A 115,343-nucleotide genomic window follows, 5' to 3' on the forward strand; every position below is an offset into this window, starting at 1 on the left:
GTTGTTGCTAGATTGATACTGGGTTAACTAAGAAGAGGGGGAGGCAAAAAAGCCTTCCCTTCTTTTTTATCGAAGAAGCCAATGATCAAAATCTCCGTTTTTTTATCAAAATGTCCACATAGTGCAAAATTAAGTCTCGTTTGTTCAAAGACTAATTTAGTTTGGGAGTTTATCATATCAGACAACACTATCATTTGTTGATTCGCGGGCGGGTAGAAGCTGATCTTAAATCAAATGATGAGCCAATTCATGATAGCGTTTGCTAACAAAAAAGTTAATCACTCAACTAAGGAAAAGAGGATTTAAATATGATCACAAACAAAACACCGCAATTAGGAAATACCGCACGCAGCTATGATCTTGTTCAAGGCTGGGCACAGCTTCCTGCTCACTTGGAGTTTGGCTATACACATGGAATCGTCGTAGATCAACAGGATAATGTCTATGTCTTTCATACAGGAAAACCCTCCATTTTCAAATTTGATCAGAACGGGGAGTTTCAAGCGGCTTGGGGCGAAGAGTTCGAGGGTGGCGCACACGGATTTTATCTTCATAAGGAGCAAAATAGCGAATACCTTTATATCACAGACACAGCTCGCGGTAATGTTGTGAAAATGGATTTGAGCGGAAAGCACTTATTGACATTGGGAACACCTGATCGTCCTGATATTTATAACGAGGAGCTTAAATATGTCCCTACAGATGTAGCCGTTTCGGCAAATGGTGATATTTATGTATCCGATGGTTATGGACAAAGCTGGATTCATCAATATACAGCAGCAGGAGAATATATCCGTTCGTGGGGTGGGAAAGGTACGGAACTAGGACAATTGAATTGCCCGCATGGTATTTCGATTGATATTCGCAGTGGGATAGAAGAAGTTTATGTAGCTGATCGTGGCAATCATCGGATTCAAGTCTTCACTCTACAGGGCGATTTCAAAAGAGTCATCGTCGATGACATGGATCAGCCCTGCAGCTTCTATTATCACGGGGACGATCTCTTCTTCCCAGACTTAAACAGTCGGATTACGATCTTCGACAAAAATGATCGGTTGATCTGTCATTTAGGTGAAGATCAGCAGGCTTACAAACAAGCAGGCTGGCCGAATTTGCCTAAGTCTTACTACAGGGATAATAAATTTAGTTCACCACATGGTATTTGCGTTGATTCCAAAGGTTCTGTCTATGTTGCGGAATGGATTTTCGATGGACGTATAACTAAGCTTACACTTGCATAATTTCGTGGTAAAGAATCTTCATTATTTAGGCATACAGGCTGAAAAAGCATCTAAACTGTAATTAAATAATCTAGTAAATGGAGATGAGAACATGTCTGGAAATAAAGCAGTTGTTTATAGTAAACCAGGAAGTGTTGAGGTACGAGACACCGCTTATCCAGACTTGGTATTGAAGGATGGACCGGGTGTCAATCCATTGAATGTAGGACGTAAATGTGAGCATGGGGTTATTCTGAAAGTGATTACAACGAATATTTGCGGAAGCGACCAGCACATGGTTAGAGGAAGGACAACGGCTCCATCTGGTCTTATCTTAGGCCATGAGATAACAGGTGAAGTTATTGAAGTGGGCCGTGATGTCGAGTTTATCAAAAAGGGTGACTTGGTCTCCGTTCCTTTTAATATTGCTTGTGGACGTTGTCGCAGTTGTAAAGAACGTAATACAAATATATGTTTAAATGTCAATCCAGACCGTCCTGGTTCTGCTTATGGTTATGTGGATATGGGCGGATGGGTGGGCGGGCAATCCGAATATGTCATGGTTCCCTATGCAGACTTTCAGTTATTGAAGTTCCCAGATAAAGAGAAAGCAATGGAAAAAATTCTGGATTTAACGATGCTCTCCGATATTTTCCCAACAGGTTACCATGGTGCGGTTAGTGCTGGGGTTCGCCCGGGTTCAACGGTATATGTTGCCGGTGCAGGTCCGGTAGGTCTTGCTGCAGCGCATTCTGCTCAATTGCTAGGGGCAGCGGTTGTTATCGTCGGCGATTTGAATGCAGAGCGTCTTGCCCAAGCGAAAAGCTTTGGTTGTGAGACGATTAATCTTCGTGAGAATGGTGATTTGGCTGGACAAATTGATCAAATTTTGGGATCTCCTGAAGTAGATTCGGCGATAGATTGTGTTGGTTTTGAAGCGCATGGGCATGGGGAGGGGCATGGCGAAGCGCCAGCAACGGTATTGAACTCCATTATGGAAGTTACTCGTGCAGGCGGCAGCTTAGGAATTCCGGGACTTTATGTAACAGGGGATCCAGGTGCTGTGGATGAGGATTCGAAAATTGGAACATTGAAAATTCGTTTTGGTCTCGGTTGGGCGAAGTCCCACACGTTTGTGACAGGCCAAACGCCAGTTATGAAATACAACAGAGAATTAATGATGGCGATCATGAGCGGACGTGCACAAATTGCTAAAGCCGTGAATGCCACGCTTATATCATTAAATGACGCTCCAAAAGCTTATCAAGATTTTGATCGCGGCGTTTCCCGGAAATTTGTTATAGATCCCCATGGCGTCGTTAAATAATATAGTTTTTATCCAGATTGGGAGTATGTCGAAGAAGCTTAGGTTGAACAAGTAGATGCTGTAACTCCAATATTTCGATAGGAACTTCTTGCACGCTCCGCTTGGGGACGGGTGCAAGGAGTTCTTTTCCTTTTTCTCCCCCCTTATTCCCTTTGTGTCCACTGCGAACGTGATCGGATAAATGCGAGGCATCTAGTTCTCCTCCTGATTGTAGTGTTCCTCTTGTCAGTACAGTACTGAATCGCTTAGCACTGAAGAACAATATTTTTCTTCCAGTTATTGACGCATTTCCGATTGAGTGATAATATCTAGCTAAAGTTAAAAGCTTTAAACTTTCGAGGTGCTTGCAGTGGATTGAATAACAACTTGAAAAAACAAACCATTATTAGGACTTAATCATAAAATAGTTAGTCGCTCGATATGTGATCTCACGTTTTTAACATTTTTTTTAGTCTGAAAGTTAAATGCTTTAAACTTTTAACGAAAAAGGTGGAGATGTTAGGATGATTAAAACAAAAGGTTTGAAATTGCTGGTGTTTATGTTATTTGTCAGTGTTCTATTTCCTACTCATTCATTAGGAGTTCAGGCAAGCCAACAAGCACCGTTCGGAACTGAGATCATTGTGCGGACCGTTAACCAATTTAGAAATGTCGCTGACGTAACCGCATTCATTCAAAAAGCTGTTCAGTACAATGTCGATATTATTAGCATGAACGTAAAGCAGGATGAAGACGATGAGGTGCCTTCTGGTCATGTATTCTATGACAGTGCGATTGCCCCKATTGCCGCCGGTTATGAGAATTTCGACGCGCTTTCGCATGTGATCACGCAGGCGCATCAGTATGGTATCAAGGTTCGTGCATGGATTCCCCAGTTCCATGATCAGGCAGCATTTGTTAAGGATCCAAGCTGGCAAATGCACGCTTTAGTTGACGGCAATGTAGTCCCTTTTACAGGCTCGAATGGCAGTGAATATTTCGTCAACCCGATCCATCCCGATGTTCAAGCCTATCAACGCTCAATAATTGAAGAGGTTGTAAGCAATTATGATATAGATGGCGTGGTACTCGATTGGTTGAGATTTGACGATTACAACATGGATGTAAGCAGCTACGCGGTTAACCTATACGAGAGTATTTACGGATATTCTCCGCTCGATATTAACTTTAATGTGGATTCTAATCGCAGGAATGAATGGAATGAATGGAGAACGGATCAAATCGGCGGCTATGTGCAGGACGTTCGTGAAGACATCGATCAGATAAAAGCAGATATGGAGCTCGGTGTTTATATTTTGCCGCCGGAATTCACAGAGGTTGGTCAGAATGTTGCGAAGTTCAAGGATGCGATTGATTTTGTTGCACCAATGGCTTATTTTGATGATTGGGAATTTGACACGGAATGGGTCTATGGCGCCAATGGGATTTTGTCAGATACATCGTCGCTTGCTGGCTCTGGAGTAACGATTGTTCCAACACTGGATAACGATTGGACAGTGAATGAATATCAGGAGGTATATGGCGGTATTAGAGATCACTTTCCACAAGTGACTCATCTCTCCTTCTTCTCCTATGGAGCTTGGGATGAGAACGTGCTAAGCGATATTAATTCGCGAAGGACCTGGCCTGTGGCACAAGACTATGCAGCGAATATTCCAACGGAATGGAAGGCAAGAAATATTGGCTTTAAGCCAGGTAGTGCTAGCTATAGCGGCGGGGTCTTCACATTGTCAGGCAACTCATCGGATATATGGGGCAATGAGGATCAATTCAACTACATCTATCAATCTCTGCAAGGGGATGGAGCGATTGTTGCCCTTGTTGCAGGAATGAATAATATGGATGGTTGGGCGAAAGCGGGCTTAATGATCCGTGAATCGCTTGCTGTGGATGCTAAACATGCGGACATGATCGTAACTCCTGTGAATGGAGCCGCATTTCAATACCGAGCAGCTAACCAAGGGAACACAGTCGATCATATTATAGCTGAAGCTCCTCCGTCGTGGTTAATGCTGGAGCGCAGCGGCAATCAGTTCACAGGCTCGATATCTACAGACGGGGAAAACTGGACCGCAGTGAGCAGCGCATCAATTGCAATGGGCAGTAATGTGTATATAGGTTTGGCATTGAGCAATTCTAGCAGCTCGGCCAATAGTCAAGCCATAATCGATCATGTCTCGCTTAGCGGCGCTTTGCCTGTACTGTGGAAAACCACGGATATTAACTCGACTACAGGAGCTGCCCATTTTCAGTCAGGAACTTATACTTTATCGAGCAGAGACACTGATATATGGGGAACCGCAGACAAAATGCGATATGCTTATCTTCCGTTAACCGGTAATGGATCGATTATCGCTAAGGTTTCCAATATGACAAATATGAACGGATGGGCAAAAGCGGGAGTCATGATTCGTGAGACTTTGGGTGCCAATGCGAAGCATGTCGACATGCTTATCACCCCTAGCAATGGAGCATCATTTCAATACAGGCAGGCAGCTGGAGGCGTAACAACGGACACCGTAACTGCCGCATCCTTGCCGCGCTGGGTTAAGCTGGAGCGAATAAACAATCAATTCATTGGCTATATCTCCTCCAACGGGGTCAGCTGGACAGAGGTTGGCAGACGCACGTTGACCATGAACAGCGGAGCTTACATTGGGCTCGCTCTAAGCAATCCAGGCAGTTCTACCTCCAATCAGGCCTTGTTCAATGAGGTCAAGATTGTGCGTTAAGCAGCTATTTATAGGGTACACAACGCCTAGCATCCATCCAGGATTGACACAATGCTGGATGGATGCTAGCATCACATTGAAATTAAAAGGATTTAACTTTAATACTTACTAAAAGGAGAACAACATTACAGTGAATATACATGATGTGGCAAAAAAATCCGGTTTATCTGTTGTAACGGTTTCTCGAGTCATCAATAATGCACCGTCTGTTCGTGAAAAGAACAGGGAGAAGGTATTAAAGGCGATGGAAGAATTGAATTATCAGCCCAACTCCGCTGCCCAAAGCCTAATTCGAGGAAAGACCGGAATTATTGGCATGACCATTATGAATCTTAACGATTCTTTTTACGATAGAGTGATTAAGGCAGCCAATCGGAAATTAGCAGAGCAAGGATACTTTCTAACCTTGTCAATTTCGGAAAATGAGGGGGAAGGGGACACCAGCAATTTCTTATTTCAGAAGGACAGGGTGGATGGCATTATTGTCCTCTCCCCGATTGAAGAAGAAAGCTATATCGCCGAGTTGAAAAGAAAGAATATTCCTTTCGTTCTACTGGATAATCAAGAAGAGCATGAGGATGTATCGAGTGTGGTTGTAGACAATTATTTAGGTGGGTATGAGGCTACGAAGCACTTGATAGATCTAGGTCATACGGAGATTGCCCATATTGGGGGACCAACGCTGTTCTTGAGTGTTAAGGAGCGAAGAAGGGGGTACTTGCAAGCCTTGTCCGAAGCAGGGCTAACCCCATTTGCTATTGAGTATAGTCAGTTTACGGTAAGTGATGGTTACAAGGTAGCTAAGAAATGGATCAGAGATGACAGCCTGCCGACGGCCATATTCGCAGCAGATGACTTCATTGCACTTGGGGTTATCCATGCTCTAAGCGAAGAAGGGCTAAGTGTTCCTCATGATATTTCAGTCGTAGGTTATGATGATCAGGTGCTGGCTGCTGGGTTTTTCCCAAGATTAACGACCGTCAGGCAACCTGAAGCACAATTAGGCACTATCGGTGTTGAACTGCTCCTGAAGCATATTAACGGCACGATTCAGGAAACAACGATCACCAAGCTTACACCCCAATTATTAATTAGAGAATCAACGGCCTACTTGAGAAAAAATAACTCGATATAAATAGGAGTGACGATTTACTTGAAATATTATATGGGTATTGATGCAGGGGGAAGTAAAACCTATGCCCTCGTCGCTAATTCTGAGGGAACCATTCTGAGTGTAGGAAGAGGGGGAAACGGCAATCACCAAACAAATCGTGATCAAGCGGAAGAAAGCCTGCGTAGTGCAGTCTCAGATGCATTACGGCAAGCCCAATTAACCGTTGATCAAATCGAATTTGCTTGGTTTGGCTTAGCTGGTGCGGACAGAGAAAGCGACTATCGCATCTTAAGGCCAATCATTCAGAAGATGAATCTTCCGAATACAAATATTTCGTGTGATACAACAATAGCGCTTCGAGCAGGAACGAATCAGCCATTTGGTGTTGTTCTCATCTGTGGAACAGGGGTGAATTGCTCGGGAATGAACAGAAAAGGCGAATCCTTTCAATGCGGGGGATTCGGCTATATGTTCGGTGACTTTGGCGGAGGGCAAGATTTGAGTATAGAGGTGTTCCGCAGTGTAATGCGTGCCTGGGAGGGAAGAGAGGAAGAAACGAGCTTATCGAATTTGCTGATAAATAAATTAGGGTATGAAAGCGTTGAGGCGTTAAGGGATAATTTCCTTGATTACTCCAACTATTTGCCTGTCGAAGTTGCAAAATTGTTGTTCGATGCCGTGCAGCAAGGGGATGAAGTAGCTAGGCGTATCTTGATAAAGCAGGGCGAAGAATTGGGTTTAGCGGCCGCAGCAACTATCAATCGATTAGCCATGAACGAGGAGAAATTCGATATTGTCTTGGCAGGCAGTATATTGACACGCGGCGATCAGGACGGGCTGCTGCGGAGTATTATTGAACGAAAGGTTAAGCAAGCAGCGCCGCGTTGTTCGATTACTATTTTAAATACGGAGCCGGCGGTTGGTGCTCTCATTCTAGCCATGGAGAGCAGTGGTGAGGAGGTATCACCCGATATTATGAATAACTTAAGCGAATTTAAGCTAAAAAATATTCGAAATATTCAAAATGTTCAAAAAACGATGTAAAAATAATCATAGTGAGTTGGAAATATCTGTAATCGTATCATGCCAGTTATGCTCCTTATCAGAATTGGTGCTATTGAATTTTTCGTATACTGAAAGCGGTTCCATTCCATTGTTAGAACTATTCCTATAGGAAGGATGAGTTGCTACAGCAGCAGGTAGCAGCGGTTCAAACTAGCAACTCAAGAGATATTAAATACCTATGTTATCTGATTTATTTAATCTTGGCAAAGGAGCAAAAGGCGAATGAAAATCAACTCAAAGCCAACTAGACGCAGCCTATTTATGAAACAATGGGATCTTCAATCTATGGTTTTACCCGGAATCATTTTCGTATTTGTATTCAGTTATATTCCGATGTATGGGGTGTTAATGGCTTTTCAGCAATATGACATTTTTGCAGGGATTTGGGATAGTCGGTGGGTGGGATGGACTAATTTTCGGCTATTTTTTAATGCTCCGGAATTTTTTAATGTGCTGCGCAACACGATAGCTATCAGTTTTTTAAAGCTGCTCATTTCTTTCCCAGCACCGATAATTTTGGCTCTCATGCTTAATGAGATTCGAAATATGGCGTTTAAGCGCATCATTCAAACGGTCAGTTACCTGCCTTATTTTTTATCCTGGGTCATCGTATCCGGATTCGTTGTCTCATTGTTATCGGTTGATAACGGTACAGTGAACATTCTTCTCGCAAAACTGGATCTCATAGAGCATCCCATAAATTTTCTATCCATCCCTGAGTACTTCTGGTCGATTCTAGTAAGCGTCAACGTGTGGAAGGAGGTTGGGTTTGCAAGCATTGTATACCTAGCCGCCATTGCAGGAGTAGATCCGACGCTGTATGAAGCTGCATCTATTGATGGAGCAAGCCGATTTAAGCAAATGTATTTAGTGACGCTTCCATGTATAACCCCGGTTATTATCATCTTCATGATTTTGGCCATTGGCGGGATCCTTAGTGCTGGATTTGAAGATATTCTATTGCTAGCCTCCAATCCAATTCTCAGAGAATATTCAGATGTCATAGATACCTATGTTTATCGAGTAGGCATTCAAAATTCACGGTTCTCTTACGCGACAGCTGTTGGTTTGTTCAAATCTATTATTAGTGTAGTTTTACTGCTAATAGCCAATAGAGTGGCACGCAGGGCGGGAGTTAGTCTTTGGTAATTCATTTTGCAATATAAAGGGGGGAATGCAAGCATGAGGCTTAGCACGGGCGATAAAGTATTTCAGACTTTGATATATGCGAGCCTGGTCATTTTGGGAATCGTGATGTTCTATCCTTTCTGGAACTCTCTAGTTATTTCCTTTAATGAAGGAAGAGATACGGCACTTGGCGGAGTCACGATCTGGCCGAGGGCATTTACACTTGAAAATTATAATGTTGTATTCAAGGATACTCGATTGTTGAATTCCTTCTGGATCTCGGTGATGCGTACAGTGATCGGCACGATTCTGTCCGTATTCGTTACGTCGCTACTGGCATACGGGATGTCTAAGAGAGATCTACAGCTAAGGAATTACTATATGATTTTCTTCATTGTGACGATGTTTTTCAGCGGCGGATTAATTCCGACCTTCCTGCTGGTGCGAAACCTTGGATTGATGAACACGTTCTGGGTCATGATTATTCCGGGATTGATCAGTGTTTATCATATGATCATTTTCCGTACCTTTTTCTCCGCGCTTCCCGACGGACTGGAAGAATCCGCGAAGATCGATGGATGCAGCAATTACGGAATCTTCTTTCGAATTGTTGTGCCTATTTCGGGTCCAATTATAGCTACCATCGGATTATTTACGGCGGTGGGGCATTGGAATGATTGGTTTACCGGAGCCATTTATATTTCCAAGGATGAGCTATTGCCCATTCAGACCTTATTAAGGCAAATTATGAATTCGAATATTATGACAGAAATGTCGTCCGGCAATGCAATCGCAATGGAACATATCAACAGAAACCGAAGCATAACGACAAAGTCTCTTCTGATGGCTACGATGATGGTTGCTACTATTCCCATCATTCTGACCTACCCTTTCCTGCAGAAATATTTTGTCAAAGGGGTATTGATCGGTTCGATAAAGGGATAGTCCCAATAAAAAAAAGAAGGTAGGGGAAAAAATGAATACAAGATTGAGATGGGTGTCGTTATTGATTGTCCTGATGGTTTTTCTGGCTGCTTGTTCAAACAACAACAATGGGCCGCAAGTATCGAACAACCCGGATAATTCCGGAGGAAACGACGGTCCAAAGCCGGTAACGTTTTCATTTTATGGTCATTATGATTGGTTAACTACGGCACCTTGGGCGGATAACGAAGCAACCAAATGGATTTTGGACAACAAGAAAGTTACCGTTAAGCCGATTCAATCTGGCGGCGCATCGGTGGAGAAGCTGAACACGATGATTGTCTCTGACGATTTGCCAGATGTCATATTTACTGATCGCGGTGCGACAGTCGACCGCTTGGTTCAAGCACGAAAGCTTGTGGCGCTTGATGAGTATTACGATAAGTATCCCAATTTCAAAAAGTATGTGAAGGAATCTACGCTCAATCTACTTCGTTCCGAGGATGGGAAAATCTATCAAATTCCAAATTGGTACACATCGGGAACCTTTGGGAACGGCGGATGGATGGTAAACATAGAAATTTATAATGAACTTGGCAGACCGAAGCTGGAAACATTCGATGATCTATACAATTACTTAATTAAAGTCAGAGACACGTACCCAGATGTTGTACCGCTTGAAGTTGGGGAGAAGGGCGCCGGCTTGGAATTGTTGTACGGAGGCTTCAAAGAAGGTGTAACTAGCAAATTCATCGGTATGAGGGGTTATCCGGAAGGCGACAAGCTAGTCTCGATCTATGAGGACTCTGCATTTCAGGAAACGATGAAGTATATTAGCAAGCTATTCCGAGAGAGATTGATTACCCAAGATGCTATTACACAAACCCAGGATGCAGTCAAAGAAAAAGTAAACACAGGCCGAGTGGCTGTTATGGTCGAATCGAATATTACAACTTACGGAGCAGAAGGGCATCGTGAATTGACTAAGGTTAAACCAGACGGTGGTTACGAAATTATTTGGCCGATTCATAAAGCTGGATTGGACAAAAAGAATATTTTTGTGAGTGGATTTGAAAGCTTAGGATGGAATGTCAACGTTATTACGACTGAAGCCAAAGATCCCGAAGCAATCTTCGCTTATTATGACTGGCTTACAGGACCTGAAGGACAGAAGGTTCTATTCTTCGGACCGCAAGGCCTTTATTGGGATGAGCAAAATGAGGATGGATCTCCAATTCCGAATGAAAACTATAAAAATGGGGACGTCAATAAGCGTTCGGAAACGATGAGAAAATTTGAAGATTTCAACTGGGCGGGCAACACGACCTTCATCGATAAAGCCAAGGTAAGCTTGGAGATGGCCTTGTCGGAGAAGCTAAGATCATGGGAGACGATAGCGCAAAGCTCTGTCACTTGGGAGACATCGAAGGACATTACCGAATTTGTCAATGTGGATCCGCTGCCTGATTCAGAGCTCGGCATTATCTCACAGCAAATCTCTGATATTTTCACAGTAGCCTTTGCAAATATGGTGTTTGCTAAATCTGATGATGAGGTCGCATCCATCTTAGAGAAAACATCAAATGACGCAGAAAAAGCAGGGCTGGAGCGGCTGCTCGAATTTAAAACGGAGAAATGGCAGGCAAATGTTAAGAAAATAAATGCCGAATATTGAGTGGAGCAAGGTGTAACCCAGATCTACAATAGGGGGGCCGGAGCATGAGTCATTTGAAATCATATAGGATCGTTGCATTAATGCTCATCTTTAGTATGTTATTCACTTCATTTAGCTTTGCAGCGGAGGCAGAATCGGAACGGGATATTGTCGATCATTGGGCTAATAAGGAATTAACAGAATGGATGGATAAGGGTTGGTTGAAAGGCTACGGGGATGGTTCAATTCAGCCGGATCAGCTTTTAACAAGAGCCGAATTTGTGGCGCTTGTTAATCGATCCTTTCAATTCACGAATGAATCGGAGCTGACCTTCCAGGATGTGCCTAAGCATAGTTGGTTTTATCAAGATGTTGCAAAGGCTGTCGCAGCGGGTTATATCAGCGGCAAGAGTGCAAAGCAATTCGCGCCGCGAGAGTTCATTACAAGGCAGCAAGCCGCTGTCGTCATAAATCAGTTGCTTCAATTGCAAGTGGATAAATCTACAGCGATGATGGAGTTTTCGGATAGTGAACAATTTGCCGAATGGGCCAAGGAAGCAATTGGCAATGTGGTCATTCAAGGTATAATGCGCGGCTATAATTCTGCAAACACATTTAAGCCTTTGAATCCATTGACACGTGCGGAGCTGGTGGTTATCCTGGACCGCTCGCTGCAAGTTAAATTAAGCCAGCTTCCCATCAAACCGGAAAACGGGAATGTTGGTGGAAACGGCAACGGGGGAGTAACCTCGCCAGTTGAAGAAGAGAACACGCCGTTCAAAACAGAGATTACGGTACGAACGGTTAACCAGTTTCGTAGTGCAAGTGATGTAGCGGACTTTGTTGAGCAAGCCGTTAAGTACAATGTGGATATTATTAATATGAGTGTCAAACAGGACGAAGACGATGAAGTGCCTTCAGGCCATGTATTTTACAACAGTGCGATCGCCCCCATAGCCGATGGCTATGAGAGCTTTGATGCTCTTTCGCAAGTGATCACGCAGGCGCATCAGAAGGGTATTGAGGTTCGTGCATGGATTCCTCAGTTCCATGATCAGGCAGCTTTTCATAAGGGTCCAAGCTGGCAGATGCACGCTTTAGTTGACGGTATTGCAGTTCCTTATACAGGCTCGAATGGCAGTGAGTATTTCGTCAACCCGATCCATCCCGATGTTCAAGCCTATGAGCGCTCGATTATTGAAGAGGTCGTAAGCAATTATGATATAGATGGCGTGGTTCTCGATTGGTTGAGATTCGATAATTACAATATGGATGTAAGCAGCTACACGGTTAACCTGTACGAGAGCATATACGGATATTCGCCGCTGGATATTAACTTTGATGAAGATTCTACTCGCAGGATTGAATGGAATGAATGGAGAACGGATCAAATCGGCGGCTATGTGCAGGATGTTCGTGAGGATATCGAGCAGATTAAAGCGGGCATGGAGCTGGGCGTTTTCATTTTGCCTCCGGAATTCGTAGAGGTTGGCCAAAATGCTTCGAAGTTCAAGGATGCAGTAAATTTTGTAGCTCCGATGGCTTATTTCGATGATTGGGGATTCGATGAGGAATGGGTCTATGACGAGAACGGGATTTTATCCGATACATCGTTCCTTGTTGGTTCTGGAGTAGCGATCGTGCCGACGCTCGATGACAATTGGACGGATGACGAATATCAAGCGGTGTATGGCGGAATTCGAGAGAACTTTCCTGCTATTACACATCTCTCTTACTTTAATTATGGCGCTTGGGATTGGAATGTGCTTAAAGCAATCGATGCGAGAAGAGCTTGGCCAACTGCAGGCTGGGAGCCGCCTGTGGAGCATGATTATGATGCTGTTCTGCCACAGCCTTGGAAAGCTAGAAATATCGGGTTGAAGACTGGCGATGCATCCTATGATGCGGCGGACGAGACATTCACGTTAACAGGAAGTTCAACCGATATTTGGGGAAATAACGATCTATTAAATTATATTTATAAGCCACTGCATGGGGATGGATCGATTATAGCGCAAGTGACTATGATGGAAGAAATGAGTGAATGGGCCAAAGCAGGCTTGATGATTCGTGAGACGTTGGACGTGGACGCTAAGCATGTAGACATGATGGTTACCCCAGTTAATGGAGCCACCTTTCAATATCGGGAAAATGAGGGGGGAGGCACCGTCGATCAGACGATGGCTGGTAGTCCGCCATTGTGGCTTAAGCTGAATCGCAGCGGCAATGTATTTACCGGTTCAATTTCAAATAATGGAGTGGACTGGACGGTAGTCAGCAGTTTTGAAACGATTATGAATGATGATGTCTATATAGGTTTGGCACTCAGCAATCCAGCTAGTACAAGTGATAATAAGGCAGTATTCACTAATGTTCAGGTTATCGCCGGTGATGGAGAAACTAAGAATTAGTATAATTTTGAAAATAGGGTTTGCGAGTATCTTGGCAAGCCCTTTACAACGGCATCGCTCAAAATAAAATTGGAGAAAATCTGCAGCTAGTCGAGTATTCGCTTCGCTGTGACTAAGAAACCGACATTGAGTAGTCGGTTTTTTTAGTATGGAATGACTGCCTTATTCCTTATAAATAGTGAGGCTCTGACGAAATGGGAAAACAATGCCTGTTCGGTCGCAAGGAGCTGAAAGAATAAGCCTCAGAAACCACAATCAAAGTGGAATCCGAGGCTTATTTTTTTTGATTTTACACGCAAAGCGTGGGGCTCGAAAATATTGAAATGACTGATGTAGCTGCCCTTTCTCGGCTATCTCCGTCAATGATTATGGTGACTCGCTAAAGATTATGTGTGCAAGGTTAAGCCAACTCGCTCGGCGATGATTATAGACGGTAATTGTACAGCTCGATAAGCTTGGAATAATTAAACCGCATTTGAAGGGAGCACAAGCAGCATGACCTTAGAGAAGTATGAGGATCGGATTATAGAAAAACGCCAAAGCCATGATGAACGCTTTAATAAATATTCACCCTATTGTGATTTTATTTATTACCCGTCATCCAAGGAGCCTGGTCTTCGCCTGGCGATGAGAATATTAAAGCCTACAGAGCCTTCGCCTATTTTAGTCACGACACATGGATGGCATATGAGCATCCCACCCTTCGAACATAGGGAAGAGCCTTACGGGGGTGGCAACTATCTTGTGGTCGAGGTTGATATGCGAGGGAGAGCTTTCTCTGATGGCCGCCCTGACTGCAATGGGTGGGAGCTGCTCGATGTAATAGATGCAGTCCGGTTTGTGCAAGACCATTATCAAGAATACATTAGTAATTCTCAGTTGGTCTATTTCGAGGGTGGAAGCGGCGGAGGCGGGAACGCTTATGCCATAATCGCAAAGTTTCCGGATTTTTTTGCCGCAGCTACGGCAATGTGCGGCATTTCGGATTATGCGCTTTGGTATGAGCAGGATGAGATTGGAGAATTCCGCGATGAATTGGATGTATGGATAGGCTTTCCTCCCAAGCATAATCCGGAGGCTTATCAATCACGTAGCGGCTTGGCGCTGGCCGAAAATTTGCTTACCCCGTTGTTTATTGCTCATGGCGATAAAGATATTCGTGTGCCGGTGGAGCATGCGCGGATCTATATGAAACGGATTCAAGAGCTCGGACTATCAAGGAAGGTTCATTATTTGGAACTGGTGGGGGTAGGCACAAGGGAGCACTGGGGAAATGCTTCAAGCGATCAGCTTGTTCAAATGCAGGAGCAAAGCGAGGTTAACCGTATACGTAATGCTGTCCCAATTGAGATTCCGGATAAGGGTTTATTCATCGTAGCGGGATATCTCGTCACGAAAAAATTCGCAGTAGTGCTGCAAGATTTGAACGAGGTGGCGGTCTTGCAATATGACTTGAATAGTAAGGTGTTCGATGTTGCGGGAGCAAAGTCAGGTTATTCGATCTACCATCGGGATGACCCTAAGCGCAAGAAGGATTTTTGGGGAGGATTGGCATGAAAATATTAATTCGTGATCGCTGGCTATATCTCATGTTGTTGCCTGGGCTTGTTTATTTTATTTTGTTTAAATATTTTCCAATGTGGGGCGTGTTGATCTCATTTCAAGACTACCAGCCTTATCTGGGCTTTTGGAAAAGCGAATGGGTCGGACTGAAGCATTTTATCCGACTGTTCAACGAACCAACCTTTGGTCTGCTATTTTGGAATACAGTTGTGCTGGCTATGTATAATCTACTGTTTTTCTTTCCGCTGCCGATTATTGTAGCACTCATGCTGAATGAGGTTAGAAAGGAATTTTTCAAGCGGTTTGTACAAACTTTGATTTATATTCCCCATTTTTTTTCGTGGGTAGTTGTAGTCGGTGTTTTCTACATTTTATTTACGGTTGAGGGTGGCGTGATCAATGAGCTTATCGTGAAAATGGGCGGAGAGAAAATTAATTTCCTTCTTAGCGCTGAGTGGTTCCGCTCGATGATCATGACGGAGATTATCTGGAAAGAAACGGGCTGGGGTACAATCATATTTTTGGCTGCATTGGCAGGGGTTGATCCCGGGCTGTATGAAGCGGCAAAAATCGATGGAGCAGGACGCATTCGTCAGCTATGGCATATTACGTTGCCAGCTATACGCGGCACGATCATCATTTTGTTGATTTTGCGGCTGGGAGACTTTATGGATACGGGCTTCGAACAAATTATATTAATGCTTAATGCTTTAAATCGAGAGGTTGGCGAGGTATTCGATACTTATGTCTATACGACCGGCATTAATCAAGGACAATTCAGCTACAGCACAGCTGTAGGACTGTTTAAATCCGTAATTGGGTTGATTCTTGTGCTTGGAACAAATGCACTCGCTAAGAAGGCTGGGGAAGAAGGCATTTATTAGAAGAAGGATGTGAATTAGCATGAAAGACCGAACTGTTGGCGGGCGGTTATTTGATATTGTCAATATTACGGCTTTAATCTTGTTTGCCGTACTCGCTATGCTGCCGTTTTTATATATTGTTTTTAATTCCTTCCTATCATCAGAGGAATTTGCCAGGCGCGGCGTCGTGTTTTTTCCAAAGGAATTTTCATTAGATGCGTACATGTACATCTTCTCGACAAATACAATTGTACGCAGCCTGCTGAATACGATCTTCATTACATTGGCGGGGACTGCGATCAACATCATATTTACGTCTTTAATGGCCTATCCGCTATCGCGAAAAGAACTGCATGGAAGAAARCCGATTATGCTGATGATCATTTTCTCGATGCTGTTTAGCGGAGGGATGATTCCCGCCTTTCTGGTTGTGAAGGCATTAGGCTTAATGAACTCGCTGTGGGCTTTGCTGCTTCCGGGTGCGATCAGCGCATTCAATCTCATTATATTAAAAAACTTTTTCCAGCAGATGCCTGATGGAATTGAGGAAGCAGCAAAAATCGATGGATGCAATGATATAGGAATATTAATTAAAATCGTGCTTCCGCTTTCATTGCCGGCAATTGCTACCTTCTCGTTGTTTTACGCGGTAGGGCATTGGAACTCCTTTTTCACGGCCATTCTCTACATTAATGATACGGCTAAATGGCCGATTCAGGTTTTGTTAAGACAGGTCGTTATTATGGCGGAAGGCGGCATTGGCGACGCAAGCCAGATGAGCGAATCGCTTGCGATTCCGGCGCAGTCCGTCAAGATGGCTGTGATAACGGTATCGACGCTTCCGATTCTAATGGTCTATCCATTTTTACAGAAGCATTTTGCCAAAGGGGTTCTATTGGGTTCGGTTAAAGGATGACGTATGATGCGTCGTCATTTAATATAAAACTATGAGAGCAAGGGGAGGATTTTTAAATGAAGGGTTGGAATCGCTTACAAGCTGCTATGAGATTTGGTGGTGCTATCATTCTATCAGCGGTCCTATTGGCTGGTTGCAGTCAGGGAGCCGGCAAAGGCACAAACAGTGCGAAGGAGTCATTACCGCCGACATCTACATCGGCACCAGAGGAAACGGCTAAGCCTGCTGCACCGATCAAACTGTCCATGATTAATCAATATTATTCGGTTGAGCCGCCAAAAGCGGATAATGAAGCGATTAAGTTCATTGAGGAATATACCGGGACGAAGCTTGATATTACATGGGTTCCTAACTCTGCTTATACGGATAAAATCAATGCGACCATTGCCGGCGGCGAGCTGCCGCAAATTATGATGATAACGGGTAACAAAAGCCCAAGCATCATTAACGCAGCAAAGTCTGGCATGTTCTGGGAAATTGGTTCGTACCTTAAAGATTATCCAAATTTGAGCAAGCTGAATCCGCTTGTGCTTGACAACATCGCCATAGAAGGCAAGACATACGGTGTATTCCGCAGCCGTCCTGTGGCGCGCGAAGGCATCATTTTGCGCAAGGATTGGCTGGATACGGTAGGATTGGAAGCTCCTAAAACAATCGATGATTTCTACAATGTGATCAAAGCTTTTGCTACGCAAGATCCTGATAAAAATGGCAAAAACGATACGTTTGGGATGTACGAAGGCAGAGGCATGAACGGTTTCCAAGCGCTGCTCGCTTGGCATGGCGGATACAATATGTATGGCATTGAGGACGGCAAGGTTGTTCCTGATTTTTTCAAGAGTGAATATTTGGATGTGCTCAAGCTTTATAAACGGTTGTATGAGGAGAAGCTGATCAATCAGGACTTTGCGATTACGCCGGGTACAAAGCGCGTAGAAGCGATGAATCAAGGAAATGCCGGGTTGATTATTAGCGCACTAGATGATGTGAACAGTGGTTTTAATGATTTAATCAAAGTAAATCCAAATGCCGAGCTTGATGTAATTAGCAGAATCAGCGGTCCAGCGGGCGAGCGTCAGATGCTATTCAACGGCGGATATAACGGTTTGTATATGTTCCCGAAAACGAGCGTAAAAACCGAGGAAGAGCTAAAAAACATTCTTGCTTTCCTGGATAAGCTGTCTGATGAGAAAATTCAAAATTTATTTGAATGGGGAATTGAGGGCAAGCACTACAAGCAAGATAACGGAGTACCGGTTCGTACCGATGGCAAAGCCTATGAGACAGATATCAATTCGATTAACCAAATTCGTTACGATGACGGTGCTTTAGTGACAGCAGGCGAGGATGCGCCAATCGTAAAAAAATACAAACAAATGTTTAAAGACAATGTTGAAATTGTAGTGCCGAATCCAGTAGAAGCCTTTCAATCGACGACCTTGGCTGAGAAGGGACCCGAAATGACCAAAATTCTTACCGATGCCAGGGTGAAATTCATTATGGGCGAAATCGATGAGAGCGCTTGGCAAAAAGCGATAGAATCATGGCGTAAAAGCGGGGGAGACCAAGCTATTCAGGAATTGACAGAGCAATACAGCGCTGTACAGAAATAATGGTAGATTCGTAGCCATTCCTGAATAGTTAATCTACAATAACGAGACAGGGGTTCACCGCTTTATGAAGGGTGAATTCCTTAAGTTATTTGAAAATATGGAGGTTTTACTTATTTTAGGAAACCGGCTGCCGAAATTTTTAACGAGATTATTTCTATTCAACATGCTGCTGGGAACTCTTCCTGTCATCGTTCTTGGCGTTCTTTCTTATTATAAGTCCTCCGAGATTATTCAAGATAAAGTAACCAAGGCCAATCGTCTGAATTTGGAACAAACACAGCAAAGTGTTGAGCAGCTTTTGAAGATGGCGGACTTATCTGCTGTTCAATTTATGAATTCATCTCTTGTGAGCTCAGCTTTAAATATGCCGTTGACTGCTAATCAATTCGAAACTGTGAATGATTTGCTTCAAGGCTTACATAAGCTGCAAAGCTTCGAGCTCGGTATAAATGACATATGGCTCGTCAGCTTCAACAACGGATGGGTGATCGACAACAGCACGGAGGTTCTGCGGCTGGAAGCACTTAATCAAAAGGAAATGATTCATAGCTACGCCAAGGTTGACAAGTCAAGCTTTTGGACGACTGCTGACGGGGGAAAGCAGGTTCATTTGGTCAAAAAGCTGCCGCTACATGCACAAAGCCCCTCGGGATTAATCATCATCAAATTTATGAATAAAGAGATTACGAAATTGTTGACCAATAACAATGAGCTTGGCGAGGTGATGATTCTCGATCATGACGGGATTGTCATCGCACACAGCAATGAAGAACAAATCGGGCAGGATTTTCGCGATAAGAAAGAGCTGCAGTTTATGTTTGCCACGGCAGAGGCGGTTGGCGATAACCATGCGAAGATAAATACCGATATGGGCGTCAATTTCCGCAAATCCTCCTATAATAACTGGACCTATGTATCCATTTCATCGGTGAATCTCATTACGAAGGATTCCAAGGTCATTAAATGGTATACCTACACGGCATGTTTGCTGATTTTTGTAGGTACATTGTTTGTTGCCTTGCTGGGGTCTAGAAAAATGTACAGCCCGATCAGTCGTCTTTACCGCTTTCTTGCTGAGAAGGAAGAAGGATCAACAGTCAAGCGCAGCAGTGATGAGTTTCAATATATTGACAGCCAGGTCTATGAAATGCTGTATGCGAAAAATCGTCTCTCCGGCATTGTCGAAGGTCAGCAGCGCTATGTTGATGAGCTGTTCATGATCAAGCTTTATCAGGGAGAAGTGAGGGCCCAAGAAATGACGGAGCGAATGGATGCGATAACGTCAAACCGTAATTGGCATTATATTGGCGTCATGGCGATCCAGATTGATACGCTTGAGGGAACCCGGTATGAGAATAGAGATGAAGAGCTGTTGCTATTTGCTATAAACAATATTGCCGGCGAGGTTTTGAATGAAAGCGAAAGGCTGAAGCCTGTCGTTATGCAGCGCACACAGGTTACACTGATCGGCAGTAATGAGACGTCTGAGGAATTATTCAAGCTTAAAATCAATGCGTATGCCGATGAGACTAGAGAAAAGATTGATCAGTTTCTGGGCTTGAAAGCTAGCGTAGGAATTAGCCGGTTTTATCCAACGGTTGAATCTGCTCCTTGGGCCTATCAGGACGCAACCGAGGCGCTTAAATATACGATACGCATGGGTCCTAGCTGCATTATTCATATTATGGATGTCGAGCCGGAGGGAACGATCCTCTCGCATATTCCGGATGGGATTAAACAAGAGCTGCTGGATGCAATCAAGCTTGCTGATTATGCTCAGGCTGACCAGCTGCTTCATAAGTATCTTCAAGATATTTTCAATGAGAAGGTAGGGCATAGAGAATATTTTGTTCCTTTGACATCCTTCCTGTTGGATTTAGTTCGAATGGCGCAAAGCCTGGGTGAGCCGATAGACTCTCTCTATGATGGAGAAAAGTCATTAATCGACCAGTTGTATCAGCTCAAGACGATTAAGGAAATGGAGCAATGGTTTAGCCAAATTCTTATTTATCCGATGATGAATGTACTAGAGAAGAAACGGAAAAATCAATATGCCAAAATTTCCGATCAAATGCTCGCTATGATCCACGAAGAAGCTGAAACGGACCTTACATTAGAATTATGCGCATCCCGGATCGGTTATCATCCGGATTATATCCGTGGTGTATTTCGCAAGGAGGTAGGTCTCAATTTCAGCGATTATTTATCGAATTTCCGTTTGCAGTTAGCCAAGAAGCTGCTGGTTGATACCGATTTGAAAATTTTGGAGATTGCCGAACGGCTGCGATACAATAATTCGCAAAATTTTATTCGATATTTCCGCAAGCAAGAAGGCATAACGCCAGGGCAATATCGAGAAAAAAATCAGAGACAGGAGTGATTGATATGATTAGGATTAAGAAGTATTTTGCCGTCCTTATGACGGTTATTCTGCTATTGCCAGCCGGCTTGGCAAGCAAGCCTTTAACTGCGGAAGCAAGCTCGAATGACGCTGTCATTCGAGAGGGTTCCACCTTTTTACTGGATTTTCAAGCCGGTACACTGCAAAACGGAATTTATCATGACGGAAGCAGCTCTGCCTTCAAGTTCTCAGGAGATACAGCACATGTAGCCTTGAGTGGCGGGCAGCTTGCTGTTGGGCCAGTAGAAGCTTCAACCGTAGGTGTATTTGATTATGGTTTCAACGGCAACCCCACTCATAAATACGACGATTTTGAGATTTCCTTTGATATGACGGTTACGCATAGGGAGCTGAATAAACAGGCCGGTATCCAGTTTCAGAAGCAAGCCTGGAGCGATGGCTGGGACTCGCAGCTGAAGACGCATATCAGCTATGATGCAAAAATGAACTTTTTTGAAGGGAGCACCTCTATTGCCAATACGGGTAGCGGGAAGTTCCGGGCGATTAAGGATTATGGCGTACCGGCGTTAAACCGCGATGTATTGCCATGGGAAACGTTTCGCGTGAAGCAGGTTGTTGATGGCGACCGTGTTCTTACTTATTTAAATGGTTCAGCAACGCCCATTGTCGATGTCACTCGATCCTCCGAGGCTCTGCCAGGATTCGTTGGCGTATTTGCTAATGCCAATGTCGGATTCACCATGGATAATTTTCTATTTAACCACTTAAGGCCGGAAGCAGAGCGTGACAGCTTAGAACTGGCAGGCGATACAAACGGCTTTTATCTCTTTATTCCCGCTTTTAATGAAAGCGTTTCCAAATTTAAGGTCAATTATCAAAATATAACCGACAATGGAAGCCCGCAGTCCGTCGAATATACGGGACCGAGAAATCAATATGTTTTTGTTGACGGTTTACAAGCAGGAAAGGATTACAGAGTCGAGCTTACCCCCGTCTATACGAGCAGCAGAACGAATGTGGATACGAATATTACGATGTTTAAGAGCGGGACCGTCTTTGTCGGGGATCCGTTAGACACCAAATTGACGGTATCCAGCGGCGATACTTTTTTCGGACAAACCAAGCAGGTTGATATTTCCGTCATTGGAGCCGATCAAATCCGATATACACTGGACGGTTCGGAGCCAAGCTTTACCCACGGTACTTTGATCGAAGGCGATATTATATTTAATGATTCGATCGAAATTAATGCGACTACCACGTTGAAAGCTATCGCACTGTTAGATGGTGTGATCAAAGACCAGAAGCAAGTAACGTATACAGCAGGAGTAAATCCGGTTTCTCTAACGAATTCAGCTATATTTCATAATTCTCAGACCATTGCTATACAATCGGCGTTCGCAGATTCGCTGATCTACACAACGGATGGAACGGAGCCGCTTTATGATCCGGCGACGGATACGGCGTTAAATGGAATAGCTGTTCCTGCTTCAACAGCGGGGCTGACCGTAACGGCATCAACGTATATGAAAGTAAAGGCAGTAAGGGGGAAAATAGCCGGAGCTGCAGCTTCTGCAAAGTATACGAAAGTTCCGCTGCTGGCAAATCAGGTTACCGATTGGGATTTCACCACAAGCGGCGTGCAGCTGTTTGCGGAGGAGCAAGATGAGCTGTATGGCAAGCCGGCGGCCCCTTGGTCGAATCTGCTCGGCTGGGATGTGAATTCGGATACAGGCGTTTGGGCGAATCATATTGATGTGAATCACGTTTATCGGAATTCGGAGGGTGTTCATTTATTTACGACAGATCAGCCAATCGGAGCTTCTACATCGAATCCAACCTTCTATTTGGAGCCGCACAGCGCGGGTTATCCGAATATTCCTTCTGAATACCGTTATGTCAGCTTAACGATGAAGGTGAACCATACCGCCAATGCCGCTATTTATTTCGGGACGGATGCGGGAGTAGATACAGACAGGTTGAGCGAATCTAGAAAAATATCGTTTCGCAACACCGCTGCAGAGATTCCGGAATTCCAGAATTATTTGATAGATATGGGCGAGCATGCAGGCTGGACGGGGAACATCACTAAGCTTCGAATCGATCCGATGGCCACCTATCCGAGCATGAAGGACGGCATTGAGATTGTAGTCAAGGAAATCAAGCTGCTGCGCAAGCAAGATCTTTCTCCTGAAATTCGGTTGACTACGTTTCAAACTTCGGCCCACGAAATCGTATCGCCGGGCGATCAGTTTGTCATAAAAGCTGAAATCGAAAATATTGGCGCCAGCGTAGCGGGACTTGACTTGCAGCTAAGCGCTCCGGATTTTCTTGAAATAACGCCAGTATCAGGTTTTGATCTCACTGCGCTATCGGCAGGAGAGTCCGCACAAATTGTCTATAATGTCAATGTGCTGGATACAGGGGCTGGCGCAATCGCTTTTTCGGTAAAAGGAAATGGCATCGCAACGACGAGAGGCTTATCCCGCATATTCAGCTTGCCGGCAACGCTGCCCGGCAGCGGACAGCCGGATGACGTCATTATCGGAAATGGAGAGAGGCGATTGGTATTCCCGGCTCCGAGCCATACCGGACTGGAGGGCTACGGCTACGGCTGGCTGGAGGCAAAACGCGACGGCGCATGGAGCAGAATCGCCGTTATGCCTTCACTTGGTAGCGTTCAGGAAATAATACATGACGAGCTTACGGTAAAGGAGCTTTATGCAAGCGGGGCTACGGGCTCCAGCTTCTCAATATCCTTTGAGGCTTCCGATGGAGCATTATGGTCAGGAGCGATCCATGTTGAAGAAACTGCCTCAGGGAATCTGGAATTGGAGCACATGCTGCAATCGAATCAGGCAAGGAATATTGCAGCGATTATCGGACCAACGCTGCTGCTTGGCGAAGCCGATGTTCCAGCGCTCGATCCGAACTACCGGGTCATTCGTTCAATGACGGATGTGCAGGGCGATTATATTAACGAAGCGCTGTTTCCTGGTCTGGAGTGGCTGGACGATATGACGAATAACAATCAGTCCTCGAATACCGATGCTGTCATCGATAATGTAGACGCTTATCGTTATGTTCCTCATCCGCGAAAAATTACGGTGCCGTTAATGGCCGTTCGAAAAGGTGAGCTGATGTTTGGATTAATGTGGGATGCCAGGCAAAAATGGGACGGTATAAATGATCAACCGTCCGCATTTTTTGGCATACCCAATCGCCTTGAACGAGGCGAAGACACGATTTCTACCAAACTAAGCTTATTTATTCCTTCGATCTTTAAAGGGGTCAATGAAAATGCGACGTTTGCAACTGGCATCCCAACCTTTTACGATAAAACAACAGCTAGCGCCAATAATGAAAATCCGGTTCGGCAGTCTTATCAGTTAGGCGCTAACCAATTACTAAAGCTCCAATCCGAGTTGTTTGTTAAGGAAGGGACGGAAATGTCCGCGACCATTGAAGAGTGGACGCAGGAGCACGGGCTTGCAGAGCCGCTCCCCTACGCACATGGAACGATGCAGCAGGAAAGCGAAGCTATTCTGACCAGCTTTGAGAATCTATGGTCGCCCTCTGATCATAAATGGATGAATCGTATCGGGCCTGCGGCGACGCCAATGATTACATCTGCATTTATTACACCATATGCCCTATTGAATAAATACGCCGCCGCCTCCTACCAAAACATCGCGAAGCAGCGGGTTCAAACAGCAATGGCTGGGTTAGGCAGCAATTATTCTGCTTATGGCTACATTCTTCCTTTCTATCTGGAAGGAATAACCGCAAAAACGATGGAGGCTATGCAAGGCGTCAATGTAGATTCCTTGATCTCAACGGCGAAGCTCGTAAATCCCGCTGATGTAACGGAGGGCATCTATTGGGATTACGAAACCTTCATTAAACGCAAAGGATTTCCAACGAGTCCTTTTATCGGCCAATTATCGGACGTAACGGCGGGATCAAATGCCGAATTTTTGTTCAAAATGCTTAGACATGCTCGGCTGACTGGCAATGAAAATGCGACAACTTATGGCCTTGCCGGCTTGAATTATATGAATGACAGCTTTACGATGCCTAGAGGCTCGCAGTCATGGGAGCTGAGAAATATGATTCCTGAGCTGGGAACGGCGGCACTTGCAGTAAGAGCCAATGTGGAAGCATACACACTGACGAGCGAAGACAAATATTTGGAAAATGCGAAGCTGTGGGCGGGTAGAGGATTGCCTTTCATTTATCTATGGAGTGACGGAAGTTATGGCATAGAGAAAGCTGACGGCCAGGGAGGATTTTTTGGCAGCCATACATTTATGGAATATTCAGCTATCGCTTCCTTTGGGCAATCCATCTATCGGAGCAACGGTGTGCCGCTTCCTTCTACCTGGTTCGGGAGACCAGTCCAGTGGTCCGGGCATGATTACGGGATTGCACTGATGGAGCTATATGAATCTATGAAGTCATCTGGTTTATGGGAGGATTATTTGGATGCGGGAGGCATTGACTACTCCAAAATCAGTGAGGGCTTATCCGTAAGCGGATCAAGGCAAACGACGGCCGCCGATAGCCGGTATCCTACTCATTTGTATGATGCAACAAGTTTGCTGAAATGGGAAACCTCTGATTACCTGTACCCGAATTACCAAGGTGCTGAGCTGCTTAGCCTGCTTGTAGGAGAACGTACAAATCCGGTAACGAAGATGGTGCGGATTGGAACGCATGATATTCGAATAAGCGCTTTGGCTGATATCGAGCTGCTTGATGTTCAATCGGATCAAATGAGCCTGCGACTCCGATTCTCAACTCCAGGCGAATATACGGTGTTTTTGCAAGGAGTTGAGGCTGTTGGAAGCGTTGAGCTTATACAACCGGAACTAGGCTCGGCGGTAAAATCATTTGCGTTTAGGCCGACAAGCGGTTATGGAGAAATACATTTAGTGGCAGTGGGCGATACGGAGGTGGAACTTACGCTCACCTCACTTGTTGTTCATAGCTAAATGTCGGCAGCAAACCCCCCTTAGGAATATTCAGGTATAAAGAGTTATTGAAGAGAGGCTCCAAGGCAGCAGATGCCTTGGAGTCTCTCTTATTATTTATTTATAAAATCCATTTGGGACAAAAATCAATAAGCCTCGAACTTCTATTCCTGAAGAAGCTGATCTTTATAATCTGTCGGGGATTTACCTGTAACGAGCTTAAATACTTTGGTGAAATAGTGCCGATCTGTATAACCTGTAATTTCAGAAATTTCTTTTAGAGGCATCTCTGGATGAATTCGCATGAGCTCCTTCGCTTTATTAATGCGGAGAGTAGTTAAATATTCGACAAAGGTTTCTCCATGATGCTTGCGAAATAGATTTCCTAAATGGGTGCTCGAAATTTGAAATCGATCCATAATATGAGTCATTGAAATTGTTTCGCTCAAATTCGCGGATAAATAGTCGGAGATTTGTTCAAGTAATCGGACTCCTTTGTTACTGGCGGGGTCATGGTCTTCAAATCGGAAAATATGCGATAGCAAGTTCCAGATATCCTCAGCAGCATTTGAATAGGAGTAGGCGGATTCAATGATTTCCTCCATTTCTTTCTCCGTTGTGATACTTATGAGGGGTTCTAATGAGCGGAAATGCTTTTCTAACCATTGAACCATTTGCTTGCCATTTCTTTGTAAATAGAGGTTCGGACAGGAGTGCTCCTCCCACTGCTCAAACCAATGGAAGATCATTTTTTTTAACAGCTTCCAATCCTTTTTATCCACCGCAATAACAATTTTCTTCTCATCGGTGCTGCTTAGGAGCAGATTGAGTTTTTCTAAAGCGGGTTGTTGCTCAGATAAAAAGATCGTCTTGGATTGTCCAATGACCAGTTGATGGTACAGCTCATCGTGAAGATGATTTGCAACCTGGTGAAACTGTCTAATATCGTTAAAGCTTCGACTAACGGCGATGGAAGGGTGACTGCCTGAACCGCCGATCATCAGAACAATTTCCTCAGCAAGTTGTTTAATCCGCTGGTCGCCGCATTGATATAATCCGAGGATAATAAATCCCCTTTTGAAATCATTTCTTGAAACGATCCAAGCCTTCTCGTTCTTTAGCAATAAAGGATTCGAAGATAGTTTGTTTTGGATTTCTTGCTCCGTCAGAGTGGGACAAYGAGCTTTATCTTGTGAAAATGTAGGCTTATTAAAGCAAAACACATAATAGCTAGAGAATGGAAAGCACTGCTGTAAAGTGGTTTGGATACTTCCCTCTATACTCTTGTTTTCGAGCAATTCATTTAATAAAGATTGCTGCTGAAGATAGGTATCCAAGCTAATGCGTGTATTCGTCTTATCTAATAATTGTTCGATGATTGAAGGATCAACCGGCTTGACGTGGTAGTCCTCCACATTGGCCCGAATGGCATCCCGGGCATATTCAAAGGAAGAGTAACCGCTCACGATTACGACGATGATATGAGGCCAATTTTGCCGAATGATGGCTGCAAACTCGATCCCGTTCATGAGCTGCATCTTGATGTCGGTAAAGATTAAATGGGGTTGAACGGTCGGTATGGCTTCCAGTGCCTGGCTAGCGCTAATACATTGGGCGACAATCTGGGTCTGCTCTCTTTTGCTAAAGTCGCTGTTTTCAATTACTTCTTTAAGATGATCCATGTAGAAGGGTTCATCATCAACAATCATAATCCTCATGGCAGCCGCCTCCATTACATGATACGTTAGGGAACTTATGTTAAAGTTTGATGTAGCCATGGAAACATACATAGGCTCCGCAATCCTCGTTATTGCCGAAGGAGAATTGATATTGCTCCTTGAACATGAGCTGAAGTCTAGCAATCGTATTCACTAGGCCCATTCCTCCAATTGAAATAGGCTCGTTTAATGTTTGATTATTTTGAATGCGTTCAAGATAGCCTTGAATGTTGTGCTTCAACGTTTCCAAAGAAGCAGGTTCAAACCCGACACCATTATCACTGATTCGTATCTCCCACTTATTTCCGATTATTTTACCGATAATTTGAATTTTCAATTGCTTATCGCTATCCGATAAACCATGCTGAATGGCGTTTTCTATAATAGGCTGTATCATTAATTTGGGAATTTGAATATTTAAAAGCCATTCAGGAACTTCTATATCATAATGTAGCCGGTGTTGATAGCGAGATTTTAATAGATCCAAATAATGCTGTGCAAATTCTAGCTCCTCACTTACGGTTGTGATCGACGAGCCGGAAGAAATCGAATATCGTAAGAATTGAGAAAGTTTTCTACTTGTGTCCGATACAGCCTTTTGCTGGCCTCTATCTGATAAAACAGTAATGACACCTAACATATTAAATAAAAAATGAGGATTGATATGAGCTTGTAGCACATCGAATTTAGCTTGCATTTGCAAGGTTCGGAATTGAACAGTCTCCTCAAGACTATCTTGTAAACGCTGGTTCAAGGCTAGAAAGGAACGGTTAATAATTTCGATTTCACCCATATGAAATTTATTTTCAATAAAGGCTTGATTGGTCTCACCTAAATTAATAGAATCAATCGCTTTTTTTAGCTTTTTAAGAGGATGCGTTAAAATTTTGGCGAGAATAAAGTAAACAAAAACCGAGATCGCAATAAGGAGTAGAACGCTTATGATCGTGACATTACGAAATAAGAGCAATGGCGCAAAAAGTTGCGACTTTGGAATAATGGCTACAATCGTTATGCCTGTTTTCTCAGAGGTCTGATACATATAGAAATCATTAGTCCCCTTTTCATTCGTTATGAAGCCGTTCCCTGTATTCCCATTGCCAACCTGTTTAAGGATCGAGGCTAGTTTGTTGGATGAGGGAGGTGTAGACGAATAAAGAACCTGGTCCGCTTGTACAATCATAATTTCTTTATCCTGCTTCGAATCTAATTCCTCTACATGCAATAAATCCGAAGCTTTGAATTGGATTTCAAGAAAACCAACGGGATGCGAGTCCCAGCTGATCTGACGCAGAAATGAAAAGACGGCTTCGGAATCACGGGATAGCCATCTGTCCTTCTCCGAAAAATTCAATAAGGAAGAGCCCTTCGCAGCTTGAACATTCTTAAATCCATCATTCGCAAGGATGGTTTGCATAATATCTACGTCAGCTTCGTTAGTTGAGTAGAAGTCACCTTTTGACGTAAACAAATTAATCCTATGAATCGTTTGATAGACGGCAGCATTCAAGTAAAGGGAGTTTTGAATGGCCTTTTCGGACTGTAACGTTTCGGTGGGACTCGTATTTTTGAGATAGGCGATAGAGCTTAAATATTGGACGGCAGTATAGCTGGAATTGTCACGATTAATATATAGCTGGGTGGTTACGTTGTTATTAATGGTGGAATAAACATCCAGAGCATTGGAGTAACCGCTTACAAGCTTGTCCACATTTTCTTTTAAATTGGTTTCAATATTATTTTTCAAATATACATACATCGGAGTGCTGATAATGAGTGCAATGACGATGAGGACAAGCGAATAAGTCACATATAATTTCGTTTGTAAATTTTTGAAAGACAGCATAGACGACCTCCCCGTTCAGTATAACACATTAAAAATGCAGCCTTGCCCAGTGTGAAATATTTCCCCTAGTACTTTCAAATTCGCCATTTACGATAAGAAGCAAAAAACATAACATTGGTTTTGTAAGCATTTACATCACAAATTTGGAGGAATGAACATGAGGGGTCTCACCACAAAGAGAACGCTGTTATGGATAGTAACGGTTCTTACCATGCTTGTTTTAGCAGCTTGTGCAGGAACGAATAGCAACAGTAATTCAACGGATACGCCGTCAGAAGCCAGTGCAGCTCCAACCTCGGAAAATGTTTCACCATCAGCACCGCCAGAAAAGATTACTCTAAAGGCACTTATGCATACGAGTTGGTTAAAGGGCGGTATGGAAGCGGTTCTGAAGGGCTCTGCAGAGAAGGTCGGAATCACTTTAGAGATTGAGAAGCTTCCTGAGGGCGCAGATGGGGATAATTTAATCAAAACCCGGTTTGCCACGAATGATAAGCCAGATCTGTTGTTCTTCTATGGAGGCGTTAATGAGGGCTACGGCTTAGGGAAACCGGAAGAGCAGTTCGTTTCACAGGAGGATCAGCCTTGGATGGCTAACTTCGATAAGAAGGTTTGGACAGGTGCATTCGACTCGGCTGGAACATTTTATGCGGCTCCTTACGGCGGATCTAATATGGCGGTTATGCTGTTTAACAAAAAGGTTTTTGAAAGCTTGAGCTTACAAATTCCAACGACGATGGATGAGTTCTGGGCTGCTTCTGAAGTAATCAGCAAGGCAGGCAAAGTCCCAGTATACTTGTCCGCCAAAGATGCTTGGACATTGCAAATTCCAACCCATCAGTCCGGTGCGGCGCAGGCTGGCCTTCAGGAATTAACAAACAAAGTATTTTCCAATAAAGCTACGTTTTCTAATTTTGATGCTCAAAGACAGGGGATGACTTTCCTTAAGGAAGTTGTTGATAAGAAGTATGTAAACAAAGATTATTTATCGGATACTTATGATAATGCACAGAAGGCATTGGCAAATGGGGATGCAGCTATGTATCCAATGGCTACATGGGTCATGACCGATATTGCGGCCAAATACCCTGAACAAACGAATGATATTGGAGCATTCCTTATTCCCTTTAATGGTGGGGGCAAGGACGTTGCTGGGGTATATGCGCCTAATGCTATGTATGTCGTGAAAGGAAGCAATCAAGAGGCGGCTCAAAAATTCGTCAACTACTTTGAATCCGTTGAGACTCAAAATATTTATTTCGGCGCAGAAGGCGGTATACCAGCCATCAAGGGAGTTACGAATACACTTCTGACACCTGCTGAGCTTGATGCACAGAAGTTTGGAGAGGAAGGAAAAGCTGCTCCAACCGGCGTTAATCCTAGCGAAGGCATCCCTGCCTATGGATACGGGGATTATCCAGCATTCCTGCAGGATTTAGTAGCAGGCGCGAAAACCCCAGAGCAGGTGCAAGAAGCGGAACAGAAAGAATTAGTGAAGAACGCTAAAGCTAAGGATGATCCGAACTTCAAGTAAAGCTTTCTAGAAATAGTCGATATGAAAAGCAAATTTGGAGAGTGTTTCTGAAATAGAGAAACTCTCTCTCTTTTTTGGAGGGCAAATAAATGCTGAAGCGTCATTACTACAGGTACTCAATGCTAGCTCCAGGACTTTGTATATTTTTAATCTTTTTCGTGTGGCCAGCGATTTCAAATTTTTTCTATGCCTTCACGAATCTAGACGCCACCTTTCATTACACACGGCTCGTTGGATTTGAAAATTTCATATCCCTATTTGATGATTCGAGCAATTCTATTGCATTTAAGAATACTTTTATTTTCACAGTGGTCACAACAGTCGGTAAAGTCGGACTTGGGTTTATATTAGCTAACTTTGTAAACCAAAAGCTAAGAAGTACAAATTTCTTGCGCTCTGCCCTTTTCTTTCCCGTCATACTAAGCCCGATTGCAGTATCACTGGCATTTACAGCCCTATTTCACCCGAGCCGGGGGTTTATCAATGTGTTATTGGAGAACCTTCATCTTGGTTTTCTAACCCAACAATGGCTTACAAATAGCCATATCGTGATGTATTCCATCTCCTTTGTTGAAATATGGAAGTGGACGGGATTAACGGTCATCTTGTTTCTGGCAGCACTTCAGACCATTCCGAAAGAGATGATTGAAGCCGCCAAGATTGACGGAGCAACAAATTGGGAGCAGAAGAGGCATATTATATTCCCGATGATTCTCCCCGTTGTGAATACCAACATTATTATTTCGCTCATTGGCGGATTAAAAGTATTCGATATCGTTTATGCGCTTACTGGAGGCGGTCCAGGGAATGCTTCTAGCGTAATTAACACAATGATCTACAAAAGTTTCTCGCAAGGAAGAAATGGGGAAGCGACTGCCGCTAGCTTGTTATTGTTTGTGATCATTCTCGTCCTTGTATCCATAACGAACAAATATCTAAATAAAGACAACAGAGGGTGAGTGGAATGCGAGTATTGCGTAAAACATTATGGGAAGCTCTATCTGTGTTCATTAGCTGTATCATCGCCATTCCTATCTACTTGGTCGTTGTGAACTCCTTCAAAACACAGGCGGAGGCTTCAGATTTAGGATTATCCTTCCCGACGAAATGGAACCTATGGCATAACTATTCAGATGTGTTCGTAAATGCCAAGATTCCTCAGGCATTATGGAATACAACGATTTTAACCGTCATTAGTGTATTCTTTATCGTTATTTTCTGTTCACTGTCCGCTTATTTCATTCAACGGAGAGATAACCGGGTGAGCAGGCTGCTGCAAACGGTTATTATTGCCGGCTTAATATTGCCTTCCTCCATTATTACGACGTATATGCTGATGTTTGATTTGCATCTGGTTCGTACTTATTTAGGCGTGATTTTGCTTTATATTGCTGGGAATTATGCTTTTCTAACCTACGTATACATCGGTTTTTTTCATAGCATTCCAAGAGAATTGGATGAAGCCGCAATGATTGACGGAGTTAGCCCTTACGGATTGTTTTGGAAGATTATTTTCCCATTGCTGAAGCCGGTAAGCGCCAGCGTCCTAATTATTGCATTTATGTCGGTATGGAATGACTTCACTACCCCGTTTTATTTCTTAAATACGGCGAGCCGCTTCACCTTAAGCTTGACCGTATACTTTTTCTTTGGTCAGCATTCCTCGGATTGGAATCTGGTTTTTGCTGACTTGGTTATGGTATCCATGCCGGTCATTCTATTGTATCTATTCTTGCAAAAGTACATCGTTGAAGGCTTAACGGCAGGGGCAGTGAAAAGTTAAATGGGAGGGTGAGGTTTGCTAAATGTCAGTGCATAACGTGAAACAAACAGCGGAGTCACTCGTTTTTGTGGGGCAAGAAAAGCAGCAGCTGCGATTCCACCCGATCGTCAAAGGAAGCTTGAGCTTAAGAACACATACGAATTCCGAGCATGTGAAGTCGGTTAGTTATAAAGAAGGAAAGGATTTTATTGTTGATTATGAAACTGGGCTGATTGCAAGAACGGTCGCAAGCAGTATACGGGATTGGGCTGACCATGTATTCTTTCAAAACCTGAACTTCGATCATCATTTGTTTGAGGAATACAGTAATCGCAGTTTCACTGTATTTATAGACTACGAATATGAGAGGGAGCAACATCAACATCAATTAAATGCCGGAATGAGCTTGGGGGCTAGTCGTTTATTAAAAAACACGATGAAAAAGCTTAATGCCGGACAAGAAGCTGTTTATGTGGTTTTTGGTGACAGCATTAGCGAAGGCGGAGAGGCAAGTGAGGATAGCTATACTTTTTATCAACGTTTTGCGCATCGGCTATCTGCTATAAGCTCGAGTGGAAACCTTCGCGTTGTTAATAAAGCAATCGGAGGAGAGACAAGCACGGGAGGCGCAGCCCGCATAGAGCAGGATATTGTGTCTAATCAACCCGATCTTCTAACGATAGGGTACGGGATGAATGATCAGAATCTATTCGAGGGAGAAGTGGCAGTACCTTATGCTATTTACGAGAGTAATATTCGAACGATTATAGAAACTACGATGCGTAGCTGTGAAACAGATATTGTGCTTGTTACGCCTTGCGAGCCAAATCCCTTGTGGAAATATACGAGTGGGCTAATGGATGGATACGCTGAAGTTCTTCGTCGCTTGGGGAAGGAATATGATATCGGCGTTGCAGATGTGAATGAGATTTGGAAACAAGAATTACGAGCAGGAAAAACGCCAGAGAGCCTTCTGCTCAACAATATTAATCATCCGAATGATTATGGGCATTGGCTTTATTATCAGGCATTTGAACATCTAATAGAAGGGTGATGCTGTCTTATGAAAGCTTTGCAAATTACAGGAGCGAATACGTATACCATCTTAGAACATGAAATTCCGGTACCTTTTGATGATCAGGTATTGGTAGAGATAAGACTGGTGTCAACTTGTCCTCGCTGGGATATGAATATGCTGGCTGGCCGCAATATGTTTAATTATAATGAATCTCCCAATTACCCATTACCCCCGGGGTTTCCGGGACATGAGCTGGCTGGCGTAGTCAAATCGGTGGGAAAAAGCGTGCGTACGCTGAATGTGGGGGACCGTGTGGCTGCCCTTGAGCATTTGGATGGTAACGGGGCTTATGCGCAGTATTTATGCTTCCGTGAAGAGGAGCTCATCAAACTGCCAGATCATATCTCTGATAAACAAGCAGTATCGCTTGAACTATTGAAATGTGTAGTAATTGGAATCATGCAATTTGGCGATCTGCGGGGCAAATCTATCGTCGTGTCCGGTCTAGGACCTGCGGGAATGCTGGCCATTCAGGTGGCGCGCCTATGGGGGGCTTCACGTGTTATCGGAGTAGATATTAATGAAACGCGAGTACGACAGGTTCGAGAGCTTGGACTTGGCGAGACTTGCCTTGTCGATGAGCTGCAGGGTCAACAATTCGATTTAGGCTACGATTGTGTCGGGGCGGCCGCTTCTGTGCAAAATCTGATTGAGTACGTAGATGAACATATCGTTATATTTGGTGTTCTTCGCGGAGAAGTGAAGTATCCGGAGCATCTGTGGTACAAGGGAATGAAGCTGGAATCTTATAAATACCGCAATGTTGGTCCAAGGGATCATGAGCTGCTAATCGACCTGGTGGGAAATAAGAAATTAAACATGGAATGTTTGCAAACTCATCATTATACGTTTGATCGGTATCAGGAAGCCGTTGATTTATTAAATAAGCAGGAAGCGATTAAGGTATATTTTTATCCACAAACCGATTTCGATATTTAAGTCCAATATACAAGGCGGAGGGGATCTGGCAATGAAAGGCTATGGTGTTGTATTCGTTGATAAAGGCAAGGTTGAATATCAAGAGGTAACCGTTCCTGAGCTAGGGAGTCGTGATATCGTCATCGACGTGGAGCATTCTTGGATTAGTATTGGAACGGAATCTTCCTTCCTAAAGGGCGAACGAATCGCGGGAGAAGTCCCATACCTTGAGGGTGATGCTTTGCCATTTCCACAGATCAACGGCTATCAAAAGGTCGGTAAAATTAGAGGGTTGGGTGATCAGGTAGAGGGGTTTCAAGCAGGTGAGCGCGTATTTGCCACGGTAAGCAAAGTAAAGGGAATGGCATTTAGTGAAGGAGGCCATGTCAGCCCAGCGGTAACGGACGTTAACCAAGTATGGAAAATTCCAGACGGGATGAGCCCTGTGGCGTTTGCCGGGCTTGTGCTTACACAAGTTGGCTATAATTGCGGCTCTCGGCCACCGGTGAAGGAAGGGGATCAGGCCGTCGTTATTGGCGACGGTCTTGTCGGCCAGTGGGCAGCTCAAACCTTAATTCACCGGGGGGCTAAGGTTGCCGTGCTGGGCCGACATGAGGAGCGGTTAGCGCTTCTCCCGGATGAGGCACTCGCGATTAATACGTCCAAGAACGACGTAAGCGGGCAGCTTTCTTCACTGCATGCCGATCTTTCCATTATTGTGGATACGGTAGGCTCGCTCGCCGCGGTTTATGAATGTCTTCCCTACTTGCGTCATAACGGACATCTGGTCTCCGCCGGGTTCCTAGGGACGGATGGCAGAATTGATATCCAATCTCTGCGGGAGAAAGAAGTTACTCTTCACAATCCTTCGGGATGGGATAACGAAAGAATGAATGCAACGATTCGTGGAATAGAAGAAGGCTGGCTGCAGACAGAAACACTCATCACGCATCAGTTTCCAGCGGAGCAAGCTACAGAGGCATGGAAACTAATTTTGGATAAAAATAAACCCTGTCTGGGTGTGGTTTTGAACTGGGATAGGGGGCTTTAACATGCAAAATTTTCATCTCATCTGCAATGCCCATCTGGACCCGGTATGGCTTTGGGAGTGGGAGGAGGGAGCCGCAGAGGCTATTTCTACCTTCCGAGTTGCCGCTGAACTGTGTGAGATCTTTGATGGATTTATTTTCAACCATAACGAGGTTACGCTGTACAAATGGGTAGAGGAGTACGAGCCCGAGTTATTCGTGCGTATTCAGAAGCTTGTTCGGGAGGGGAAATGGCATATCATGGGCGGGTGGTACTTGCAGCCAGATTGTAATATGCCATCAGGTGAATCTTTTGTTCGCCAGATGCTCCTCGGTCGACTCTATTTCAAAGAAAAATTCRATTCCTACCCCACGACCGCAATTAATTTCGATCCGTTTGGACATACGCGGGGACTTGTACAAATTATGAAAAAATCGGGCTTCGATTCCTACCTATTTTGTCGTCCTGATCCGGTTAACTGTGAGCTGCCTGGAGAGGATTTCATTTGGACTGGCTATGATGGTTCAGAGATTATTGGGCATCGTGCGCTTGAGATGTACAATTCCCCCAAAGGTCAGGCCGATCATAAAGTGAAGGAGTGGCTGGAGAAAAAACAGCATAACCCTGTTGCTTCCTTACTCTGGGGAATTGGCAATCATGGCGGAGGGCCATCCAGATTGGATCTCGTTCAACTGCAGGAGTTGATTTCATCCAGCCAGGATACTCAAATCCTGCATTCCACCCCGGAAGCTTATTTCCAAGAATTAAAAGAGAGTGGTATAGAGCTTCTTCATCATAAATCGGATATTAATCCATGGGCGGTTGGATGCTACACTTCACAAATCCGGATTAAACAAAAGCACCGGCTGTTGGAAAATGAAATTTATATGTTGGAAAAGATGGCTTCGCACGCTGCTCTTCTGAGTCTAACGAGCTATCCCTATGATGACATTCATGAAGCTTTATGTGATCTCATGGTCACGGAATTCCATGATGTGCTTCCGGGTTCTTCTATTCAACCCGTAGAGGAGGCTTCCTTGCGTTTAGTTGATCATGGACTCGAAATCATTTCTCGATTGAAAGCCAAAACCTTCTTTGCGCTTGCCAAGGGACAACGCAAAGCGGATGAAGGCGAGATTCCTATTTTGGTTTATAATCCGCACCCGTACCCTATCTCAACCATCGTGGAATGCGAGTTTCAATTATCCGATCAGAACTGGAACGATGAGTTCTCACTTCCTGTTGTCTATCAAGAGGGAGTTCGTCTTCCATCACAGGCGGAAAAGGAGCAGAGCAACCTTAATTTGGATTGGCGTAAACGTACCGTATTTCAGGCCGTTCTCGCTCCAGGCCAAATGAATCGTTTTGATGTTCAATTGGAAGTTTTACCGAGAAAACCCGAGCTGGAACTTAAAACTCACAATCATCGCATAACGTTTCAAAACGAAGAAATGGAGGTGATTGTTAACTGTAAAACCGGATTAATAGATCGTTATCGGGTGCATGGAATTGATGCGGTAAAACCTGGAGCATTCATGCCCTTAGTTATCGAAGACGATGATGATGCTTGGGGAATGAACGTACAAAGCTTTCGCCAAGTGGCAGGCGTGTTTGCATTAATGTCCGCGAGTGAAGGGACACAGTTCTCTGGGGTGACGGAGCAGATGCTGGAGTCTGTGCGTGTTATTGAAGACGGAGAAGTGAGGACAGTCATAGAAGCTATCTTTCACTATCATGATTCTTTTGTCGTGCAAACCTATAAATTGCCTAAGAGCGGTACTCTTATTGAAGTGCAGCTCCGCGTGCATTGGAACGAGAAAAGCAAAATGCTGAAGCTTTCCGTTCCGACCCCTTATGAGCAAGCAAAATATCAGGGTCAAGTGGCGTATGGTATGGATGATCTGCCTTCAGATGGTAAAGAGGTTGTCGCCCAAAAATGGACAGCTGTCCATGATCAAGAAAATGATTTTGTGATGATCGAAATGAATGATGGAACGTACGGTTCTGATTATGCCAATGGGGAGATGCGTCTTTCGTTGCTTCGCTCTCCAGGCTACACAGGGCATCCGATTCATGATCGAACGATCATGCCGCAGGATCGTTATTCCAATCGAATCGACCAAGGAGAAAGAGTGTACCGTTTCTGGTTTAACGCGGGAAAAGCTTCAGAGCTTCTGACGACTGTGGATCGCGACGCGCTTACGGTTAACGAAAAGCCATTTGCGCTCTCCTTCTTCCCTCCTGGAACCGGACAACGACCAGAGTCATCTCTGATCCTGAGTGATTCGAGCATTCTAGTAACGACATTCAAGAAAGCGGAACGATCCGAGGATTATATCATTCGTTTGTTTGAACCGACGGGCCAAAGCAGAACGACAGAGCTTCACATTCCTTCATTGAATATGAAGCAGGTAATCACACTAGGAAAGTTTGAAATTAAAACGTTCAAATTAAACGTGACAGACAAAATACTGTCAGAAGGAAGCATGATGGAGTCAGAAGAATAGGAGCTGTGATGGAATGAGCGGTTCTAAGAACGACTTATATGGAGAAGATCCAGATATCGGAAACTGGTATCGTGAGAAACAAAAGATCGAATTCGATCATCTCATCAAGCGAATGCGTGCAACTGGGAATCAGAATCGGGCGGAGTTCTTCCGCCCGGATACCTCATCGATAGATACGTACGAAGCGGGACTAGAACCCTATCGTGAGAAATTCAAAGCGATGTTAGGATGGCCGCTGAGTGATCCAGCGCTAGATTCATCAATACCTAATGCTCGAGTTGAATGGGTTGCCCAAGATCGTTTAAGCAAAATTTACAGGGTTATGGTTGAAGGGGAATATGGTCTGACGACGTACGGCCTGTTATTCCTGCCACTGACGGAGGGGCCTTTTCCTCTCGTGATTTCACAGCATGGAGGAGAAGGCACGCCGGAATTATGTTCCAGTTTCTATGGTCCCACGAACTATCATGATATGACGCGAAGAGTACTTCAAAGGAACATCGCTGTATTTGCGCCACAGCTTCTGCTCTGGAAGGAAGGGGAATACGGTCCTCCGTATGACAGGGCGTCTATCGATAGACAATTAAAGCAGGTGGGCAGCTCTATTGCTGCGGTGGAAATCTATAAAATTCAGCGGAGCTTGGATTATTTATTATCACGGAATGATATCGCCGCTGACCAAGTCGGTATGATTGGTTTATCCTATGGCGGGTTTTATACCCTCTTTACAGCAGCAGCGGATACTCGTATTAAGGCGGCGTATTCATCCTGCTTTTTCAACGATCGCTTTAGGTATGATTGGTCTGATTTTACTTGGTTTAATGCTGGCAATAAGTTTCTAGACGCAGAAATAGCAGGATTAATTTGTCCGCGATTTCTGCATATTGAGGTGGGTAAAAAGGATGAACTGTTCCACTATGCACATGCGCTTAAAGAGCTTGATAAACTAGCCGTGCCTTATGGGCAGCTGAATATCATGCATCGATTGTCGAGAGAAGTAGTTGATGGAGCTCATGAGCTGGATATAAACGATAGAGCAATGGAGTGGTTTTGCCAAGCGGTCCGAATGTGAAATATTCCCCCTGCAACTTTCGAATCCTCCATTTACCGTATGGGGCTGAAATCATATCATGGTTAATGAAAGCGCTTTAATAAAAGGAGAGGGGTTTTAATCATGAGGAGCAAGAGGTTTAAGGCTTTTAAAAAGGGGATGACATGGACGATTGTCTTTCTCTTATTATTTTCAAGCTTACCGGTCATATCGAATGGCGCAGCTTCAAACGAAAGTACTTTAAGGGATACTTCTTCAGGGGCGGATGCTTACTTGTGGACAGAAGGGGAAGATTATTTATCTGTTTCTCCAGGGGGTTATTATCGGAATGATGAATCGCAGGCAAGCGGAGGGAAATACCTCGCCTTGCATACGAATACGCCCGATACATCAGCGACTGCGGAGTATCAAGTCGATATACCAGAAACCGGAAGCTACGATATATGGGTGCTGGCGACAGGTATGAGTCTTTGGATGTCCGCTTATAGCTGGAAGCTGGACGAAGGCATATATCATTCACCTCCCGTTGTCACGGAGGGAGCTGTCTTCGCTTCGGAGGGGATGCCCTTTTATTGGCATCAACTAGATAGCACCGAGCTGACTCAGGGGCAGCACAACCTAGCATTTTTAACAAACGCTCCTCGGCAGGGGGCGAACGATAGTCTATATAATCAAGGCATCGATGCGATCGCCGTCGTACCTGTTGATTGGGAATGGCAGCCGGATGGTCTGAGTAAACCAACGGCTCCCATTGTACCTGAACCGTCAGACGAAGAAAATTATTTATGGATGGAAGGAGAAAACGCTCATTCTGCACAAGGGGGTTATCATGGAGCGGCTGAGTCACAGGCAAGCGGAAGCACTTATCTCTTGCTGCAAACCAATACACCAGGTACCTCGGCAACTGCGCAGTATCAAGTGGATATACCAGAAACAGGAAGCTATGATATCTGGGCGTTAGCTACGGGGCTGAGCATTTGGATGTCTCCTTGGAACTGGAAGCTGGACGAGGGCTCCTATACAACCCCGCCTGTTGTGACAGACGGCTCCATCTTTGTTGCTGAGGGCATGCCTTTCTATTGGCACAAATTAAGCAGCGCGGATCTGAGCCAAGGACAGCATGACTTCACGTTTTTAACGAATACGCCAAGACAAGGAGCAAGCGACGGTTTGTATAATCATGGCATCGATGCAATCGCCGTTGTGCCTGCCCTTTGGGGGTGGCAGCCGAATGGATTAAGCAAACCTTTTGATAAGGCAGCCGTTAAATATGAATACGTAACAGGCGCGTTAGATAAATCGTTGGTGAATCGAGAAGAGCAAGTAGGCGTTACGGTTACGAATAAAGCCATTGCCCCAGTCAATGCAAGCCTTAGCTTCTTCGTTGAATTAGTATATGAGGGGGAAGTTGTATCAAGGGCGGTTAAAGAGTTTAATAAAACATCTTGGACGGCTGGTGAGGAGCATACGGAAACGATTCAATTAACGGTTCCGTTTAATGCTCCAAAAGGAAAAAACGAAATCCGTACCGGCATTGTAGATATTTCTTACGATAATGCAGTTAATGGCGAGAAATCGGTTAAAGTAGGCCATTTGAATATTGAACAAGAAGAAACGAATGCTGCGGTGCCGATGCTAAAGGCAACGATAGCTAATCTGCAGGTTCAGCCGAACCAAGCCAGCCCTAGATCCTATGCAGGAAATGTAACGTATGCTTTGAATCAAGCCGTAGATTTTGATACGACGGGATATTTAAGCCTTTATAAGGGCGATGTGCTTTGGTATGTTGCCGAGATTGCAGCTGTGAATACTTCCGAGCTCCAAGCTAATGTGGAAGCTCAGGCATCGTTTAGTTTTACACTGCCTGAAGGAGTGCCTGCTGACAGCTATACTGTGGCATGGGGTCTCCACAAATTGCAAGCAGAGCAGGAAACAGCGGGGCAAGTTGAAGTGACAGTCGCTGCGTCCAATACGGACTACAAGCCATTAACACACGGTACTTTTACCGATGAAAAGCTGGGACAATCTCATTTCTGGTATGCTAACCAGTCGCATACGATGATTTGGGATGGTAAACCATTCGTACCGATCGGTGGTATGTTTACTTCGGATTATTTGCTCTTTTACTCCAAAACAGATCCTGCAATCAATAAAGCAAATTGGGATAAGGATGTTGAAGTACTGCAATATATGAAGGCACATGGGGCAATGGATATGTATATCAATACGGCTGTCATGGAGGTTCCGGCATGGGCATGGCAAAAAATGCTGGATTACTTAGACCAGGAAGGCTTTACTTATGGCCTGCAGGTACAAGGAGCCCAAGGGTTGACCCTTTCCGCTTATATGCCGAGAGCCTATGAAGGAGCGGGCGTGCTGAAGAAAGAGAATATCGTGGATAGCGGAGAAGTCACCTTAACGGTACCCACGTTTCAAATTTCAGGTTATGTGGATGCGATGTCGGCGCTGTATGTGGTCATGAATCCGACGACAGGCGAGGTTATTCAATCCGGTGAAGAGAATATTCGCAAAGTGGATTCAGCTACGCTCGAGCTGCATGCAAATGTTGTTCTTCCGAGTGCGAACCAAACGGCCTATACCGTTTATTTTACACCTAAGGTTAAGTACTCTGGCCATACTTTAAGGAATATTTGGGATGCAGGAGATTTGATTATTAATAGTATGGTAGACACGCTTAGCAAGGTCACCTGGGGTCCCAATTTCAGACTGTTTGTTGATCCTGTTACGAACGAATCAGGAATATACAACGGAGATGAAGGTTATCTGTTTGACTCCCCCATCTATAGTTCACAATTTGTAGATTGGTTAAAACAGAAATATAACACATTGGATGCCTTAAATGAGGCTTGGAAAATGAGCAGTCCTGTTGAATCTTATGAAACAGCGGCGCGTTTAGTGCCCATTGTACGGGGAGAAGGATCGGCTGCTTGGAACAACCAATTGTATTTGGTAGACAAGGGAAATCCAGGTTCTACGTATGCAGCGGATGCTTATCGCGGCGTTTTATGGGATGATTTTGTCGATTTCAGAGAGGGTTCCTATAACGACTATCTCATGAGATTTTCAGATGCGATTACAAATGTCGTTGATGTACCCGTTGTATTTAAGCTTTCTGGAACTACAAGGAAATACTTTATTAATGATAAGCAGACTGGAGGGTTTGCTGGCGTTGGAGGCGAGATCTACGGCGATAATGAATATCTAATTAGAGAAAGATCGGGTTATACCTATTCTCAAATCGAACAATCTGCACAAACCTTATGGTTTTTGACGACGGAAACGCAGCTGGATGAAAATATGGACCGAAAATATCAATCCGGCGAAAAGGGATATCCAGACAAAGAAACGATGTTTAATCATTTTGATAGGCTCCTGGAGGCGGGGAGCAAAGGGATATATGATTTCTTATTTAATTGTGATTATTTCACATCATGCCAGGAAGCTTATGGTTATTATACCGCTAAACCGATTCAGTTCGATTGGCYGAAAGAATACAAGGATGCGATTCTGGCTCCTGATTCTCTAGCACATATTGAAACCTATCGACCTGAGGTCTATTACGTATATCCTGCCGGCGAGACTTGGTGGATGTTGAATAGACGTAATGTTGTACTCCCAGGTAATGATTATCGAGGCGGAGCAACGCTTCAAACCTTCGATAATAAATGGGTTGTGCCTACTTTTGATCCTAATATAGCCACGAAAGTCCTAGTCGTCAGCTTGGAGGACGATCCAGCTACGACCATCTACGGTGAAGCTTTATTGGCTCAGGGAAGCCTAAAGGCTGGCAAACGAAATACCGTGTATATGGGCTATCGCAAAAACCTGGGGGCGTTACCAGAGATTGATTCCTATTTTACGAACGAATTTACGGTATTAGAGAATGGAACAAAGGTACAGGTACTTAATTCGAATGCGACTAGTACGACACAAGTGCTTTATAGCTCAGCGGATGGCAAGCCTTGGGGAATTAGGGATGGTAAGCTTTGGATTATAACGGACCCTAATTGGATTCAGAGCTTTAATGGGAATGAACCCAAAGGGCAAATCAAATATTTAGATCAATTAGACTTTTCTACAGACAGCAGCAATGGAGGTAATAATGGTTCTGGCGGAAGCAATGGAAATATGGCTAGGAGCATAGTGTCAGTGGAAAATGGTAAAGCGATAGTAAAGCTAAGCAATGACCAATCCGTCGTATCGATTCCATTAGCGCAAATTGGAGATCATCCTTTATCCGTAGTGGCGGGTTCGGTAATCGTAAATGTAGATCGAGAACTGCTCAATGCTTGGAGAGGACAGATCGGCAATGAGGCAGGGGCAGCAATTGAAGCGCAGATTAAGCCAGTGAGCGAAGCGGGTGACAATCGGTCAGCCTCTCAAAGTGCAACTGCACAAATAACAATTGCAGGTCAAGTGTATGAAATTAGTATGAAGTTAAAAAAGACAGACGGCAGCGTGGTCGAAGTTAAAGGGGGAAAAGACGGTGTAGAGATTACTTTACCTTATGATGCCGATGGGGTTGATGAAGAGCTTCTCGGTATTTATTACTATAACGAGTTGACTAAGGTTTGGGAATATGTGGGTGGTAAAGTGAACAGCAGTGCCAAAACATTGACTGTCAAACTTCGGCATTTGAGCAAATATGCAGTTTTGGAATATAACAAGACGTTTAGCGATTTGCTCACTACTCATTGGGCTACAAGAACGATCCAAGTATTGTCGGCAAAGCATATTGTGAACGGCGTGAATGATTCCATGTTCAAGCCTGCAGGCGATACAACTCGAGCGGAATTTGTATCTCTCTTAGTTCGTGCTTTAAACCTCGAAGCATCTGAGGAAGTGCAGCTGTTTAAGGATGTGAAGGAGGATGCATGGTATGCAGCAAACGTGCAAGCAGCTGTGAAGGCTGGCATTGTTTCTGGTATCAGTCTTGATTCATTTGCTCCTAATGCGCTTATCACACGTGCAGAGATGGCCGTACTAGTCGCAAGAGCACTTGGACTGAATAAAGATACAAGCATGAATGTCGAGTTTGCCGATGCCAAGGACATACCTGTATGGGCAATGCCTTCTGTGGCAGCAATGAATGAAGCGGCCCTCGTACAGGGAAAAGGGGATAATATGTTCCATCCGCGAGCTAATGCTACGAGAGCAGAGGCAGCACAGTTCATTCTTATTATGATTAATCAAATTAATAAGTCTTAATGAAGTGAAGGACAATGTAATCGAAATTGCTTCTTGAAAGGAAATCATGCATGAATCGTCATCTACAAGCTCTCTATGCCAAGTATCCGGATTTGAAGGAATGTCTTCCTGAAATCCAGCAATCCTTTAGCCTCTTGGAAACCTGTTATCGTCATAATGGAAAAGTGCTGGTTGCCGGAAACGGTGGAAGCGCAGCCGATAGCGAGCATATTGTGGGGGAATTGATGAAAAGTTTCATGCTAACACGTTCGGTTCCCGAAACCTTCCGGCATCAGTTTACGCAGTTATTTCCAGAAGAGGCTGACGAGATTTGTAATGGATTGCAAGGTGCTTTACCCGCCATTTCGTTAGTAAGTCAGAGTGCTTTTATGACAGCTTACGCTAATGACGTAGATTCCGATATGGTTTTCGCACAGCAGGTTTACGGCTATGGCAATGAAGGGGATGTCTTTCTAAGCCTTAGCACTTCAGGGAACTCTCGCAACATCATTCGTGCCCTTCAAATCGCTAAAGCAAAGGGAATGAAAACCGTTGGGTTAACAGGGAAATCGGGAGGTAAGATGAAGGTGCTATGTGATGTTACGATCACAGTCCCCTATTACGAAACACCGGATGTTCAAGAGCGGCATCTTCCTATCTATCATACCTTGTGCATCATGCTTGAGGAGGTGTTTTTTGGAGGATGATCACTTATGCTGGAATTGATATTGGCGGAACCAAATGCGCGGTCACAATCGGACGATTATCGGAAAATCAAATACAAATTATCGATAAAGCATACGTTTTGACTGCGCCTACGCCAGAAGAGACCATCCAACAAATGATTGATGAATTAACCCTTTTGTTCTTAAAATATCCGGGTGATAGACAACAATTAAAAGCGATAGGTATCAGCTGTGGTGGACCTCTAAATAGCCAATATGGGCTTATTCTATCTCCCCCTAATTTGTCACATTGGAATAAAGTCGACGTCATTAGTCCGATTGAGCATTACTTTAATGTACCGGTCGGATTGCAAAATGATGCCAACGCATGTGCCCTCGCCGAATGGCAATGGGGTGCAGGCCGAGGAACCCGCAATATGATCTTCCTTACCTTCGGGACTGGAATGGGAGCAGGACTTATTCTGGATGGACGTTTATATTCAGGAACGAATGACAATGCGGGCGAAGTGGGACATATTCGACTGGAGAATGAAGGACCGATCGGATATAACAAAGCAGGATCTTTTGAGGGCTTCTGCAGTGGGGGAGGCATAGCCCGTGCTGCTCAATCCTTAGTGACAGGACGAATGGATAGCGGTGGAGAATTCCCATCCTTCTATCATCCATCTGATTCCATCGATGAGATCTCTGCTAGAGATGTAGCAGAAGCGGCTTTAAAAGGCGATCCATGGGCACTCCGTATTTTCCAAGACGTCGGACGTCATCTGGGACGCGGAGTAGCTATCCTCATTGATATTATTAATCCGCAAAAAGTTATCATCGGGAGCATCTATGGAAGACAAAGACAGCTTATCGAACCCTATATGCTGGAAGCGCTCCAGATGGAGGCTCTACCGAATTCCTTAGCGATTTGCGAGATCGTTCCTGCCGGTCTTGGAGAAGAAGTCGGAGATTATGCAGCTTTGTCTGTTGCTAGAGACTTGCACATGAGCCAGTCTCAGCTTGATGCAATTAGAAAGGATTAATAAATAAGAGCGAATTATTCAAATCATAAAATGTGGGCAACGTTTATAGTTGAAACAAAAAGATCACCAATACGGGTGATCTTTTTTTATTATTAGGGAGACTTAGTTAATATGACAACTTGGATTAACCAGCCACTAAGCACATCAAGGTTGATATCCATAGGGACGAACCGCAGTCTGTATGGTTTAACTTTGTAAGAACAAATAGGTTCTTACAGGAGCTCAGACAAGCTAGTTTTGGAGCAGTAAGAACCCATATGTGCTTACAGCAATCTTTCGGTTGTGGGCAGTCGATCAGGCTGGCTGTGTAAGAACAAATAGGTTCTTACAGGAGCTCAGACAAGTTAGTTTTGGAGCTGTAAGAACCCATATGTGCTTACAGCTATCATTCGGATGCGTTAAGGCGGTCAGGCGGGCTCTGAAAGAACCAATAGATTCTTACAGTAGCTCAGACAAGCTAGTTTTGGAGCAGTAAGAACACATATGCGCTTACAGTGACCATTCGGATGCAGACTGTAGGCCGGCTTTGTAAGAACCTATAGGTACTTACAGGAGCTCAGACAAGTTAGTTTTGGAGTTGTAAGAACACATATGCGCTTACAGTGACCATTCGGATGCAGATTGTCGGTCAGGCGGGCTTTGTAAGAACCTATAGGTTTTTACGGGAGCTCAGACAAGTTAGTTTTGGAGCAGTAAGAACCCATATGTGCTTATAACGATCATTCGGATGCGTTAAGGCGGTCAGGCAGGCTCTGTAAGAACAAATAGGTTCTTACGGGTGCTCAGACAAGTTAGTTTTGGTGTTTTAATAACAACCAATTGTAAGCGTTTCCTAATAAGTGTTGACGACAGAATCAAAATGGTTACAGGCTCCTCGACCATTTTATGGCACGAATTGCCCTCCTCTTGTATCTGGACTGTGCCTATCTAACTTGGCGCTCTAACTTCGGATTTGCATGCTGAAAACCCAAGATGTCAAGTAAATAAAGGGTTTTCAGCCGATAGATAATGAAAAAGGGATAGCATCACAAAAATGGAAGGTGCGCTTTCAGAGTGAAGGAATAGCAGCACAAAAAGTGGAGATTTCCGCATTCGGCTGTACATGTTACGTTAAGTTGGCAAGGCGTTGCTGAACAGAATGATAACATGCCAAAAGAAAGGGGGATTACTTTGAAGCAACATTCGCAGTCAGCGGATCTAGCTCCCATGCCTAAAATGCCGAAAGCAGGAGCAGGCTCGAGATGGATAAGATCCATGCGGAAGGAATTAAAACGCAATCGATTTCTTTATATGCTGCTAGTGCCAGTAGCCATCTATTTATTGCTATTTAAATATGCACCGATGGCTGGGGAAGTCATTGCTTTCAAAAATTATCGATTATCCGATGGGATTTGGGGAAGCTCTTGGGTAGGATTCCAGCAGTTTGAGAAGTTGTTTGCCAGTCGCGAGTTTTATATCGTATTAAAAAATACGCTGCTGCTCAACCTGTACAGCTTGCTCTTTGCGTTTCCTGCTCCGATTCTGCTCGCGATCATGCTTAATGAAGTTCGGGTGGAGTGGTATAAACGAACATTGCAAAACTTGCTGTACATTCCTCATTTTATTTCGTGGATTGTCCTCGGAAGCATCATTATTGCACTGTTATCGCCATCTACAGGCATAGTGAATTATTTATTGCAGGCGTTTGGAATAGAGCCGATCTATTTTATGGCAGATAAGCTATGGTGGCCGGTGACGTTCATTGTGTCTGGTATTTGGAAAGAAGCCGGATTTGGGACGATTCTTTACTTAGCTGCGATGGCCTCGATCGATCCGACGTTGTATGAAGCGGCCAAAATTGACGGCGCCAATAAAATAAGACAGATCTGGCATGTGACACTGCCAGGCATTCGCAGTACAATTGCGATTCTTCTTATTTTGCAAGTAGGAAAAATGATGGACGTTGGTTTCGAGCAGATATATGCACTGAGGAATCCGGCAGTAACGAGTGTGGCCGAGGTTATCAGCACCTTCGTGTACACAAGGGGGATTGTCAACCTGCAGTATAGTTACACAACTGCATTAGGCTTATTCCAATCACTGATTGCGCTCATTCTTATTGTGTCGGTGAACCGAATCATTAAGGCGCTGGGAGAACGAGGATTGTGGTAAGGGATGAAAGGAGTGATGCAACCTGAAGCTTGGAAAACATAGCGTTTTTTCGGTCATATTTCGCTGGCTTAACTACATCTTGCTGGCGCTGCTTGCTTACATGGCGTTATTTCCGTTTATTAACGTTATTGCTGTATCGTTTAGCAGCAGCAGGGCAATCAATGCCGCGGAAATTTTCATGTGGCCAGTTGATTTCAATATGGAAGCCTATCTAAAGCTGCTGAAAGACGGCCAATTAATCGTAGCGATGAAGAACACCATCATCATTACGGTCATCGGAACAGCGTTGAATATGATTTTTACGATCATTGCTGCCTATCCGCTCTCTAAAGCGAGACTAAAAGGCAGAAATGTCATGCTGATGGCTATTTTATTTACGATGCTGTTCAGCGGTGGATTAATTCCTAATTTTCTGCTTATCAATAGCATTGGACTTACCAATACGTATTGGGCACTTTGGCTGCCAGCACTTATAAGCGCTTACAATATGTTCGTTATGAAATCGTTTCTGGAAGGGCTGCCTGACGAGATGGAAGAATCCGCTGCGATTGACGGTGCCGGTGATTTCACTATTTTATGGCGAATTATATTGCCTCTCTCCAAACCGGTCATCGCTGCATTAACATTGTTTTATGCCGTGGGCTGGTGGAATTCCTATATGAATGTCTTAATCTACATTCGAAGTACGGATAAAGTGTCATTGATGGTGAAGCTGTACCAGATGATCGATTTGGTAAGTCCAGAACTGCTGCGTGGAAGCGGTGAAGGTGTGTCGCAAATCTCGATTACGCCGGAAGGCATTCGGGCTGCAGCAGTCGTGTTTGCTATCGTGCCGATTCTGTGTGTGTACCCATTTTTGCAAAAGCATTTTATTAAAGGCGTGCTGCTTGGTTCAATTAAAGGATAATGTACGGCTTGAGCTGAATATCAAGGGTGCCAAGAATGCACATTTTGATATAAAAAAATTATTTTGTAGGAGGTCAAGTATGAAACAGAAGAGAATACAAAAAGGAAAAATGTTGCTTATGCTGATTATGATTATGGCACTCTTGGCAACGGCATGTTCCAACAGTGGGGAAAACAGCAGTTCTACGAATACAACGAACAAGGCCACTGACAAACCTGCCAACGAGTCCTCTACAGGCGAGAAAGATCCCTATGATGGGATGCCTAAGAAGGTCAGCATTTCCACGTTTGATAGAGGAGCAGTGTCAAGCGATGAGGGTACCTATGAAGAAAATCGCTGGGTAAAATGGATTCGCGAGCAATCGGGTATTGATGTAACGATCGTACCTGTACCGCGCAACCAAGCACAGGATGCGCTAAACGTATTGATTGCATCGAAACAAGCGCCGGACCTGCTGTGGGAATATGACCGGACATATATTGGCAAGCTGGTCACCCAAGGAGTTATTCAACCGATCGGTGATTATATTGAGAAATACAGCACGACCTACAAAAAATATTTGGAAGAAAATCCGGATTTGCTGCCCTATATTACTTTCAATGGAGAAGTTTATGCGGCAGTGACGAAACGTGCGATTACCGGCATTGCAAACCATGGCATGTGGATAAGACAGGATTGGCTCGACGAATTGAAGCTTGAGAGGCCGACGACAGTGGAAGAGCTTGTTGCTGTAGCCAAAGCGATGAAAGAACGCTACCCAGACAGCACGCCAATAGTCGGTCATACGACATTCGATATTTACTCTGCTCTATATGCGGCCATGAACAATCAATGGTATGTGGAAGATGGGAAAATGGTATATGGTGCAACCCTTGACCGTTTTGGTGAAGCGATTGAACTGGAGAAGCAGCTGTATGATTTGGGACTTGTTGATCGTGAATATTTAACGGATAGCAACAATCAGCGTGCAACCCAGTTGTGGACAACAGGTAAAGCTGGAATCTATATGGGGCAATGGGGACTCGGTAATACCGATATTATAACGAAGGATCTACTCATTAATGTGCCGGACGCCAAGCCTGAGCCATTGGAAGCGGTTGCTACTCCGCATGGCAAATATGGTACGTATCAGGAGGCTTCGCCGCTATTTTATGTCACTTTCAATAAGGATATGAAAAATCCGAAGGCCGCTATGGAGTATTTGGATTGGATTTTGGAGAAGGGCTGGTTCACACTCGTGAATGGAGAGGAAGGCGTCCATCATGAAATGGTAGGTGACGTTGCGAAACGTCTTGATCCGGATAAATTTACAAAAGAAGTTATTTATGCAGGAGAATACGCTGTATTGCGTGACGAGAGCGGTTTTAAAGCCGAGAATTTGCTTGTTCAAGCGGCCAGCGATGATTTGTCACAGCGCATTGCTAAGCTTGATATGGAATCGCTCGATATTGCGTTGAAAAATGAGTTCCGCCGCGATATTCCATATCAGCCAAGCTTTGATGAAATTAATGAAATCCGTTCAACACTGGATACCTTCATTAGGGAAACACGTGCTAATGCCGTAACCCAAGGAGACAAATATACAGGTCAATGGGCACTGGATCAGATTCGCAAGGAATGGAAACGCCTTGGTGGTGAAAAAGCAGAAGAGATTGCCCAGAAGTGGTATGAAGACAATAAAGCCAGCTTCTAGATTCTTTTAGATTCGAAGCATTTGCGCGACAAGACAAAAATGAAGGAGGAACAGAGATGAAGCTCGTACAAAATCGGCGGCTTGTAAAGGCGGTTGCAGTACTATCGATGCTGCTGTTCTTCCTCGTTTTTTCTTCTGCATTTTTGACGTACTCCGTATTCAACCGACAGCTGGAGCGGCAGTTGACCAGTACGAACATGGAACTGCTAGGACAGCTGGATCAGAAGCTGGAGCTGTCGCTTAAGCATATTGATAAATCGGCAATTCAGCTGCTGAAGACGTCTGAGGTGGGACGGTTCTTCAATGATGAGCTGACCGATTTGGAGAGCAAGAACAATGCTTTCCGCGTATCCACTCTAATTACGAATGCGATTAATAGTATTGATTATCTCTTTTCCATCGATCTTTATTCCTATGGCACGCAGCGGCTCGTTTCAGGAAATGTATTGACTGAACAGGATTATAAGCTGGATTTCTCATGGATTCCAGAATTTCAGCAGTATGATGGATATTTCAATTGGATGTCGACTCGCAAGGTACAGCTTAATCACTCGCAATATCCGGTATACCGCAATGTTGTAACGCTGGTACGCTCTTATCCGCTTATTCATTCGTCAGGTACGCGGGAAGGTGCGATCGCCGTAAATATTAAGGAGGATCTGCTGTACAGCTTGATTCGCAATACGGCTGCGATGGATAAAGGACAGACCTTCATTATGGATAGTGAAGGTGTTGTGGTGCTGCATGCAGATCAGAGCAAGCTGGGCAAGGACATTAGTGAATTTCCGTATATTAACCAAATTTTGAATGCTTCGGAAACGAACGGCCATTTTTCTGAGCAGGTTGAGCGGACAGCATCCTCTGTTTTTTATGTGAAGTCAGACTATACGGGATGGAATATTGTTCGGGTAGTGCCAGAAGCGCAGTTTCTGAAGCCGCTTTATGCCATTCGCAATGGCCTGCTTATTCTTGCCATTGTATTGTTTGTGGTGGCGACGGCATCGGCAGCGATGGTAGGTCGTTGGATTTTCAAGCCAGTTAACCGATTTATTCAGGCGATGACTCGGCATTTGACGATCCATCCGAAGGAAGGAACAACACGGAAATACACAGATGAATTTCAATATTTCGAATCGACGGTACAGCATATTTTGCAAGATCGGGAAGAGCTGCATAAGCAGGTGATTGAGAGTAAGCCGCTTATCAAATGGCAGCTGCTCACTGAATTGCTTTCTGAGAAACGAAAAAATATTGCAGTGCTGCAGCCTTATATGGATATGCTTGGCATTAGTTTGTATCTAGAGCATTATGTCGTCATGAGCATTGAATTTGACAACAAGCATGAAATTGCCTCGCCGCGGGATTTGCAGCTTTATGCCTATGCGCTCTGCAATGTAGCAGAGGAGCTGATGAATGCAGAGAGCCGCGGCATTGCAGTGGAACTGAGCATTGGCAAATGCGCTGTCATTATGAGCTTCGGCGATCAAGATGATCCGCAGCGCCATATGATGCGGGCGGTCGCAGTAGCTGATTTAATGAAGGATTTCGTTCAGGAGTATTTTAACCGCACGATAACGATTGGCATCGGAGATATTGTTGAAACGGTCAACGAAATTCATCGCTCCTATAAGCAATCGCTCGAGGCACTGAGCTATAAGCTCGTAATGGGGAGCAATTCGATTATTACGAAAGAGGATGTATTTAGCGAGCAATCCCCGCAATTTTACCGATTATTTGCCATGACGGAAGGGATTGTCGCTTCGGTTAAGGTATCGGATACGGACAGGATGAAGCTGCAAGTGCACAGATGGTTTGAATCGTTCACCGAGCATGTCGTGCCGCCGGAAATGATTATGCAGCTGATTGTACAATGTCTGATGAAGGCCGCGACAGCCGCTGTTGAAATTGGCGTTGACCCTGAGGGGATTTTGCCGGAGCAGTACATGGTTGAAATGTTGAACCAGTATGAGCAGCTGCACCATCTTGAGGCCTTTACGATCCAATCACTCTCGAGCTTCATCGAACGAATTAAGGAAAAGCGAAGCAACAGGGAACGAAATGATGTCATTGACAATGTGATGCTCTATATTCAAAAACATTATATGCGCAGCGACCTGTCGCTTAATTTGCTCGCTAGCGAATTTCATTTGAGCGTATCTCATCTCAGCAAGCTGTTTAAAGAACAGCAGGAGTGCAATTTTATCGATTTTTTGATGGAGACGCGCATGAACAAGGCCAAGCAGCTGCTGAAGGATACGGAAGAGAAAATACGCGATATTGCGGAGGGCGTAGGCTATACAAATGTGAATAGCTTTGTGAGATTATTCAAGAAAATAACAGGGCTAACGCCTACGGAATTCAGAGAGCGGGCGCGGAGAGAAGAAGATGGAGAGGTTTGAACTATAGAGGAGAGGAAGGGTGCAGCATGATCATTCGCAAGTTGAAGGATCCTTTAACGAATATCGCTATTCAGGCTGTTGGAAACCCTGGTACGGATACCGGCCAAAACTATTTTACAGCTCAAACCTGGATGGCAGACAGCCGCAATATTATGGTCTGTACAGACATAGATGAGAGCTTTAAAGGGCGTTATGTTCTTTTTGATATAGAGACGGGTGCGGTTGAAACACTGATAGAAAACCTCAGCTGGGGATGCGGTGTTGTATCGTCAAATGATTATTTCTATTATTATGTCGGATCTGCGATTTATGAGTTTAATCTGCATACGATGCTGTCTCGCAACGTATGCAGAATGGAGGTTGGGACTGAGGTGTATGGTCCACTCTCCATCACAAATGACGGAAAGAAAATAGGAACTTACTGGAAACGCGGCGAGGAATGGGTAGTCGGGATTGTTGAGGTCCTCACAGGTGAGGTCTCTGTTGTTGCTGCACCGGGGTTTAAAGAGCCCTACCCTATTGCGAATCATTCGATGATTAATCCTCGTTATGATCAGCTTGTTTTTTTTGCCCATGAGGGCAGGACAGACCATATTGCAGATCGTATCTACGTTGCGGATACAACGACGCGTGAGATACGTAATATTTTTCGCCAGCAGCGGCTGGATACAGGTGAGCATGTGGAATATGTGGGGCACGAGATGTGGGCAGCAGATGGGGAGTATCTGTATTTCGTCAAGTATCCGCAAAGCCCGCTAAAACCAACAGGAGTATATCGGGTTGAAAAAACGGGCAAAGATCATGAACCTATCAATGGCGACTACAGGTACTGGCATGTAGCGCCGAGTCCAGATGGGCGTTTTGCCGTTGCGGATACGTTTGAAGAGGGAATGAAGGTAAGCAAAATCGTCCTCATCAATTTGGAGAAGCGAACCTCCAAGCTGCTGTGCGAGCTGCCTCTATGGAGAGATCATCCCGGACATCCCCACCCCATGTTCAGTCCCGATAGTAAAAAGGTGTCGTTTACTTTTGCAGATGAGGAGCAGCACTTATGGATTGGCATCATCGACATTGATCAATTCACTGAGGAGAACTGATATGACAGGGCAGATTGCAGAGGCGATGAGCAAAATCTACAGTTATATGACCGATGATCATCAGGGGAATTGGGGCATGGATATGAATCAGTGGGACTGGGTTCCTGGTGTCGGTATCATCTCAATTTTGGATTATGGTGAGAAGTCAGGGCAAGAAGAAGCGATCCAGTACGTGGAAAAATGGGTAGAGCAGAATAAGCATAAGGCCGATGCTCAGAAAGTAATTAATGCAATGGCGCCTTTTGCCGTATTTCCTTCCTTATATCGCCGCTCCGGAGAGGCTTGGCTGCTCGCCAAGTCACAGGAAATTGCACAGTGGATGCTGAATGAAGCGCCGCGTACACGCGAGCGGGCTTTCGAGCACACCGTTACGGAGGCTGCCGAGTTCCGTGAACAGGTTTGGGCAGATACGGTATTTATGGCTGTCTTATTTCTAGCTAGGCTGGCGAGAACGACGGGTGATAAGCAGTTGGCTACAGAGGCACTAGAGCAGACCATGCTTCATTTGCAGCTGCTGCAGGATTCGAATTCGGGATTGTTATTTCACGGCTGGAACTGTGAGGCAGGCAACCATTTATCAGCGGTTCGTTGGGCTCGCGCCAATGCATGGATCGTTATGAGCATACCCGAGATTGTGAGTGAAATCAGCGGGTTAGCAGCCATACCAACAGAGCTTAACAAACGATATTCCACTCTTGCCGCTGCACTACGCTCTTGCCAGGCTGCAGACGGGCTGTGGCATACGGTGCTGGATCGCACGGATACGTATAAAGAAACCTCGGCAAGTGCTGGAATTGCATGCGGTTTTCTTAGAGGAGTCAACACAGGTATGCTTGACGCCTCATTTCTGGAGCCGGCTGAGCGAACGCTATCTGAAGTGCTGTCGCTAATTAATTCTAATGGTGAAGTTGCAGGTGTCTCGGGCGGAACACCTATTATGCCATCCGATGACGCTTATAATCAGATTCCGATCTATCCGACACTTTATGGGCAAGGCTTAACTTTACAGCTGTTGACAGAATTTATGCTCTTGCTGACTTCTGAGCAAGCAAACGAAGATAACTTGATTACAGGTGAGGGATGAAATGAACATAGTGGACAATTCCAATAATTCATTCGATAACAGAAACAAGTTGATTGAGCTGATTGATTCCCTAGACTCCCAGTACAATTCAGAAAACCGTTTACTTAGGTCACCCTTCAGTAGTCCCGGCTATCATACGACCATTAAACAGGCTGATTTTATCCATTCAACACGGAGCTCGCTCAGCTATGCGCTGGGTCTGCTGGATACAGGGAAAGAACATTATGAGCAGCGTGCTTTCGATATCATTGAGCAAATCGTTTCCTTGCAGGATACAGATCGGAGCCGCAATACATTCGGTATCTGGTCTTGGTTTTATGAGGAGCCGCTTGATCAAATGTCCCCTCCTGATTGGAACTGGGCTGACTTTTGCGGCAAGCTGCTTGTGCTGATCATTTCAAGGCACGATGCAAGGCTGCCAGAGACGCTGCGGCAGTCGGTGAAACAAGCTATTTGTAATGCCTGTGACGCGATTATCATTCGGAATGTTGGACCGCATTACACTAACATTGCAATTATGGGCGCATTCGTTACGCTCATCGCTGGTGAATGGTTCGAGCGGCAGGATTATGCAAAATACGGTTTGGAACGACTGGAAAAGCTGCATAGCTATACAATGCCTCGGCAGGCGTTCCAAGAATATAATAGTCCGACGTACACTTATGTTGCTATTTTGGAGCTGTCTGCTATTGTAACGGAAACGAGCAATGATTATGCAAAGCAGCTTGGAAACGACTTGCTGAACATCGCATGGAAAAGTGTAGCGGATCATTTTCATGCCGGTACAAGGCAGTGGTCCGGTCCGCACAGCCGTTGTTACAAAACGCTGCTTACACCTCAAAGCAAAGCTTTTCTACAATTAGCAACCAAAGGAAAGCTGGCTTTTTATATGGAGGATGAACTTCCTTATTATGAAGATTGGTATAAATGCGGCGCTGTATGTCCAGAGCAATATGTAGAAGGTTTCCTTGCGCTCGGTCAGCGGACGATAAGGGAATGCTTCGGGATCAATGGAAACGGTAAAGAGAAGTGGGCAACTACTTATATGACGCCGACCTATACACTTGGCAGCTTCAACAAAGAGATTATGTGGAACCAGACAAGGACTTTGCTCGCCTATGTTGATAATGGTGGCGAGGCGACTTACTTGCATCTGCGTGCGCTGCACGATGGTTATGATTATTGTTCTGCTATTTTTCATGGGGAGCAGCGGGAGAACCATCTGTTGTTTGGAGTGAATTTTGTCGTCAATGGCGGTGATACCCACCCGAATTTGGATATGATTCATGGCTCAATCGAAGCGTCAGATTTGCGATTCCGTCTGGAAATTGGCGGCGCTTTGGATCAGGTCAGCACCGTAGTGGAGAAAGGCAGTGTTAGCCTTCGAATAGGGGAGACGCTGGTATCGCTGCGCAGCTGGTTTGCAGCCTTTGATGATCAGAGTGCAGGTGAGGCAGCCAGAGACTGGAGCTGGGAAGTAACTAGGAAGGGTGACTTGCTGGGCATCGACCTTGTACTTCATACCGGTGAAAAGAAGGTTATTGATTTTCAAAAAATGAACGAGGCTGCATTTCTTTTCTCTCTTTGCATAGGACAAGGAGTTGATAGCTTCAAGCCGCAAATCGAACGTACAAAAGAGCTTGCAACTATTAGTGCAAGCTGGAATAATGAGGATATAGCGCTTACTTTGCAGTTGAAGCCTAGTATGCTGTAATTATCCACAAAGCTTGACCCATCGAACTGATGGGTTTTTCTTTTAGCAGTGTGTATAGTCCAGCTGAGCAAAAAGAATAAGAGAGGACGAAATGTGATGAAAGTTCAGTACACGTTATTTCCAGAAGGACGAACGAAGGCTATGACCTTCAGCTATGATGATGGGCGCACTCAAGACCGGCAGCTCGTATCGAAATTAAATCAGTATGGCTTCAAAGGTACCTTTCATCTTAACTCTGGTTTTCTTGGGCGCGAGGGATATATTACAGCGGAAGAGGTTAGAACGCTCTTTCAAGGCCATGAAGTATCTGCGCACACGGTTAGTCACCCTTTTCTAGAAATCTCTCCACCAGATCAAGTAGCACATGAAATTTTGGAAGATCGGCGGACGCTGGAGAGTCTTGTACAATATCCGGTACGTGGAATGAGTTATCCTTTTGGAACTTATAATGACAAAGTCGTTGCGATGCTTCCAGCGCTTGGAATTGAATATGCTAGAACGGTGAACAGCCATGGCAGATTCGATATGCCAGCTGATCCGCTTCGTTGGCATCCAACATGTCATCATAAACAATTGCTAGAACAAGTTGAAATTTTCAAAGACTTTAAGGAATGGTTTAGTAGAATGTCTTTGCTTTATGTTTGGGGCCATAGCTATGAGTTTGACAATGACGATAACTGGGAGATTATTGATCAAGCGGGGGAGCTGCTAAAGGATAACGATACCATCTGGCATGCTACGAATGCAGAGATTATAGCCTATATGCAGGCGCTCGAGAGACTTAGATTCTCAGTAGACAGAAGCATTGTTCATAACCCTTCTGCGCTCGACGTCTGGATAAGCGTGGACGATAAGCCTATTAAAATTAGTGCAGGTCAAGTTACTCAGTTTTAAAATAAGGCTAAGCTTTCGCCATTCCTGAAGTTCGGCAGCTTCTAGAATAAACAGCCAGAAGAGCATATCTCGCTCTTCTGGCTGAACAAATGCTAAGTTCCCATATATTTTATGTGTTGTGTTCGGGCTTTTCTGCAAGCCAATCTTCCAGAGTGGCTACTCTTTCAGGGTGAAGATAGCTTCTTGCTAGAAAACCTGCGCCATGGGATGGCATGGGATCTTGATCCGTTGGTTGATATCGCAAATCTACGCTCCAGCGCACCTCGTCTGATTCATTGGGGGTGGACATATGCAGACAACGGTCATTAAAAAGAATCGCGCTTCCAGCTGGAACGGGCAAGACGACAGTTTTTGTTTTTCCCAGCTGGCTTTCATGCAACGCCGTGTAGCCTGTACCTGTATGGCTTTCGCTATGCCATTCCAATAGCTTCGTGCGATGAGTCTTAGGCTTGATATGCAAGCAGCCATTAACTTCGTTCGCATCGACGAGAGGAATCCAAACGGTTATGACAGGATTAGAATTGGCATCGGGCCAATATGATTTATCTTGATGCCAAGGCACTGCTCCAGCAGCAACTTTCGGAATTTTGGGTCTTGTGTTGTAGACCGGATTGGAAAAAAGCTCTCCCCCGATTAAGGATTCCACAGCGTCCAAAATTTTTGGATTGCTCATTAAATCGAAGTAGCCAGGCAGTCTATCACGCCAGCTTCTACCGTAGTTCAGAAATTCCTCTGAGGTTAAATCCGCAAACAACTCCGCGAGCCTATATTTGAAGGGCCGATGCTCCAGTTTATCGCTAATAAGTCCTGCATGCATTAACTCATCTGCAATCATGGATACTTTCTTATTCATCGCTTCTTTGGCGGGCGCTAAATCCTGTTCCGACAGCAGATTTGGAAGCACAAGATAGCCCTGCTCATTATAAAAATCAATTTGTTCTTTCGTTAAACTACCGAAATTAGATGGACTTGTCATGTTTTATTTCCTCCTATTCGTTATCAACAATTGAACCCATCGTACCAAATAGGAGCTGAAGCTGTATTTAGATAACAGTACGATGATTTATCAATACATCCGCTAACCTGCTTAACATGAAGTCCCTGCTGCGCCTATTTAAAGTCTGACGATAGGCTGCTGCGTTTGTAGCCGGCTGGCGTCGTTCCTGTTAGTTTTTTGAATGTGCGATGGAAATGTGGCAGGCTCTCAAACCCGCATTCGCTCGCTATCGCATGGATTGGCGCATCCGAGGATAGAAGGAGCTCCTTGGCGTGACTGATCCGTTTTGCCGTGACATATTCAGTTAGCGTCATACCAGTAAGAAGCTTAAAGACACGCGTAAAATGTGATGGATTCACTGCCGCTTTGGCGGTTAGCGTGGATAAGCTGACGTCACCAAAAGGATGTTCGTCGATTGTACGAAGCGTTAGCCTCATCCACTCCGGCGCACCGGTATGTTTCCGTTCGGCTGTTGGAGCGGGTATTTGGCGATTCAGCAGAAGCAGCAGCTGAAGCAGATGAAGGACGGCAGCATGGCGGCGCCCTGGTTTATCCATTGTCAACTCATCGTTAATATGAATCAGCATCGTTTCTATTAAGTGCTGGTCGGATGTATCCAGACTGAGCTTCTGGCTCTTCCGCTTGTTAGCCTCCTCAAAGCATTGAACAAAAGAAAAGGTATCGCCTAAGGAGTCCCATTGAACGATACGTCCGTGAAAATAAATGGCGCTCACCGTCAACGGAGCTTCTTCATCCGGCAATGCACGATGGACGGTGTTGCCAGGGAGCAGAAATAAATCACCGGGTTCTATGGCATAGAAGGAGCCATCAATAAAAAACACGCCTTTTCCCGAATGGACATAGACGATTTCATGCCAATCATGCAGGTGGTTGGGCAGCTCATTATGCGAATCCTTTACCGCACGATAGCTGAATTCGAATGGAAAAGAAGCAGCAGCATCAAATTGCTTGCGAATCGGCTTCATTTTGGCGGTACCTCCTTGATGAGGAAGATATAAAAATATGCTGTTCGGTACTAGTGTAATGGCTATCCGAATAATAGTCAAAATAGGGTATGTTTAAGCGTTTTCTCGCAATTTTCATATCTTAAATGCTCGATTATTATGAAGGATAACGATTAAAAAGTGGATAGTAAACCGATTAGTCATGAACGAACAAAAGATGGAGGAGTGGCTGAATGAAACAACAAATGACAGATGGCGTCGATGCTTTAATTATGGATGACCGAGATCATGTTGTGATGGCGCTGCGTGATGTTGAAGCTGAAGAAACCATTCGCTACAGAGATGGTGAGGAAATTCATGAAATTAAAGCACTTGATGTTATCCCATTCGGACATAAGCTGGCGATTAAGGCGCTTAGTGAAGGACAGGAAGTGCGGAAATACGGCGAAACCATCGGGCGAGCGAGCATGGCCATTTTGGTGGGGCAGCATGTTCATGTCCACAATATTGAAGGAATACGCGGCAGAGGCGATATAGCCGGGAAGGTGGAAGCATGAGCACATTTATGGGGTACGAAAGAGCGAACGGAGATATTGGCATCCGCAATCATCTGCTCATCATTCCAACGGTCATCTGTTCCAATCAGGTTTGCAACCGAATCATGCAGCTAGTACCGGGTACTGTGGCCATTCCTCATCAGCATGGATGCAGCCAGATCGGAGCGGACAAGGAACGTACTTTCGAGGTGCTGTCGGGAACTGGCAAAAATCCAAATGTAGGCGGAGTGATCATCATCAGTCTAGGGTGTGAGGTAGTGGATCCCTACGCGCTTGCAGAGGATATTCGTAAAACCGGCAAACTGGTGGAAGTATTTGATATCCAGTCGGTTGGCGGCTCAGTGAAAGCGATCCAGCATGGAACGGAACTAGCCAAACAAATGATGGTGGAGCTTGAGCGTCAGCCGAAAGTGCCTGTTCCGCTGTCAAAACTCAAGGTAGCCGTGAAATGCGGCGGCTCCGATGCCACTTCCGGCTTGTCGTCGAATCCGGCACTTGGTGAAGCCGCGGACTCTTTAATCGCAGCAGGCGGAACAATCGTTATCGGCGAGACGACCGAAATTATCGGCGCCGAGCATGTGCTGGCACAGCGCTGTGCCACGCCAGAAACGGCGGATATGCTGTATCATATTGTCGGCCGTTTCGAGAAAGAGGTAGAGCGGATGGGCGCTGACATGCGGGGCGGCAATCCGAGTCCTGGCAATATTGAAGGCGGTCTTTCTACGATTGAAGAGAAATCACTAGGCTGCATTAGCAAATGCGGGAAAGCACCCATTAAAGGAGTTATCGAATACGCAGAACAAATACCGGAGGGCGGACTCTACTTCATGGACTCGCCGGGCAATGATATCGAATGTGTATCGGGCATGGCAGCGGGGGGCGTTCATATCGTTTGTTTTACGACGGGGAGAGGAACGCCAACGGGGGCAGCAGTCGTGCCAGTTATCAAAATTACAGGGAATAAACGGATGTTTGAGCGGATGGAAGATAATATGGACGTCGACGTCAGCGATATGCTGGGCGGCATGCTGAGTTTGGAGTCGGCAGGAGAGAAAATATGGCAAGAAATCATAGATGTAGCGGATGGAAAATGGACGAAGGCAGAAACGCTGGGCCATCAAGAATTCAGCATTAACCGTATCGGACCTAGCCTATAGAAACATTTTGTGAGCCACGTGGTTAGTTTTGGGGCATGAATTCGAATATAGAAGGGAGCTTAGTATATGAGATTAGCGGATAAGATTGTCCTCATTACCGGTTCAGGTTCAGGCATTGGCAGAAGTTCGGCGCTGCTATTCGCCAAGGAAGGCGCGTTTGTTGTGGTTAACGATCTGAACGCAGATAAAGGAAATGAAACGGTAGAAGAGATCAACGCCCTAGGGGGGCGGGCTTCGTTTGTTTATGCGGATGTTACTGATCCAGATTCCGTTCAATCCATGGTAAGCGAAACGCTTGCCGCGCACGGCCGAATTGACGTCCTGTTTAATAATGCCGGCATTAGCGGTGTAGGGGCGCTTCATGAGGTGGAGCCGGATGACTGGGATCGCGTGATCCGGGTCAATATTCGCGGGGTTTACTTGCCTTCCAAGTATGTCTTGCCTCATATGATGGAACGAGCGAGCGGCACGATTATTAACATGTCTTCCTGTATTGCAGAGATGGGTCTTGCAAACCGCGCGTCTTATGCAGCAACCAAAGGAGCGGTACTGGCACTTACCAAATCGATGCAGGTCGATTATGCTAAGTACAATATTCGTGTGAATGCACTTTTGCCGGGTACGATTATGACGCCGTTTGTTGAAAACTATTTACGCACCTCTTACGAGGACCCAGAGGCTGCCATCGCATCGCTAAAATCACGGCAGCTCAGCAATGAATTAGGCCGTCCGGAAGATGTAGCGAAGGCGGCACTGTTTCTTGCATCCGATGAGTCGAGCTTTATGATGGGCTCACCGCTTTATATTGATGGAGGCGTCGTGTTCGGCAAAAATGCCTGACGCGGCAGTATGAATCATCCACAAAAGAGAGGAAGATAACTATGAAATTGCTTGTCATTCAAAAAGAAAATGGCTCTCATTTAGGAGTTAAATTAGCGAGTGGCGTCTTGGATATCGTTGAGGCACTCAAAATCAACAATAAGCCGAATGTACCGACAGCAGTTATGGAAGTGATCGAAGGTGGCTCGGATGCACTTGGTTCGTTAAGCCAGTTTGTGGAGGAAGTCTCCGCAGCTTCAGAACAATATTCTGCTGCCCTATTTCGCGAAGAGGATATTACATTCGGCCCATGTGTAACCGAGCCGGGCAAAATTATTTGCATCGGACTGAACTACCGCAAACACGCGCATGAGACCAACGCTCCAATTCCTGCGTATCCGATTTTGTTCAACAAATTCGATAACACCGTAGCTGCTCATGGAGAAGATATTCCGCTTCCAACAAAGGTGACAAGTCAGGTTGATTACGAAGCTGAACTAGTTATCGTCATCGGCAAGAAAACAAAGTATGTCGAGAAGGAGCAGGCGCTGGAGCATGTATTCGGTTATTGCTGCGTCAACGACTTGTCCGCAAGGGATCTGCAAATGCGCACGCAGCAGTGGCTGCTTGGCAAATCACTGGACAAGTTCAGCCCGCTCGGTCCTTATTTGGTCACTGCAGATGAAATTGCAGACCCTAACAATCTGTCCATTGGCTGCACGGTTAACGGTGAAGTACGTCAGCAGTCCAATACTTCGGATATGGTTTTTAGCTGTGATGAAATCGTAAGCTATGTCTCACAGCATATGACATTGTCGCCAGGCGATATTATTCTTACTGGAACGCCTGAGGGTGTTGTACTCGGCTACCCGGAAGAGAAGCGGGTATGGCTGAAGGCTGGCGATACGGTTACGATCGAAATCGAGAAGCTGGGTTCGCTGACGAACCGGTTTGTAGAGGAAGTTCAGTAAACAGCATATATCAGTGAGTGGAGAAAGCCTGTTTCATTGAGGCTTTCTTTTTTTTATTATTAAAGAATGACATGCGGTTGGCTATAAACGGACTCGTCCAGCGGATAACATCTCAAGATTATTTCACTAACGAACTGTATTATATAGCATGCTTTATAAGTGGTTATGAGCAACTTTTCTCGAAATAACGATTCTAGAGTTCGTTACAATTAAAGCCACGATGAATGTTCTAAATAAGGGCTATTAGGTTCGCTAGCTATAAGTAGGATAAGGGAAAGACATCGTTTTGCCTAAGCTCTAACAAAAAAAACAGGGTCTGTTTCAAGTGGAGGTAATTCTACTTTTGAGACAGTCCCTTTTTTTATCCAAAAAGTTGGCGGCAAATCTTTCATTCCGACAGCCACAGTGCGGAAATTCAATAATAGAATGACGGATACGTGAAAGAAAGAAAGTCTCCGGTATTCTATCATAATAAATAAGAACACAATCAACCAATCGAGATGGGGGTATTTCGCCGAATGACTATTGAAGCAGGCATTAATATTTTTTCCGTATACAGGGAGCTTGGTGAGGATTACTTTGGAACGCTGGAGAAGGTTGCTGCTGCAGGGTATGTAAATATTGAGCTTATCGGATTCAATATGAAGTCCTTTACACGATATATCGATGAAATTCCTATGGAAGCGGTTCGAGATAAGTTTCGTGAGCTTGGTCTAAATGCAGTAGCGGTTCATGAAGGCACGATGCCAGGGCAAGAATTGATTTCGCATGACTGGGATTCGCTTATGAAGTATTACGCGGGTATCGGTTGCCAACGAATCGTGCTCCCATCCGTGTGGATCAAAGATCGTGAGGATACGCTGAAAGCGGCGGAGCAAATGAACAGTGTCGGCAAAAAAATGAAGGATGGCGGGTTCCAGTTCTATCTGCATAATCACGCGCATGAGTTTAAAGCGGTCGGTGATCAAACGCTGTTCGACTTGATTTTGGAAAATACAGATCCTTCCTATGTGAAATTTGAAATCGATATGGCATGGGTCGTACGCGCGGGTATAGATCCGATTCATGTGTTAGAGAAGCTTGGTGATCGTTGTGATATTGTCCACCAGAAGGATATAAGCAATAATCTATCCGGCCAGCTTAATATTATGGAAGCTATGCAGCTAGGCAGTGAAGAAGGGCTTGAACCATTTCAAATCTATCAGAAGCATATTGGCCCTGGAGACTTCGTTGACCTTGGCACAGGCAGGTTTGATTTTGCAGCTGTGTATGAGCAAATCCGCGCAATGGGGCATGTCCGTTATGCGCTTGTGGAGAACGAGGGCGAGTCGGAAGACAAGTTTGGCAGCATTCGCAAGGATCTAACCGTGCTTCAACAATATGTATAGCCCATAAGGAGGAGAATGTTCAATGAACAAAGGAAAACTTAAAATCGGTATCATCGGCTGCGGCGGTATCGCAAACCAGAAGCATATGCCATCGTTAGCCAAGCTTTCACATATGGGTGAAATGGTTGCCTTCTGTGATGTTATTGAAGAGAAAGCGCAAAAGGCAGCTCAGGATTTTGGAAGCGAGGGCGCTAAAGTCTATGTCGATTACAAAAAGCTGCTCGAAGACGAATCAATTGATGTTGTTCATGTATTAACACCGAACCTGCAGCATTCTTATATAACAGTTGATGCACTAGAAGCGGGCAAACATGTCATGTGTGAGAAGCCAATGGCGATCAACTCAATTGAAGCCAAAAAAATGGTAGATGCGGCTAAGCGGACAGGCAAGAAACTGACGATTGGCTATCAGAATAGATTTAGAAATGACTCTCAAATTTTGCATAAGGCATGCCGCGAAGGTGATTTAGGAGACATTTATATGACTAAAGCCCATGCCGTACGCAGACGCGGAGTGCCGACATGGGGGGTCTTTCTGGATAAAGAGCAGCAGGGCGGCGGACCGTTAATCGATTTAGGCACGCATGCGCTGGACTTGGCATTATGGTTCATGGATAACTATAAGCCGAAATCGGTGAGTGGTTCTGTCTATCATAAAATGGCGGATAAGTTCGAAGGCAATATGATGGGTGCATGGGACCCGGAAAGATATGATGTAGAAGACTCGGCTTTTGGATTTATTAAAATGGAAAACGGCGCTACGATTTTCTTGGAGGCGTCATGGATATTAAATACAACCGATGCTAAAGAGGCGATGACTACGCTTTGCGGGACAGAAGGCGGAGCAGAAATGAAAGCTAGCTCAACGTTTGGGAAAAGCGATGTCATCTTTAATAGCGCCAAACACGGACAGCTTGTGGAGACGAAACCTTCCTTTAGCGGGGGCATTGCTTACTTCGGTCCAGGGGCTGAGGATGATGGCGTGAAAGAGGCAAGACAATGGCTCGATAGTATTATTAATGATACCGAGCCTCTCGTAAAACCAGAGCAAGCTTATGTGGTCACGCAAATTTTAGAGGCGATCTATAAGTCGGCTGAAACGGGCAAAGTTGTAGAATTTGAATAAAGTTTCAATTCATTTAACGGAATAACAATATAAAAGGGAGCCTTTCCATCAGTGGGAAGGTTTTTCCGCTAGTGAGAGGGAATACGTTAATGTCTGAATATGATAATCTTCCTAGGAGGCAGTAATGACATGAGTGATCATTGGACTGAAACAAAATTGGAAACGATTACATATGTAAAAAATGAAGGTGGCCCAACACTCGGATATTCAGCTAATTCAGGCGTAAATATTATAGTGGAAGATGGTTTTGCATTTAAAGACTTCAATAAGGATGGGAAGCTGGATAAATACGAGGACTGGCGCTTGCCGGCAGAAGAGCGAGCAAAGGATTTAGCCTCAAAAATGTCCATCGAGCAAATTGCCGGTTTGATGTTGTACAGCGCACATCAGGCTGTTCCAGCTTCACATGGCTTTTTCACCGCCTCTTATAATGGCAAGCCCTATTCGGAGAGCGGTGCGAAGCCGCATGATTTGTCCGATGAACAAATAAAGTTTTTAACCCAAGACCATCTGCGGCATGTACTCCTTACTTTTGTTGAAAGTCCGGAGATTGCTGCTCATTGGAACAATAAAGTACAAGCCTTGGCCGAAAGTACAGGTTTGGGCATCCCGGCGAATAACAGCAGCGATCCGCGCCATGGGTCCGATGCGAGCAAGGAATATAATGCAGGGGCGGGAGGCGCAATTTCCATGTGGCCCGAAACGCTGGGGCTTGCAGCAGCTTTTGATCCTGAGCTTGTTCATCAGTTTGGGAAGATCGCTGCTAAGGAATACAGGGCGCTTGGCATTGCAACCGCTCTTTCTCCCCAAATCGATATCGCGACCGATCCAAGATGGTCACGCTTCGACGGCACGTTCGGAGAGGATTCAAGACTGTCAGCCGATTTGGCAAAAGCCTATGTCGACGGATTTCAGACCTCGTTTGAAGAAGAGTCTCCATCAGACGGCTGGGGATCAGGAAGTGTAAATGCGATGGTCAAGCATTGGCCGGGCGGGGGTTCGGGCGAAGGCGGCAGAGATGCTCATTTTGGATACGGCAAATTTGCTGTATATCCAGGCAACAACTTCGAGGAGCATCTGATCCCGTTCTTGGACGGCGCATTCAAGCTCTCAGGAGGGACGGAGAAAGCATCGGCCATCATGCCTTATTATACGATTTCCTATAATCAAGATCAGGTGAATGGCGAGAATGTCGGCAATGCTTACAACGCTCACATCATCGGTAACCTGCTTCGTGATAAATATGGCTACGATGGTGTCGTGTGCACGGACTGGGGAATTACGGACGATGAAGGCACTGATATTACACGATTGTTTCCAGGAGGACGTGCATGGGGGGTTGAGGAAGGTTATACCGTTTCGGAGCGTCATTACAAAGCACTTATGGCCGGAGTAGATCAATTCGGTGGAAATAATGATGCGGCTCCTGTCATTGAAGCTTACCATATCGGTGTGGCAGAGCACGGTGAAGCTTATATGCGAGCAAGGTTTGAGCATTCAGCGGTAAGGCTCTTGAAGAACATGTTCCGCGTCGGCTTATTCGAGAACCCGTATTGCGATCCAGAACAAACCACTCGCATTGTCGGCAATGCTGAATTTATGACAGCAGGCTACGAAGCGCAGCTCAAATCACTCGTTTTGCTTAAAAACAAAGGAAACGTTCTCCCGATACAGAAAATGAAGACGGTCTATATTCCTAAACGCTACAGACCAGCAGGTACCAATTGGATCGGATTCCCGACTGCTGCATTTGATGGATATCCCGTCAATATGGATGTTATACAGAAATATTTCGAGGTAACGGATGACCCGGAGATAGCTGATTTTGCAATGGTGTTCATTACGGGGGCGGATTCCGGCAGCGGATACAGCAAGGCAGATGCTGAAGCAGGTGGAAACGGTTATGTTCCGATAAGCTTGCAATACACCCCGTATACCGCAGAGCATACTAGGGAAATCAGTATAGCCGGCGATGATAGAGATGTGTTAAACCGCTCCTATAAGGGGAAAACGGTAACGACCACAAATGCTTCGGACTTGGAGGCTGTACTGAGAACGAAAGAGGTTATGAAAGGCAAACCTGTCATTGTGTCGCTGCAATTATCGAAGCCTTCTATCGTTGCAGAATTTGAAGCAGAGGCCGATGCAATCATTGCTGCATTTGGGGTACAGGATCAAGCGATTCTAGATATTATTACCGGTGAAGCAGAGCCTTCAGGGCTGCTGCCGATGCAGATGCCTGCGAATATGAAGACCGTTGAGGAGCAGCTGGAAGATGTTGCACACGATATGGAAGTACATGTTGATTCCGAGGGGAACGCCTATGATTTTGCATATGGCTTAAACTGGAGCGGGATTATCGTGGATGATAGGACGAAACGCTACGGCAAGAAAAAATAGTTTGATAACGTGCGGCCGGGGATTAATCCCCGGCTAATAGTTGTATATAGCTCTATTTTTTATTTAAGAGGCAAATGGGGGCTTAGCAGATCTTGAAATTACTTAATCGTTCTCTCTTTAATTCGCTTCGATTTAAGCTGGTAACAGGGCTTATGCTTATTATGATTCCGATGGTTTCCTTTCTTATTTATAACAATTTGTATTCCATTGATGTCGTTCGTAATCAAGTGGCGCAGTCCAACAGCAATATGCTTAATCTATACATGGGTTTGATTGATACGACGCTTGAGGATATAGATAGCTACATGCTCAAATTTACTGCGGAAGAATCCGGATTGAATATTCTCGATAGTCTCCCAGAAGCAGATGTAGATTTATACAATTTGCAGCGAATTTGGCTATTTACAGAGTTAAGAGACAATGCGACTTATTATAAAGCATTGGACTATTTTTTTATTTATTCACCCTTGAATCAGGATTTGTTGTTCGCGCCTAAGCTGACGGGCTCTGCTTATACCAACAATGATTTCATCAAGGAAGGAATTGTTGCGCTTCTGAACGATGAACAAGCGATGAAAAGCTATCAGTACGATAAATGGTCTGTGCTGAATTTGAAAGAACAAAATTATTTGCTGCATATGATTAAGGCTGGCAACCTGTACATTGGGGCAGGGGTAAATGTGGACGGAGTTATGGACCCGCTGGACTTTCTAGACCTCGGATCGGAAGGCAGGTCGCTGCTTGTTGATGAGAGCAATAGGCCGCTACAGGACGAGGACTTTTTCGAAAAAAATAAAATCGATTTATCCTATATCTCTAAGACGTATCAGCTTTCCGGCGCAGACAACAATTACCTCGTCATGGGCGAAAAGTCAGGCAAAGGTGAATTTGGATTAGTAGCTGTCGTACCCGAGCAAAATATTTTGGAGAAGCTTCCTTATCTGCAAAGAATCATTGTGCTTATTGCGACAGGCTCGATTCTCATTCTAGTGATTGCTCTGTATTTTCTGCGTAAAGTGGTTCTGCTGCCGATCAATCGAATTATTGTCGCCATGCGCAAAATCAAAGAAGGCTATATGGAGGCAAGAATACCGAATAAACCGACCTCCAATGAATTCGAAATGATGAACGAAACGTTCAACAGCATGGTCTGCGATATTCAACAATTGAAAATTGACGTATATGAGGAACAATTGATTAACCAGAAAGCAGAGCTGAAACAGCTGCAGCTGCAAATTAACCCTCACTTCTTTTTGAATAGCTTGAACATCGTCTATTACTTGGCACAAGAGAAGAAGTACGAATTAATACAGGAGCTGTCCCTCTCCTTGATCCGCTATTTCAGGTTTATGTTCCGCAGCCAGACGGATTACGTGCTTCTGCAGGATGAGCTTAATCATAGTGAAAACTATTTGAAAATCCAGACCTTCCGCTTTCCCGGAAGCTTTACGTACGACATCACTGTTGACGGCGAGCTGAGGGAATGTTACATTCCTCCGTTAATTATCCAAAGCTTTGCCGAGAATACGATAAAACACGCAATTAACACGGATGAGCCGACTCATATTGCGATAACGATTGGAAGATGCGAATTGATGCCAGAAGAGAGATTGCGAATTCAAATTCATGATACAGGCCGCGGCTTCTCCGAGGAGGTCTTGCAGAAGCTGCAGCAGGAAATTAATTTAATGAATGAAGATGGCGAGCATATTGGCATTTGGAATGTAAGACGCAGATTGCGGCTGTTATACGGGGACAAGGCGAGCATGGCTTTTTATAACGAAGATGGTGCAGCAGTTGAAATAACGATGCCTTTAACGAAAGAAATGAGGTCGTGAATATGTACCGTTTATTAATCGTTGATGATGAGATCTTTATCGCAAACGGCATTAAATCGAGTGTGAACTGGAGAGAGCTCGGCATTATAAGTGTCACTCTCGCACATAATCTTCGGCAAGCGAAGGAGGAATTTAGTCTTCAGCCATTTGATATGATGATTTGTGATATAGAAATGCCGCAGGGCAGCGGGCTGGAGCTCTTTGAATGGGTGCGTGAACAGTATCCCCAAACCGAATGTGTTTTCCTTACCTGTCACGCTGATTTTCAATATGCGAAAAAAGCTCTTCAGCTTGGCAGCTTCGAGTATTTGTTGAAGCCCGTTCCGCATGATGAATTGAAGCTTGTGATGACGAAGCTAATCGAGAAAATCAGGAAGGAGCGGGAATCGGCAACGATGGTGGCTGAGCGTTTCTGGCAGGATGTACTGAAGCAAGCCATTCCGTCTAATCAGGATAAAATGTTGGAGGTTATCGGCAAGCAGAAGCTTCCGTACACGAGGTCTATGACATTTCTGCCGGTTCTTATCAGTATCGAGCATTGGGAGAAATCATTAACCGCCCGTGATCTGCAAATTATGGAGTATGCGCTCCACAACGCCCTTGAGGAGGTCGTTATTCAGCGTGCTGCTAGTGCACAAATCGTCCGGATGAACGCTGATTACATGCTCATTGTGTTTGCACAGGATGTTATGCAAACAGAAGATGGCAAGCTTTTTAGCAAAGAAATCAAAAGGCGCTGTCAGTCTTTTATTGAGATGAGCAATCATTATTTATATTGTCACGTGTCCTGCTATATAGGCAAATCGGCACAAGTCCATGAAGTGCGCGATATGGTGGAAGGCTTGATCGCTTTTAAAAAGAATCAAGTTAATATGGCAGACTGTGTGATGTTCATCGATGATCCAATAAAGAAGGAATCGCAGATTCCAATGCCGCCCATGAATGTATGGTCGGAGCTCATTAAGCAAGGAAATAAGAAAAAGGTACTCGATGAATCGCAGCAGTTTTTGGATTCATGGAAACGAATTGAGTGCTTAGGCGCCAAAAGGCTGCAGCAATTTTATCAAAGCTTTCTGCAAATGGTTCTGCATACGCTGCATGAGCAGGGACTGCGCGCGGATGAAATCTTTTCGGATCATTTGACGCCAGAGCGTATTTTGTCAGCGACACGAAGCGTGACGAACCTTCAGAATTGGGTGCGGGATGTGCTTGAGAAGGCGCTCGTCCATATGGAAAAGCTGGATTCTACGGAGACGGTGGTCGAGAAGATCAAGCGCTACATTGCGCTTCACATCGATGAGGAGCTGTCCAGACAATATATCGCCGATTATATTGGGTTAAGCCCTGATTACATCGTTAAACTGTTTAAGAAAGAGACGGGGCTCTCAATATCCGATTATATTTTGAAAGAAAGAATCAATCTTGCCAAGGAGCTGCTCGCAAGAACCGATACTACGATCAGCAACGTCGCACTCGCGGTTGGCTTCTCGAATTTTTCGTATTTTTCTACGTTGTTTAAGAAAGAAGTATCGATGACACCCCAGTATTATCGCAAAGGCTGTCCGTCCAAATAAACGATGCCGTTAGAGGATTAGAGACCCTCTGACGGCATTTTTCTTTTCCCGTTTATGATGTCGGAAACTCGAAAGTCGGATGTCGGATTATTAGTAGTGGCTCTATTTTGTTTGCGCTACTATTAGTTAAGCAACATATTAAACGAAGCCAAAGGTGGTTGAGACCCGTGCAAGCAAATCCTGAGACGTCACCCTCCAATATGAAGCAGGTCTCATTGAAGACGAAGAAGAAAGCAGCATTCGCATCGGAGATGAGAAAGGTTAAGAAATACCGCGCCCTCGTACTGATGGCGCTGCCCGGCCTTTTGTACCTGCTGATTAACAACTATTTGCCGATGTTCGGAATCGTGATCGCATTTAAGGACATCAATTTTGCCAAAGGAATTATGGGCAGTGACTGGATTGGCTTTAAAAACTTTGAGTATTTGTTCAAAACAACGGACGCTTACATCATTACAAGAAATACGCTGCTTTATAATATTACCTTTATCCTGTTGAATACGGGGATTGCATTAGCGCTTGCGATAATGCTCAATGAAATTCGCAAACGTTTCTTATCAAGGCTGTATCAAACGCTAATCCTGCTTCCCTTTCTAATCTCGATGGTAATTGTCGGCTATTTGGTGCTCGGCTTCCTCGATGTTGAGAACGGATTCATGAACAAAACCTTGCTTCCGACGATGGGGCTTGATCCTATCTCTTGGTACAGTGAGACCAAGTATTGGCCATGGATTTTAACGCTCGTAAGCGTGTGGAAAGGCGTAGGCAATTTGTGCATCATTTATTTGGCAGCGATCATCGGCATTGATAATGAGTATTACGAGGCAGCAACGATCGACGGAGCTAACCGGTGGCAGCAAATTACGAAGATTACGCTTCCGCTCGTATCGTCGGTTATTACGATTATGACATTGCTCGCCATTGGACGTATATTCTACTCCGATTTCGGCTTATTCTTCCAAGTTCCGCTTAACACAGGCGCGCTGATGCCAGTTACGAATACGATTGATACCTATGTTTATCGAGCATTGATTAACCTCGGCGACATCGGGATGTCCTCGGCCGCAGGTTTGTACCAAGCATTGGTCGGTTTCATTTTGGTCATTTTATCGAATGCGGTCGTACGAAAATACAACAAAGACAACGCGTTGTTTTAGAAAGGGAGATGTATTATGCAAGCATCGGGGAAGCTCTATCAATGGATCATTAACATCGTTATGCTAGTGTTCACTTTTTTCTGCATCATGCCGTTCTGGCTGCTGTTCTCCGCCTCCCTTACCGATGATATGGAGCTTGTTCGCAGCGGTTATGCATTTTTCCCTGATAAAATAAGCTTCTCCGCATACCACTATTTGTGGAACAGCTCTTCTGACATTATAAGGGCATACAGCATTACGGTTTTAACGACTATAATTGGTACGACGCTTGGACTTACGCTTACTGCGATGGTCGCTTATCCGCTTTCGCGTCTAGAAATGCCGTTTCGCAATACGCTCGCATTTTATGTATTTTTTACGATGTTGTTTAACGGAGGTCTTGTACCGACGTACTTGCTTTACACCAACTATTTCGATTTAAAAAATACGATGCTGGCCTTAATTATACCGGGCCTTTTGATGAACGGATTTTTTATCATATTGATGAGAACCTTTTTTGCAAGCTCAATTCCGACAGCGATTATTGAATCCGCCTATATCGACGGGGCAAGGGAATGGAAAATATTTTACCGGATCGTCTTGCCGCTCTCGACGCCGGTGCTTGCTACAGTAGGATTATTTTACACCATTTTATATTGGAATGACTGGTTTAATGGCTTAATCTATCTTACAGATAGTCATTATTATAGCCTTCAAAACCTTCTCAATCGGATATTGCTGGACGTACAGTTTTTACAATCTTCTACGCAGGCAGGCAGCCGTAATGCAGATATTGGAGCGAATATTCCGCTTGCGCCAATGCGGATGGCAATGGCCGCAATTGGGGTCATTCCACTGTTGATCGCCTATCCGTTTTTCCAAAAGTATTTTGTTAAAGGTCTGACGATTGGTGCTGTTAAAGGATAAAGCTTTCATAGACGCTATAACGGCATGGATCATGCATTTATAGATAGAATCGGATCACAAATAAAAATAGGGAGGTCACAGCAATGAGAAAAAACAAGTTTGTGGCAAAAACGCTTCTCTTAATCGTACTAGCTTTCGCAATGGTGATCAGTGCATGCGGCAATGGAGACAACAAGGGCACTAATGCAGGCAACGACGGGAAAACAGCAGAAGGAAAAAGCGGCAACGGCAGCGGGGAGCTTAAGCCTGTTGAGCTAGTTATGGTATTTCCAGTCGGGGGCGAGCCTAAGGATTTAAAGCTGGTTCAGGATGAAATCAACAAAATGACGAAAGCAAAAATCAATGCGACAGTAAAGCTGGTACCTATCGGCTTTGGCGCATGGGCTCAGCAGAAGACACTAATGATGTCGGGTAATGAACAGGTGGATTTGATCGTAAGCGGACTTGGAACCTACAGCCAAGATGTAGCTAAAGGGCAGCTTCTTGAGCTTGATGGATACTTGGCTGAGAATGGACAAGGGGTTACGGAAGCGCTAGACTCCCTTGATACTGCGTTCTTGAATGCGACGAGAATCGATGGAAAAATATATGCAGTACCAAGTATCAGAGATTTGGCAGCAGATTATGGCATCACGATGCGCAAAGATTTGGTTGAAAAATATAACATTGATACTGCCGCGATTAAATCTTTGGATGATTTGGACGCTGTATTCAAAACAATTAAAGATAATGAACCGGATATGATTCCGACAGTTAAGTATGGAACATCTATTCTCGATATTTATGTTCTCAGCTACTTTGATAACTTGGGCGAAGGCTTTGGCGTGCTTCCAGGCTATGACAACGACCTGAAGGTCGTGAATATGTATGAGACGCCGGAATATGCCGAAATGCTGAATACAGTGAGAAGATGGAATCAAGCAGGCTATATTGCCAAGGATGCAGCTACAAGCACTGAGACGCAATACAACCTAGTTAAATCCGGCAAGGCTTTCTCGTTCATTTCCCATATGAAGCCGGGTATTGAGACGCAGGAATCAAGATCTACAGGCAAAGAGATGGTATCGGTACATTTCCGCCCTGCAGCAACAGCGACGTATAATATTACTTCCATTATGTGGAGTATCGCAAGAAACTCGAAGGACCCTGAGAGAGCGATGATGCTGCTGAATATGATGTATACCGATAAAGACTTCATCAACTTGCTGGATTACGGGATTGAGAACAAGCATTACGTGAAGGTTTCCGACAATGTCATTGATTACCCGCAAGGCGTGGATGCAACAAACTCAGGCTACAACCTGCAAATGGGCTGGATGTTTGGCAACCAATCGCTTTCACACATTTGGAATGGCGATGATCCAGAGCTTTGGAATCAGCTGGCTGAGTTTAATAGAAACGCCGTGAAATCAAAAGCGCTTGGCTTTACTTTTAATGCAGATGCCGTCAAAACAGAAATTGCGGCAGTAACGAATGTGCAAAACCAGTACAAAATTGCATTGGAGACCGGAACGGTCGATCCTGTTTCGAAGCTGCCTGAATTCAATAAACAGCTGAAAGCAGCGGGAATAGACAAAATTATCGCAGAGAAACAAAAACAGCTGGACGCTTGGGCGGCAGCTAAAAAATAGGAAGAAGCTGAATGGGGCTGCTCCGAAAGTAGATAACTACTTTCGGAACAGCCCTATTTTATTTATATAAGATCTAAATTATTCAACTTTCGCATTCGTTTCGACTGTTGGAGAGCAGCCGCGGTGCTTCGTTAATAGGAACTTTCAATTCTTTTTTTAGTGAATGGAGAGATAATCGCATCAAGTTACCAAAAATGGTCATCGGTCTACTCTATTTATGCCGGATGGCAGCTTTTACAATGGTGGTACGCAGTAAGCAATAGCGTTGCCTTTCAACAAAGCGAGGCCATAACAGAGCATGGAGGGAGTTGCAAAATGAAGCTGTCACTTAGCATGTGGAGCATGCACAGAACCGTGAGAGAAAACGGATGGAAGGTGCTGGATTTTCTATCCTTTTGCAAGGATGAAGGGATTGAGGATGTCGAGCTGTTGAATGTGTTCTGGAAGGACGTTCTGGAGGAACTGCCAAGCGTGCTTGCATTTGTGAGAGATAATGGCATCAAGGTGTCCAGCTACGCGGTAGCCAATGATTTCGTCAAGGCAACCGAGGAGGAAAGAGCAGGGGCGCTGAAGGAGATTACGGATGCCTACCCTGTTGCGAAGATACTGGGAACAAACGTCATCCGCGTGTTCTCCGGCAACCTTAGCGACATTGCAACCTACGAAGAAGCGCTGGACTGGATTGTCGATGGACTGAAAGAAGCTGCTGCAGTCGCTGAGAAGGAAGGCTTGGTTCTCTGTTTGGAAAACCACGGAAAGTTAGCGGGAAGCGGCGAGCAGGTCAAAACGATCATCGATCGGGTTGGTTCTCCGGCTCTGCGATCCACGTTTGACACAGGCAATTTTCTGCTCGTAGACGAGCATCCGACAGCCGCGCTTGAGACGCTGCTCCCCTATGTCTCGCATGTTCATTTCAAGGATTTTGAAATGCGTGAAGACGGGCGCTATAAGTCTCTCGGAGGCAAAGCTTTTGAAGGAATCAACCTAGGAGACGGCGATGTTGAATTGGAGAAAATCGTGAACAAGCTGGTGGAGAATGGATACCGCGGAGCGTTTGTTCTTGAATATGAAGGTGTTGGCAGCGAGGCGGAAGGCATTCGGCGCAGCTATGACTATTTTGCAACCATTATTTAACCCCAAAGGAGATAAGTGCATGGAACGAGAAGCAATGGCCGACATCGTAGTTGTAGGAGGAAGCACGGGAGGAGTTGCGGCGGCGCTGGCAGCGGCGAAGTCGGGCAAAACCGTTATCATGACGGAGGAGACGGATTGGATCGGCGGTCAATTAACGAGTCAGGCGGTTCCGCCTGACGAGCATCCCTGGATCGAGTCCTTCGGCTGCACCCGGAGCTATCGCCGCTTTCGCGAGGATATCCGCGCTTATTACCTTGATGCCTTTCCACTCACGACAGCGGCGCGGGAGAACGAACAGCTAAACCCAGGTGGCGGTACGGTCAGCCGTTTATGTCACGAGCCACGCGCGGCGCTTGCCGTTTTGGAGCGTCAGCTTGCTCCTTATGTACATAGCGGGCAGCTGACGATATTGCGCCGCCACGTTCCAGTGAGTGCCCATTGTGATGGCGATACCATCGTCTCGGTGACGGTTAAAAGCTTGGACAGCGGAAATACGGTGCTGCTGAAGGCTCCATATTTTCTCGACGCTACGGAATGCGGCGACCTGCTTCCACTGGCCGGCGTGGAATACGTTACGGGCGCGGAAGCGCGTGAAGAAACAGGGGAGCCTCATGCTGTAGAAGGTGAGGCGCTGCCGCAAGATATGCAGGGCTTTACCTATTGCTTCGCCATCGATTATCTGGAAGGCGAGGATCATACGATTCCAAAGCCAGAGCTCTATGATTTCTGGAAGGAATACAAGGCAGATTTCTGGCCGGATCGCCTGCTAAGCTGGACCGGTGTCAAGCCGGCAACGATGCAGCCGGTTCAGTACGGTCTTTTCCCTGGCGAAGGCGCTTTTTCGCTGTTCAAATATCGTCAAATCGCTGAGAAGGAGCACTACGTTCAAGGGACTTACAACAGTTCTATTTCGCTGGTCAACTGGCCGCAGAACGATTATTGGCTGGGCTCTATTATCGATGTGAAGCCGGAAGATAGGGAGCGTCACTTAAACGAGGCGAAGCAGCTCAGCCTGTCGCTGCTTTATTGGATGCAGACAGAGGCTCCTCGCCCGGATGGGGGGAAAGGTTACCCTGGGCTAAGGCTTCGTCCCGATGTGGTGGGGACAGAGGATGGGCTTGCCATGTATCCGTATGTTCGGGAGTCGCGCCGAATCAAGGCGGAGTTTACGATTCTGGAGCAGCATGTTGCAACGGAAAGCCGTCCTGACGGCCGTGCGGAATATTTCTCGGATTCAGTGGGCATCGGCTGTTACCGCATTGATCTGCATCCCAGCACGGAAAATCAGCCCTATATTGATATATCGTCGCTGCCGTTCCAGATTCCTTTGGGCAGTCTCATCCCGGTAAGAGTGAACAATCTGCTTGCTGCTTGCAAAAATATCGGAACCACTCATATTACAAACGGCTGCTACCGGCTTCATCCGGTGGAATGGAATATTGGCGAGGCAGCGGGCTATTGTGCTAGCTTCTGCTTGGATCGCGGCTTGACGCCAAGCGATGTCCGCTCTTCGGAGACAGAGCTTGCCGCTTACCAGAGGTTTCTGGCTGCAGAGGGCATCGAGCTGGCATGGCCTTCGCTGCGTGCAGTTTAAATTAAATTAACTAATGAGGAGAAAATCGCAATGAGCAATCCTATTCGAATTGGCGTAATCGGAGCTGGCTCCATATCAGAAATGCACTTTGGCTCCTACAGCAAAAACGTGGATGCCGTGCTGGTCGCTGTCTGCGACTTGAAGGAAGAACGGGCGAAGGCAAAGGCGGAGAAATATAACATTCCTAACGTTTACACCGACTACAACGAGCTGCTGGCGAACCCCGATATTGATGCGGTCAGCATCTGTACTTGGAACAACACCCATGCGGAGATTAGTATCGCCGCTCTGAAGGCAGGCAAGCATGTGCTTTGCGAGAAGCCGCTTAGCAAAACGGTGGAGGAGGCACGAGCGGTTGAAGCGGCTGTCAAGGAATCCGGCAAGACGCTGCAGGTAGGATTTGTCCGCCGCTATGCCTCCAATACGCGGATTGTAAAAGCATTTTTGGACAATGGTGAAATCGGCCCGATTTATTATGCCAAAGCTTCATGCATACGCAAGCTGGGCAACCCTGGAGGCTGGTTCGCTGATGTGGAGCGCTCCGGCGGCGGTCCGCTGATCGATATCGGCGTTCACGTCATCGATCTTTGCTGGTATTTGATGGGCAAGCCCAAAGTTAAATCCATTAGCGGCAACACCTACAACCGTTTAGGCAACCGCTCCAATGTGAAAAACTTGAAGTTCTACAAGGCAGCCGATTATGATGCAGCACTGAACACGGTTGAGGACATGGCCAATGCGCTGGTACGCTTTGAGAACGGGGCGTCGCTGCTGGTTGATGTCAGCTTTACGCTGCATGCGAAACAGGATGAGCTGACGGTAAAGCTCTATGGCGAGAAAGGCGGCGTCGAGCTGGAGCCGGAGCTGACTTTAATTACAGAGAAGTATGACACGATTCTGAACGCCACGCCGCAAATTGACAATCTCTCATTCGAATTTGTGCAGGGCTTCCAAGACGAAATCAATTACTTTGTTGAAGTTTGCCAAGGGAAGAAAGACACGATCAGTCCGGTGCAGGACGGCGTTGAAATCATGAAAATACTTTGCGGCGTGTACGAGTCGGCGACTCTAGGCAAGGAAATCCATTTCGACTAGGGGAGGCGTGGAATCGGCATGTCTATAAATATCGGAAATCCCATAGGCGTCATTGTAGACAGCTTTGGCGTCGGCGTTAAGGAAGGGCTGAAGAAGGCGAAGGAGGTTGGTGCGGAGGGGGTACAAATCTATGCCGTTTCAGGCGAGATGGACCCGGCTAATCTCGGCGCTGCCGCCCGCAGGGAGCTGAAGGCTTATATCGATTCATTAGGGCTGGAAATCAGCGCGTTATGCGGCGACCTGGGCGGCCATGGCTTCCAGGATAAATCCGTTAACGAGGAAAAAGTAGAGAAATCAAAGCGGATTCTCGATTTGGCGCTGGACCTCGGCACGACCATTGTAACGACTCATATCGGAATCGTGCCGGAGGACCAAGATGGAGAGGTGTTCGCTGTTATGCAGGAGGCTTGCCGCGAGCTGAATGAATATGCCAATAGCATGAAGGCCTATTTCGCTATCGAGACCGGCCCGGAGACGGCGGCCCATCTGAAAGGTTTTCTAGATACGCTAGGTGGCAGAGGGGTATCTGTCAACTTTGACCCTGCCAATATGGTGATGGTGATGGGGGATGATCCAGCGGAAGGGGTTCGCCTGCTTAAGGATTACGTCGTGCACACCCATGTCAAGGACGGCATACGTCGCAAGGTGGTAGATCCTCGCATGGTATACGGTGCGCTTGGCTATGAGCCGATGGATCATGCCAAAATTGCGGAGATGGTGAGCACGGGACAATTTTTCCGTGAGCTGCCGCTCGGCGAAGGGAATGTTGATTTCGACAGATACTTTACGGCGTTAAAGGAGATTGGATATAATGGCTATCTGACGATCGAACGCGAAGTTGGAGATCAGCCGGAGACCGATATACGCAAAGCGGTTCAATTTATTAAGAGCTTCCGCTAACCCCAGTTATTGAATCTAAGATTTAAGCGGGCGCTTGTTGGAAGTACAATGGAAATAACAAATTTATTCACATTTGCTGGATTGGACGTAAAGCGGTTGCTGGAGCGGCTATTGGAATAGGATGGGCTCAACAGCCTACAAAGTTCGAATAGCCGTAAGGGCAGCCGCTTCTATTTATTCTAAAATATAGGAAGTATATTCTATAGCGATATCCGTATTACCTTGTTATTTATGCAACCGCTTTAATGTATGTTCGATTTAATGACATGAAAAGAAGATTAGTCTGATGCATTATGCCTTTCTACTCTTATTAGTTGTATTTCGTGTTATTATAGTTAACATAATTTAGATAGATAACAGTGAGTAGGTGGGAAGGAGGCTGCTTTTACTGGTTATGTACCGCAGTCTAGCGCTTGCTTGAAGGAGAAGTTGAATAGGGAGTAATGCCGGATGCATTCCGGAAAAGATGGAGGGGGAGCTATGGAGCGCAAAAGGTTCAACTGTCGTTTGATTGTTCGGATAATAGCGTTGTTAATGGTAGCTGCGACGGTGCCAAGCTGCAGCGAGTGGGAGAAGCTTGGTCAGCCGCTGCCCACATCGCAGAGCCGCGTCGCGATTTCTATGGTCATTAACGATTTGGGCATGACATTCCCGGATGGTTCAGACGAAAACGATAATCCTTATATAAACTATATAAAGGAACGTACAGGACTGGATTTGCGGGTCAATATTCCCCCTCAGGAAGTTTATGAAGAGAAACTAAACGTCATTATGGCTTCCGGAAATCTCCCAGATCTCATTCACACTTTCAACCCGGTTTGGTTTGACGAATATGTCAAAAAAGGGGCTTTTACGCCGCTTGACGACTATATTAACGAATATGGACAAGATCTGAAGAAGTTTATTCCTGAAGAGGCTTGGGATCGAATGCGCTACGATGGAAAAATTTACGGCATTCCAAGTTTAACAGACGTGCAGGGCATCGAGTTGATGTATGTGCGGAAGGATTGGCTCGATAAACTAGGACTGCAGCCGCCAAAGACGCTGGACGAATATTATGAAGTCATGCGCGCCTTTGCTAAGGAAGACCCTGACCGGAACGGGCTCAATGATACGATGGGCCTTATTTTGCTCGAGGACATGGGGCGGACAGCGCCGTTTTTTGGCGCTTTTGGTGTTCAATTGAACTCTTGGGTGGCGCGCGATGGAAAGCTGGTTAATGGCAGTACGCTGCCGGAGACCAAGCAAGCGCTCGCTTTTCTGGCAAAGCTTTACCGGGAAGGGCTGATTGATCCGGAATTCCCGCTTAACCGCAACAATGCCTTTATCGAAAAAATCGAGAACGGAAAGGTCGGCATGTTTTCCGCGACTTGGTACGATACGCGCGGACCCATTGCGGCAAGCAAAAAGAAAGATCCCAAGGCGGAATGGATTCCGCTGGAGTATCCCGTCGGACCGGAGGGGCACAGCGGCGTATATAACAAGGATTTAATCCGCGGTTACAACGTGGTGCCGGTCGGTAAGAAACATCCCGAAGAAGTGGTAAAGCTGCTTAATTTCATCGTGGGAGAGGGCAGGGAGACGTTGAAGCTTGGTTTTGAAGGCAAGATTTGGTCGATGAAAAATGGGAAAATGGTCACCGATTTTGTAGAGCATGACAAGCATTTGTACAGGGGCATCTACCAGTCGCTTGTCGATGTCATTGATCCTGTTATGGCTAAGGCTCGGTTGGATTCGCTCGGCGACTTTCACTTATACGATAATTTGCAAATGATTGAACAAAATTTAATAAAAAACGAATTTTTCGGAATTCCGACACCGGCGATGAGCAAGTATGCCGGACATTTAGAGGAGCTTGAGAGCATTTTTACACAAATCGTGATGGGCATCGTTTCGCTGGATGAGTTCGACAGCTTTGTGGAGGAGTGGTACCGCGAGGGTGGCGCAGAGGTTACAGCGGAAGTTAATCAATGGTACGAAGCCCGCTTGAGCGCCGGAGGGGGGAGATAAGCATGAGAAATCCCGTCAAATGGTTTCGGGATCGCTTTTCCCGCAAAATCCAGTTTCGGCTAACCTGCTATTTTATGTTGATTTTGCTGCCGCTCGTCTTGGTAAGCCTATTTGCCGTTGATCGCTCCCGCAGTATTCTGCATGACCAAGCGGTGGAGCGGTCCAGTACGGTACTGAATTCAGCTATGGACTATATTGATTTGACTTTGCAAAATGTGGAGGAGATTTCGACGCTGATTGCAACAGACCCTGTGTTTATCAAGCTGCTTGCAGATAACGGAGCGGAATTGTCGCCGCTCTCTATCGTCGATTTTTCGATGCTGCTGAAGCAGCTGTCGAATGTAAACTCTATTAATCATATCGTATCGCAAATATCCCTGTATCATCAGCCCTCCCACATGATGATTTCGACGAATTATGGAGGGAGAAGGCTGAGTAGTCCTGAGCAGCAGCAATGGCTTGAGAATACCGCCATTACTAGCGGGACGGAAATCACTTATCTGCTGGCGGAGGAGCCGATTGCCGGCAACGCGACCTTCGGCAGCTTAATTAATACCGATAGCGTATCGCTGCTGCGAACCATGGATTTGTACAACAACAATCGCAGAGCGGATGTAGTCATTATTACAGTGGACAAAAGCAAGCTGATCAATCTGATGAAGTCGCTGCTCCCATCGCCTTCGGCTACCATTTATTTGCACAGCGATACCGGCAAATTGATTGCCGGGACAGGCAAGCTCGACGGCGCAGAGCATACGCTTGCGGAGGGCGGGGGCATGCCTGGCCTTCCCCGTACGACGGATGCGGAGATGACGGTGTCTATCGATTCGGAGTATTCCAAATGGCGGCTGACGCTGATTCAGCCCAAAAAAGAGCTGTACGCCAAAACAGATCAGCTACGATTGTATACGTTAGCTATTATTTTCGTAAGCGTCCTTCTGGCGCTGGGCATATCCTGGCTTGTTTATATCGGTATCGCTTCTCCGGTAGATAAGCTGTTCAAGGGCATGAAGCGTCTGGGTACGGGAAATATGAATGTGCATCTGGAGAATACACGGCACGACGAGCTGGGTTATTTGACGGAAGCGTTTAATCGGATGGTCGTAGACCAGAAGCGGCTAATTGAAGATCATTACGAGCAGCAGCTGAGGCTGGCCAAGACGGAGCTTCAATTTCTGCAAACCCAGATTAACCCTCATTTTTTGTATAATACGCTGGATTCAATTAACTGGACAGCTAAAAATTACGAGGCGGATGAAATTAGCGAGATGGTGCTGAACTTGTCGCGTTTTTTCCGTCTAAGCCTGAACAAGGGCAAGGATGTATTTACGATTGACGAAAGCTTGTCGCATCTGCATTATTACATTCGCATTCAGCAAATCCGTTACTTGGACAGCTTTGAGGTGGAATACGACATTCAGGAGGATTGCCGCCCCATCCCGATTCTGAAGCTGCTGCTGCAGCCGCTTGTGGAGAATGCTATCCTGCATGGGATGGAAGGGAAAACGGAAGGCGGAAAGCTTGTTATTTCCGGCCGAATAAAAGATGGAGAGGCCGTTCAGGTCACCGTAAGCGATAATGGTTCAGGGATGAGTTCGCAGCGACTAGCCTATATTCAAGAAGAAATGAAGCGGCTGGGACAGCGCGAAGCGAATCTGTTTTCGCTGGAGGACGAGGAGACGGGTGACCTGTTCGGCCTGCGCAATGTAATGACTCGCATTAAGCTTTATTACGGCAAGGAAGCTGAATTGATTGTCGAAAGCGTGCAAGGACATGGAACCTCGGTCACCATTTCGCTGCCGCTGGATCAATGCAAGGAAAGTTTTCGTGCTGTAACTCACCATACTCTGGAAAAAGGGGAGCGATCCGCATGAATTTAATGATCGTTGAGGATGAACTGCGGCTTAGGTTGGGATTGGCTAATAATATTCCATGGGAGGAGCATGGCATTGAGGTCGTCGGACTGGCTGCCAGCGGGGTAGAAGCGCTGGCATTGATCGAGCGGAAGCGACCCGATATCATGCTGATTGATGTCCAGATGCCGGAGATGGATGGGCTGACACTGGTGAGGAAGCTTAGGGAATATCCAGACAACGGTGTACAGCTGAAACTGATTATATTAAGCGGACATGACAACTTTGGCTTCGCTCAGGATGCTATCGCTTTAGGGGTTTCCCAGTATTTGCTGAAGCCCGCGGCTGAAGAGGAAATATTGGGCGCCGTACTGGAAGCGGCAAAGCAGCTGCGAGACGAGATGGAGCAGTGGCGCGAGCAGGCAGAGCTGAAGGTAAAGTGGCGTGAGCATCTTCCCCATTTGCAAAGCAGTTTTATTCGGCAGTGGGCAGCAGGCGACTACGACGATAGCGAGGTGCTGCGAAGAGGTGCGGAATATCAGATTGAGCTTGAGGAGTCCGACCGGATCGCAGTTGCGGTGGTGGATATTGACCCGCTTCCGCAAGGGGATGGCTGCTTTCGCGCGGAGGATGCTCCAATGTGGCGTTTCTCATTGCAATGTCTGGCGAGAGAAATGCTGCCCGCCTCCTGTTGGGTGTGCCCTGATCATCAAGGGTACACGCTCCTTGTTTTTGTGCTGCGGCGCGAGGAGGAGCCAGGAGACAGCGCTTTGCGCGTACAGGCATCGGTCGTTCAATTGCTGTCGCGCACCCGGGAGACGCTTGGGCTGACAGCGAGCGCAGGCATTTGCGCTGCGGCTGGAGGGATTGGCAGCATGAGTGCGCTGTATGCCGAAGCTTGCCGTGCCTTGCAGGAGCGTATTGTATACGGCTGCGACATCGCTATTCCTTACCGCGAGATTGGCCGTAAGGAACAGGGGGTTCAGGTACAGCAAGGATTGGAGAAAGCGCTGGAGATCGCCATGGAAACCGCTGACGAGGCCAAGGCGCTGGAGGCTTTGCAAGGATTGTGGGACAAAAGCCTAGAGTCCGTGGAGACGGCGGAAGAGGTCCATGAGGCCGTCCTTTATTTGAGCAGCCTGTATATCCGTATGATTCAGAAGCAGGGCTGGCGAATTGGCTGCGTCGCAGGAGAGGATATGATTTATTTCGAGAACATCAGGCTGCTGGCGACGAAGGAACAGATTAGGGCCTGGCTAGTCCGCTTGACTGGCCGCATCTGCGATTACCTGCAGCAGCAGCGGAAAACGACGAGCAATGGAGTGGTTCGCTCCATTCTGTCTATCGTCAATCAGGAAATCGATCAGGATATTACGCTGCATACGGTCGCAGATCGCCTTTTTATCAATTCATCTTACTTAAGCCGGCTGTTTAAGCAGGAGACAGGAGTACCTTTTTCGACCTATGTGCTGGAGCGCAAGATGGAACGGGCCAAATCCGTTCTGCAAAATGGGGGCAAGGTGTACGATGCCGCTCGTCTCGTGGGCTACCGGGATGTGAGCTATTTCACCAAGGTGTTCCGTAAATATTGGGGCGTCAACCCAGGTGGAGTTAAAGCGTGACAGCTGCGCCTAATTAGGTGGCGTGCAATAACCAAAAAAATTAAAAGAGGGTGTCTCAAAAGTCATAATTGACTTAGGGACGCCCCTTCTTCATTTTGTAAAACTATATTTCTTTGTTTTGATGCTATTTTGATAAGTCTTCAACACCATTCTCCGCGATCAACGCCCAGCTATCCTGCACAATTGCAGGAACTTCGCCCATTTTAGCTGTGTTGGATACTTATGTTGTATTTATGCAATAGCTTGCAATATGATCTGCCATTTTAGCATGTAAAGAGTGCTTATACTGCAGGAAATACAATATAGCTACACGTAACTATGAGAAAGATGCCGCTATCCTGCGAATATGCAGTATAGAAAATAATGAAGAACAATGTAGAAGTGCATACTTGCCGGATTAGAAAGGGGGATATCCAAAAAGGGTGAATCGGTGTGAGAGAATCCCATAGTGTGCGCAAAAGAACCTTCAAAACCACTACGAAAGTGAATCTGAAGGTTCTTTTTTGCTAGCATATTACGTGAAAAGTGGAGGCTGAATGATTCGGGAATTGCTTTACGGGCAGCCCTTTTTTTATAAAAAAATTTATAGCTCTTACACAATGAAGTCGACTTCTATATCACCCGTAAGGGTTTGCCATCAAAGAACGGCGACAGCCGTTACACCTTGTTTATGAAGAAATCAAACATCAAAGTACCAGAAATAGTAATGGCATTACTCTACCAACCCTGAGCGCTGGATACTACAATTTTAGGTAGAAAGCATCAAATCGAGGGGGAATACGATGAAAAGCGCAACGGCACCACTGGATAAGCCCCAGGCTAAAAACAATTATGTCAAACGGCTTGCTGCCGATGTCAAACGGGATTGGGATTTATATGCACTTCTTGTCCCTGGAATTTTGTTTCTTTTGCTCTTCAAATATGCCCCGATGTATGGCATTACCATCGCCTTTAAGGATTTCAATATCTTTGATGGCTATGACGCTAGCCCGTGGGTGGGATGGAAGCATTTTGCCAAACTGTTCAACTCTCCTGATTTTCTGCATGTTTTTCAAAACACCGTTATTATCAGTTTTCTGAAGATCGGTATCTTGTTCCCGCTGCCGATTCTCATTGCCCTGCTGTTGAATGAGATCAGGCGGATGTTGTTCAAGCGCGCGATTCAGACCGTTATCTATTTGCCACATTTTCTGTCCTGGGTTATCGTAAGCGGTCTATTTATCGACATGCTTTCCAGCAACGGCGGTTTGGTCAACAAGGCAATGGGTATGATCGGCATGGAACCGATCTCGTTTTTCCTGGACAATAGCGTGTTCCGGGGCGTTCTGATTACCTCAGCGGGCTGGAAGGAGACGGGGTGGAGCACCATCGTGTATCTTGCGGCCTTCGCCACGATCGATCCTGGCTTGTACGAAGCGGCCAAGATTGACGGAGCGGGGCGGATGAAGCAGCTGTGGCACATTACGCTGCCTGGCATCGCGCCCATTATACTGCTGATGTTTATTCTAAGGCTCGGCAGCATTCTGGAGGCTGGCACAGAGCAAATTCTCGTCATGTACAATCCCACAGTATACAAGGTGTCAGATGTCATCGGCACCTATGTGTACCGAATGGGCCTCGGCAATCAGGACTACAGCTTTACGACCGCTGTTGGCGTATTTGAATCCGTTATTGCCTTCACGCTCGTCTTGGCGGGCAACGCGCTTAGCCGCAAATACCTGCAACGCGGGATTTGGTAACTGAAAGGGGAGATTGCTGTGACCGTGAAAACATCGTTTTCAGAGAAGCTGTTCAATTTCTGTAACTATTTATTTTTCATACTGGTAGGTCTGACGACGCTGCTGCCCTTCGTTAACTTGATCGCCAAATCGTTCAGCAGCGAAGCGGCGGTCATCTCCGGCAAGGTCAATTTGCTGCCCATTGGCTTTCAGACCGGAACGTACATGTATGTGCTCAAGGATTCCATGTTCCTTAACTCTTTAAAAAATTCGATTCTTTTGGCCATTGTGGGGACGGCGTTAGGATTGTTCCTTACGACCATTACGGCGTATCCATTATCTCGCGTTCAGCTTCGAGGCAGAAAATGGTTTCTGCTGATGTTTATTTTCACAATGCTGTTCAGCGGCGGCCTGATTCCTACCTACCTGCTCATGCATAATCTTGGACTGGTCAATCAGTTTCCTGTTCTATTCCTGCCGGCGGCCATCAACGTGTTCAACATGCTGATTATCAAAAATTACTTTGAAGGGCTGCCGGACGGGCTGGAGGAGTCCGCCAAGCTGGACGGAGCAAGCAACATCCGAATTTTATTCTCCATTGTTTTGCCGCTGTCGCTTCCTGTGCTGGCAACCATTGCGCTATTTTTCGCGGTGGCGTTCTGGAACGACTATTTTACATCAATGATCTACATTACCAATCAGGATTTCAAACCGCTGCAGCTGTATCTGAAGGAACTGTTGGTATCCTCCAGCAGCGAGTTTTTGAAGGATAACGTGGACGCGGCGCTGAACACAACGCCCCAGTCCATTCAGGCAGCTTCAATATTGCTAGCTACGCTGCCGATCCTGATGGTTTATCCGTTCTTGCAAAAATATTTTGTCAAAGGTGTGCTGGTAGGTTCGGTTAAGGGTTAAACCTATCGGCATGAAAGGCGGTGATGCTGTCAGCTTGTCAAGATAGCGGGCAATGGAAGGGTAATGCAGTTTGACTTTAAAACACATATTCGGGAGGGTACTCTATGAAAAAAGGTTCTTGGTTGGCCATAGTCCTTGTATTTGCTCTTGCTCTTGCCGCATGCGGCAACAATTCCACTCCAGCTCCGGGCAGCGGCTCAGGGGGAGATGGCGAAGGCAATCCCAAACTTACGATGCTGATGCAGTACAGCCTGTTCGATCCGAACGCAGACCCGGTTGCTAAAAACATAGAAGATGCGACCGGCTACAAGGTTACCTATGAAATGCTTCCGGCGGAAAGTGCCGACGAGAAGCTGAACTTGATGGTTGCGAACAAGCAAAACTTCGATATCATGAAGCTGGGTTCTGCCCAGTTCTACAAGCTGGCAACAGCGGGCGCGCTGGAGCCGCTGAATGATCTGATCGAAAGCCATGGCCCTAACCTCAAAGCGGCGATTAAGGAAGATTCATGGGAAAGCGTTACGATTGACGACAAAATCTATGCTATACCGGAGACTGGCTCTGGCATTAGCGTAGGCGAGGAGCTCGTTGTCCGTCAGGATTGGATGGAAGAACTGAGCTTGAAAAACCCGACAACACCGGATGAGTTGTATGAGGTGTTGAAAGCGATCAAGAAAGCCAAAAACATTGTTCCGTTAACGGGCTCAAAGGATTCTATCTATGGAGATATTGCAGCAGCATTCGGCGTGCTGAACGACTGGAACGATGTGGATGGCAAGCTGCTGCATAAAGCAGAGCTTCCGCAGATGAAGGAATTTTTGGCTTATATGAACAAGCTGTACAGCGAAGGGCTGTTGGATTCGGAAATGCCGATCAATACGAGTGCGAAAGCGATTGAGAAGTTTTCCAGCGGCAATGCCGCAATGATCAAGCTGGCTTGGTGGAGTGCTTCTAGCGCAGAAGCTGCCCTTGTCAAAAACTTCCCTGAAGCCAAAATCGGCATTATTCCATACTTAGTTGGCAAGGATGGCAAATCATCGATTGGCGTTAACCTGGCAACTACTTGGTTTATTGCGATACCGAAGATATCCAAGCAAAAGGAGCATGCGATCAAGCTGCTCGATACCAAGCTGAAGAAGGATATCTTCATAAAGCTCGCCATTGGCGAGGAAGGCGTTCATCACGAAGTGAAGGATGGAAAATATTATCCCATTCTGCCTAAATTCAATGATGACTTAACCAATGCAAGCTCCTACATGACCGGGGTTAATGAATATGATTATCCGGCTTACTGGCAGGCGCGCGTTCGGAAGGACCCTGTGCTGCAAAGCTACTATGAGGCGTTTCAGGAAAACGCGGCGAAAGGCAATATTGTCGTTGATCCGATGTCGATTGCGCCGCCAATCGATGCGGTATCCAAAAACAAGCAAAAGCTGACGAAGCTGCTGGACGACACGGTGCTAATGTATATCGCAGGTGCGCAATCTAGAGACAACTACGATACCTTCCTTTCGCAATGGATGGCCGAAGGCGGCGCAGAATCCGTCAAGGAAGCGAACGAGTGGTATCAAACCATTTCAAAATAATGGCTTGCCTATAGACGTAGGCTTGATGGCAAAGGGGCAGCTGCGAATCGCAGGTGCCTCTTTGTCGCCCAGGCGAAATGCCTAGCATAATTGACTGAGGGGGAACAGAAATGAATGAACCATTTAAGCCGCATAAAGGCAGTGAGGTTGATATGCTTGCTATCCATGCCCAAGTGGAAGCTGCGCCAGAGGATATTACGATTACATTAGAAGGGCAGCGGCACGCTATAACGGCTGTCAACACCATTCCGGTGGCCGAAGAGTGGCTTGTCTTGTTTACAAGCGCATGGGGGGAATCGGTCACTGTTCCTGAGAATGGCGTTGCGGTGCAGGTGGGAGCAGGCGGCTTGGTTTTACGCGTCGTTAATGAAGCGCCTGTCGGCTTTGCCCCGGCCTGGTCGGGCCCAACGATACTAGACATCCCTGAGGATGGTTACGTGCTTCTTGCCCTTGATCCTTTGTATGCTCCGGAAAGCAGCCGCTTCTTTTTGTCTACCTGCTTTAGAAAAGGAGACCGTATCAAGCTGCGCAAGGATGGTGCGGTGACTGATCATCACGGGCTGGCAGGCGCTGCTGATCATGAATTCAGCCTTTATTTGAACCATCCATCCGTTTATACGGAAACGCAGACTGTTACTACAGTTAGCGGTAATGTGAGCGGCGGAAATGCAGGCGAGTTTCCGGCGCTAATGGTTAATGGTGAAGCTGCTGTGGTAGACGAGCAGGGTGCTTTTGCCCATAAACTGAAACTGGCGCTTGGCGTCAACTTTGTTGATGTGGAGATCAAAGCAAGGAACGAAACCCCAGTTGCTCGAAGCTTAGCCATTTTTTCTAAGAGCCGTGCTGAGAGGAAGCAGAGGACGATCCTTTGGATAGATCAGAGAGCCAACAGTGGGAAGCTGCAGTCTGCGGACGCTGTAAGAAAACTGCTGGAGCGTGCAAAACATGCAGGCGTTACGGATATTGCGCTTGACGTTAAAGGGGTGGAGGGGTACGTTTCTTACTTCAAAAATCCGCTGACGAGGCGTCCACACATGAGTGAATTGGTAAACGCTGGGCAGGATACTCCTTATCCAAAGCTGGATTTGCTGCAGATTTTTATAGAGGAGGGGCATCAGCTTGGTCTAGCTATTCATGCATCCATGAATGTATTTGCAGAAGGCTCTATTGTACGTGGTCAATATGCGATTTTAAATGAACATCCTGAATGGGAGGAAATGGTTTACAAGCATCAGGATGAAGGCGTGATCAAGCGGCAGCGAGACAGCTCGGCTCCGGGCTTGGTTGCGTTTGCCAACCCGCTTCATGAGAAGGTGCGCGAGCATCAATTGGCTGCTTTCCGGGAAGTGATTGCCGGCTATCAGGTGGACGGCATTATTTTGGACCGGGGCAGATACGACAATGAAACGGCGGACTTCAGTCCTTTGACACGAAGCCGCTTTGAGGCTTATTTGGCGGAAAGGGGCAAGCAGCTTCATCGTTGGCCAGAGGACATATTCGATTATCAAGGCAATACGAGAATAGATGGTCCGTTGATTTTGGACTGGTGGGCTTTCCGTGCAGGCGTCATTACCTCTTTTGTTGCGGAGGTCAAGGAGATGGTGGACGGTCATAAGCGACAAACGGGAAGAGATGTTTTGTTATCTGCCTACGTGGGGTCTTGGTTTGATACCTATTATGTCAACGGTGCAAACTGGGCCAGCCCGGATTTTCAATATGACAGCCGCCTTCAATTTCAGGAGGGCTCCGTCTATACCAAGGACTACCGAGGCACTGGCTATGTCCGGCACTTGGATTTCCTCATGATTGGTACGTATCAGGATACGCTGGCCGAGGTGGAGAAATATATGGCGCTTGGCAACATTGCCACAGGTGGAGAAGTTCCGGTATATGCGGGCATTTCCCTTAATCAGATGAATAGCGCCGAGCGGCAGGGTGAGGTATTTCGTTCGGCTTTCCGGTACACAGACGGGCTAATGCTGTTTGACGCCTCGCATGCGGATTGGGATATGCTTAATCAGTCTTTAAAGAAAGAATAAAGGTAGGTTATGGAGGCGCGCAGGTAGCTTCTTCAGAAGCCTACCAACATATGGTATAATGACTAGCATAATGCGAAGGAGGAACCATATGAATCTAGCGAATAAAATAACGATTGCTCGTATTTTATTAATACCTGTGTTTATTTTATTTTTTCCGATATACCCCGAGTGGTTAATCAGCAAATCAGAATTTTTTCTACATATAGATACCTATGGCATTTATTATGCTGCAGCATTATTTATACTCGCTTCAGCGACGGATAAATTAGATGGACATATCGCAAGAAAATATAATCAGATTACGAATCTTGGCAAGCTGCTCGATCCGCTGGCAGACAAGCTGCTAATATCCGCCGCGTTAATATTAATGGTAGGCGAGCAGATGATTTACAGCTGGATCGCAGTTGTGATTATCGGAAGAGAGATTATTATAACGGGCATTCGAATTGTTGCCTCATCTCAAAAAATCGCCTTGCAAGCCGACCAATTCGGCAAAATTAAGATGGTCTTTCAAGTTGTTGCGATTTCAGCGGTGTTGTTAAACCATCGTCCGCTCAGCTTTTTGACAGCGATTCCTGTCGATCAAATTCTGATGTACGTTGCCTTAGCGTTGACCATCCTATCCGGAGCTAACTACATCAAAAACAACTATCGCTTGCTGCAGTAGAAATAAAAGTAGAGTAGAACGATTAAACCTATCCCATTTAAAATACAGCGGCAGCGATGGACGAGATGAAACAGTCCAAGACTGCCGCTGTTTTATGAAATGGTCGTTTTCCTTCTAAGCATTCCTATTCATTTGTGACTTAGGCTTGATGCTAACGGACATAGAATCCGCTATTCTTCATAATTTGGGCTTAATTTGCATCTAACGGACATAGATTCCACTATTTAGTCGAAATCAAGTTAAATCATAACGCTTGGAGCCAATTAGCGTACCCTATGTCCGTTACTTCTGAAAAAAGAGGAAATCAAAGCAAATAAGGCATCTGATGTCCTTTATTTCTATCATCGCCGATTTCGTTATCTTGCGATTATATTCGGTAATTAAAACATACAAAGCCCGATGAGGTATAGTAAGAATATACAGCTATTTATTTCGATTTACAGGGGGCGAGCCGTCTGCAAACGATACAAACAAAGCTTTTTGACTATGGGCAAGCAGAGATCGATTATTTGAAAAGCGTAGATGAAGGGCTTGGTGCTGCCATGTCTCGGCTCGGAAAAGTCGAACGCATCATCATGCCGGACTTATTCACTTCACTCGTTTATGCGATTGTAGGCCAGCTGATTTCAGCTAAAGCAGTGCACACCATATGGGAGCGAATGCAGGTGCGGCTTGGCGAAATATCCCCTTCGAACATAGCTAATCAAACGGCAGATCAGATTCAAAGCTGCGGGATAACGATGAAGAAGGCCGTTTGCATAAAAAGCATTGCGGAGTCGATTATGCAAGGTGAAATCCGGCTGGAAGAGCTGAACCGCTTATCGGATGCAGAGGTAATCAAGCAGCTGATGTCCTTAAAGGGAGTTGGCAAGTGGACGGCTGAAATGCTGCTCATCCATGCGATGGAGCGCCCAGATGTCGTGAGCTGGGGAGATATTGCCATTCGCCGCGGGATGATGAAGCTGTATGGTCTTCAAGATTTAACCAAAGAACAGTTCGATACCTACCGGCTAAGGTATTCGCCCTATGGTTCAGTGGCTTCGATTTATTTGTGGACCTTGTCAATGGAGTAAGCTAAAAGGAGCAACAACATGGAGAAAACAATAAAAGAACAGCTCATAGCATTGAAGGAAGACGATTTTCAGAAATTTACGGCTGCGCTTATTCCTACAATTAATAATGTATTAGGCGTTCGGCTGCCGAAGCTGCGCCAGCTGGCCAAGTCGATAGCAAGTGATGACTGGCGTACCTATTTAAAAGATGCGGATAGCGAGTACTTTGAGGAAGTGATGCTGCAGGGGATGGTCATTGGTTATGCTCAAGCGGATATCACAGAACGTTTAAACATTGTCGCTGAATTTGTTCCGAAGATAGACAATTGGTCAGTCTGTGACAGCTTTTGCAATGGACTGAAATTTACAACGGACAATAAGTTAGCGGTATGGGATTTCATACAGCCGTATTTGGTATCTGACAAAGAGTATGAGATACGCTTTGGCGTCGTTATGCTGCTTGGCTATTATATTGAAGAAACTTATATCGAGCGCCTCTTGCAGCTGCTTGATCAGACGAAAAGAGAGACGTATTACGTCAAGATGGCGGTAGCTTGGGCATTGTCAATTTGTTATATTAAGCAGCCAGAGGCTACTATGAATTATTTGAAAAGCGGTGCTAATTCTTTAGATGATTTCACCTATAACAAAGCTCTGCAAAAAATAATAGAATCATACCGCGTCGATCAAGAAACCAAAATCATAATACGCGGTATGAAACGAAAAAAAAGCTAAGGCTCAAAGCCTTCCTGGCTTACATAAATGCGATCCTCCGAAAAAACCTGCTTGAACCGCTCGTAAACGACGCGATAAGCAGCCGGATGATACCATTCCTCAAGACCTAGCTGCTCATACAAAGCATTGATGCCTAGTTGTCGCGTTCGTTTTCCACTGCTTCCGTCACCCATAAAATAATCGTCTATGCAGATGCGGTCAACGAGCGGGCGCAGTATTTCGGCGAATTGCTCACTGCTTGGCAGCATGGGGGCAATCGTCGCTTGAGTGGGAACGCCCGCATCAGCTAGCAGTTGAAGCGTCTTTAGCCTAGCCTTAATCGGCGGGGCATTCGGTGAAAAATGTTTTCGAATGTCCTCGCGATCTGTTTCGACTGTCATGCTGACGCGAACCTTCTCTCCAAGTCGCAAGAGCAGATCAATATCCCGCTGAACAAGCGGGCTTCGCGTTTGCACAAACAAAAAATCAGGCGGGTCATCAACCATCACCTCGAGCAAGGAGCGAGTAATTTGTTCCTTATATTCAATCGGCTGATAGGGATCAGTGCTGGATGACATAAAAATAGTAACCGGACCTTTAGACTTTTCTCTTAAAAATTGTTTGCGAAAAACTTCAGCAGCATTTTTCTTAATATCGACCCATGTTCCCCATTCGGCGCCTCGAAATAAAGAAACAGGCATTTTCCGCACATAGCAGTAGGAACAGCCAAACGTACACCCTGTATAAGGATTCAAGGAATGGCTGTAGCCGGTAAGAAAGCCGGTTCCTTTATTCAATAAGGTTTTGGGCTGTGTATATAAATATTCAATCGTCATATTAGTGTTTTTCCAGCTGAAGTAGCTTTGTTTTCATTTCTATGCCGCCGCGGTAGCCAGTCAGCGATCCGTTCTTTCCAATGACGCGATGGCAGGGAATTGTAATTAAGATCGGATTAGCGCCAATCGCCGTGCCCACAGCGCGAACGGCTGCTGGACGCTGGATTTGATGGGCAATATCGGAATAAGACTTCGTTTCCCCATAAGGAATATCGCAAAGTGCTTTCCATACTTCCTGTTGGAAGGCTGTTCCTTGATAGTGGAAGGATATACTGAATTGCTTGCGGGAACCTTGAAGGTATTCAGCTATTTCAATTGTATAAGGCTGGAGCAGCTCAACATTCTCCAGTAAAGGGCTGCCTGGATAGCGGGTATTTGCCCATTGGACCAGCTCGTCTATCGGTTCATTCTGAGAGCCGATAAAACAGAGTCCTTCCGTTGTGGCTGCAACGTATAGGCTCCAAGCCTCGTGCGTGAGCAATGTCCAATAAATGGGCGGTTTACTTTGTTTGGTCATTTGAATCAGCCTCCTGTTTGTGCAATTGCTGATAGGCTGCGGGTGTGCAGCCCGTCTTCTTTTTAAACAACGTTACAAAATACGGCGTGTTATGCATGCCGACGCTTGAACCGATCTCTGAAATGGACAAATCGGATGATGTCAGCTGCTCCTTCGCTTTATCGACTCGTAATTGCTGTATATATTCAACTGGTGTCATGTGTTTGATTTTTTTGAAGGTCCGATGCAGATGATAGGGGCTGCCGTGACATTGATCGGCAACGACTTGTAAAGTTAAGTTGTTCATATAGTTTCTGTCGATATATTCGGCAGCCAAATGAATCCATTCATCATCAGGCAGGCGCATCCCGGTAGGCTTGCATCGTTTGCATGGGCGAAAGCGGGCAGATAAAGCTTGCTCGGCCGTAGAGTAGATAGCAATATTTTCTTTGTTGGGCGGTTTGGATTTGCAGGATGGCCTGCAAAATATACCTGTCGTTTTCACCGCGTAAAAGAAGATCCCGTCATAAGCAGCATTGTTGCTTAAGATGGCATGCCACCTTTCCTCGGTCAATGTTTTTGAGTGTTGTTTCTCCATTTTGCTCACCTCCATCATTAGTATAACCTCGAAAGTGAACGTATGTACGTATTTTAGAATGTAAAAGCAAGATAACGAAAGCGGGATGAATAGAGGGTGGACTTTGATCCTGACGCGCAATCGCGTAAAATAGAAGGTGACGATTGGATGAGTGAAACGGGAAATGAACCCAAAAACTACGATTTTGAAATTTGGGATGAACGATATCAACCTGAAAGTCCCGATAATGAAATTGATTTGTATATTGCATTGAAGTAATGAGAGGTTATAAAAAATATAGCTTTAAAAGGAGCACAATATTATGTCATTGCCACTTTCGAAACAGCTTAATCGGGATTTTATACTTAGCCAGCTCGAAGCTTTACTGAACATTCCAAGCCCTAGCGGTTACTGTATGGACATTGTGAAGCATCTAGGGGTGGAAGCAGAGAAGCTTGGCTATTCGCTCGAAATAACGCCAAAAGGCAACGGAATGATAACCATTCCAGGCGTCAATTCAGAGAAGGTGATCGGTATAACCGCGCATTTGGATACGCTTGGAGCGATGGTTCGTTCGATCAAGTCTGATGGGAAGCTTCGCTTCACGTCGATAGGGGGCTATAATATGCAAACGGTCGAAGGGGAGTATTGCGTTATTCACACGCGTGACGGTCGGAAATATGAGGGAACGGTGTTGTCTACAAAAGCCTCTGTGCATGTATACTCCGATTCGCGGGAGTGGAAGCGCGAAGAAGCGAATATGGAAATTCGCATAGATGAGCTGGTGAAAACCAAAGCAGATACAGAGGGGCTGGGCATTTCCGTAGGCGATATCATTTCGTGGGAGCCGCGAGTGCGCATCTTTCCGAATGGCTGGGTGAAGTCACGGCATTTGGACGATAAAGCAAGCGTAGCAGCACTGCTTGGATTAATGGAATGGTTCAAGCGTGAAGGGAACACACCTGCACATACACTCAAGCTGATCTTCTCGACCTACGAAGAGGTGGGACACGGAAGTTCTTATATTCCTGAGGATATAACGGAGATGATTGCGGTGGATATGGGAGCGCTGGGAGATGATCTTTCTGCGACAGAGCAGGATATATCCATTTGCGCCAAGGATTCGACTGGACCATACGATTATAATATGACGACTAAGTTAATTGAATTAGCCAAACGTGAGAACCTAGCCTATGCAGTAGATATTTACCCGCACTATGGCTCCGATGCATCGGCTGCGCTGCGCGGCGGAAGCAATATTCGTGCAGCATTAATCGGACCGGGCGTTCACGCTTCCCACGGCATGGAACGCACACACGCAGATGCCATCGTTGGCACGTCTGCTTTGCTTCTGGCTTATGTCATGGAGTGAGATTTCTAGTTAATATACAATAGGTAGAAAAAATGCGAAGAAGAGCGGCGATGACATCGGTGCTCTTCTTTTTTTTGATGACTAATCTTGTCAGAAAGACAATGAAGTAGGACGTTAGTAGAAGAGCGCCAAGCGTTATTTTGGGACAAAAAGATAGGGAATGCTCTTTGATTTCAGTGCTTTAGAAGCTTTATATTTATCCCGAATGATGTTGGTTTATCCTGACAGGGTGCAAAATATAGATTGCTGAAACGTATGATCGATTAGCTGAGAACGATGGAATATCCGCTTTTTAGGCTCCAAATAGTCCCTTTTTCAATTCAAACCCCGCATTTTTTTGTTTTTTAAGTGTAAATTTACGGCAGTTAGGGGTTAAAACGTACAGGAAAAAGAGGAATGCGAAATATGTCGAATGGTGATTTACTGCTGCTTAGGTAGGATGCTGGTCAATAGTCCCTTATTTTTTCGCTAAATTAGTGGAATTTTAATTGGATTCTTCGTTCGTTGGAAAGTGGCAAGCAGGGAAAAAACCTTTATTTTACATGGGTTAGGGGGAAAAAGTATGCGGGAAAACATGAGTCCCAAATGGGGCTTTCACCTAATATTTATTAAGCGCTTTCAATAGTCAGAATTATCAATTTGGCGATAAAAAACATGACATGGCATATCCCACTATTCGCATCAATTAGGAGTCCGTACTTATGAAAACCATAATGAAAATGAGCAAGATTGTCTAAGTGTGACCATGTCTTTATTCCCTCAAGAATTATTATCATCTGTGTCATACTAGAGTGCAAAGAGAGACAAGAAGCTTTCCAAAACTCAAAATGTATGAGCAAGCTGATGAATGGAGGTTTCAGAGATGAATGTTTCAAATCAGGAGCAGAAGCAGATAAAGCTGAAGCAGTTTTTGAAAATACTATCCGAGGATCCTTCTCTATTACAGAAAGACGGTCAATCGGAAGCGAGGTCGCTGCCTGAGCTGCTTATGGCAACTGGCTGCCTAATCCATAATGAACCGATTGACATGGCGAAGCTGATATCTCAGCTGCTCGGTAAGATCGGCCTGCAAGCCTGCTCTAACGATATGATGGAGCATGTAATGAATGGCGGGACCGTGGATGAGTTCATTAATAACACGAGATGATAACATTTTATGTCTAAGCAGGAATCCATGGGTAAGCCTATTCCTGTAAACAAACGACGCCCAAAAGTTCGCGTTTTGAATAATGAGAGAATTTTAATATTCATTAAGAACAACTTTCGTGAAGTTCGGCAACGGATGATTTTAAAGCAATGGAGGAAATGATTTGGAATTAAAACAGTATTGGATCATCGTCAAAAGAAGGCTATTGATGATAGCTTTAATTATTTCAGTGAGCTGTCTAACCATCGGCATTTACTCCAGCTACTTTATCAAACCACAGTATGAAGCATCCGCTAAGTTAATCGTTAACCAGTATAAGGACAGCAGCTCGCTCATTCCGAGCATAGATGTTGGATCGATTAACTCCACGATCGGACTTATCAAAACCTATAAAGAGATTTTGCGAACGCCGCGAATGATGAAGCGAGTTGTCAAGCAATACCCGGATCTCGGTGTGACATACGGCGAGCTCATCGGCAAGGTAAGCGTAAGCTCAGTGAATGAAACACAGGTCATGTCCATATCGGTACGTGATGACTCCTATGAGCAAGCAGCAAAAATCGCGAATGCGATCGCCATCGTTTTTCAAAAATCGGTTCCAGAGCTGATGAAGGTAGATAATGTTTCCGTGCTGGACCAAGCTGATCCGCATGAACAACACGGGCCCGTTGCTCCGAATCCTAAGATGAACATTGCGGTCACGTTCATGCTGGCATTGATGGTAGGTGTAGGCATATCCTTCCTGCTGGATTACTTGGATGACACGATTAAGACCGAAGAGGACATCGAGGCACTGCTGGAAGTACCAGTACTAACATCGATTCCGAAGTTCGAAGAGCGGGATGCGACAGAGCACAGCAGCAACGCCTCGTTAAAGACGAATGCAGGGAGGGAACAAAATGTCTCGTTTGATTCCTAAATGGAACTTGATAACGGAGCTTAATCCCAAATCGCCCATTTCTGAAGGGTACCGGATGCTCAGGACAAACATTGAGTTCTCGACAATTAATCAAAAGCTGCAAATTATTATGGTCACTTCTTCCAAGCCGAGCGAGGGCAAAAGCACGACATGCGCCAATATGGCAGTCGCGTTTGCACAAGCAAACAAAAAGGTGCTTCTCATTGATGCGGATCTCCGCAAGCCTTCGCAGCATCATATTTTTGGGAAGTCCAACCGCAGCGGCTTAACAACGGCCTTATTGAACCAACTGAAGCTTGAGGACATCATTCAGTTTACGAATACGGACAATCTGTCCATTATCCAAGCGGGGCCAACGCCTCCCAATCCTTCCGAGCTGCTCTCGTCGGAGCAAATGGCGGAGCTGCTTAAGACAGCTAGAGAGCGGTACGATGTCGTCATTATCGACACGCCGCCGATCATGTCTGTAACGGATGCTCAAATAGTAGCAACGCAAAGCGATGGGGTCGTTCTTGTGATCGACTCGGGGAAAGTGAAAAAAGATGTTGCCCTTAAAGCAAAAGCGTCACTTGAACATGTGAAAGCAAATCTTATCGGCGTCGTGCTGAATAAGATCAATCGAAATCATTCAGATATCTACTCTTACTACTACGGAGAAAAGACAGAAGCTTAATCGTCTTTGCTCCAGCTCATAGAAGCAAGAAATAGATAGGTAATGTCTCCTGCACCTCTATCACCGGAGGCACTCGGTCATGCTGTGGGTCAGCCGACCTTAGACGTTAATCGTCAAGGGTGTGACGTGAGGAGGGGTTAGATGCCCCTTAACAACAAAAAAAATAATAGGATAGGGTGAAATCAAATGAAAAAAGTGAGAAAAGCCATTATCCCCGCCGCAGGACTTGGAACACGGTTTTTACCGGCAACCAAAGCGATGCCAAAAGAAATGCTTCCGATCGTCGATAAACCGACCATTCAATACATTGTAGAGGAAGCCATTGAATCAGGCGTTGAGGATATCATCGTCGTAACGGGTAAAGGAAAGCGGGCGATTGAAGATCACTTCGATATCGCATTTGAGCTTGAGCATATATTAGAAGAAAAAGGCAAGCTGGATATATTGGAAAAGGTAAGAAAATCATCAAATGTGAATCTTCACTACATAAGGCAAAAAGAAGCGAAGGGGCTTGGGCATGCGGTATGGTGCGCTCGCAACTTCATTGGGGACGAGCCGTTTGCAGTGCTTCTTGGGGATGACATTGTAGAAGCAGAAGTCCCTTGCACAAGGCAGCTTATTGAGCAATATGAGAAAACAGGCCGCTCGGTCATTGGCGTACAGACGGTTGGCGTTGATCAGACGCATCGTTACGGTATCGTTGACCCAGGTCAGCGGGTAGATAATCTTTATGAGGTCAATCGTTTTGTAGAGAAGCCGCCGCAAGGACAAGCGCCTTCCAATCTAGCCATCATGGGCCGTTATGTGCTCACTCCCGATATATTCGAATATTTAGGACGCCATGAGCGCGGAGCTGGAGGCGAAATTCAGCTTACCGATGCGATTCAAAAGCTTAACGTAGAAAAAGGCGTTTACGCCTTTGACTTCCAAGGCATTCGTTATGATGTCGGAGAGAAGCTTGGCTTCATTATGACGACGCTTGACTTTGCCTTAAGAAATAATGAAATTAAGTATCAGTTGATGACTGAGCTTGAGGAATTAATGGAACGGGAGCTTAGCAAGCAGTTATTAGCTGGAAGGAGTGATAGAAGATGACACCTCCACAATATCAGGATGAAGCGGTAATCGGCGTTTCTGATTACTATTCGAATAGGCGCAGCGCTCAGCAAACGGTAAGCATGTATTCGATTATCAAACGCACGATTGACATTGTTGGTTCGCTAGTCGGTTTAATCCTGTTAAGCCCGCTGTTTATCATCATCGCTATCCTTATTAAGTGGGAGGACCCTAAAGGTTCTGTCTTCTTCTATCAAACAAGGATCGGCAAGGATGAGAAGCCGTTTCGCATGTACAAATTTCGCTCGATGCTGACGGGTGCGGAGGACAAGCTGAAGGATCTGCTGGATAAGAACGAAATTAGCGGTGCAATGTTCAAGATGAAGGATGATCCGCGCATTACAAAGATCGGCAAGATCATTCGGAAAACGAGCATCGATGAGCTGCCTCAGCTGCTGAACGTGCTGAGGGGCGAAATGTCCTTGGTTGGTCCAAGGCCGCCTCTTTCACGGGAGGTAGCGGAATATACGGAGTACGACAAGCAGCGCTTGTCCGTAACGCCAGGCTGCACGGGGCTTTGGCAGGTAAGCGGCAGAAACAATCTATGCTTTAAGCAAATGGTTGAGCTTGACCTGACCTATATTCAGAAGCGATGCATTTGGTTCGATTTCAAAATTATGCTGAGAACGGTGAAAACGTTAGTCGGCTCTCAGGATGCTTTTTAGAGTGTGAAGGCTTACGAAGATAGTTTTGCTTCGCAAAACAAGCTTATGCTTACGAAGTTAGTTTTGCTACGCAAAACTTTGAGGAGTTGATAAAAATGGCAAGAATCCTGCATATTTCGGAGTTTACGAAGGGCGGTATCGAGACGCACTTGAACGAGGTGCTGAGCTACCAAGCGAGCAGACATGATATTTTTCTTATGGCTTCTGAGCAGAATTCGAGCCCTGAGTCGCTTCAAATTAGCCAAGATCGATTGTGCTTGTACCCTTACAAGAGGAAGCCGGCTTATTTTGTGAAAGCCATGAAAGCTATTCATCGTAAGGTAAAGGACTTCAAGCCTGATATTGTACATGTACACGGAACGTTCGCAGGTGTTTTCCTGCGGACGTTGTTTTTTTTCAAGAGCAAGCGCCCGATCGTCATCTATAATGCGCATGGGTGGGCTTTTCTGATGGATATAAAGCCGTGGAAGCAGCGGATATTCGCCTTAGTTGAGAAGACGCTCGCACTTCGGACTGATTTCATTATCAATATTTCGAGGCATGAATATGAGAAGGCCATGCATTATGGACTGCCAGCAGCCAAGTCGGGAGTCGTCTATAACGGCGTTTCGGATACGGCGGAAGTAAGCACGCCGCCTTTCGAGACTGATCCTGACATGATTCATCTACTTTATGTAGGACGCTTCGATCGGCAGAAGGGGTTTGATCTGCTGCTTGAGGTGTTCAACAAGCATCGGTTTACAAACGTTCGCTTATATTTGGTTGGCGATACTGTGCTGAAGGAAGTTGAATACAAGTTTCCTGAGAACACAATTAAGATCGGCTGGGTGGACAATTCTCAGATCGATCGTTATATGCAATCCTGTGATGCGGTCATTATTCCCTCTCGCTGGGAAGGCTTCGGCATCGTCGCCATTGAAGCGCTGCGGAATAAGAAGCCGGTTATTGCGAGCAATCGAGGTGCGCTGCCGGAAATTATTAGCGATGGCGTTAACGGGTATGTATTCAACTTCGATAATAAGCAGGAGCTGGCAGACATCATTCATGAGCTGGACAAGCCGAAGCTGAGAGAGCTGGGCCTAGCGGGATGGGACATTTTCCAAGAGAAATTCCATTCGGATAAAATGAACAACCAAATCGAGCGGCTTTACGAGGAAGCCTTGCAGAAATCAAGCAAACCGTTATCCTCCGCCGTCAAAAAATACGTCTAGATTTACGGGGATGGAGAGAAGATGAGCCAAATCTTGCAAAGCAATCTAGTGATTAAAGCTAAATTAGCCAAAAAAGAAGAGAAGCAGCAAATCTTTTTGGCGATTTATTTATGCTTCTTGCTGGTGCTGACCGTCTACCAGGATTTCCCGTTAGTCAATATAATCGGCGAGATTGGCAGGTCACCCATTATTTTGCTGGTTCCGCTGTTTGTGTTATGCGAAATTGGGCTGCTGGCGAAGCATAAGCGGGTGATGCATGGCAGCATGCTGCAGAAGTATATATTCGGATTTATTTTATATTTGTGCTTTATCAGCATTGCCTATTTGCTAATTCAATTCATTCAAGGCAGCTACAGCTTCGGATCAGAGAGTCTGCTTGGCAAAGCGATAAAGGTACTTATTTATTTTGTGCTCATCCTGCTTTATATCAGGCATATGCAGCTTGTTTTTTCCAAAATTACAAGCTTTAAGACGCTGTATGGTTGCTTTCTTGCAATCGTTACGCTGCTGACGGTCATTATGATCTTGGAGCTTATGAGTATGCCGAACGCCTTCACGTATTTGCATGCAGGGAGCAGCCCTTATTGGAGGGTTCGGATGTTGACCTCGGAGAGCAGCACGACGGGCTCCATCGTGGTCGTATATGCATCCATTTTGGTATATCTGACAAAGTATTTGAACAGCTTCGGCAAGACGCTAACGATCGTTTATGCTTCAGGTTTTTTTCTGTTTTACTTATTTATTACAGGCTCCAAAGGGTTTATGATTATCAGCTTGTTCACGCTAGTCGTGACGATGATTAAGTTTTTGGATTTTCGAAAAAAGAAAAATTTTGTTTTGCTCATCTCAGTCGTTCTGGCCATGTATATGTTCATCACTAATTTTTCTGCGGGGCTGGTCAGCTCGTTCAGTAATGACATCGAAAACTACACATCTTCCTACACGCGTATGGGAACGATCATCATCGCGCTGATTACGGTGTTTCACAATCCGCTCGGGGTTGGCACAGGAGCATATCTCATGTATTTCGATAAGTATGTGAATGATTCGATCAGCATGATGTCCCATTTCTATTACAATACATTTGGCATCAGCCAAATTAATGCGGGGGAGCTGTTGCAATATTCGGGTTCGGACAAAAACTTAGGCGTCAAATCGGGCTTTTTCCAATGGATTATGTTTGGCGGGCTCTTCGCAGTTGTGTTCTTTTATCTGCTTGCCAAAAACCTGATCGTCAAAGTGAAATCCAGCTCTATATTATTTCTTGCTTTAGTTTTTATCTTATTTTCAATGCTTCTTGTTTCCTTGGAGATTAAATATGAGATATGGCTGCTATTTGCTTTTATTAGCCTTTATTTAGGAAAAAACGATATAGATCAACCAAAAAGGTCGGGGGTATCCAAATGAAGATGCTTGTGGTGTGCAGTGATTTTCCCTATCCCGCCGATCATGGCGGAAGGGTAGACACATGGGGGAGAATCAAGGTGCTGGCGGAGCTTGGCTGGAAAATCCACTTGCTCGTTTGCGGCAAGCAGATGCCATCTAAGGAAGATATGGACACAGTATATAATTACGTGGAAGAGATCACGTTATGTGATCGAAGAAGCAAGCTGGCTGATCTGCTGCATGTTATTCCGATGCAGGTGCAGTCGCGTAGCGAGTTAAGTAATGTAGAGCTGGCAGGGGATTACGATTATGTACTTCTTGAAGGCGACTATGTGTATCCGGTTTTGCAAAATCCAAAGATTAAGCATGATACGGTTATCCTGCGAGTGCATAACGATGAAGCGGTCTATTTCAAGGCGCTAGCCAATAGCACCAAAAACGTCGTTCACAAAATGTATTACCACATGGAGAGCCGCAAATTCACGATTTTGCAAAAAAAAATGCTGGAGAAGGTGGATAAATACTTGTTTATATCGAGCAAGGAATTTGAAAGCTTCCGCAAACAGCATCCTGCTGCAAAAAGCTTGTTCCTTCCGCCTCCGGTTACGAAGGTCAACTTCGAAGCTAGTGATTTTCGCAGCAAGCATGTCGTGTTCATTGGTTCCCTATTTATGCCGAACAACCGAGAAGCGATTCAGTGGTATCTGGAGCATATCCACCCGCTGATGCTGAAGGAGCCGGACTATAAGTTCATCATAGCAGGGAACAGCAGAAAACAGAGCCTCAGCTGGCTCGAGAGCTACAACCTAAAGAATGTCATTGTACATGATACGCCAAAGAGTTTGGATGAAATATACCGAAGCGGCTATTTATTCGTTAACCCGATGCAGAACGGAGCGGGCGTCAAGCTGAAGACGATTGAAGCGATTCAGAACGGCTTGCCGGTTATTTCCACCTCCATCGGCTACGAGGGAACAGGACTTGTAGATAACGAGCATATCATGGTCGCTGATCGGCCGGAGCAATTTTATGGGAAAATCAAGCAGCTATTCGATGATCCTCAAAGGGCAAAATCATTGCTGGAGTCATCGCAAAGCTTCTTGCGCACCCATTACAATCACAAAGAAGTATTGAAAACATATATGCAATCCTTGGACGTCAGTTATCCAGTAAAGCAGGTGCTCTAATATGAGTCGAAGTAAAACGAATGTGTTGTTTGTTACCCACGCGGATAAGAAGGGCGGCGCTGAGCAAAGCCTGATCCATCTCATCAATTATTTGGACACGTCAAAATATCGGATTTTCTTGTTAAGCCCTCGCGATGCGGCGTATCTAAATGAAATTAGATCGGATTATGTTCATTTTCCGCTGCAGCTGGGCAGCATTAAGAAAAAACTAGGCTTAGGTTATATCGAAACGGTGCTTAAGATTCAGTCCTTTGTTCGTAAAAATCGCATCGACATCGTTCATGCCAACGGCTGGCGCGCACCTTGGTACACAGCTCCGCTAAAGTTTATGACGAAGTCAAAGCTGATCTGGCATCATCGCGACTATACCCATTTGCGTATGTTCAACCAAGTGCTGCCTAAATTTTTCGATCAGGTAATATGCATTTCGCATTTTGTAGCCAATTCGATTCAGGGCAGCAACAAGACGATCATTTATAACGGTGTTGATCCAGAGCTTGCTTTGACGAGAAAGAGCAGAGCCTTTATGGAGGATGATACACTCGTCATCGGCACGTTCGGCCGGATTGTGGAATGGAAAAGATACCATCTCATGATCGAGGCAGTGAAGAAACTGAGCGACAGCAATCGGAACAATTGGAAGCTGCTCATCGTGGGCGATGCATCCGTTGACGGATCGGATGACTATTACAATGACATGATCCAAAAGGTGCTGACCTACGGCTTGGAGCATCATGTGGTCTTCTATGGCTACAGCAAAAAACCGCTAGATGTGATGAAGGAATGTGATTTAACGATAAACTTCTCCCTTAACGAACCGTTTGGCAGAGTCATTATTGAATCGATGCTCGTTGAAACGCCAGTTATCGTTGCAGATTCGGGCGGAGCGCCAGAAATTATCCATCATACGAGAGGCGGCTTCATCGTGAAGGACGGCGATGTGGAAGAGCTGTATCAGACGATGAGAAGCGTCTACGATGGGGAAGTTGATTATGAGGAACTATCAAGCCAAGGTTATGCAAGCGTAATGAGCGACTTTAATATGAGCTCCATTGCGAAGAAGGTGGAGTCGACATATCGTGAGCTGCTTGCGCCAAACTTAAAATCGGAAGCGGCAGGCGGGATGGTCAGATGAGCACCGTATATAATCGATTAAGCTTCGGCAAGCTCATGGCTGTATTAAAAGGGGCTGCCATACTGCCAATCAAGGCGAGTTCAGCTGGCAGGCTTGGCCGTATTTCCGGAAAGCTGGCCTTGCGAAACAAAGGGCGGTTCATCGTTGGGAAAAATGTTTCCTTCCATGCGAAGCCGCTGCCTTCTTCGGTTACCGTAGAGAAGCAGGCGGAGCTTTGGGTAGGGGATAATGTGTTTTTTAATTATGGCCTCGACATTGGCTGCACGAAGTCGATCCGAATTGGCAGCAACACGATTATCGGTCCGATGGTGAACATTATCGATACGAACTTCCACCCCGTAGATATGGAAGACCGAGCTGGCAGCAAGGACATCGTCATTTCGGACAATGTGTGGATTGGACGCGGAGCTGTTATTTTGCCTGGCGTAACGATTGGCAGCGGTTCAGTCATAGCTGCAGGCAGCATCGTAACGCGGGATATTCCGGATAATGTGCTGGCAGGCGGTGCACCCGCAAAGATTATTCGCGAGCTCCAGATTACGAAGGAATGGGTTCGCAGATATAACTAAAGGGAGCGTACGGCGATGAAAGTATGGATGTGGCCAAAATCAAGCGAATTGAACTTTTACAATGATTTATTGACCGATTCACTCAGCAGTGCAGGCATGGAAGTGAAGGATTTGCAGCATGGCAAGCTAGCGCTTCAGGTCGGGCAAGCGAAAGCTGGCGACATCGTCCATATTCACTGGATGCATCATGCCTATCAGAATGATAATCTGCTGTTGTTCATGGTGAAATCGATCATATTTATAATGACGATGATTTATTTGAAGCTGCGAAAAGTGCAGCTGGTTTGGACGATTCATAACCTGTATCCGCATCAGGTTAAGTTTAAGCGGCTGGAGCGTTACATGCGAACGATCATTTGCAAATTTTGCAGCAAGCTGCTGATTGCTTCGGAGTCGATCAAACGTAAGGTTATGATGGAATTCGGAGTGCCGGCTAACAAGCTTTTTGTTGTAAAGCATGGTCATTATCTTGGCGTGTACAAGCCTACAGGCTTCAACTTCAGAGAATCTTACGGCATCAGCGAGGAAGCTGATGTTTATTTGTTTTTAGGGGCAATCAAGGCGTATAAGGGTGTCGAGGATTTAATTGAAGCGTTTAATGCGTTCAAAACTCGAAATACCTATCTGATCATTGCGGGCAAAGCGGACAAGCAAATGGAATCCTATTTGAAGCGGGTAGAGGATAAGGAAAACATTATTTTGGACCTGCGCTTCATTCCAAATGAAGCAGTGGCTGACTTGATTAGCGCCGTTGATGTGATGGTGATGCCGTACAAGGAAATTACGACCTCCGGCTCTGCGATACTTGGCCTCTCGTTCAGGAAGCTGATCGTCATGCCTGACAATGATTTTATCGATGAGTATTTTATGGAGGATATGGTCGTGAGCTACAACCCAAGCGATTATAACGGTCTCGAAAATGCAATGAAAGCCGCGTTAAATGTGAAGAGAGAGCATAAGACGCCTAAGTACGAAGAAGTGCTTAAGGAGCTCGACTGGAGCGCGATCGCACAGAGGATAAAAAATGTTTACCAAGGATGGGGATAAAGGATGAAGGTAACGGTGGCCATCTGCACCCATAACCGGGCGAAGGATACGGGAGAGGCAATAGAGAGCGTAATTGCTCAAAGCTTTGAGCGGGAACAAATCGAGATTGTTGTAATCGACAACAGATCAACAGACAATACGGCTGAAGTGGTAGGCAAGCTTGCATATCGGTATGGTCCAAGCATTCGGTATATTTTTGAGAACAAGCTTGGTTTGTCGGTAGCCCGCAATCGAGCGATTAAGGAAGCAAACGGTGAATTCATTTTATTTTTGGATGATGATGCGTTGGCTTCGCGGGACTGGGTGCAGCATATTGTGAACGTATTCGAAAGCGATCCGGCGATTGGCTGTGTAGGCGGCAAAATTGATCCGATCTGGGAAGCGGCTGAGCCGGACTGGATTCCAGAGGAGCATCGCTCGGTATTCACGATTCTTGATTATGCAAACGTTGTGAAGGAAATGCCTGCACCGTCCATTCCATATGGCGCAAACGTTGCGTTTCGGGCAAGCGTCTTTCATAAATATAAGCCGTTCCGAGAGGATCTTGGGCGGGTAGGCACAAACCTGCTCTCAAGTGAGGAAAGTGAGCTTATCGCACGGATTCGTGAAAGCTACAAAGTATTTTATACGCCATATGGATCCGTTCAACACAAAATTGCCAAGGAGAGAACGACAAAAAAATGGTTTTTGAAGCGGATCTTCTGGCAAGGCGTGAGCGATGCGGTTAAGCGGCAGGATCGAAGCCTCTTTGCTATCGTAAAACATGTGATCCGAATGATTCAGGCAATCGGAACATCCTTGCTGTCGATTTTTCATTTTAAGAAATTCATCAGTCAAGTCGTGAAAATATGTTATCGCAACGGGTCATTAGTCGGCATTCTGCGCTATAACGGTAGGGGTTGACGGAAAGCTATGGCACAGCTTGCTATATCAAAAGCGTGGAGAGGCAACGGCCTCGTTCAAACGATTATGCGCACGAGTGCAACGAACCTGCTAGTCATGGTTATCAGCACGCTGACGTCCATCGTGACGGCGCGTATGTTCGGCGTTGTTGGCAAGGGCGAATTTTCAGCCATTTTGTTTTGGCCAACGCTTCTCGCGGGTCTTGTTGGCTTCGGCCTGCCGACCTCTCTTATTTATAATATGAAGCAAAACAAAGGCAGCGGCAGCGATTTTGTTAGAGCGGGTTTTCTATTTCAAATTCCCGTTAGCATCATCATTGGCGTGGTCGCGTGGATATGGCTGCCGGTTTGGCTCGGCAACTATCCTGCTGACATCATTCAAATTACGAGATGGTATACGGTACTCATGCTGCCGATTCTACTCGCTATTAATTTAATATCGGCGCTGGCGCAAAGTACTGGCAAGTTTAACATTTATAACGGTCTGCGCTTATTGGTTCCGCTGTGCAATCTGGTTGGGCTCTTGGGGTTATGGGCGATTGGCGATTTAAGCCTGCATAATGCTTCGCTTGTATTTCTCGTAACCAGCGTGCTTGTCGTTTCATGGTCACTCTATAGTTTAAGAGAAACGCTTCAGATGAACTGGTTGAAGGGACTCGGCAATCGGCTGGCAGCGAAAGCGTTATTCGGCTATGGAAGCAAAGTGTTCGGAGTGGAGCTTCTCGGCACGCTTTACACACAGTTTGACAAGCTTGTCATTCTATCGATGCTGACTGCTAGAGAACTAGGGCTGTACACCGTCGTTTATGCGCTGTCCCGCGTATTCAATGTCGTACAGATGGCGATTACGAACGTTGTGTTCCCGAAGGTTACCGGCATGGAGAAGTCAGCCATCATCGCAACGGTAGGCAGGGCGTTTCGGCTATCGATGCTGCTGATGACGATTGTCGTCATCCCGAGCATGTTCATCGGGCGTTATTTGATGGGCATCCTGTTCGGAGCGCCGTTCCTTGAAGCAAGCGGGGCCTTCTATCTGCTGTCGTTCGAATGCATTCTCGGCGGGGGCTCATGGATTTTGGCATCCTCTTTTAATGCGATGGGCCGTCCAGGGCTGGTGCTTGTCCGCCAGCTTATTGCCTTAGCGGCAACCATCGGATTGTTTTTTCTGTTTACACCCTTGTATGGGCTAAATGGAATTGCACTTGCTTTATTAATCGGCGCAGTCATTCGTTTAGTAGTGACGTTGGCCTCGATGAGAATTATTTTCCAAGTAAAGCTATCAGGGATGTTGTTTGATAAAAATGATTTCCGTTTTTTAATTGAGCGTTTGAAAGACAAAAAACAACGTAAAGGAGCGCGTTGATATGCAAGTTGAAACACAGGTACATCCGATGGAGGGCCTCAAAAAGATGCTTCTCCGAATTACGAAGGTGATACCACCGGGTTCAAGCATTTATTATATCGATTATCCCGTTTACAACAATGGCGGCGATTTGCTCATTATGAAGGGTGCAGAGGCGTTTTTTAAAGACAATCATATCCGCGTGGCTGCGCGTTATAGCGTTCTTGATTTTCCAGACAAGCTGACCATTCCGAATGATCAAATTATCGTGCTTCAAGGCGGAGGCAACTTTGGTGATTTGTACCCGGTTCATCAGAAGCTGCGGGAGAAAATCGTAAAGGATTATCCTAATCACCGAATTGTACTGCTGCCGCAGACGATTTTCTTCGAGAAGGAAGCGGAGTATGATCGCACGGCGCGTATTTTTAACGCGCATAAGGATGTTCATCTTTTTGTACGGGATACGCTGTCCTATGGGATAGCAGCTCAAAAATTTGATAAATGCTGCGTATACTTATCGCCGGATATGGCACATCAGCTGTGGCCGATTTTGCCCAAAAGCAGCCCCGGCAAGGAGCTGCTCTGCTTCTTCCGTACCGACATCGAGAAGACAAGCGAGCAGGCGAGCTTTGAACTGGCAGGGAGAGGCGATTATTTGGACTGGGCTTCCCTATACAATCGCGTCGAGAAAAAATCAATTAAGATGATCGGGCAAATGATGACGAAAAGCGGTGTCCCTCTGCCGATGCAGGCGATATGGGGCAAGTACTCCGACTATCTCGTAGACAAAGCGGTCAAGCGCTTCAGCGGCTATCGCATCGTGCAAACCTCTAGGCTGCACGGGCATATATTATCCTGCTTGATGGACAAGCCTAATACGCTGCTCGATAACTCATATGGCAAAAACTCGAACTACTACAATACATGGACCAGCGGGATCAAGTCAGCGCAGCTGGTGGTGAAGAACGAAGCATAATGATCTTGGCATATCGAAGAGAGTAAGTGCAAATCGAATCACCGTATCATAAAAACGATTAGGAGGAATCAACATGAAGATTGTTCTTCTATCCGGAGGCTCGGGCAAGCGGCTGTGGCCGTTGTCGAACGAATCGAGATCCAAGCAGTTTTTGAAGGTGCTAAAAGACGAGAGCGGCGAGCGTGAATCGATGGTTCAGCGCGTATGGGGACAAATCACGAAGGCGGGTTTACGCGAGCATGCTTATATCGCAACAAGCAAGCCGCAGGTAGATATGATCCATAGTCAGCTCGGAAGCGAGATTGAAGTGATCGTCGAGCCGGAAAGAAGGGATACCTTCCCTGCTATCGCGCTCGCAGCAACCTATTTATATTCGGTGCAAGGCGTAAGCTTGAATGAAACAGTCGTTGTCATGCCAGTTGATCCCTACGTGGAGCAATCGTTTTTCCATAAGACGAAGGAGCTTGAACTGGTTTTGAATGAATCAGGAGCAGATTTAGCGCTTATGGGCGTGAAGCCAACGTATCCTTCGGAAAAATACGGCTATATCGTTCCTGAGCTTGCAGCTGAGGCGAACAATTATGTCAATGTAAACAGCTTTAGAGAAAAACCCCGCGAAGAAGAAGCGGCAGCCATGATTGAGCAGGCTGCACTTTGGAACTGCGGGGTTTTTGCATTCAAGCTTGATTTTCTCATTAACATTCTGATTGCTAGTGAACTGCCGATTCAATACGACGAGATGCTGAAGCAATACGGGAAGATGCCGAAAAACAGCTTTGACTATGAAATCGTAGAAAAGTCCAATCATATCGTGGCATTGCCATATGAGGGCGATTGGAAAGACCTTGGAACTTGGAACACCTTGACCGAGGAAATTGAAACGCCGCTTATTGGAAAAGGGATTATTTCGGGAGATTCAACGAACACGCATGTCATTAATGAGCTCGACATCCCGATTACGCTGCTGAATGTATCGAATGTCATTGTAGCGGCGAGTCCGGACGGGATTTTGGTATCGGACAAAGCGGCTAGTCCAATGATCAAGGAGGTCATGAAGCATTCCGACCAGCGTCCGATGTATGAGGAGCGTCGTTGGGGCCGCTATCGTGTGCTTGATTATTTGAAATATCCCGACGGCAAGGAAGTGCTGACTAAACGAATATGCGTTGCGCCAGGACGGAACTTAAGCTATCAATATCATCTGCTGAGAGATGAGGTATGGACGATTGTTGCCGGACATGGCGTCATGGTGCTGAATGGTCGAAGCTTTGAAGTGAAATCAGGCGATGTGCTAACGATATCGAAAGAAAGCCTTCATAGTCTGCGCGCAGAAACAGAAATGGACATTATCGAAATTCAGACAGGGACGGAGCTTATTGAAGAGGACATCGTCCGGCTTGCCTTCGATTGGAATGAGATTATGCAAATATGCACCGTATAAATAAATCATTCAATGAAGGAGCGAATAGCATGAACATCACGGTTATTGGAACTGGCTACGTGGGGCTCGTGTCGGGCATTTGTTATGCGGAGCTTGGCAATCGCGTCATTTGCGTAGACAAGGACCCGCGCAAAATTGAGACACTAAACGCTGGCGGCATTCCGATCTATGAGCCAGGCCTCAAGGAGCTCGCAGCGTCGAACCGAGCAGCAGGAATGCTCACCTTCACGACTGATTTGCGAAGCGCGGTACAGCAATCGGACATTATTATTTTGGCGGTAGGAACACCGCCGCTGCCAAATGGCGAGGCTAATCTATCTTACATTGACCAAGCAGCCATAGAGATTGCAAAGGCGATGAACGGTTATAAAATCATAGCGGTAAAAAGCACCGTACCCGTTGGAACGAATGAACGTCTAGCAACCGTCATCGCCTCCCATACGAGTGAGTTGTTTGACAGTATCTCGCTGCCAGAGTTTTTGCGCGAGGGCTCGGCGATACAAGATACGCTGCATCCCGATCGCATTATTATTGGAGCCAGCTCACAAAGCGCAGCAGAAATTATGAAGCTGCTTCATATTCCCTTAACGGAACAAATCGTTATTACAGATATTCGCAGCGCTGAAATGATTAAATATGCGTCCAATGCATTTCTGGCTACCAAAATATCATTTATCAATGAGATCGCTAATATTTGCGAGRAGGTAGGCGCAGATGTAACGAAGGTAGCTGAAGGAATGGGTTATGACAAGCGAATTGGCCCATCATTCCTAAAAGCGGGAATCGGCTACGGGGGCTCTTGTTTTCCTAAAGATACAAGCGCCTTAATTCAAATTGCCGGACATGTTGATTATGAGTTCAAGCTGCTGCGCTCGGTAGTAGAGGTCAATCAGGATCAACGCTTCAACGTCATTCGCAAGCTGGAGACGATATTTCAAGGTGAGCTTTCAGGCAAGACGATTGCAGTATGGGGGCTTGCATTCAAGCCGAATACCGATGATGTGCGCGATTCGCCGGCATCGGAAATTATTCAACATTTGGTGGACAACGGCGTTAAGGTCAAGGCTTATGACCCTATTGCGACTGACAACTTCCGCACTTTATATGAAATTAGCGGTGTTGAATGGTGTGAGGACGCGATGGAAGCGGCAAAAGATGCGGATGCGCTTTGCTTGCTGACAGAGTGGGAGGAGTTCTCGCATGTTGACCTTGGACTGCTTCAACAAGTATTGAAAAGTCCGATTCTGATTGACGGCCGCAATGTTTTCGAAGAGGAGCATTTGGTTGGTACTGAATTTGTTTATTACTCCGTAGGCCGCCCTAGCCTTAATCAAGGCGTAAAGCAGCAAATACCTGTATTACAATTTTAAACCAAACTAATGACCAGAGGTGAATGAAATGACGTTTCGAAAAAAAGTAACCTTATCCGCGCTGGCGATCTCCATGCTTACAGCATCGCTAGGCGGATTGCCGCTCAGCCAGAAAGGGCTGACCGAGAAGCTGGGATTTGTTCAAGCGGCGAGTGCGGCAGAAGCTGCGCTGCCTTCAAGCGTGTTTTTGGAGCGTATGCAGGCTCTATATGCAGCACTAGCAGCTGGGGACAAGAAGGACATGCAAGAGGTTAAAAATTTGCGAGATGAAATTGCCGGTCTGGATGAGGCAACAAATCAGCAGCTGATCGATCCGATTTGGACCAAAATTAGCGAGAAGCTTCCTGAGTCTGCCGATAAAGCGGAACTTAAAGCGAGCCTGTTCCGGTTGATCAAGGCTGTAGGCTCCTTCCGTTACGACCCTG

General features: G+C 45.6%; 86 protein-coding genes (1 of these 86 cut by a window edge). 79 read left to right on the plus strand and 7 right to left on the minus strand.

All coding sequences use genetic code 11. The features are described 5' to 3' along the window. Nucleotides 1-308 precede the first annotated feature (308 nt). The 15 genes from AC1DM9_RS01725 (at nucleotide 309) to AC1DM9_RS01795 (ending at nucleotide 25,886) form a co-directional block, all read left to right on the plus strand. Nucleotides 309-1,241: an NHL repeat-containing protein gene (locus AC1DM9_RS01725; RefSeq protein WP_477578190.1), complete on the plus strand. Its 933-nt coding sequence runs from the start codon at nucleotides 309-311 to the stop codon at nucleotides 1,239-1,241. 91 nt (nucleotides 1,242-1,332) lie between these two features. Further along, a complete protein-coding gene (gene fdhA / locus AC1DM9_RS01730) occupies nucleotides 1,333-2,547 on the plus strand; it encodes a formaldehyde dehydrogenase, glutathione-independent (RefSeq protein WP_339204842.1) in 1,215 nt (404 codons plus the stop codon). A 503-nt stretch (nucleotides 2,548-3,050) separates the two neighbouring features. Then, nucleotides 3,051-5,279: a family 10 glycosylhydrolase gene (locus tag AC1DM9_RS01735; protein ID WP_477578192.1), complete on the plus strand. Its 2,229-nt coding sequence runs from the start codon at nucleotides 3,051-3,053 to the stop codon at nucleotides 5,277-5,279. Nucleotides 5,280-5,409: 130 nt separating this feature from the next. Next, nucleotides 5,410-6,414, plus strand: a complete 1,005-nt coding sequence (locus tag AC1DM9_RS01740; protein ID WP_339204840.1) for a LacI family DNA-binding transcriptional regulator — start codon at nucleotides 5,410-5,412, stop codon at nucleotides 6,412-6,414. A gap of 18 nt (nucleotides 6,415-6,432) precedes the next feature. After that, on the plus strand, nucleotides 6,433-7,437 hold the full coding sequence (locus AC1DM9_RS01745; protein WP_477510885.1) for an N-acetylglucosamine kinase: 1,005 nt from the start codon (nucleotides 6,433-6,435) through the stop codon (nucleotides 7,435-7,437). A 243-nt stretch (nucleotides 7,438-7,680) separates the two neighbouring features. Continuing rightward, a complete protein-coding gene (locus tag AC1DM9_RS01750; protein ID WP_339204838.1) occupies nucleotides 7,681-8,607 on the plus strand; it encodes an ABC transporter permease in 927 nt (308 codons plus the stop codon). Between the two features lie 33 nt (nucleotides 8,608-8,640). Continuing rightward, complete coding sequence (locus tag AC1DM9_RS01755; RefSeq protein WP_339204837.1) at nucleotides 8,641-9,531, plus strand: carbohydrate ABC transporter permease; 891 nt, start codon at nucleotides 8,641-8,643, stop codon at nucleotides 9,529-9,531. A gap of 31 nt (nucleotides 9,532-9,562) precedes the next feature. Next, a complete protein-coding gene (locus AC1DM9_RS01760; RefSeq protein WP_477510883.1) occupies nucleotides 9,563-11,185 on the plus strand; it encodes an extracellular solute-binding protein in 1,623 nt (540 codons plus the stop codon). A gap of 44 nt (nucleotides 11,186-11,229) precedes the next feature. Further along, nucleotides 11,230-13,575: an S-layer homology domain-containing protein gene (locus AC1DM9_RS01765; protein WP_477510882.1), complete on the plus strand. Its 2,346-nt coding sequence runs from the start codon at nucleotides 11,230-11,232 to the stop codon at nucleotides 13,573-13,575. A 495-nt stretch (nucleotides 13,576-14,070) separates the two neighbouring features. Continuing rightward, nucleotides 14,071-15,132, plus strand: a complete 1,062-nt coding sequence (locus tag AC1DM9_RS01770; protein WP_477510881.1) for an alpha/beta hydrolase family protein — start codon at nucleotides 14,071-14,073, stop codon at nucleotides 15,130-15,132. Beyond that, entirely contained in the window at nucleotides 15,129-16,022 is an 894-nt protein-coding gene (locus AC1DM9_RS01775) for an ABC transporter permease (RefSeq protein WP_441882589.1), read from the plus strand. Before AC1DM9_RS01770 ends, AC1DM9_RS01775 begins: the two co-directional genes overlap by 4 nt. Nucleotides 16,023-16,041: 19 nt before the next feature. Continuing rightward, nucleotides 16,042-16,917, plus strand: coding sequence for a carbohydrate ABC transporter permease (locus tag AC1DM9_RS01780; RefSeq protein WP_477527710.1), 876 nt, complete (start codon nucleotides 16,042-16,044; stop codon nucleotides 16,915-16,917). 56 nt (nucleotides 16,918-16,973) lie between these two features. Further along, on the plus strand, nucleotides 16,974-18,530 hold the full coding sequence (locus tag AC1DM9_RS01785) for an extracellular solute-binding protein (protein ID WP_477510879.1): 1,557 nt from the start codon (nucleotides 16,974-16,976) through the stop codon (nucleotides 18,528-18,530). A gap of 163 nt (nucleotides 18,531-18,693) precedes the next feature. Then, nucleotides 18,694-20,910 (plus strand): helix-turn-helix domain-containing protein, encoded by a 2,217-nt coding sequence (locus tag AC1DM9_RS01790; RefSeq protein ID WP_477578196.1) that lies wholly within the window; start codon nucleotides 18,694-18,696, stop codon nucleotides 20,908-20,910. A 5-nt stretch (nucleotides 20,911-20,915) separates the two neighbouring features. Beyond that, nucleotides 20,916-25,886, plus strand: coding sequence for an FN3 associated domain-containing protein (locus tag AC1DM9_RS01795; RefSeq protein ID WP_477510877.1), 4,971 nt, complete (start codon nucleotides 20,916-20,918; stop codon nucleotides 25,884-25,886). A gap of 143 nt (nucleotides 25,887-26,029) precedes the next feature. On the opposite strand, the gene AC1DM9_RS01800 is transcribed toward AC1DM9_RS01795, so the two are convergent. Both AC1DM9_RS01800 and AC1DM9_RS01805 read right to left on the minus strand, forming a co-directional pair. After that, on the minus strand, nucleotides 26,030-27,583 hold the full coding sequence (locus AC1DM9_RS01800; protein WP_477578199.1) for a response regulator: 1,554 nt from the start codon (nucleotides 27,581-27,583) through the stop codon (nucleotides 26,030-26,032). Between the two features lie 40 nt (nucleotides 27,584-27,623). Continuing rightward, nucleotides 27,624-29,429 (minus strand): sensor histidine kinase, encoded by a 1,806-nt coding sequence (locus tag AC1DM9_RS01805; protein WP_477510875.1) that lies wholly within the window; start codon nucleotides 29,427-29,429, stop codon nucleotides 27,624-27,626. 157 nt (nucleotides 29,430-29,586) lie between these two features. On the opposite strand from AC1DM9_RS01805, the gene AC1DM9_RS01810 reads away from it, so the two are divergent. The 19 genes from AC1DM9_RS01810 (at nucleotide 29,587) to AC1DM9_RS01900 (ending at nucleotide 58,166) form a co-directional block, all read left to right on the plus strand. Beyond that, entirely contained in the window at nucleotides 29,587-30,963 is a 1,377-nt protein-coding gene (locus tag AC1DM9_RS01810; protein WP_477551350.1) for an ABC transporter substrate-binding protein, read from the plus strand. 119 nt (nucleotides 30,964-31,082) lie between these two features. Beyond that, the gene (locus tag AC1DM9_RS01815; protein ID WP_477578390.1) at nucleotides 31,083-31,922 is read left to right on the plus strand and encodes a carbohydrate ABC transporter permease; all 840 of its coding nucleotides are present in this window, start codon (nucleotides 31,083-31,085) and stop codon (nucleotides 31,920-31,922) included. A gap of 14 nt (nucleotides 31,923-31,936) precedes the next feature. Beyond that, the gene (locus AC1DM9_RS01820; RefSeq protein ID WP_477578201.1) at nucleotides 31,937-32,746 is read left to right on the plus strand and encodes a carbohydrate ABC transporter permease; all 810 of its coding nucleotides are present in this window, start codon (nucleotides 31,937-31,939) and stop codon (nucleotides 32,744-32,746) included. 22 nt (nucleotides 32,747-32,768) lie between these two features. Further along, nucleotides 32,769-33,779 (plus strand): SGNH/GDSL hydrolase family protein, encoded by a 1,011-nt coding sequence (locus AC1DM9_RS01825; protein WP_477578203.1) that lies wholly within the window; start codon nucleotides 32,769-32,771, stop codon nucleotides 33,777-33,779. 9 nt (nucleotides 33,780-33,788) lie between these two features. Continuing rightward, entirely contained in the window at nucleotides 33,789-34,742 is a 954-nt protein-coding gene (locus tag AC1DM9_RS01830) for a zinc-dependent alcohol dehydrogenase (protein WP_441882565.1), read from the plus strand. A gap of 31 nt (nucleotides 34,743-34,773) precedes the next feature. Continuing rightward, entirely contained in the window at nucleotides 34,774-35,772 is a 999-nt protein-coding gene (locus AC1DM9_RS01835; protein ID WP_477578204.1) for a zinc-binding dehydrogenase, read from the plus strand. Between the two features lies 1 nt (nucleotide 35,773). Continuing rightward, nucleotides 35,774-38,257 (plus strand): glycoside hydrolase family 38 N-terminal domain-containing protein, encoded by a 2,484-nt coding sequence (locus tag AC1DM9_RS01840; RefSeq protein WP_477578206.1) that lies wholly within the window; start codon nucleotides 35,774-35,776, stop codon nucleotides 38,255-38,257. A gap of 13 nt (nucleotides 38,258-38,270) precedes the next feature. Continuing rightward, nucleotides 38,271-39,329: a dienelactone hydrolase family protein gene (locus AC1DM9_RS01845; RefSeq protein ID WP_477551347.1), complete on the plus strand. Its 1,059-nt coding sequence runs from the start codon at nucleotides 38,271-38,273 to the stop codon at nucleotides 39,327-39,329. A gap of 102 nt (nucleotides 39,330-39,431) precedes the next feature. Next, a complete protein-coding gene (locus AC1DM9_RS01850) occupies nucleotides 39,432-44,537 on the plus strand; it encodes an S-layer homology domain-containing protein (RefSeq protein ID WP_477578208.1) in 5,106 nt (1,701 codons plus the stop codon). 50 nt (nucleotides 44,538-44,587) lie between these two features. Beyond that, complete coding sequence (locus AC1DM9_RS01855) at nucleotides 44,588-45,223, plus strand: D-sedoheptulose-7-phosphate isomerase (RefSeq protein WP_441884984.1); 636 nt, start codon at nucleotides 44,588-44,590, stop codon at nucleotides 45,221-45,223. Beyond that, the gene (locus AC1DM9_RS01860) at nucleotides 45,220-46,227 is read left to right on the plus strand and encodes an ROK family protein (RefSeq protein WP_441884982.1); all 1,008 of its coding nucleotides are present in this window, start codon (nucleotides 45,220-45,222) and stop codon (nucleotides 46,225-46,227) included. The genes AC1DM9_RS01855 and AC1DM9_RS01860 overlap by 4 nt, the downstream gene beginning before the upstream one ends. 1,170 nt (nucleotides 46,228-47,397) lie before the next feature. Next, nucleotides 47,398-48,378: an ABC transporter permease gene (locus AC1DM9_RS01865; protein WP_477578210.1), complete on the plus strand. Its 981-nt coding sequence runs from the start codon at nucleotides 47,398-47,400 to the stop codon at nucleotides 48,376-48,378. A 79-nt stretch (nucleotides 48,379-48,457) separates the two neighbouring features. After that, nucleotides 48,458-49,285, plus strand: a complete 828-nt coding sequence (locus AC1DM9_RS01870) for a carbohydrate ABC transporter permease (protein ID WP_477578212.1) — start codon at nucleotides 48,458-48,460, stop codon at nucleotides 49,283-49,285. 79 nt (nucleotides 49,286-49,364) lie between these two features. Beyond that, a complete protein-coding gene (locus tag AC1DM9_RS01875) occupies nucleotides 49,365-50,978 on the plus strand; it encodes an extracellular solute-binding protein (protein WP_477578214.1) in 1,614 nt (537 codons plus the stop codon). Between the two features lie 56 nt (nucleotides 50,979-51,034). Continuing rightward, the gene (locus AC1DM9_RS01880) at nucleotides 51,035-53,377 is read left to right on the plus strand and encodes a helix-turn-helix domain-containing protein (RefSeq protein ID WP_477578216.1); all 2,343 of its coding nucleotides are present in this window, start codon (nucleotides 51,035-51,037) and stop codon (nucleotides 53,375-53,377) included. A gap of 26 nt (nucleotides 53,378-53,403) precedes the next feature. Beyond that, nucleotides 53,404-54,474 (plus strand): TolB family protein, encoded by a 1,071-nt coding sequence (locus AC1DM9_RS01885; RefSeq protein WP_477578218.1) that lies wholly within the window; start codon nucleotides 53,404-53,406, stop codon nucleotides 54,472-54,474. A gap of 1 nt (nucleotide 54,475) precedes the next feature. Further along, entirely contained in the window at nucleotides 54,476-55,558 is a 1,083-nt protein-coding gene (locus tag AC1DM9_RS01890; protein ID WP_441884970.1) for a glycoside hydrolase family 88/105 protein, read from the plus strand. A gap of 1 nt (nucleotide 55,559) precedes the next feature. Then, nucleotides 55,560-57,272: a hypothetical protein gene (locus AC1DM9_RS01895; protein WP_441884968.1), complete on the plus strand. Its 1,713-nt coding sequence runs from the start codon at nucleotides 55,560-55,562 to the stop codon at nucleotides 57,270-57,272. Nucleotides 57,273-57,368: 96 nt separating this feature from the next. Next, nucleotides 57,369-58,166 (plus strand): polysaccharide deacetylase family protein, encoded by a 798-nt coding sequence (locus AC1DM9_RS01900; RefSeq protein WP_441884994.1) that lies wholly within the window; start codon nucleotides 57,369-57,371, stop codon nucleotides 58,164-58,166. 109 nt (nucleotides 58,167-58,275) lie between these two features. Here AC1DM9_RS01900 and AC1DM9_RS01905 read toward each other — a convergent pair whose 3' ends face one another. Both AC1DM9_RS01905 and AC1DM9_RS01910 read right to left on the minus strand, forming a co-directional pair. Further along, nucleotides 58,276-59,142 carry a phytanoyl-CoA dioxygenase family protein gene (locus AC1DM9_RS01905; protein WP_477510863.1) on the minus strand — a complete coding sequence of 289 codons (867 nt, stop codon included), beginning with the start codon at nucleotides 59,140-59,142 and terminating at the stop codon, nucleotides 58,276-58,278. A 134-nt stretch (nucleotides 59,143-59,276) separates the two neighbouring features. Continuing rightward, nucleotides 59,277-60,149, minus strand: a complete 873-nt coding sequence (locus tag AC1DM9_RS01910; RefSeq protein ID WP_339204815.1) for an AraC family transcriptional regulator — start codon at nucleotides 60,147-60,149, stop codon at nucleotides 59,277-59,279. A 212-nt stretch (nucleotides 60,150-60,361) separates the two neighbouring features. On the opposite strand from AC1DM9_RS01910, the gene AC1DM9_RS01915 reads away from it, so the two are divergent. The 26 genes from AC1DM9_RS01915 (at nucleotide 60,362) to AC1DM9_RS02040 (ending at nucleotide 94,572) form a co-directional block, all read left to right on the plus strand. Beyond that, nucleotides 60,362-60,685: a UxaA family hydrolase gene (locus AC1DM9_RS01915; RefSeq protein ID WP_441884963.1), complete on the plus strand. Its 324-nt coding sequence runs from the start codon at nucleotides 60,362-60,364 to the stop codon at nucleotides 60,683-60,685. After that, nucleotides 60,682-61,842 (plus strand): UxaA family hydrolase, encoded by a 1,161-nt coding sequence (locus AC1DM9_RS01920; protein ID WP_441884961.1) that lies wholly within the window; start codon nucleotides 60,682-60,684, stop codon nucleotides 61,840-61,842. The genes AC1DM9_RS01915 and AC1DM9_RS01920 overlap by 4 nt, the downstream gene beginning before the upstream one ends. Before the next feature lie 66 nt (nucleotides 61,843-61,908). Continuing rightward, a complete protein-coding gene (locus tag AC1DM9_RS01925) occupies nucleotides 61,909-62,682 on the plus strand; it encodes an SDR family NAD(P)-dependent oxidoreductase (RefSeq protein WP_441884959.1) in 774 nt (257 codons plus the stop codon). 41 nt (nucleotides 62,683-62,723) lie between these two features. Continuing rightward, nucleotides 62,724-63,632 carry a fumarylacetoacetate hydrolase family protein gene (locus AC1DM9_RS01930; RefSeq protein ID WP_441884957.1) on the plus strand — a complete coding sequence of 303 codons (909 nt, stop codon included), beginning with the start codon at nucleotides 62,724-62,726 and terminating at the stop codon, nucleotides 63,630-63,632. A 518-nt stretch (nucleotides 63,633-64,150) separates the two neighbouring features. Then, a complete protein-coding gene (locus tag AC1DM9_RS01935; RefSeq protein ID WP_477551341.1) occupies nucleotides 64,151-65,020 on the plus strand; it encodes a sugar phosphate isomerase/epimerase family protein in 870 nt (289 codons plus the stop codon). Between the two features lie 22 nt (nucleotides 65,021-65,042). Beyond that, nucleotides 65,043-66,146 carry a Gfo/Idh/MocA family protein gene (locus AC1DM9_RS01940; protein ID WP_441884953.1) on the plus strand — a complete coding sequence of 368 codons (1,104 nt, stop codon included), beginning with the start codon at nucleotides 65,043-65,045 and terminating at the stop codon, nucleotides 66,144-66,146. Nucleotides 66,147-66,275: 129 nt separating this feature from the next. Then, a complete protein-coding gene (locus tag AC1DM9_RS01945; RefSeq protein WP_477578220.1) occupies nucleotides 66,276-68,546 on the plus strand; it encodes a glycoside hydrolase family 3 protein in 2,271 nt (756 codons plus the stop codon). A 92-nt stretch (nucleotides 68,547-68,638) separates the two neighbouring features. Continuing rightward, nucleotides 68,639-70,384, plus strand: a complete 1,746-nt coding sequence (locus AC1DM9_RS01950; RefSeq protein ID WP_441884949.1) for a sensor histidine kinase — start codon at nucleotides 68,639-68,641, stop codon at nucleotides 70,382-70,384. Nucleotides 70,385-70,386: 2 nt separating this feature from the next. Further along, on the plus strand, nucleotides 70,387-71,958 hold the full coding sequence (locus AC1DM9_RS01955; RefSeq protein WP_339204804.1) for a response regulator: 1,572 nt from the start codon (nucleotides 70,387-70,389) through the stop codon (nucleotides 71,956-71,958). Between the two features lie 251 nt (nucleotides 71,959-72,209). Further along, nucleotides 72,210-73,115 carry an ABC transporter permease gene (locus AC1DM9_RS01960; RefSeq protein ID WP_441884992.1) on the plus strand — a complete coding sequence of 302 codons (906 nt, stop codon included), beginning with the start codon at nucleotides 72,210-72,212 and terminating at the stop codon, nucleotides 73,113-73,115. 15 nt (nucleotides 73,116-73,130) lie between these two features. Beyond that, complete coding sequence (locus AC1DM9_RS01965) at nucleotides 73,131-74,021, plus strand: carbohydrate ABC transporter permease (protein WP_076267076.1); 891 nt, start codon at nucleotides 73,131-73,133, stop codon at nucleotides 74,019-74,021. 83 nt (nucleotides 74,022-74,104) lie between these two features. After that, on the plus strand, nucleotides 74,105-75,652 hold the full coding sequence (locus AC1DM9_RS01970; protein ID WP_477510860.1) for an ABC transporter substrate-binding protein: 1,548 nt from the start codon (nucleotides 74,105-74,107) through the stop codon (nucleotides 75,650-75,652). A gap of 315 nt (nucleotides 75,653-75,967) precedes the next feature. Beyond that, nucleotides 75,968-76,786, plus strand: a complete 819-nt coding sequence (locus AC1DM9_RS01975; protein ID WP_477510710.1) for a sugar phosphate isomerase/epimerase family protein — start codon at nucleotides 75,968-75,970, stop codon at nucleotides 76,784-76,786. 19 nt (nucleotides 76,787-76,805) lie between these two features. Continuing rightward, complete coding sequence (locus AC1DM9_RS01980; protein ID WP_477578222.1) at nucleotides 76,806-78,380, plus strand: FAD-dependent oxidoreductase; 1,575 nt, start codon at nucleotides 76,806-76,808, stop codon at nucleotides 78,378-78,380. A gap of 30 nt (nucleotides 78,381-78,410) precedes the next feature. Beyond that, the gene (locus tag AC1DM9_RS01985; RefSeq protein WP_441884940.1) at nucleotides 78,411-79,475 is read left to right on the plus strand and encodes a Gfo/Idh/MocA family protein; all 1,065 of its coding nucleotides are present in this window, start codon (nucleotides 78,411-78,413) and stop codon (nucleotides 79,473-79,475) included. An 18-nt stretch (nucleotides 79,476-79,493) separates the two neighbouring features. Further along, nucleotides 79,494-80,375 (plus strand): sugar phosphate isomerase/epimerase family protein, encoded by an 882-nt coding sequence (locus tag AC1DM9_RS01990; RefSeq protein ID WP_477578224.1) that lies wholly within the window; start codon nucleotides 79,494-79,496, stop codon nucleotides 80,373-80,375. Between the two features lie 480 nt (nucleotides 80,376-80,855). Next, entirely contained in the window at nucleotides 80,856-82,385 is a 1,530-nt protein-coding gene (locus AC1DM9_RS01995) for an extracellular solute-binding protein (RefSeq protein WP_477578226.1), read from the plus strand. A 2-nt stretch (nucleotides 82,386-82,387) separates the two neighbouring features. Further along, entirely contained in the window at nucleotides 82,388-84,259 is a 1,872-nt protein-coding gene (locus AC1DM9_RS02000) for a cache domain-containing sensor histidine kinase (RefSeq protein ID WP_477551339.1), read from the plus strand. Further along, nucleotides 84,256-85,860 (plus strand): response regulator transcription factor, encoded by a 1,605-nt coding sequence (locus AC1DM9_RS02005; RefSeq protein WP_339204794.1) that lies wholly within the window; start codon nucleotides 84,256-84,258, stop codon nucleotides 85,858-85,860. The genes AC1DM9_RS02000 and AC1DM9_RS02005 overlap by 4 nt, the downstream gene beginning before the upstream one ends. A gap of 782 nt (nucleotides 85,861-86,642) precedes the next feature. After that, on the plus strand, nucleotides 86,643-87,599 hold the full coding sequence (locus AC1DM9_RS02010; RefSeq protein WP_441884929.1) for an ABC transporter permease: 957 nt from the start codon (nucleotides 86,643-86,645) through the stop codon (nucleotides 87,597-87,599). 24 nt (nucleotides 87,600-87,623) lie between these two features. After that, nucleotides 87,624-88,493: a carbohydrate ABC transporter permease gene (locus AC1DM9_RS02015; protein ID WP_430059486.1), complete on the plus strand. Its 870-nt coding sequence runs from the start codon at nucleotides 87,624-87,626 to the stop codon at nucleotides 88,491-88,493. A gap of 104 nt (nucleotides 88,494-88,597) precedes the next feature. Further along, nucleotides 88,598-90,079, plus strand: a complete 1,482-nt coding sequence (locus AC1DM9_RS02020) for an extracellular solute-binding protein (RefSeq protein ID WP_477578229.1) — start codon at nucleotides 88,598-88,600, stop codon at nucleotides 90,077-90,079. 110 nt (nucleotides 90,080-90,189) lie between these two features. After that, nucleotides 90,190-92,118 (plus strand): family 10 glycosylhydrolase, encoded by a 1,929-nt coding sequence (locus AC1DM9_RS02025; RefSeq protein ID WP_477578230.1) that lies wholly within the window; start codon nucleotides 90,190-90,192, stop codon nucleotides 92,116-92,118. Nucleotides 92,119-92,206: 88 nt separating this feature from the next. Continuing rightward, on the plus strand, nucleotides 92,207-92,785 hold the full coding sequence (gene pgsA, locus AC1DM9_RS02030) for a CDP-diacylglycerol--glycerol-3-phosphate 3-phosphatidyltransferase (protein ID WP_441884921.1): 579 nt from the start codon (nucleotides 92,207-92,209) through the stop codon (nucleotides 92,783-92,785). 455 nt (nucleotides 92,786-93,240) lie between these two features. Further along, nucleotides 93,241-93,858 carry a DNA-3-methyladenine glycosylase family protein gene (locus tag AC1DM9_RS02035; protein ID WP_441884990.1) on the plus strand — a complete coding sequence of 206 codons (618 nt, stop codon included), beginning with the start codon at nucleotides 93,241-93,243 and terminating at the stop codon, nucleotides 93,856-93,858. An 18-nt stretch (nucleotides 93,859-93,876) separates the two neighbouring features. Continuing rightward, nucleotides 93,877-94,572: a DNA alkylation repair protein gene (locus tag AC1DM9_RS02040; RefSeq protein ID WP_477578232.1), complete on the plus strand. Its 696-nt coding sequence runs from the start codon at nucleotides 93,877-93,879 to the stop codon at nucleotides 94,570-94,572. On the opposite strand, the gene AC1DM9_RS02045 is transcribed toward AC1DM9_RS02040, so the two are convergent. From AC1DM9_RS02045 to AC1DM9_RS02055, 3 genes are read right to left on the minus strand one after another with little or no spacing between them, the layout of a single operon-like run. Continuing rightward, nucleotides 94,569-95,387, minus strand: coding sequence for an SPL family radical SAM protein (locus AC1DM9_RS02045; RefSeq protein WP_477578234.1), 819 nt, complete (start codon nucleotides 95,385-95,387; stop codon nucleotides 94,569-94,571). The genes AC1DM9_RS02040 and AC1DM9_RS02045 overlap by 4 nt on opposite strands. A 1-nt stretch (nucleotide 95,388) precedes the next feature. Beyond that, a complete protein-coding gene (locus tag AC1DM9_RS02050; protein ID WP_477578236.1) occupies nucleotides 95,389-95,904 on the minus strand; it encodes a methylated-DNA--[protein]-cysteine S-methyltransferase in 516 nt (171 codons plus the stop codon). After that, nucleotides 95,888-96,481, minus strand: a complete 594-nt coding sequence (locus tag AC1DM9_RS02055; RefSeq protein WP_477578238.1) for a bifunctional transcriptional activator/DNA repair enzyme AdaA — start codon at nucleotides 96,479-96,481, stop codon at nucleotides 95,888-95,890. Before AC1DM9_RS02055 ends, AC1DM9_RS02050 begins: the two co-directional genes overlap by 17 nt. A 96-nt stretch (nucleotides 96,482-96,577) precedes the next feature. Here AC1DM9_RS02055 and AC1DM9_RS02060 point away from each other — a divergent pair, with 96 nt between their 5' ends. The 19 genes from AC1DM9_RS02060 to AC1DM9_RS02150 form a co-directional block, all read left to right on the plus strand. Next, on the plus strand, nucleotides 96,578-96,739 hold the full coding sequence (locus AC1DM9_RS02060) for a hypothetical protein (protein ID WP_477578240.1): 162 nt from the start codon (nucleotides 96,578-96,580) through the stop codon (nucleotides 96,737-96,739). A 43-nt stretch (nucleotides 96,740-96,782) separates the two neighbouring features. Then, nucleotides 96,783-97,832: a M42 family metallopeptidase gene (locus tag AC1DM9_RS02065; protein ID WP_076269105.1), complete on the plus strand. Its 1,050-nt coding sequence runs from the start codon at nucleotides 96,783-96,785 to the stop codon at nucleotides 97,830-97,832. 862 nt (nucleotides 97,833-98,694) lie between these two features. Then, complete coding sequence (locus AC1DM9_RS02070; protein ID WP_477510698.1) at nucleotides 98,695-98,979, plus strand: hypothetical protein; 285 nt, start codon at nucleotides 98,695-98,697, stop codon at nucleotides 98,977-98,979. Nucleotides 98,980-99,142: 163 nt separating this feature from the next. Then, nucleotides 99,143-99,898, plus strand: a complete 756-nt coding sequence (locus tag AC1DM9_RS02075) for a YveK family protein (RefSeq protein WP_475443899.1) — start codon at nucleotides 99,143-99,145, stop codon at nucleotides 99,896-99,898. Continuing rightward, the gene (locus AC1DM9_RS02080; RefSeq protein WP_339204780.1) at nucleotides 99,879-100,571 is read left to right on the plus strand and encodes a CpsD/CapB family tyrosine-protein kinase; all 693 of its coding nucleotides are present in this window, start codon (nucleotides 99,879-99,881) and stop codon (nucleotides 100,569-100,571) included. The genes AC1DM9_RS02075 and AC1DM9_RS02080 overlap by 20 nt, the downstream gene beginning before the upstream one ends. 186 nt (nucleotides 100,572-100,757) lie before the next feature. Then, nucleotides 100,758-101,666, plus strand: coding sequence for a UTP--glucose-1-phosphate uridylyltransferase GalU (gene galU, locus AC1DM9_RS02085; RefSeq protein WP_076269101.1), 909 nt, complete (start codon nucleotides 100,758-100,760; stop codon nucleotides 101,664-101,666). Then, a complete protein-coding gene (locus AC1DM9_RS02090; protein ID WP_076269100.1) occupies nucleotides 101,663-102,352 on the plus strand; it encodes a sugar transferase in 690 nt (229 codons plus the stop codon). Before galU ends, AC1DM9_RS02090 begins: the two co-directional genes overlap by 4 nt. A gap of 95 nt (nucleotides 102,353-102,447) precedes the next feature. Beyond that, nucleotides 102,448-103,563, plus strand: coding sequence for a glycosyltransferase (locus AC1DM9_RS02095; protein ID WP_477578244.1), 1,116 nt, complete (start codon nucleotides 102,448-102,450; stop codon nucleotides 103,561-103,563). Nucleotides 103,564-103,584: 21 nt separating this feature from the next. Beyond that, nucleotides 103,585-104,970: a hypothetical protein gene (locus AC1DM9_RS02100; RefSeq protein ID WP_441884904.1), complete on the plus strand. Its 1,386-nt coding sequence runs from the start codon at nucleotides 103,585-103,587 to the stop codon at nucleotides 104,968-104,970. Next, nucleotides 104,967-106,136 carry a glycosyltransferase family 4 protein gene (locus AC1DM9_RS02105; RefSeq protein ID WP_477578246.1) on the plus strand — a complete coding sequence of 390 codons (1,170 nt, stop codon included), beginning with the start codon at nucleotides 104,967-104,969 and terminating at the stop codon, nucleotides 106,134-106,136. Before AC1DM9_RS02100 ends, AC1DM9_RS02105 begins: the two co-directional genes overlap by 4 nt. A 1-nt stretch (nucleotide 106,137) precedes the next feature. Further along, nucleotides 106,138-107,271, plus strand: a complete 1,134-nt coding sequence (locus tag AC1DM9_RS02110) for a glycosyltransferase (protein ID WP_477510695.1) — start codon at nucleotides 106,138-106,140, stop codon at nucleotides 107,269-107,271. Next, nucleotides 107,268-107,840: a DapH/DapD/GlmU-related protein gene (locus tag AC1DM9_RS02115; protein ID WP_477578249.1), complete on the plus strand. Its 573-nt coding sequence runs from the start codon at nucleotides 107,268-107,270 to the stop codon at nucleotides 107,838-107,840. Before AC1DM9_RS02110 ends, AC1DM9_RS02115 begins: the two co-directional genes overlap by 4 nt. 15 nt (nucleotides 107,841-107,855) lie before the next feature. Further along, the gene (locus AC1DM9_RS02120) at nucleotides 107,856-108,887 is read left to right on the plus strand and encodes a glycosyltransferase family 4 protein (RefSeq protein WP_477578251.1); all 1,032 of its coding nucleotides are present in this window, start codon (nucleotides 107,856-107,858) and stop codon (nucleotides 108,885-108,887) included. 3 nt (nucleotides 108,888-108,890) lie between these two features. Next, nucleotides 108,891-109,790, plus strand: coding sequence for a glycosyltransferase (locus AC1DM9_RS02125; protein ID WP_441884894.1), 900 nt, complete (start codon nucleotides 108,891-108,893; stop codon nucleotides 109,788-109,790). Nucleotides 109,791-109,799: 9 nt separating this feature from the next. Next, entirely contained in the window at nucleotides 109,800-111,152 is a 1,353-nt protein-coding gene (locus tag AC1DM9_RS02130; protein ID WP_477578253.1) for a lipopolysaccharide biosynthesis protein, read from the plus strand. A gap of 1 nt (nucleotide 111,153) precedes the next feature. After that, complete coding sequence (locus AC1DM9_RS02135; RefSeq protein ID WP_430059514.1) at nucleotides 111,154-112,107, plus strand: polysaccharide pyruvyl transferase family protein; 954 nt, start codon at nucleotides 111,154-111,156, stop codon at nucleotides 112,105-112,107. Nucleotides 112,108-112,180: 73 nt separating this feature from the next. Then, nucleotides 112,181-113,548 carry a sugar phosphate nucleotidyltransferase gene (locus AC1DM9_RS02140; protein WP_477578255.1) on the plus strand — a complete coding sequence of 456 codons (1,368 nt, stop codon included), beginning with the start codon at nucleotides 112,181-112,183 and terminating at the stop codon, nucleotides 113,546-113,548. 29 nt (nucleotides 113,549-113,577) lie between these two features. Beyond that, complete coding sequence (locus AC1DM9_RS02145; RefSeq protein WP_477578257.1) at nucleotides 113,578-114,918, plus strand: UDP-glucose dehydrogenase family protein; 1,341 nt, start codon at nucleotides 113,578-113,580, stop codon at nucleotides 114,916-114,918. Nucleotides 114,919-114,946: 28 nt separating this feature from the next. Beyond that, a protein-coding gene (locus AC1DM9_RS02150) for a hypothetical protein (RefSeq protein ID WP_477578259.1) crosses the window boundary here: on the plus strand, nucleotides 114,947-115,343 show its 5' end (the start). Its footprint extends 2,846 nt past the window's final position; 397 of the gene's 3,243 nt are visible here — the first part of the coding sequence; it begins with the start codon at nucleotides 114,947-114,949; its stop codon lies off the right edge, out of view.

This window comes from Paenibacillus sp. 01T431 (genome assembly GCF_056398625.1).

Bases quoted from the DNA above. Each gene is read 5' to 3' on its own strand.
- AC1DM9_RS02065 (WP_076269105.1), top strand. From the start codon at position 96,783: ATGTCATTGCCACTTTCGAAACAGCTTAATCGGGATTTTATACTTAGC.
- AC1DM9_RS02125 (WP_441884894.1), top strand. From the start codon at position 108,891: ATGAAGGTAACGGTGGCCATCTGCACCCATAACCGGGCGAAGGATACG.
- AC1DM9_RS01985 (WP_441884940.1), top strand. From the start codon at position 78,411: ATGAGCAATCCTATTCGAATTGGCGTAATCGGAGCTGGCTCCATATCA.
- AC1DM9_RS02045 (WP_477578234.1), bottom strand. From the start codon at position 95,387: ATGACGATTGAATATTTATATACACAGCCCAAAACCTTATTGAATAAA.
- AC1DM9_RS02110 (WP_477510695.1), top strand. From the start codon at position 106,138: ATGAGTCGAAGTAAAACGAATGTGTTGTTTGTTACCCACGCGGATAAG.
- AC1DM9_RS01770 (WP_477510881.1), top strand. From the start codon at position 14,071: ATGACCTTAGAGAAGTATGAGGATCGGATTATAGAAAAACGCCAAAGC.
- AC1DM9_RS01885 (WP_477578218.1), top strand. From the start codon at position 53,404: ATGATCATTCGCAAGTTGAAGGATCCTTTAACGAATATCGCTATTCAG.
- AC1DM9_RS01830 (WP_441882565.1), top strand. From the start codon at position 33,789: ATGAAAGCTTTGCAAATTACAGGAGCGAATACGTATACCATCTTAGAA.
- AC1DM9_RS01965 (WP_076267076.1), top strand. From the start codon at position 73,131: ATGCAAGCATCGGGGAAGCTCTATCAATGGATCATTAACATCGTTATG.
- AC1DM9_RS01945 (WP_477578220.1), top strand. From the start codon at position 66,276: ATGAGTGATCATTGGACTGAAACAAAATTGGAAACGATTACATATGTA.
- AC1DM9_RS01880 (WP_477578216.1), top strand. From the start codon at position 51,035: ATGAAGCTCGTACAAAATCGGCGGCTTGTAAAGGCGGTTGCAGTACTA.
- AC1DM9_RS01755 (WP_339204837.1), top strand. From the start codon at position 8,641: ATGAGGCTTAGCACGGGCGATAAAGTATTTCAGACTTTGATATATGCG.
- AC1DM9_RS01765 (WP_477510882.1), top strand. From the start codon at position 11,230: ATGAGTCATTTGAAATCATATAGGATCGTTGCATTAATGCTCATCTTT.
- fdhA (WP_339204842.1), top strand. From the start codon at position 1,333: ATGTCTGGAAATAAAGCAGTTGTTTATAGTAAACCAGGAAGTGTTGAG.
- AC1DM9_RS01845 (WP_477551347.1), top strand. From the start codon at position 38,271: ATGAGCGGTTCTAAGAACGACTTATATGGAGAAGATCCAGATATCGGA.
- AC1DM9_RS01970 (WP_477510860.1), top strand. From the start codon at position 74,105: ATGAGAAAAAACAAGTTTGTGGCAAAAACGCTTCTCTTAATCGTACTA.
- AC1DM9_RS01990 (WP_477578224.1), top strand. From the start codon at position 79,494: ATGTCTATAAATATCGGAAATCCCATAGGCGTCATTGTAGACAGCTTT.
- AC1DM9_RS02005 (WP_339204794.1), top strand. From the start codon at position 84,256: ATGAATTTAATGATCGTTGAGGATGAACTGCGGCTTAGGTTGGGATTG.
- AC1DM9_RS01915 (WP_441884963.1), top strand. From the start codon at position 60,362: ATGAAACAACAAATGACAGATGGCGTCGATGCTTTAATTATGGATGAC.
- AC1DM9_RS01920 (WP_441884961.1), top strand. From the start codon at position 60,682: ATGAGCACATTTATGGGGTACGAAAGAGCGAACGGAGATATTGGCATC.
- pgsA (WP_441884921.1), top strand. From the start codon at position 92,207: ATGAATCTAGCGAATAAAATAACGATTGCTCGTATTTTATTAATACCT.
- AC1DM9_RS01860 (WP_441884982.1), top strand. From the start codon at position 45,220: ATGATCACTTATGCTGGAATTGATATTGGCGGAACCAAATGCGCGGTC.
- AC1DM9_RS01825 (WP_477578203.1), top strand. From the start codon at position 32,769: ATGTCAGTGCATAACGTGAAACAAACAGCGGAGTCACTCGTTTTTGTG.
- AC1DM9_RS01895 (WP_441884968.1), top strand. From the start codon at position 55,560: ATGAACATAGTGGACAATTCCAATAATTCATTCGATAACAGAAACAAG.
- AC1DM9_RS01925 (WP_441884959.1), top strand. From the start codon at position 61,909: ATGAGATTAGCGGATAAGATTGTCCTCATTACCGGTTCAGGTTCAGGC.
- AC1DM9_RS02070 (WP_477510698.1), top strand. From the start codon at position 98,695: ATGAATGTTTCAAATCAGGAGCAGAAGCAGATAAAGCTGAAGCAGTTT.
- AC1DM9_RS01955 (WP_339204804.1), top strand. From the start codon at position 70,387: ATGTACCGTTTATTAATCGTTGATGATGAGATCTTTATCGCAAACGGC.
- AC1DM9_RS02010 (WP_441884929.1), top strand. From the start codon at position 86,643: ATGAAAAGCGCAACGGCACCACTGGATAAGCCCCAGGCTAAAAACAAT.
- AC1DM9_RS02130 (WP_477578253.1), top strand. From the start codon at position 109,800: ATGGCACAGCTTGCTATATCAAAAGCGTGGAGAGGCAACGGCCTCGTT.
- AC1DM9_RS02000 (WP_477551339.1), top strand. From the start codon at position 82,388: ATGAGAAATCCCGTCAAATGGTTTCGGGATCGCTTTTCCCGCAAAATC.
- AC1DM9_RS01760 (WP_477510883.1), top strand. From the start codon at position 9,563: ATGAATACAAGATTGAGATGGGTGTCGTTATTGATTGTCCTGATGGTT.
- AC1DM9_RS02140 (WP_477578255.1), top strand. From the start codon at position 112,181: ATGAAGATTGTTCTTCTATCCGGAGGCTCGGGCAAGCGGCTGTGGCCG.
- AC1DM9_RS01855 (WP_441884984.1), top strand. From the start codon at position 44,588: ATGAATCGTCATCTACAAGCTCTCTATGCCAAGTATCCGGATTTGAAG.
- AC1DM9_RS02100 (WP_441884904.1), top strand. From the start codon at position 103,585: ATGAGCCAAATCTTGCAAAGCAATCTAGTGATTAAAGCTAAATTAGCC.
- AC1DM9_RS01835 (WP_477578204.1), top strand. From the start codon at position 34,774: ATGAAAGGCTATGGTGTTGTATTCGTTGATAAAGGCAAGGTTGAATAT.
- AC1DM9_RS02050 (WP_477578236.1), bottom strand. From the start codon at position 95,904: ATGACCAAACAAAGTAAACCGCCCATTTATTGGACATTGCTCACGCAC.
- AC1DM9_RS02135 (WP_430059514.1), top strand. From the start codon at position 111,154: ATGCAAGTTGAAACACAGGTACATCCGATGGAGGGCCTCAAAAAGATG.
- AC1DM9_RS02115 (WP_477578249.1), top strand. From the start codon at position 107,268: ATGAGCACCGTATATAATCGATTAAGCTTCGGCAAGCTCATGGCTGTA.
- galU (WP_076269101.1), top strand. From the start codon at position 100,758: ATGAAAAAAGTGAGAAAAGCCATTATCCCCGCCGCAGGACTTGGAACA.
- AC1DM9_RS01930 (WP_441884957.1), top strand. From the start codon at position 62,724: ATGAAATTGCTTGTCATTCAAAAAGAAAATGGCTCTCATTTAGGAGTT.
- AC1DM9_RS02040 (WP_477578232.1), top strand. From the start codon at position 93,877: ATGGAGAAAACAATAAAAGAACAGCTCATAGCATTGAAGGAAGACGAT.
- AC1DM9_RS01890 (WP_441884970.1), top strand. From the start codon at position 54,476: ATGACAGGGCAGATTGCAGAGGCGATGAGCAAAATCTACAGTTATATG.
- AC1DM9_RS01875 (WP_477578214.1), top strand. From the start codon at position 49,365: ATGAAACAGAAGAGAATACAAAAAGGAAAAATGTTGCTTATGCTGATT.
- AC1DM9_RS01995 (WP_477578226.1), top strand. From the start codon at position 80,856: ATGGAGCGCAAAAGGTTCAACTGTCGTTTGATTGTTCGGATAATAGCG.
- AC1DM9_RS01980 (WP_477578222.1), top strand. From the start codon at position 76,806: ATGGAACGAGAAGCAATGGCCGACATCGTAGTTGTAGGAGGAAGCACG.
- AC1DM9_RS02020 (WP_477578229.1), top strand. From the start codon at position 88,598: ATGAAAAAAGGTTCTTGGTTGGCCATAGTCCTTGTATTTGCTCTTGCT.
- AC1DM9_RS02025 (WP_477578230.1), top strand. From the start codon at position 90,190: ATGAATGAACCATTTAAGCCGCATAAAGGCAGTGAGGTTGATATGCTT.
- AC1DM9_RS01750 (WP_339204838.1), top strand. From the start codon at position 7,681: ATGAAAATCAACTCAAAGCCAACTAGACGCAGCCTATTTATGAAACAA.
- AC1DM9_RS01900 (WP_441884994.1), top strand. From the start codon at position 57,369: ATGAAAGTTCAGTACACGTTATTTCCAGAAGGACGAACGAAGGCTATG.
- AC1DM9_RS01805 (WP_477510875.1), bottom strand. From the start codon at position 29,429: ATGCTGTCTTTCAAAAATTTACAAACGAAATTATATGTGACTTATTCG.
- AC1DM9_RS01935 (WP_477551341.1), top strand. From the start codon at position 64,151: ATGACTATTGAAGCAGGCATTAATATTTTTTCCGTATACAGGGAGCTT.
- AC1DM9_RS01815 (WP_477578390.1), top strand. From the start codon at position 31,083: ATGCTAGCTCCAGGACTTTGTATATTTTTAATCTTTTTCGTGTGGCCA.
- AC1DM9_RS02080 (WP_339204780.1), top strand. From the start codon at position 99,879: ATGTCTCGTTTGATTCCTAAATGGAACTTGATAACGGAGCTTAATCCC.
- AC1DM9_RS01795 (WP_477510877.1), top strand. From the start codon at position 20,916: ATGATTAGGATTAAGAAGTATTTTGCCGTCCTTATGACGGTTATTCTG.
- AC1DM9_RS02090 (WP_076269100.1), top strand. From the start codon at position 101,663: ATGACACCTCCACAATATCAGGATGAAGCGGTAATCGGCGTTTCTGAT.
- AC1DM9_RS01785 (WP_477510879.1), top strand. From the start codon at position 16,974: ATGAAGGGTTGGAATCGCTTACAAGCTGCTATGAGATTTGGTGGTGCT.
- AC1DM9_RS01905 (WP_477510863.1), bottom strand. From the start codon at position 59,142: ATGACAAGTCCATCTAATTTCGGTAGTTTAACGAAAGAACAAATTGAT.
- AC1DM9_RS01910 (WP_339204815.1), bottom strand. From the start codon at position 60,149: ATGAAGCCGATTCGCAAGCAATTTGATGCTGCTGCTTCTTTTCCATTC.
- AC1DM9_RS01725 (WP_477578190.1), top strand. From the start codon at position 309: ATGATCACAAACAAAACACCGCAATTAGGAAATACCGCACGCAGCTAT.
- AC1DM9_RS01960 (WP_441884992.1), top strand. From the start codon at position 72,210: ATGAGAAAGGTTAAGAAATACCGCGCCCTCGTACTGATGGCGCTGCCC.
- AC1DM9_RS02105 (WP_477578246.1), top strand. From the start codon at position 104,967: ATGAAGATGCTTGTGGTGTGCAGTGATTTTCCCTATCCCGCCGATCAT.
- AC1DM9_RS01810 (WP_477551350.1), top strand. From the start codon at position 29,587: ATGAGGGGTCTCACCACAAAGAGAACGCTGTTATGGATAGTAACGGTT.
- AC1DM9_RS02095 (WP_477578244.1), top strand. From the start codon at position 102,448: ATGGCAAGAATCCTGCATATTTCGGAGTTTACGAAGGGCGGTATCGAG.
- AC1DM9_RS01940 (WP_441884953.1), top strand. From the start codon at position 65,043: ATGAACAAAGGAAAACTTAAAATCGGTATCATCGGCTGCGGCGGTATC.
- AC1DM9_RS01975 (WP_477510710.1), top strand. From the start codon at position 75,968: ATGAAGCTGTCACTTAGCATGTGGAGCATGCACAGAACCGTGAGAGAA.
- AC1DM9_RS01790 (WP_477578196.1), top strand. From the start codon at position 18,694: ATGCTGCTGGGAACTCTTCCTGTCATCGTTCTTGGCGTTCTTTCTTAT.
- AC1DM9_RS02120 (WP_477578251.1), top strand. From the start codon at position 107,856: ATGAAAGTATGGATGTGGCCAAAATCAAGCGAATTGAACTTTTACAAT.
- AC1DM9_RS01775 (WP_441882589.1), top strand. From the start codon at position 15,129: ATGAAAATATTAATTCGTGATCGCTGGCTATATCTCATGTTGTTGCCT.
- AC1DM9_RS02055 (WP_477578238.1), bottom strand. From the start codon at position 96,481: ATGGAGAAACAACACTCAAAAACATTGACCGAGGAAAGGTGGCATGCC.